The sequence below is a fragment of the Corynebacterium pilosum DSM 20521 = CIP 103422 genome, from assembly GCF_000373805.1.
GTDB classification, from domain to species: domain Bacteria; phylum Actinomycetota; class Actinomycetes; order Mycobacteriales; family Mycobacteriaceae; genus Corynebacterium; species Corynebacterium pilosum.
The window spans coordinates 1-115,343 of the sequence record NZ_KB892468.1 but is presented as its reverse complement, the minus strand read 5'-3'; the positions used below and the strand labels follow the sequence as shown (position 1 = coordinate 115,343).

The following is a 115,343-nucleotide window of genomic DNA, read 5'->3' as shown; positions in this document are numbered from 1 at the left end:
GCCCTCGGCCTCGTCGACGAGGTAGGTTCCGTCGTTAAAGAGCCAGTAGACGTCGCCGGTGAATGGGTCGAGGATATAGCGGATCTCTCCATCCGTTTTCCTGTTGTGGTGGTAGCGGCAAAGACAGATCATGTTTGCTGCGGTGGTCGGGCCGCCATCGTCGTAATTGAGGCAGTGGTCTTTGTCGGTGTGCGCCGCGGGCCTGTTGCATCCGGGCCAGCGGCAGGTGCCATCCCTGCCTTCGAGGTAGGCCTTGATGCGGTTGGTGGCTGTGTAGGATTCCGTGGTTTCGGTTGCTGCCGGGTCGATGTCGCGGGTGGTGGTGGCCTCTTCCTTGGCGGTGCGGCTGTCGCGGGGCCCGAAGAAGCCGTGGGTGGATGTCCAGGCGGGGGCGTCCTCGATATCGCCTGCGGTGTACACGTTGAGGGTGACGGATACGTCGGTGCCGTTGAGGAGGATGTCCGTGTGGGCGTCGGCCAGGGACAAACTATGTTCCTTGGCGTGGGCGCGGATCACGGCATCAATCTTGCAGGTGGTGAAGGCATCCCAGGTGGTGGAGACGGTGCGGTTGCCGTCGTCGTGCTCGTCGATAGTGAAGCGCGGGTTATGTGGGTCCTCGTCGGCGGGCTCTTCAGGGCCTTCGGTGTCGTCGAGGTCCTCATTGAGTTGGCGGAGGAAGTCTTTGAGCCGGTTGACTACCTGCCGGGTGCCGGGCATGGCTTGGTTGGGTTTGGTGGGTGTGAGGTAGTTCGTGAGGAAAGAGTCCACGGCTGATTGCTTTTCCTCGTCGTCCCAGAAGGTGTTGCACGAAAGCGTTTGGCTGATCGCGCGCAGCATGTGGATGCTGACGTGACCGAGCTTCTCGATGAGGGCGTTGAGCAGCGGTAGATGTCCGAGCGTTTCGATACCGTGCATGTTGTTGGTGATCATCTGCTCGGTGTAGCCAAGGTGGGCCGTTAACTTTGCTGCGTAGACGGACCAGTCGCAGACCTGTATTTCTGGCAGGGCCTTGGTATATACGTCCCGCCAGAAGTCCAGTTCAAGCTCACGCAAGGCGGCAGCTTGCTTGGCGGCTGGTGTGTCAGCGCAGGTTGAATAGAAGGCGGTTGGTGGAATTGTTGTCGTTTGCATTGATTGCTACACCCCCTGATGCAGTCCCCGATATGTATAGACTTCATTCTAGCCCATCGTACGTACGTGCGAAATAGGAGGTGAGTAACATCACAGATGGCGAGACTGTCGTCGTTAAGCACTGCTTGCGTACTAGCTACCGCAAAGGTAAAGTTAACGGCAGGTTAACAACTGGGAAACTTAAACTTTCCCGCTAACGAAAGGCAATGAACATGACTGCCACTGTCGCCGACCGCTTCCGCATTATTCGCGAAGATCTGCATCGACGCTTCGGCGCCTCGGTGAGCGCGCGTGAGATTGATCGCGTGATCGATGAGGTGATCGACGAGCACAGTGCTCCCGCCGCGGTCGAGGATTTCGTGCCGCTGCTGGTTGAGCGTGAGGCCCGTTCCCGCCTGCTGAAGATGGGGACGAAGCGCCCCGAGGTCCTTTTTGCCTCGCGGAACAACTCGGCTCGCGCGCAGCTGGCCTACGCGTACCTGCGTCACCTGGCGGGCGATGACGTCTATGCGCGCACCGTCGGGATCGGTGGGCAGGAGCCTGTCGATCCGCTGGTCGTGCAGGTACTGGAGGAGCGTGGGATCCCGTCCGACATGCTCTATGTCCGCGACGATATCGCGCGAACCGCCCACCGCGCGGACGTCATCGTGCTGCTGGGCATCGACGACGTACCAGGTCTTCCTGGGAAGCGCTACGAGCGCTGGTCCGTGACCCATCCGCGCACGATCGACGAAGCGCGCGTTGTCGCGGACCAGGTCGAGGGTGAGGTGCGCAGGCTTCTGGCGGAGCTTGAAGCTTAACGACGAGCGCCTCGGTGAACCCAAAGTTAACCCGAAAGTTAACGCAAGGTTAACCCAAAGATCACATTAAAGTGGCCCCCATCTCTACAGGTGAGGGCCATTTTTCGCTCTTTTTACAGTGTTTCTGCAGGTCAATACTTGACATGGACCAACTAACTCGTTAAAGTTAACGGCAGGTTAACAAATGAACGGCCGGTAAACACGAAAGGAATTGAACTATGAGCATCAAATCGTTCGTCGAGCTCCTCGCTGGAAGCACCGCCACCAAGCATGCGGACAATGGCCTCACCGCCACAGAAATCCAGCAGGAGCAACAACGCGAGGCAGAGCGCCTCAACAACTGGGCAATGATGGCAGCAAGCCTGCACCGCAACTAGCGGAAGCCCCCACACACCAGAAAACAACACATGGCAACAAACACTCAATGAAAGGAGGATGCCATGACCGTTATTAACAATATCCGTAAAGACCTCTACGCCCGCTTCGCCTACTCGATCGACACCGAAGTCATCGACCAGGTGCTGGACGCGGCCTTGGAAGAGCACGCAGAACGCGCAATTGTGCAGGACTTCGTCCCAGTGCTCGCAGCTCGTGACGCGTACGACGAGCTGACTCTCTATGCGGCCCCGGCCCTGCACATTGAGTTCGCCAACCGTTCGAACCGCACCGTCGCACAGGCGGCGGCAGCAATCGCACGCGAGATGACCGGTCGTCGCGTCACGGCAACCGTCGCACCCGCCCACCCAGAGAACTCCCTCGATGAAAAGGTCGAGTGGGTCATGGATGAGCGCGGCCTGAACCGCCCGGTCGACGAGCGCGAGCACCGCACCGTGCGCACCCCGGACCTGGTGATCTACCTCGGTACCGATGAGGCGCACGACCGCGCTGGCCGCCTGGCAGACACCATCGCTGTTCCCGAGACTGACGGCATGACCGTCGACCAGGTGCGCGACATGATCGACACCTTGTCCGATCAGCTCGCCGCAATCCTGCGTGAAAAGAACATCACGACCGACAGCGCAGCGTTGCCGGCATAACACTCGAACTGCACGCAACCCTGGCTTTCTGCCGGGGTTGTCTGCATTTCAGGGCGCTTTCCGACGAAACTCATGGGCTTACGCGCGCCAACATGCCGTCCGGGGTGGCCGAAGCACTACTCTTGAGGGATAAAGAGTGCCCCGACACCGAAAGTGAGAATCGTGAAAGCTGTGGATGTTCTCCAGCGTGTGCTGCTGCCCCGCAAGGGCGAGCCGCACGACGTGCGCATGCTCTACCTTGTCGAAGCCGAGCAAAACAAGGAACGCCTGAGCTGGTCCAACCGCCACCAGGTGAAGATCCCCGCCGGCGCCGAGGTATCTTTCCAGGCATACTTCAACGCCTTCCCGGCTTCCTACTGGCGCCGCTGGTCCCAGCTGGACGAGGTCATCCTGGCCATGGATGTCACCGGCGCAGCCACGATCTCGGTCTACCGCTCCAAAGAAGACGGCACCCGCATCGCGGTCACCAACGTCAGCGCCGGCACCGACGACGATGACAAGCGCATCGAAATCCCGCTGGCGTTGAAAAACTTCGAAGACGGCGGCTGGCTCTGGTTCGACGTCACCGCAGAAGAAGACGACGTAATCGTCGATAATGCTGCGTGGTGCGCGGGCGTGGAGCCCCAGGCGCAGACCATGCCCGATGGCAGCACGGTCGGCCCCTTCGCCAAGGAAGTCGCCGTGGGCATCCCCACCTTCAACCGCCCGCGCGATGCTGTCAACGCGCTGCACGCCCTCGCCGAGGACGAAGAAGTGCTGGCAGCCATCACGCACGTGATCATGCCGGACCAAGGCAACCAGCACCCAGCCGATGAGCCCGACTTCGAAGAGGCCAAGGCTGCTCTGGGCGACCGCTTGACCATCCACTCGCAGGGCAACCTCGGCGGATCCGGCGGGTACTCGCGCATCATGTATGAGGCAACGGCGACGGACTCGCCCTACATCCTGTACATGGATGACGACATCGCCATCGAGCCCGACTCCATTCTGCGCGCTGTTCAGGCTGCGCGCTACGCGAAGAGCCCGATCCTCGTCGGCGGGCAAATGCTCAACCTGCAGGACCGCTCCCAGCTGCGCACCACGGGCGAAGCCGTCAACGGCCACGACTTCATGTGGGGAGCCGCCCCGCACGCGGTCTACGACCACGACTTCGCGAAGTACCCGCTGGGGTACATCGGCACGGAAGAGCAGCAGCGCGATCCGAAGTTCAAGGACTCCCGCGCCCTCCACCGCCGCGTGGACGTGGATTATAATGGCTGGTGGATGAACCTTTTCCCACGCGTCGTCGCCGAACACCTCGGCCTGCCACTTCCCCTGTTCATCAAGTGGGACGACACCGAGTACGCCCTGCGCGCCAAGGCCGCAGGCTTTCCGACGGTCACCTGGCCCGGCGTGGCAATCTGGCACATGGCCTGGGCCGATAAGGACGATGCCATCGATTGGCAAGCCTACTTCCACCTGCGCAACCGCCTGATCGTGGCAGCGATGTACCACGAAGGCGACTTCACGGGCATCGAGCGCTCCATCCTGAAGTCCTCCATGAAACACCTGATGTGCATGGAGTACTCCACGATGGCCATCCAGATCGAAGCGATGAAGGACGTATTGGCCGGACCGGACCAGCTTTTCGACATCCTCGAGTCCTCCCTGCCACGCATCCAGAAGGTGCGCCAGCAGTACGACGACGCCAAGATCATCGAGTCCGCCGCCGAACTTCCAGCACCGACGGGCGCGCCGGGCGTGCCGACGAGAAATATTGGCGGCCGCCTCGCTAAAATCAAGAAGATTCCGTGGCTGCTCAAGACCGTGAAGCACCTGACCACGGAGGAAAACCGCGACAACTGGGAGGCCCCGCAGCTCAACCTCACCGCAGAGGAAGCGCGCTGGTTCACCCTCTCGCGTGTGGACTCGGCCACCGTGTCCACCGCTGGCGGCACCGGTGTCGCATTCCGCAAGCGCGATAAGGAGCTGGCGAATGATCTGCTGCGCCAGACCCGCGAACTTTTGTCCGAAATCAAGAACAACTGGGATGACCTGAAGCAGCAGTACCGTACCGCGAAGCCGGAACTGGTCGCCCGCGAGAACTGGAAGAAGATTTTCGATGAGCAAGCGTGAAGCTGACGTACTCGTAGCCATTCAGAACGTGCTCTACGACGTCCCCGGTGTGAAGCCGTCGGCACGCGCTCTGTCATTCTTCGGCGAGCACAGCCTGGGGTGGATGGGCCTAAGCGCGGCAGGGGCCATCGTCGATAAGCGTCGAAAGCGTCAATGGATTGCCCTGGGCGCGGGTGCTTTTACCTCGCACGCGGCGTCGGTGGTGCTGAAGCGGATCGTGCGCCGCACGCGTCCGCATGACCCGCGGATCAAGATCGGTGTGTCTACGCCCTCGAAGTTGTCGTTCCCTTCGTCGCACTCGACATCCACGACGGCAGCGATGGTGGGGCTGGCGGACATCACTGGATCTAAAATGCCTTATCTTGGAATTCCCATCATCATGATCTCCCGTATGGTCTTAGGCGTGCACTATCCGACGGATACTATCGCCGGCGCTGCGCTTGGCGCCGCGTGCGCGAAGGCCGCGATGGAGATAGAGAGGAAGACTGCGTGAGCGAATACCAGCCTGAACAGCCCGAACCTTTTCTGAAGCCCGAACCACACACCACGGGCGTGGATGTCAACGTCGCACGCAAGGCACCGAAGAACCTGCCCGACGCCATGATCAAGGCCCTGCGCCCGAAGCAGTGGGTGAAAAACGTCCTCGTCGTCGCGGCACCCCTGGCGGCCGGCCTGGAGGCATTCACCGCGCGCACCATTGGGGACGTGGCTATCGCCTTCATCGCATTCTGCCTGGCCGCGTCGTCGATCTACTTGATCAATGATGCCCGCGACGTCGACAGTGACCGCGAGCACCCGACGAAGCGCTTCCGCCCGATCGCCTCGGGCATGCTGCCGATCAACCTGGCCTATGTGATGGCGGTGGTGCTCATCCTGGCAGCGCTCGGGGTGTCCCTGCTGGCAACGTCGGGGGTCGCGCTGGCCGTGGTCGTCGGCGTGTACATCGCTCTGCAGCTGGGGTACTGCTTCGGCTGGAAGCACATCCCGGTGATCGATATCGCCCTTGTGTCGTCTGGCTTCATGCTGCGCGCGATGGCCGGTGGTGTGGCTGCTGGCATCGAGCTATCGCAGTGGTTCCTGCTGGTCGCGGCCTTCGGTTCGCTGTTCATGGCCTCCGGTAAGCGCTACGCGGAACTCTTGCTTTCGGAGCGTACTGGTGCGAAGATCCGCAAGGCGCTGGAAGGGTACACCCCGACCTACCTGCGGTTTGTATGGACCCTGGCCGCGACGGCTGTGGTGATGAGCTACTCGCTGTGGGCATTCGAACTGTCCAACGCGACCGAGGGGGCCGGTTCTATCTGGTACCAGATCTCCCTGGTTCCGTTCGTGATCGCGATCTTGCGCTATGCCGCTGACGTCGACCGCGGCCACGGCGGCGCACCGGATGAGATCGCGCTACAGGACCGCGTGCTGCAGATTCTTGCGATCGCATGGCTCGCCTGCATCGTCATCGCGGTATATGTGATTCCTAATATTCTCTAATGTAGTATCTTCCGCATGACCAAAAACGCCCGCATTTCTATGATTGTATCCGCAATCGTTGCGGGCGTTTTTGCGTTTTATGGTGGGTGGACGCGGCGCTGGATCGCCGACGACGGCCTCATCGTTTTGCGCACCGTCCGTAACCTCCTCGAGGGCAATGGTCCCGTATTTAACGTCGGGGAACGCGTCGAGGCGAACACCTCCACCTTGTGGCAGTACCTCATCACGGCCGTCGCGTCGGTCACGCCCGCCAAGCTGGAAGACATTGCCATGTGGTTGGCACTTGGCTTAACGACCATCGCAGCCGTGGTCGCCGTGGCGGCCACATCTAGGTTTTGGGGTGGGATCGTTGCCCCGCTGGGTGTACTGATCTACTTCGCGCTGCCACCCGCACGTGATTTTGCTACTTCCGGTTTGGAGTGGGGGTTGTCGCTGGCATGGATTGCCACGTGGTGGGCCCTTCTGGTGCATTGGTCAACGCCTGGAACTCATCGATATAAGCTGCCGGTGGGCTACTGGCTGGCGTTCTGGTGTGGGCTGAGCTGGCTTGTGCGCCCTGAGCTGGCGCTTTATGGCGGCGTGACGGGCATTGTGCTGCTGTTCGCGGCGGAGACGTGGAAACAGCGGGCCGGGATCCTGGCTGCGGCGCTACCGGTGCCGGCGGCGTATCAGCTCTTCCGCATGGGCTACTACGGTCTGATTACCCCGCATACTGCGGTGGCTAAATCGGCGAGCGATTCGAACTGGTCCGCCGGGTTCCGCTACGCGTGGGATTTGCTCGTGCCCTATGCGCTGTATCTGCCACTCATCGCAGTGATTGTGCTGTTGGTGTGGTTGGGCAGAAGGGTGTACGACCGGCAACGCATCGTACTGGTACTGGTGGCAGGTGTCGCAATCGTGCACATTATGTATGTGCTGAAAGTGGGCGGCGACTTCATGCACGGGCGCATGTGGCTCCTGCCTCTCTTCGCCTTGCTGCTGCCAGCGATGGTGGTGCCACTAAACCGGATCACTGGCGCCCTTGGCCTAGCCGTGGTGGTGTGGGCGACCGCGGTCGTCGTACGCGGGCACCAGCCTATCGACGATACCGGCAGGATGGGCATCGTCGATGAGCGTGAATTTTGGACCACAATGACGAAGACTGAGCCCGGCAAGGGCCCACGCTATGCCGAAGACTACCTAGCCGTCTCTTGGATGAGCGCCGACTGGGAGAAGAAGCAGAAGCAGGCCGAAAAGGAGAACGCGGGGCAACTGATTCACATCATCGTACAGAGCAAGCCGCGCGTACATTCGTGGATGACGCTGCCCCGCACGGATGCGGAGACAGATCTGCAAGCGCACCCGACCACGCTGTACATGATTAATCTGGGCATGACCAGCATGAACTCTGATCTTGATGTACGTGTACTGGATACCGTGGGCCTCGCGACACCGCTGGCAGCCCGCATGCCCCGCGACCCGAACGGGCGGATTGGCCACGACAAGCACCTGCCCGTCGAGTGGCAGGTGGCGGATACAGCGACCGACCTGGATAAGCTGCCGGACTGGATCGACGAAGAAGAGGCCCGCCAGGCGCGTGCGGCTCTGCGTACCCCGGAGATCGCGGAGTTGCTGGCATCTTCGCGCGAGCCGATGAGCTGGGAGCGGTTCTGGAAGAATGTGAAATATTCCGTGACCGGCGGCAGGACACTAGAGCTTGACGACGACCCGGAAAAATACCTGGACGCTGAAACTCTTGAGAAAATTGAGAATGGTGAGGACCCCGGCTTGGAGGGGCCGCAGATTTCTTGGTTGGACCGCTAAGACACGACTTGGTAACGTGCAGATAACGCTTTACTTTTAAGGCTTCCGTACGTACGAGGAGAGCAATGTCCACACTATCTATGGTTCGTCGTCGCATCGTCGCTCTGATCACGGCGATTGCTACTGCAGCAGCCCTGTTGGTTGTTGGAACCGGCACCGCCCAAGCAGCGCCACGCGATTGGCTGCGCCCTGATGCTACCGGCCACTGTGAGTGGGACCCCGTTGGCTTCTGGGTGCAGCGCTGTGATGTGTGGTCGCCTGCCAGCGGCTACAACATCACGGTCCAGATCCAGCCCGCCATCCGCGGCGGCAACGCAGGCTTCTATATGCTCGATGGCCTGCGCGCAGCCAACCACACCAGCGCGTGGGTCAACGACGTCAACGCAGCGCAGACCTACAAGGATTCCAACATCACCCTGGTGATGCCGGTCGGCGGTACCGCGTCCTTCTATGCTGACTGGAACGCGCCAGCTACCTATGACTACAACAACCCGGTGCGCTACCAGTGGGAGACCTTCCTGACTCAGGAGCTGCCGGCCTACCTGCAGCAGCACTTCGGTGTTTCTCCTACCAACAATTCCATTGCGGGGCTGTCGATGGGTGGTACCGCCGCGATGAACCTGGCCGGGAAGCACCCGCACCAGTTCCGTCAGGTCCTGTCCTACTCCGGCTACCTGACCACCACGCTGCCTGGCGCTCAGACGATGGTGCGCCTCGCACTGCTGGACGCGGGCGGCTTCAACATCAACGCTATGTACGGTTCGCTGATCTCCCCGCGCCGTTTTGAGAACGATCCGTTCCACAACATGGATGGCTTGTACAAGACTGACGTCTACGTCTCCGCCGCTTCCGGTCTACCAAGCCCAGCGGACGCGAATGTCCGTCCCGAGCACATCGCCTCCGGCGCTGCCCTGGAGCTGATCTCGAACCTCTCCACCCGCCTGTGGGTTGTGAAGGCTCAGGCTCAAGGCCTTAACGTCGCCCAGGACTACCCGGCTACCGGTATGCATAACTGGAACCAGTGGGATTACCAGCTCGAGCGCACCAAGCCGCGTGTGCTGAATGTCATGAACGCGTGGTAAAAAGCCCTTTTTAACACCTTTAAGGTGTGTCGCTTGAAGAAAGTCTCAAGTTGAACTTAAACTTGAGGTCGATTGCGCTCGTGTAACAATCACGATCGCTTTACCGACAACTTAACTAGATAAAACAACACAGCCACAGGCACCACGGAACCATCCGACAAACGCACGCCCGGGGGAGGGGAACCCCCGGGAAGCGTTGGTACGTGGATGCCGGTGGCGAGTTGTTGCACCTTCGACACACTTTGAGGACAATTCTTATGCGTTCTTCCGTTTCCCGTTCCCCGCGTGCGGCTCGCATTGCCACAGCGGTTGCACTGCCGACCGTCCTTGCAATGGGCTTGTCCGTAATGCCAGCCCACGCCCAGCAGGGACTCTCCAGTAGTTCAACTGACTTGGGCGCTGTGATCGGCTCCTCGGGCATGTCCGATGGCCTTCGTCCGTCTGACCCGCTACAGCGCACCCCGATCGACACAGAGTACAAGCCCCAGATTGAGGGCCTGCCAGCAGGAGTTGAGGTCGACCGCATCGAGTGGCTGACCAACCGACGCGTCGCAGTGTGGATCAAGTCCGCAGCGATGCCCCAGGAACTCATCCAGGTGCAGATCCTGCTGGCCCGTGACTGGCACTCGAATCCAGGCGCGAAGTTCCCAGAGGTATGGGCGCTCGACGGCCTGCGTGCGCGTGACGACGAATCCGGCTGGACCATCGAGACCAACATCGAGCAGTTCTACGCCGACAAGAACGTCAACGTGATCCTGCCGGTTGGTGGCGAGTCTTCCTTCTACTCTGACTGGCAGCAGCCGGACAACGGCAAGCACTACATGTGGGAAACCTTCCTGACCAAGGAACTCGTGCCCATCCTGAACAACGAGTTCCGCTCCAATGAGAAGCGCGCGGTCGTCGGCCTGTCCATGGGTGGCACCGCCGCGATGAACCTGGCAGAGCGCAACCCGCACCTGTTCGATTTCGTCGGTTCTTTCTCCGGTTACTTGGACACCACCACCCCTGGCATGCCGCAGGCAATCCAGGCGGCACAGATGGATGGCGGTGGCTACGATTCCACCAAGATGTGGGGCCCGATCGGCTCTCAGGATTGGATCGACCACGATCCAAAGCTGGGCACCGAAGCGCTCAAGGATAAGACCGTTTACGTTTCTGCAGGTAACGGCAAAGATGACTTCGGCCAGCCAGGCTCGGTGGCGAAGGGTGCCGCCAACCCTGCAGGCGTGGGCCTGGAGGTCATCTCACGTATGACCACCGCAACCTTTGTCGACTATGCGACCAAGAGCGGCGTCAAGCCGATCGTGAAGTATCGCCCATCTGGTGTGCACTCCTGGGAGTACTGGCAGTTTGAGATGACCGAGGCGTGGCCATACATCGCCAATGCGCTGGCCATCCCAGAGTCTGACCGCGGCGCGCAGTGCCAGCCAATCGGCGCCATTGCCCAGGCCACCGCGTCTGGCATCATCGGCTCGTGTGTGAACAACGAGTACGACGTCGCTGACGGCAAGGCGCAGGACTTCCGTTCCGGCACCGCGTTCTGGTCCCCAGAGACCGGCGCGCAGCCACTGTTCGGCGCCATTCTGGCGAAGTACAACGAACTGGGAGGAGCACCCGGCTGGCTTGGCTTCCCGAAGACTGGCGAAATTGCAACTCCAGACGGTCGGGGCCGCTACGTCCACTTCGAAAACGGTTCCATCTACTGGACCCATGAGACCGGCGCCTGGGCAATCCCTGGGGACATGTTTAACGCATGGGGCAAGAACAACTATGAGCGCGGCAACTTGGGTTACCCCACCGGCGAAGCCGTGAAGATCGGCGAGGGCTACGTCCAGCCATTCCAGCACGGCTTCCTCACCCGCAACCCGGATAAGTCCCACAACATGGTCTACGGCGCGATCGCTACCAAGTACGGCGAGATGAACACCGCACGTTCGAACCTGGGCTTCCCAACCTCCAACGAGATCGCTATCCGGGGCGGCGCGTTCCAAGAGTTCGAGAAGGGCAACATCTACTGGTCCCCGAAGACTGGCGCGCACGTCATCTACTACGGTGACATCTTCGACCAGTGGGGCAAGTCCCGCTGGGAGCAGGGCCCGCTGGGCTACCCAACCTCTGATATGAAGGAGATCCCGGCCGGCGGCCTGACTATCGATTTCGAGAACGGCACCATCAGCCAGATCAATGGCGCGGTCCGCGAAGAGAGGAAGTAGCCCGTGCGTCGAATCGCGTTAAGCGCCATCGCACTGACCGCAGGCCTCGGCCTCGCGGCGTGTGGCGGGGCAACAGTCGACAGCGAGGATGTCACTCAGCCTTCCAGCCCAGCGCCGGTGGCGACATCCCCGTCTGAAACATCGACCAAGGACACGACTACTGAGGAGACGACTCCGGTCGCGCCGCCCGCGGGCGATCAGCCGGAGGACCTCGGTGCCCGCGAGATCGAGGAGATCCCTACCACCGAAGCGCAGTATGTAGCGGAGGAGCAGGATTTTCTTGATGAAATCGCAGGTTCGGACATTAATGTCGAGAACGTTGAATCCCAATTGATTGGTACCGCCCGCACGATTTGCGGGGGAGAAACAATCACCCGTGACGCGGTGGCCGGTCAGCTCATCGAGCAGGGCCGCACCGACCTTGACCATCAGGAAGTGACCAAGCTTCTCGACGACGCCGCGCACGCCAACCTCTGCTAAAGGAGCATGCGCACGATGCGTAAATCCGTGACCGTCGCCGCCGTCGTCATTGTCGTGGCTCTCATCGGGCTAGGAACATACCAGTTCTTTTCGACGAATGACCAGCAGCCGTTGCCACCGGAACAACCAGGGGAACCTGCGCCTTCTCAACAGGCGGAGCCGCAGCAACCGGACTGGTGCCCCGACGTAGAATTCATTTCTGCGCCGGGGACGTGGGAATCGTCGGCAAGCGATGATCCGATGAACCCGCAGGCGAATCCGCACAGCTTCATGCTGTCGATCACGCAGCCGCTGCAGGCGGCGTACACGCCGGATCATGTGAAGGTGTGGACGCTGCCGTACACGGCGCAGTTCAAGAACATCCAGTCCCAGGACGAGATGAGTTACGACGAGTCTCGTGACGAGGGAACGTCGAAGCTGGATGGGGAACTGCGGTACATGAATGAGACGTGCCCCGGCACGAAATATATCCTTGCTGGTTTCTCGCAGGGCGCGGTTATTGTCGGTGACCTCGCCACGCAGATCGGCCAGGGGCACGGGGCAGTGCCGGCGGAGAAGGTCCTCGGGGCCATCATGATTGCCGATGGTCGTCGGGAAAACGGTGTGGGTGTGAACCCCGGCATTGAGCTAGGAGGCGTGGGCGCAGAGATCGCGCTGGAGCCCGTGGAGCGGCTGATTCAGCCCATCGTGCCCGGTGCCAGCATGCGCGGACCCCGTGTCGGGGGGTTCGGCGCACTGCAGGACCGCGCTTTCCAAATCTGCGCGCCAAATGACTCCATTTGTGACGCACCTTATGACGTGGGAAATGCTTTAGGCAGGGCGGAAGCGCTCATCAACGCCAATGGCTTGCACGCCCAGTACGCCACGAATCCGAATGTTATTCCGGGCACCACCGCTAACCAGTGGGTGGTCGATTGGGCGCACCAGGCGATTAATGGCTAGCGTCTATGTAACATTTGGTTTCCGAAACTAAGATAAACAAGATAACTAACTGACTGGCACCCGAAGACACAAAGGACACCCATGGATCTTTCCAAGCTGATCGCACAGTTCTACAGCGAAGACGGCTCGATTGCACTCGCACCACAACTCACCCTGGCCGGCATGGCCGAGATGATGTACATGGGTGACCTGCAACTCGGCGGGGGCGAACGCCACTGCATGCGCTTCTGGGACTATTCCGAGAACCGCGAAGGCACCCCGGTGGATTACAACCGCACGGAGATCAATACCCGCATCAAGGCGGTCGCGGCGCGCCTCCAGCAGGTGGGCAAGATGGGCGACCGCGTGGCCATCCTGGCAGGCAACTCGCCTGAGTACATCTTCGGTTTCTTGGGCGCGCTTTACGCCGGCCAGGTTCCGGTGCCGCTCTATGATCCAGAAGAACCAGGCCACGGCGATCACCTGAAGGCTGTTCTCGGCGATGCAGGCGCGAAGACCGTGCTAACCAACACCCGCTCCGCGGGCACGGTGCGCGAGTACTTCGCTGAGCTTCCTTCGCGGGAACGTCCGCGTGTGGTGGCCGTCGATACGCTCCCGGATAGCCTCGCGCAGTCCTACCTCAACCCTTCGGCAACGCCTGAGGGCCAGATGGCAGCGATGACGCAGACCGTCATGCCGATCGACTCCACCGCGTTCCTCCAGTACACCTCTGGTTCCACCCGTAACCCCGCCGGCGTGGAGTTGACGAACCGCTCCATCCTGACCAACGTCCTGCAGATCTATGCTGGTGCGAACCTGAAGATGCCACTGCGCCTGAGCGCGTGGTTGCCGCTTCACCATGACATGGGCATCATTCTGACCTTGTTCGTCACCATGCTTGGCCTGGAGTTCGAGCTGATGAGCCCGCGCGACTTCGTGCAGCAGCCGAAGCGCTGGGTGGACCAGTTGAACAAGCGAGAGGGCGACGAGGACAAACACATTTACACCGTCGTCCCGAACTTCGCCCTCGAGCTGGCCTCGCGTTATGGCAAGCCAGCAGAAGGCGAAGAGCTAGACCTGTCGCGTGTGGATGGCATCATCATCGGTTCCGAACCGGTCATGGAAGGGGCCGTGAACGCCTTCATCGCCGCGTTTGAGGACTATGGGCTGGACACGAAGGTGCTGCGCCCGTCATATGGATTGGCTGAGGCATCACTGATGCTCTCGACTCCGCAGACCGACGAGCGCCCGCTGTTCACACGCTTCGACCGCGACGAACTGGCTGCAGGCAAGGCCGTGCCAGTGGAGGACGGCGTGCCTTTCGCCTCGAACGGTCAGCCGGTGAGCAACCTGTTCTTCACCGTGGTGGACCCAGAAACTCACGCCGAGGTCGCTGACGGTGTCGTCGGCGAGCTCTGGGCACACGGCGACAACATGGCCGTGGGCTACCTGAACCGCGAAGAGGAGACTGAAGCGACCTTCAAGAACACGCTGGGCGAGCGCCTAGCAGAGGGATCACGTGTCGACGGCGCACCAGACACCGGCTGGATGGCCACCGGCGACTTGGGCGTGCTGTATGAGGGCCACCTCTACATCACCGGCCGCCTGAAGGACCTTGTCGTTATCGCCGGCCGCAACCACTACCCGCAGGACATTGAGGCCACGGTCGCCGAGGCTTCGGAGCACGTGCGCCCCGACTCTGTCGCTGCCTTCGCGGTGCCAGGGGACGACGTCGAAAAGCTCGTGCTCTTCATTGAGCGTGCCGACAACGCCTCCGCTGACGGCGATGCCGCCGCGGAAGAGGCGATCCGTGAGGCTGTGACCAACGTCCATGGCGTATCGCCGCATGAGATCCAGTTCTTCGCGCCGCATGAGATCGCGCGTTCGTCCGCGGGCAAGATTGCGCGCCGGGTGAACCAGAAGAACTACTTGGAGCAGTAAGCGCTCACGACCCGCCCATGCCCTACGGGGTGTGGGTGGTGTGTCTTCAGTAACGAAGTGAGACAATGGGGCGATAGACTTTTAGTTTCCGTAAATAACCGTAGCGGAAGGAAAAGGAAGCGCTCCATGACTCAACAGGAACTGTCCGACTGGATACTCAACTGGGTGTCTCAGGCTACGGACGTGCCCGTGGCAGAACTCGACGTAAACAAGCCACTCGAATCTTTCGGCTTGGCCTCACGTGATGCGGTCGTTCTGTCTGGTGAGTTAGAGAACCTGTTGGGGCGCCAGCTGGATCCCACCATCGCGTACGAATTTCCCACCATCGCCGCCCTGTCAGATCGCTTGATCAACGGCCCGGCGGAGGATGAGGCGCGTCCGGTGGCGCGGGAGTATCGTCGTACCGCTGCGGAGTCGCCGCAGGCCCGCGATATCGCGATCGTCGGGCGCGCAGGCCGCTTCCCGCAGGCAGAGAACGTCGACGAATTCTGGGCCATGCTGGCCGAAGGCCGCACCGCCACCGGCCCGCTGCCGGAGGGGCGCTGGTCCGAGTACTCCAGCGATGAGGTGATGAGCCGCAAGATGGAGGAGCAGAACACCAGCGGCGGCTACCTCGATGACATCGCCAGCTTCGATAACGAATTCTTCGGGCTTAGCCCCGTCGAGGCGGAGAACATGGACCCGCAGCAGCGCATCGTGCTGGAGCTGACGTGGCAGGCGCTGGAGGATGCGCACATCCCGGCGAACCAGCTGCGCGGCGAATCCGTGGGCGTGTTCTTGGGCTCCTCCAACAACGATTACGGTATGTTGATCACCGCCGATCCTTCCGAGGCTCACCCCTACGCGCTGACCGGTACCTCGAGCGCGATCATCCCGAACCGCGTGTCCTACGCCTTTGACTTTCGCGGTCCCTCCGTGAACGTGGACACCGCCTGTTCCTCCTCTCTGGTGGCAGTGCATCACGCCGTGCGCGCCCTGCGCGATGGCGAGGCCGACGTGGCTGTTGCCGGCGGTGTGAACATCCTGGCCAGCCCATTTGTTTCTACCGCTTTCAGCGAGTTGGGAGTGATCAGCCCAACCGGCGGCATCCACGCATTTTCCGACGACGCCGACGGTTTCGTCAGGTCGGACGCGGCGGGGATCGTCATTTTGAAGCGCGTTGAGGATGCGCTTGCCGACGACGACAATATCCTGGCCGTGATCAAGGGCTCCGCCACGAACTCTGATGGCCACTCCAATGGACTCACCGCCCCCAACCCCGAAGCGCAGGTAGACGTGCTGCGCCGCGCCTACGCGGATGCCGGCATCGATCCGACCAGCGTCGACTATGTTGAGGCGCACGGCACCGGCACCATCCTGGGTGACCCGATTGAGGCCACCGCCCTGGGAGAGGTCCTCGGCGCAGGACGTGAGGCAAAGCACCCAACTTTGCTGGGGTCCGCTAAGTCTAATATTGGGCACTCCGAATCCGCCGCCGGTGCGGTGGCCCTGATCAAGGTCATCGAGGCGATGGGCCACGACATCATCCCGCCCAGCGTGAACTTCAGCGCCCCCAACCGCTACATCGACTTTGATGCGGAGCACCTTGAGGTGGTCGAAGATTCCCGCGAGTGGCCGAAGTATTCCGGCCGCCGCATCGCTGGTGTGTCCGGCTTCGGCTTCGGCGGCACCAACGCCCACCTTGTAGTCACCGACTTCGATGCTTCCGACTACGAAGTTGCAGAAAATGCAGGCACCGAGGCTGAGCTGCTGGATCCCGAGAACCCCACCGCCGCCGCGTTGCCGGTCAGCGGTTTGCTGCCCTCTCGTCGTAAAGCAGCCGCGGCAGCGCTAGCCGACTTCCTGGAAGGCCGCGCGGACGAGGACCTCGTCCCCGTCGCCCGGTCGCTCGCCCGCCGCAACCACGGCCGTTCGCGTGCGGTCGTGCAGGCCTCCACCATCGAGGACGCGGTGAAACGCTTGCGCCAGGTCGCTGACGGCAAGGTCTCCGTGGGCATCGCCACCACCGACAGCCCCGCAACGATGGGCCCCGTGTTTGTTTACTCCGGTTTCGGCTCCCAGCACCGCAAGATGGTCAAGCAGCTGGTCGATGTTTCTCCATTTTTCTGCTCCAGAATGGAGGAATTGGACAGATTCATCGACTTCGAGGCTGGCTGGTCGGCGTTGGACATCGTGCGTGACGACGAACAAACCTACGACACCAACACCGCACAGGTAACCATCACCGCTATCCAAATCGCGGTCACCGATCTGTTGGCGAAGCTGGGCATCACGCCGGCCGCCGTCGCCGGAATGAGCATGGGTGAAATCGCCGCAGCGTACGCGGCCGGCGGCATCAGCGACGCAGACGCCATGCGGATCGCCTGCCACCGCGCCCGCCTCATGGGCGAGGGCGAAGAAATGACGGCCGACACCCCGCAAGAAGGTGCGATGGCCGTGGTGGAACTGACCCGCGAGGCGTTGCAGGACTTCGTCGATAAGCACGAGGAAGCTGCGGGCATCGAACCTGCCGTGTATGCAGGGCCGGGCATGACTACCGTGGGCGGGCCGGTCGCCGCCGTGGACTACCTGGTCGCGGCGCTGGAGGAGGACGGTAAGTTCGCGCGCAAGATGCGCGTGCGCGGTGCCGGACACACCTCCGCGCTGGACCCGATCATGGGCGAGCTCGGGTTTGAGATCGCTGGCGTGGAGGCTCAGCCGATCCGCATCCCGCTCTTCAGTTCTGTGGAGCGCGGCCGCGTCTTTGAGCCCGGCGAGGTGGTGCACACTGACCAGTACTTCCTGACCATGACGCGCCAGCCCGTCTACTTCCAGGACGCCATCGAGAAGGCTTTCGAGGCCGGACACATGACCCTGGTGGAGATCTGTCCGAACCCGGTGGCGATCATGGGCATGATGAACACCGCGTTTGCCTGCGGGAAGCCGGATGCGCAGCTGCTGTACACGATGAAGCGCAAGGTCGACGAGGTCGAATCCCTGGTGGACCTGGCTGCCAAGCTGTACGTGCAGGGCCAGGACGTGGACTTCGGCGCCATCTATGGCAGTGGCGACGTCATCTCCGCGCCCTTTACCCAGTTCAAGCAGGTGCAGCACTGGACTAAGGCGCGCCCCAACTCCAGCGGGTCGGGCGCGCTGCCCGGCGTGCGCGTGGCACTTCCCGACGGCAAGACTGCCTTCGGCGCCCAGGCAGACCAAGTCTTTAGCCCCCACCAGCTCATCGAGGCGGCCGCTGAGGCTGTCGCGCCAGGCTCGCGCGTGGTGGCCACTGAGGAACGCGGCTCCCTGCCTGCCTCTGGTGATGTGACCACGCTGGTCGAGTCCACCCTGGGTGGTGTGAGCATCAAGGTCTTCGCGGCGGACGCGATCGTGGCCGAAGGCTTTGCGACGACACTGGCTCTGGATGCCCCGCAGTCCGTGCCGGGTGTCGCAGAGATCAGCCCCAGCGCCGAGACCACCGCGGTAGAGGTGGATGAAGACATCGAGCAGATCCGCTGGGACGCAAACTCCGGCGAATCTGTGGAAGACCGACTGCGCGCCATCGTCAGTGAATCCATGGGCTACGACGTCGACGACCTGCCGCTCGAGCTGCCACTGATCGACTTGGGCCTGGATTCCCTGATGGGCATGCGCATCAAAAACCGGGTCGAAAACGACTTCCAGATCCCACCACTGAACGTCCAAGCACTGCGCGACGCCTCCGTAGCCGACGTGATCACCATGGTTGAAGAGGCCGTGGCGGGGGAGGAGTCCTCGGTACCTCGGACTCCTGAAGAAAAGAACGAGACTCCGATAGAAAAGGAGACTCGGGAGAAAACTGAGTCTTCACAGGGCGTCGGCGTGGCGCCCCGTGACGCTTCGGAACGCATGGTCTTCGGCGCCTGGGCCAAGTACACCGGCGCCGCCGCAGCAGGCGTGACCAGCGAACTCCCGAAGATCAGCGAGGAAGAGGCCTCCAATATCGCCTCCCACCTCACCGAGCGTTCCGGCACCGAAATCACCGCCACCGACGTTCGCGAGGCAGCCACCCTGGAACCACTGGCCAACATGGTCCGCGAAGGCCTCGAGACTGAGGTCGAGGGCAACATCCGCGTGCTGCGCGAGGAAGGTGACGGCCCGGCCGTCTTCATGTTCCACCCGGCCGGCGCCACCACTGTGGTCTATGAGCCACTGACGCGCCGCCTGAACAACGTGCCCGTCTACGGTGTGGAGCGCCTCGAAGGCTCCCTGGAGGAGCGCGCCGCCGCCTACCTGGATGACATCCTGCGCTACGCCAACGGCGGAAAGATTGTCCTGGGCGGATGGTCCTTCGGTGGGGCGCTCGCGTTCGAGGTGGCCAGCCAGCTGCGCGACCGCGAGGACGCCCCAGAGATCGAATTCATCGCACTGCTGGACACCACCCAGCCCCGCGAGCCTGTCCCAGACACCATGGAAGAGACGAAGGCCCGTTGGCAGCGTTACGCCGATTTCGCCAAGGACACCTACGGCCTTGACTTCGAGGTGCCTTTTGACCTGCTCGAAACAGCTGGTGAAGAAGCTCTGATGGGGATGCTGGAGCACGTTCTGGCCACCACCGACGCGTCCGAGCACGGCCTGGCCGCCGGCGTTCTAGAGCACCAGCGGGCTAGCTTCGTCGACAACCAGATCCTGGGCAAGATCGACTTCACCCGCTGGGCAGACGTTGACGTGCCGGTGCTCCTGTTCCGCTCCGAGCGGATGCACGACGGCGCCATCACTTTGGAGCCGCGCTACGCGGACATCGCCGAGGACGGCAACTGGGGCCAGATTGTGGACGATCTCACCATCGTCCAGTGCCCAGGCGACCACCTGGCTATGCCGGACGAGCCGGTCATCGGTATCGTCGGCAAGCATATGAATGAGTGGATTGAGAGGTTAAGTTAGTGTCCACCAACATGACCACCGAGGAAAAACTCGCTGACCTGCGCGCCCGCCTGGAGAAGGCGAAAGACCCCGGTTCGGAACGCGCCCGCAAGAAGCGTGACGACGAAGGCCGCACCACCCCGCGCCAGCGTATCGACGTGCTTCTCGACGAGGGCTCCTTCGTAGAGATCGGCGCACTGGGCCGCACCCCTGGTGACAAGGATGCTGTCTACTCGGACGGTGTTGTCACTGGTTATGGGCGGATCGATGGCCGCCCCGTTGCCATCTACGCCCACGATAAGACGGTGTACGGCGGTTCGGTGGGCGTGACTTTCGGCCGCAAGGTCGTCGAGGTCATGGAGTTTGCCATCAAGATCGGCTGCCCGATCATTGGTATCCAGGACTCCGGCGGCGCACGCATCCAGGACGCGGTGACGTCCTTGGCTATGTATTCGGAGATCGCGCGTCGGCAGCTGCCGCAGTCTGGCCGCGCCCCGCAGATCTCCATCATGCTGGGTAAGTCTGCCGGTGGCGCCGTCTACGCGCCGGTGACCACTGACTTCGTGGTTGCGGTGGAGGATCAGGCCGAGATGTACGTGACCGGCCCGGCCGTGATCAAGGAGGTTACGGGCGAGGATGTCACCTCGGCGGAGCTTGGTGGGGCGCGCCAGCAGGAGCTCAACGGCAACATCCAGGCCGTGCTGCCCACCGAGGAGGACGCCTTCGACTACGTCCGCGACCTCCTGGGCCTCCTGCCCACCTCCACGTTCGACGAAACACCCGTGGCGTGGGCGCCTGCGGACGAGGAGCTTGACGACGAGCACCTCGACTCCTTCATGCCGGATGACACCAACGCTGGCTACGACATGATGGACCTGCTACCCGAACTCACCGATGACGGTGATCTGCTGGAGATCCAGGAGAACTTCGCCCCGAACCTGATCTGTGCTTTCGGTCGCATCGACGGCCGCACCGTTGGCTTCGTGGCGAATAACCCGATGCACTTCGCGGGCTGCATTGATGCTGATGCCGCCGATAAGGGTGCTCGTTTCATCCGTACGTGCGACGCCTACAACATTCCGCTGGTGTTCGTCGTCGATACGCCCGGCTACCTGCCGGGTGTGGAACAGGAGAAGGTCGGCCTGATCCACCGCGGCGCGAAGCTCGCGTTTTCGCTGGTGGAGGCGACTGTTCCGAAGGTCACCCTGATCGTGCGCAAGGCCTACGGCGGCGCGTACGCGGTGATGGGCTCGAAGAACCTGTCGGGCGACATCAACTTGGCGTGGCCGACCGCGCAGATCGCTGTCATGGGTTCGGCGGCGGCCGTGGTGATGATCCAGGGCAAGCAGCTCGCCCAGATCGAGGACGAGAACCAGCGCGCCTACATGAAGAAGGTGTTCATGGATTTCTACGACGAAAACATGACATCGCCGTATGTTGCCGCCGAGCGTGGCTACATCGACCACATGATCCAGCCGTCCGAGACGCGCATCGCTTTACGACGAGCACTTCGTCAACTGCGCACTAAGGACGAGGTGGATCTGCCCAAGAAGCACACCATTTCCCCGCTTTAAGTACGCGGGGTATGATCTGCGAAGAATCGTCAAGAAGACTCTAGAAGAAAGAAGAATGTTATGTTGAGCAGTGCTGTTGATATCGGTTTGGAAATCGTGGGCTACCTGGGATGGTTGGTCGCCAGCTTCACTGGAGACGACCCACTTTACAACCTGGGCCTGATCTTCTAAACCTACTGGCGGGCGGCGGACTTGCGGCCGAACAGGCCAGCAATGCCGCGCCAGCCTAGCATGAGCAGTGCGCTCATGACGGTGGCCACGATCACGAAGGACCAGTGGGGAATCGCCTGATTGCGCACTCCCCAAATGGCTAGGCCCACGACCACGGTGATCAGCCAGACCCACACGCCGCGGCCACCACGGCCCTCGCGGACAATGATCCAGCCCATCACCACACCGACCACGAATGGCCAGAGAGTGGACAAGTAGCCCGTGAAATTGAAGGGCATGTCTTCGGATTGGTGCGCCATGCGGGCCAAGAGGGCGAACACGGCGATGGCGACAAGGTCAATAGCAATGGCGGTGGATTTCTTCACGCCGTTAACCTTAGCACCCGGCAGCGCCCGCCCCTGTTTCACAAACCGATATAGTCCTCGCTACATAGTGCTCGTAACCATTAGGTTTTCAATAATCTACACGCACTATGGGCCGAGGACTATATCGGTTTGCGTTATGGGGAAGTTTCTTCGGAGCGCCCCAGCATGTATCCCTTGCCCGCGTACTTCACTAGGAACACGATCCAACCAATCACGGTGATCAGAGCGAAAGAGATGAGGCGGTAGATTACGGTGGCGGCGGTGGCGTCGACAAGCGTCATCCCGGAGGCGACCAACGCGCCGGCGGTCAGCGCCTCCACGGTGCCCACGCCGCCAGGGGTGATTTGCGCGGTGCCGGCCAGTTTTGCCATCACATAGCCCATGGCCACGCCCATCACAGTGGTTTGATTCGGCTCGGCCACAAAACCGGGCGCCACATCGACCACGGACCACACCGCAAAGTACAAGGTCATAGCATCAAGCAGGCGGTTGAGCAGCGAGTAGGCAGAAGCGCCGGCGAAGGAGCGGCCACTCATTTCTACGGTGGCGAGCTGGTCGACAGCTTTTTCAGTGCTGGAGCGGATCTTCGTCGGCAAGTAAGAAGCCCAACGGCGCAGCACCGCGGGGTTGCGCGTGGCCCAGTACACCGCGACGATCACCAAAATCGTCACTGCCAGCGTGAGCAGCAGGGTGAGCAGATTAAGGTCCGCGCCTAGGAAGAGGACGGCGGCGATGCCGATCAGCACCAGCCACATCGTCGAAATCACCGAGCTGACCACCAGGAACCACCCGCACAGCGCCACCGTGGCGCCCCAAGAACGTTGCACGCGGAAGGTCAGCCACGCCGAAAAGGCTGGGCCGCCGGGCAGGGAGGTGGACCATGCGTTAGAGGCAAGGGTGACAGCGGTGGTTTCTTGGAGCGGAACGTCAACGTCATTGCCGGCATTCATTAACAGGCGCATCACTTCGGCCATGGCCACCAGAGCAGCGACCGCCGTAATCACGCCGCAGACAAGCGGCAGGGGCTGCGCCTCAAGGAGGGTGTAAAAAGCTTCGCCGAGGAAAGGCAGATCATCGCGAAAGGCGACGAGCAGCACGATCAGCACCACTAGCGGTGCCAACCATGTGATCCACTTTTTCAGCGTCGCGTTCACTTGTTGCGCTCAATGCGTTTCATCAGCTCCGAAAACGGGATCAGTTCGGAGTTTTCGTCGGCGCTGACGCCACTGCGGGCGTGGGTGGAGGCGATGACGGCATCTTCCATCTTCGGCTCATCGCTTATCGACGAAGGCTGTGGTCGTGGCGCGCTGTGGCCCTCGGAGTCGTCGCCAATTTTCTGGTAGATCTTTTTCACCCAACGCGGTGCCCACCAGTTGTCTTCGCGCAGCTCGTGCATGACGGCGGGGACCAGCAGGAGGCGGATCAGGGTGGCGTCGAGGGCGAGCGAGAAGATCATGCCGAAGGAGATGTACTTCATCATCACGATCTCTGAGAGCGCGAAGGCGGCGGCCACAACGATCATGATCAGCGCCGCGGCGGTGATGATGCCGCCGGTGTGCGCGGTGCCGTACTTGATGGCGTTGTCGGTGGTGGCCCCCTTGGCGCGGGCCTCCACCATGCGCGAGACGAGGAAGACCTCATAGTCGGTGGACAGGCCGTAAAGGATGGCGATGATCAGAACGAGCACCGGGCTCATCAGCGGGCCTGGGGTGAAATTGAACAGGCCCGAGCCGAAGCCGTCGACGAACATGAGGGTGAGGAAGCCGATGGTCGCACCCAGCCCCAGCACGTTCATGATCACGGCCTTGATCGGCAAGATCACGGACCCGAATAGCACCGTCATCAGGATCAAGGTGGCCAACATCATGTACAGGAACATCCACGGCAGTTTCTCGGTGAGGGCCTCAATGGACTCCACTTCCATGGCCGGGGTGCCGGATACGTAGAGGTCTACTCCCTCTGGTGCGTCGATGGCACGGAGCTGGTCGACGACGTACTTGCCGTTGTCGCGGTCGGCTAGGCCGGCGGAGAGGACGGTGGTGCCGTCGACGGTTTGGGTGGCCGGCGACATGGGGGCCGCCAGACCATCGACTTCGCGGGTCTGCAGGACAACGTCCACCAGCTGCTCGTTGGAGGCGCCCGTGACGACGAGTTTCACCGGATCGGTGCGGAACTGCGGGAACTCTTCGTTGAAGGTGTCTTGGGCCTGGCGGACCTGGTTCGTTGGCGGTAGGTAGGCCTCATTGATCCCGCCGAGCTTAATGCCGGCGATGGGCAGGGTGAGCAGGATCAGAGCACCCGCGACGACGACAATGACCTTCTTGGAGTTGCGTATCGCCCAGGAGGGGAGCTTGAACCAGATCGTGTCTTCTAGTCGTCGTGCGGTGCGCGAGGTGCGGCGCACCGACCACTTATCGATGTTGTGGCCCAGCATGCCGAACAGTGCAGGCAGCACCGCTACGGAGATCACCGCGGCGAGAGTCACGGCGGCGATCGCACCGTAGGACACGGACTTCAAGAAGGCCTGCGGGAACATGAACAATCCTGACAGTGCCACGCCCACCATCAGCGCGGAGAAGAACACCGTCTTGCCCGCGGTGGCGGTGGTGATGGCGACGGCCTCGCGCACCTCGGTGCCCTTGTCCAGTTCTTCGCGGAAGCGCGAAACCATGAACAGGCCGTAGTCAATAGCAAGCCCCAAGCCGAGCAGCGTGATCACGGACTGGGAGAAGATGTTGACCTGGAAGAAGGAGGCGATGATGGACAGGATCGCCAGACCGCCAATGATGGACAAGATGCCCACGATCAGCGGCATCGCAGCAGCGACCACGCCACCGAAGACGAACAACAAGATCACAGCGACGGCGACAACGCCGAGGATTTCGGCGCGGGCAATATCGTCGGCCATGCCATCGTCGAGGGCATCGGCCACGGCCGTGGCACCTGCAACTTCGACGGTGGCGGCGCCTGGCAGCTCGATGGACTTCGCGGCCTCTTCCAGCACGCGGTAATCCTTCAGCGTTTGCTCACCGTCGCCTTCTAGGCCGATGGCGGCGAAGGCATAGCGACCATCCTCGGTAATCTGCTGCTGGTTGGGGGAGGCGAAATAGCTTTGCACGTGAGCGATTTGATCGTCGTACGTGCGCTCCAGCTCGGCGATGGCAGCGTTGGCTGCGTGGAACACTTCGGGATCGGTCACCCGGTTGCCCTCGCCGGCGTCTACCATCAGGATCACGTCGCCGGAATTATCGCGCCCAAAGGTCTCCTGCTCGATGACCGCGGCGGTGGTCGAGTCAGCGCCTGGGTCCTCCCATCCTTCCTGGCTCATGCGCTGGTCCAGCTTGGTGCCGAACAGGAAGTGCATGAGCAGGATGATCACGACGACGACCAGTGGAATGATCTTGCGAAACCGGAAAGCGAAGTGGCCCCACCTATAAAACAAATGTGCCTCCGTTACTGGCGAGTGTTGTTGAGCAACGCTGTCAGCGGACGGAATGGCTGCAACCATGCGCCGTCATCTGGCAACTGATCCAGGTTAATGCGCGGCAAAGGCTCACGAAAAACACCAGGAATGTCTTCTAAGTCTACGAAGTTGATGGATTCGGAGGCGACAGCCCATGAGGCGTGTTCGTGGAATCCCAGGACAGTGACAGGAAGGCCCTCGTCGACAAGCGTGTCGATGGTCTCCATGAAGTTCTGCCCATCGGCGCTGGCGATGACCACGCCTTTGAGCACGCCCTCGTCGTGGCGGCGCTTGATGTGGGCGATCATGTCTGGGTCCACGTCGGAGTCCTCGTCGGACTTCGGCTTCGCGAACACGGCGAAACCGACGTTGCGTAGGGCCTCCACCCAGGGCCGCACGACGTCGGCGCCGCCTGGGGTGACGTTGGTGAACACGGTGGCCTCGGGTTCGATGTGGCGCTCGGCGGTTTCGTTGAGTACCGCGGCGCGTTCGATCAGCCAGCGGCCCACCGCGTCGAAGCGGGGGCGGTAGGCGGCTGTCGGGCGGCCACCGAGGATGGCGCCAAGGCCCATGTCTAGGTTCGGGGCGTCCCAGACCAGCAACAATGAGTCTGGCCCGGGGGCGGCGCCAGGCGTGTAGGGGTGGGTAATTTCGTGTAAATCAGTCATATTTAAAGCCCTCGTTTCTGCCAGAGGTATTCGTTGATCACATGGTCTTTATCCAGGCCTTTGCCTTCGAACTTCGTGATCACTTGGCGGTCGGTGAGAATGGGGCAATCGTCCCACGGCCAGCCCTTGTACTCAAGCAGCGGTTCAACATTCACCAGTTCGTTGATCCACTCTGCGTAGTCAGCGTGGTCAGTGGCCACGTGCAGCACGCCGCCGGGCTTCAAACGCTTGGCGATCAGGTTCAGCGGGCCCGATTGGATGATGCGGCGCTTGTTGTGGCGCGCCTTCGGCCAGGGATCGGGGAAGAAGATGCGCACCCCGTCCAGCGACTCTTCGGGGAACATGCGGGCCAGCACTTCGATGCCGTCGCCGCGGATCATGCGAATATTGTCGATCTTCTCACGCACCACAGACCCCAGCAGTTTCGCCAGGCCTGGCTTGTACAGTTCGACGGCAATGATGTTTGTGTCGGCCTCCAGCGGCGCCATGGCAGCCGTGGAAGTCCCTGTGCCGGACCCGATTTCGACGATGGTGGGGTGTCCGGTGCGGCCGAACCAGTCGTCCACGTCCACGTGCTCGTCGGCAAGCATCGTGCCAAGGCGTGGCCAGTGCTCGTCGAAAAGTGTCTCCTGGTTATCGGTGAGTGTGCCGCGACGGAAGCTGACGGAGCCGAGGCGCGGGTAGTCCAGGCCGTCGTTGAAATCGGTCTGCAGGGGCCGGCCTGCAGGCAGCTCGGCGGTACCTTCGCGGGGAGTTTGGGAAGGAGAAAAATCAGAACTATTCGTCACACTGCCATTGTCCACGTGACGTGCATGAATACCAAACTTCGGAGGGTCGGTTTCAGCCGGGTGGGGAGGCGGCTTGGGAGCGCCTATGCGCTTATCGACGACCGCCTCACCCCTTTTCGGGTGGGTTATGTGGAGGGAACCTCAGGAATCGTGATCTGTGGTTGGCTAACTGTGGGGGTGGCGTTCCAGGCTGCCGTATGTCATGGTGTGGGGTTAGGCATAAACCTTCTTGCTGCATAGATCTTCCTTATTGCGCGGGCTAGGTGGCTATTTTGGCCCCGCGGATGGCGCGCTGGGAGAATCTGTGAATGGTTGCGAATGGTGATCTTTGCGATCTTCACTTACCCCTGTTAGGGGGTAGACATTTCTGGCACAAAAGTGTTGCAAGTCACTGATAGTAGTGTTTATGAGGGGGTTTTGCCAAGGGAGTCTCTGCCCGGCAGATGGTGTTACGTCAATCAAACCACCTGCTCGGACGGTGTTCGATAGTCTGGAAGTGCAAACTCCCCCGCTTCTAGGAAACATGTGTCAGGAGATTAGATGACCAACACAATCAAAGGCCTTGTTGGTGAATTGCCAACCGATAACCAGCAGCTGATCGACTGGATCAACGAGGCTGTTGAGATTTTCCAGCCTGACGACGTCGTGTTCGTCGACGGTTCCGATGAAGAGTGGGACCGTATGGCAAACGAGCTCGTCGATAAGGGCACCTTGATCCGCCTGAATGAGGAGAAGCGCCCGAACAGCTTCTTGGCTCGCTCGAACCCTTCTGACGTGGCTCGCGTCGAGTCCCGTACCTTTATTTGTACCGAGAACGAAGCAGACGCAGGCCCAACCAACAACTGGGCTCCTCCGAAGGCAATGAAGGAGGAAATGACCGAAGCGTTCACCGGCGCCATGAAGGGCCGTCGCATGTACGTCGTCCCCTTCTGCATGGGCCCAATCAACGACCCAGACCCGAAGCTTGGCGTGCAGCTGACTGACTCCGCCTACGTGGTGATGAACATGCGCATCATGACCCGCATGGGCCAGGACGCGCTGGACAAGATCGGCACCAATGGCGACTTCGTGCCTTGCTTGCACTCCGTTGGCGCGCCACTGGAGCCGGGCGAGGAAGACGTTGCGTGGCCATGCAACGACACCAAGTACATCACCCACTTCCCAGAGACCAAGGAAATCTGGTCCTACGGTTCGGGCTACGGCGGCAACGCAATCCTGGCGAAGAAGTGCTACGCGCTGCGCATCGCTTCCAAGATGGCCCAGGAAGAAGGCTGGATGGCAGAGCACATGCTCATCCTGAAGCTGACCAGCCCAGAGGGCAAGGTGTACCACATCACCGGCGCGTTCCCATCCGCATGTGGCAAGACCAACCTGGCAATGATCACCCCAACCATTCCTGGCTGGAAGGCCGAGGTTGTGGGCGATGACATCGCATGGCTGCACCTGCGCGAGGACGGCCTCTACGCTGTGAACCCAGAAAACGGTTTCTTTGGCGTGGCACCTGGCACCTCCTACGATTCCAACCCGATTGCGATGCGCTCCATGGAGCCAGGCAACATCCTGTTCACCAACGTCGCACTGACCGACGATGGCGACGTGTGGTGGGAAGGCATCGACGGCGAGACCCCAGATCACCTCATCGACTGGAAGGGGAACGACTGGACGCCGGATTCCAACGAGAAGGCGGCGCACCCGAACTCCCGTTACACCATCCCAATCGCACAGTGCCCAACCGCAGCACCTGAGTACGACGACTGGAAGGGTGTGAAGGTCGACGCGATCCTGTTCGGTGGCCGTCGCCCAGACACCGTTCCGCTGGTCACTGAGGCGCGCGACTGGCAGCACGCCACCATGATCGGTACCACCCTGTCCTCCGGCCAGACCGCAGCGTCTGCTGAGGCAAAGGTTGGCTCCCTGCGTCACGATCCATTCGCGATGCTGCCGTTCATCGGCTACAACGTTGGCGACTACATCCAGAACTGGATCGACATGGGCGAGCGCGGCGGCGACAAGCTGCCAAAGGTCTTCCTGGTCAACTGGTTCCGCCGCGGCGACGATGGCCGCTTCCTGTGGCCAGGCTTCGGCGAGAACTCCCGCGTTCTGAAGTGGGTCACCCAGCGTGTCGACGGCACCGTCGGCGCCGAGGAAACCCTGGTGGGCCACACCGCCCGCGCAGAGGACCTCGACCTTGAGGGCTTGGACACCCCATTGGAGGACGTCAAGGAAGCACTCGCAGTCAACCCAGATGAGTGGGCTGCCAACGTGGAGGACAACGAGGAGTACATTGCCTCGCTGGGCAGCCGCGTTCCGCAGGAAGTCCACGATGAGTTCAATGCTCTGAAGGGGCGAATCTCGAAGGCGCAGGGCAAGTAGTACACTGACCTATCCCCACGCATCTAACCCCGGCTCCGCCACGATGGTGAGCCGGGGTTTTGCTCTTCTTTTTAAGCTGAAAATAATATGAGTGCTGTCCAGCCATTTGCCATAAAGCGTGCTTGTAGGGCTTTTCAAGACGCCTTGCTGTAGGATAACCTATATAAAGGTTAAGGCTTTGTGGTTGATCTTGTGCTTAGTTAAACGATAAAGAAAGGTGGCCCCGGCAATGGACCAGGTACCGATGATCGACCCCGCGTCGCGCGAGGACGATGTCGCCGGGCAGTCACGCCCAGCACGCGACCCAGACCGCCGCCGACTGTTCGTGATCTTAGGCTGGTTGGCCGCGGCCATGATCGTCTTATGTATCGTGCTCTGGCTGGTAGTGAGCAATCTTCTCGAGGTCATCTACTCCGGCGCCCTCTAAAAGTCACGCGCGCAGAACGACGACCAAATTCGACACCCCGAACTCCCGCAGGACAGGAACGCGCACCATCCACCACGCCCACCACGGGTGGTAGCGGGGAAAAGCGGCCACCAACTCGCCGCCTGTCGTCTCGCGCGCCCATTGCAGGCCCTCCGCGCAGGAAACATCAAATAAACTTTCCCCAAACACGTTCTTCGGCGGGTGGCCGTGCTTCTTTTCGTAGCGCCGGCGAGCAAAATCCCCACCCACGTAGTGCTGCCACAGGCCTGTTTCATGCCCGCCGAATGGCCCCAGCCACACCGTATAACTCACGATGGACAGCCCGCCCGGGCGCGTCACCCGCAGCATCTCCTCCGCCATGCCCCACGGGTCCGGGGTGTGTTCCACCACGTTGGAGGAATAGGTGATGTCAAAGCAGTCGTCGGCGAAGGGGAGGTGGGAGCCGTCGGCACGCACAGACCCGAAACCACTTAAGCCCGCGGCCGCCATCTCCCCAGCGTCCGGTTCCACGCCCACATACCATGCGCCCCGGCTAGCGAACTCAGAGGCGAAATAGCCCGGCCCGCCGCCCACATCCAGCACTCGGGCCCCGTCCAGTGCGGGGCCGGAAAGATCGCCGGTCAGCGCGTCGATAAGCGATGCCGTGTCGCGCGCCAGACCCGAGTAAAAGAGGTCGGGCCGCGGCTGCTCGTAGCGAAAAGAGCGCAGCAGCCCAACCGAGCGGGAGAGGGTGGCGAAGCGGCGGGTACGCGAAAGGGTCACAACCATCCAAGGTAGCATCGAAGACCTGATGAAGATCTTGTTGATGTGCTGGCGTGACACCACCCACCCGCAGGGTGGCGGTTCCGAACGCTACCTGGAGCGCGTCGGCGCCTACCTGGCGCAGCGCGGACACGAGGTGATCTACCACACCGCCAGCCACACGGACGCGCCGCACAAGTCGCAGCGCGAAGGCATCACTTTTCGGCGGCGAGGCGGGAAATATACCGTCTACCTGGCCGGACTGTGGGCGATCTTGAGGCACCGGCCGGACGTGATCGTCGATACGCAAAACGGCATCCCCTTTTTCGCCCGCCTTTTCACCAACGCGCCGACGATCCTTCTCACCCACCACTGCCACCGCAACCAATGGCCGGTGGCAGGGCCGGTGATCGCGAAGCTGGGTTGGTTCTTGGAATCCCGCCTGGCCCCGCGCGTCTATCGCGGCGCGCCGTACGTGACGGTGTCGGAGGCCTCCGCCAATGACCTGATCGAGCTGGGCGTGCGCGCGACCGACATCACGATCATCGAAAATGGGGTGGACCCCGTGCCGGACACGTTGCCCGTGCTTGTCGACGATGGCCTGATCCACATCGTCACCCTGTCCCGTCTGGTGCCGCACAAGCACATCGAAGACGCCATGGATGCCGTGGCCACCATGGACGGCGTGGTGCTCGACGTAATCGGCTCCGGCTGGTGGGAAGAGGAGCTGCGGGACTACGCGCGGCCGCTCGGCGACAAGGTGGTCTTCCACGGGCAGGTCACCGAGGACTATAAACACGCCCTGCTGGCGCGCGCCGCCGTGCACCTGATGCCCAGCGCGAAGGAGGGCTGGGGCCTGGCCGTGATTGAGGCAGCGCAGCACGGGGTGCCGTCGGTGGGCTACCGCGATGCCGGTGGCCTGTGTGATTCGATCCGCGATGAGGTGACGGGGGTGCTCGTCGATACGCGAGGCGAACTGATCGCCGCCACGCGCGAGTTGATCGAGAACACCGCGCGCCGCCGTGAGCTGGGGGAGAACGCGCGGGCGTGGGCGGCCACATTCTCCTGGGAGACTACGGGCGCGCGCTTCGCCGAGCTGGTCGAAGGCTTAGCACCAGCAGGGGAGTAGCAGCCCACAGGGCCAACAGGACAAGGCCCAGCCAGGGGGTCGGCGGCGCGGGGGCGTCGGTGCGCTCCACGTGGCCATCGGGGTAGACGATGACATTGGGTTCGATCGTGGTTTCAGCAGGCTTATCGACGAGTACCCCGTCCACCGTGAGCTCACCCGATTCGATGACGTTATATGCCTTGGTGGCGGGGTCGACCACGGGGATGCCGTCGCCGCGAGCGATGAGGGTGGGGCGGTCGACGAACTCGACGAAACCGGTGGTCTCAACGTTGGGGATCGCGACGGTTACCGGACGCAGGACTGCTAACTCCGCGGGCGCGTCGTGGGTCTGCAGCAGACATAGCGCGAGGGCTGCGCCTGCGAGCACGCGCGGCAGCAACCCCGCGGCGGCGACATAGGCGGGGATGGCCAGGATCAGCCATTTCTGGCTATCGCGCAGCAGCCCGCCGCCGGGAATGGTCTCCACCACCCAGCCCAGAACCTGCGGGGCCAGCCAGCCCGTCAACGCCACGGCAAAACCCGCTGCCGCCAACCACAACAAGGGGCGCGGCACGCGACGCACGGCACAGAGCAGGAGGAGGAAAAGCAGGACCCCGGCGATCGCGAAGCCGGAGCTACGAGACGCCGGCACCGCGTCCGCGTTCCAGATCCCACCCAATCCAACAATGGCGCCGAGCGTGCCCACGTGTTCTTCCGCGCGCGGTGCAAAAGCCTCCACGGCGGAACGTGAGGAGGTCCCGCCACCTGCGTGAAGCAGGCCGGTGACCGCCCACGGCGCACACGCCAGCACGCCCGCTACCCAGACCTGCCAGCGACGATGCGTAGCCAAAGCAATCGCCACCGCCGCCAGAGCACCCGTGGGCGTTAAAGAACAGACCCACACTGCCACGATCAGCCAGCCCGTACGGGCCGAAAGACCCAACCACGCCACCACGGGAAGCAGCCAGGCGGCCACCACCAGCGACCAGTGCCCCTGCAACAGTCGCTCCACCACAAAAGGATTGGCCACGGCCACGGTCATGGAGGCGGCGCTGCGCAGAAGAGAGGGGGGATCGTCGGAAAGCGAGGCCAGGCGAACCGCGCCGAAAGCGCCGGCGGCAGCGGAAGCGACCATGAGCGCACGCACAAACCACGTGGCGGGGATGACCTGGCCAACAATGGCCAGCACAGCATCCTGCGGGGCGTTGCGACCCGGCAACGTGCCCATCCCTAAGGACGCGTGGGTGAGCAAAGGATGATCGAGGACCACCATGTCGCGCATGGCGAACTCGCCCGGTCCGGCGAAAAGCGCCCACGTCATCGCACCCACCAGCAACGTTGCCCAGGCGGACAGGACAACTGTGCCTGTAGTGCCGGTAGTGCTGGTGTTAGGCTTGTGCTTCATCAATGTTCAGTGTGGCACGGTGGCGGCGCCGGCGCACTAACAGCCACGCCAACACCACGAGGGCGGCGATCGTCGTCACGTTCGCCACCAAAGACACCGCCTGCAGAGCACGGATGCGCGCCATCTGCGGGGTGGCCACATCAAGCTGGGCCTGCTGTGTCGCCTCGTCGAAAGCGAAATCGGCGCTAAATATGGTGCGGACCGGATTGCGCAGGTTTTCCTCTGAGATGGCGCGGGCCTGCAGATTGTTCTCCGCAAAGAAAATATCCACGTCCACGTGATGGTCCAGCACGGTGCCGGTCTTTGGCTCCACGAAAAATGTGCGAGTGGCCTCATAGTAGGGCTGCAGGCGCACCTGCTGACCCTCCGCGTACTCGAAACGCTCCATCTCTTCGGGGGAGAAGAACCGCTCGGCTGGCCCCTCAGTGACGGCCTTCACGCCTTCCGCCGTGGCATCGTCGAGGCCCAAAGCCAGCTGGAACTGTTCGACCGGGCTCAGGCGGGCAATCGATTCCAGCGCCTCATCGGCGGCTGAGCCCGAGTAGGCATCCAGGATCGACTCAATCAAGCTGCTCGGCGGCACCTCCGCGTGGAATTTGTAGGCGCGCACCCCGTTAACCTCAACTGGGTCGACATAATCGAGCGGCACCAGTTCCCACACGATCGGGTCGGCGTACTGGTAGGAGCGGCGCTCCGTTTCAAAGGGGAAGAAATACTGCAGCCCCTCCAGAGTGTGTGCCGGCACCGATACGCCGGAGTTCAGCGGAGGGATGGTGAAAAGCTTCGTCGCCACAGGCTCGGTGACGGGGTAGTTGGAGTCACGGTTCAGCCGGTGGTGGTCCTCCACCTCGGCGTAGGGCTCGCCACCAATGATGACGCGCATCAGCGAATCCACATTCGTCTCCATGAACTTATCGGTGGACGAGGTGGTGATGGTTTGGGCGAGCTCGGCCGGGCCCTCCAAGTGGGTACATCCCGGGGTGGGCAGGTCCACGCACGTGGCCGTGCTGGCAGCGGCGGGGTCCTTGTTCGGGTCCAGCAGAGCCCACAGGTTGAGGACAGTCGAGTCCTCAGAGACGAAGTGGGCGTCTGTTTGGGCGCCGTTGGGAAGCAGCTTCATCAGGAACACGGCGATGGGCGGCATAATGTTGCCGATGAGGATACCGATCACCACGACGATGGCAGAAATGGTGATTCCACGCTTGTTGCGTGCTTGGTTAAAATCAGCCATCGTCGTGTCAGACCTTTCCATTAAGCTTGTCAAGGAATCATTATGACAGGTGCCTTTATAAATTCGAAGCGCCGACACCTCCCAGAGCTTGCAGGCTTGCGGGCTGTGGCGGCGCTGGGCATCGTCGTCACGCACGTCGCGTTCCAAACCGGCACCGAATCAGCCCTGTTCGCCCGATTCGACTACTTCGTCTCCGTCTTTTTCGCCCTGTCAGCGTTTCTGCTGGCACGGGGGCAGGGGCGACCGCAGCATTACTTCACCAAACGTGTCGCACGTATCGCCCCAGCCTACCTGGTGTGTGTCACGGTGGTGCTGCTCGCTCTTCCCGAACTTGCCGACGTCACCTGGCCCCAAGCAGTGGCCAACCTGTTGATGATCCAGATCTACGTGCCGGACGGGCTGATCGCCGGGCTGACCCAACTCTGGTCCCTGTGCGTGGAAGTAGCCTTCTACCTGGTGCTTCCCGCCTACCTCGCGTTGGGGCGGCGGGGGCGAGCCGCGGCGTTGATCGTCGGCACGTGCCTGGCGCTGGCGTGGCCGTGGCTGCCTTTCGTGCGCGACTCGATCGACGCGTGGGGTGTGAACCTGCAGATCTGGCCGATCTCGTACGTGCCCTGGTTTGCGGTGGGGTTGATCTGCGCGGAAGTTGAACCGCGCGTATCGACGAGGGCCCAACGCGTGCTGCGCCCCCGGTGGGTGTACTGGGTGCTTGCGCTGGTGGTGGCGTGGTTCGCCGGACTCGAGGCCGTGGGGCCGATGGGGCTGGAGCACCCCAGCCCCGCCGAATTCAATGTGCGCGTGTTGTTGGGCACACTGTTCTGCGCGTTGGTGCTGGTTCCTTATGCGCTGGCGCCTTCAGACAGCGGGGTGCTGGCCAGCCCGGTGATGCAGGCTCTGGGCCGGTGGTCGTATTCCATCTTCCTATGGCACGTCGCGGTGCTCGCCGTTGTCTTTCCGCTGTTGGGCATCCCTGTGTTCAGTGGCGGCTTCTTCCCCGTGCTGGCGGCCACCGTGGCGATCAGCATTGCCGTGTCCTATATCTCCTTTGAGCTGGTGGAAGTCCCCGGCGCCCGCTTGGTGCGCGCTATCAGGGCGACGAGGACCACAGCACCGGCGACGGACACCGCCGCCGAGTCTCCGGCGTAGCCAGCACTCGGCCACGGCGCGCGTGCCAGCCACAGCCCCATCATCGCTGCGGCGCCGCCGGCGAGTGCCCAGCGCGGAATCACGGTGAAGCGGACAACTGCCCAGGCGAGCACCGCCCCGATCGCGCCGGGCAGGCCGCCGACCAGCACGGCGGCGGCCACCGGCAGGATCCGTGGCGCCTCCCCGGTGGGGGCCCAGGCAGGTTCCGGGGTGATGCGTCGGGTGGCGACTATGCACACCACAAGCGTCACGATGCCCAGCAGACCACCCGCGATCAGGCTGAGCCGGTAGGCGGATTGGCCGGCGAAGCTGAAGGTGACCTCGCCTCCCACCCCGGCGGGGACGACGAAGGAGGTGAGGCCGGCGTCGATACGTTCGGGGAGGAGTTCCTGCCCACCCACGTGCGCGCGCAGGCCCTCGTTGAAGCTGCGGGTGCTCAGGATGCGCTGCGGTTGGTCGGAGGCGGTGACTGTGGTGTCGAAAGGCTGCCACGTGGCCGTCGGCGGGGTCCCGCGCTCCAGGGTGAGCACACGTTCGCGGGAGGTGAGGGTGTGGAAGCCAACATCCAGCTCGACGGGACCTGCTGGGTACTCGGTGCCGTCGATAGTCGCGGGGCCGGACAGCTGCCACGTATCCGCCTGGTGGGTGGTGAAGCCGCGCTGCAGCGTGGAAGTCTCAGGCATGAGGCGTTGGAAGAGGAAGACCTGCGCGTCCGGCGAGGTATCGGGCACGGTGACCAGGCGCTCTACTCCCGTGTCCAGCTCCGCGATGCCCACCGGCTCCGTCAGTTCGATGCGCACCTTGTCACCGGGCACGCTCACGGTGCGCGGCGAGAACCCGGAGACGGAGATCTCGCGGTCAAAGTCTCCGCTGATCACGCGCAGGGTAGTGGTCGCGGTGGCCGTGATGGTCACTTCGCCGTCGGCCACGGTTGATTCGATCCAGCCCTCATCGCCCAGCTGCGGCCACCAGGCAGTGCGCGTGGTGCCGTCGAACGCCGCGGTGAGCGATTTAGAGGCATCTGCTCCGCCGAAGGAGGAGGCATCGGCAGCTGAGGAGGACGCGCTCGCGCTGCCACCCGTTTCGGTGACCCCCACACGTGGGCCCGCAGAAGGATAATCGGGCACGCGGTTGCGGATATCCTGGCCCTCACCCAGGTCACGCAGGTGGGCAGACACCGCCCCGTCGAGGGTGCCATAGTTACGCACCGCCAGCGCCGGAGTATCGGTGACGATCTGCGCGCCCTCGTCGACAAGCGTGCGCGGGCTGTACCCATAAATGCTGTCCAGCAGCGCCAAGGATTCGCCTCCGCCGGTCACCGTCACGGGGGCATCGTCGGTGATCATCATGTCGCGCTCCGGCTCCAGCAGGTACACGTCCACCTCGCCGAAGGTGCGCGGGGTGCCGGGTAGTTCCAGTTCCTCCTCACGTTCTTGATCCGAATCGAGGTCGTGGCGCACCAGCACCGCCCCGATCCCCATCGCGCGCAGCGCCTCGTCGGCACGCGCCGGGTCCTCGTCGATGGCGGCCCGCACCCCGTCGAGCCCGCGGATTGCCTCCGGATCCACCAGTGGGATCGCATCGCGCACCGCAAAAGGAGTATCCGACAGTGCCTGGATCGGCTCATCGCGCGTCCACCCCCAGTCCTGCCGGGCAAAAGACGCCGACGGCAGCACCAGCGTGCGCGTATTCGGGGCATGCTTATCGACGAAAGCAGCCGCCTCATACCAGTACTGTGGCACCTCCTCCCAGGTGCCCTGGTGGGCGAGCCGACCAGACCACGCAGGCGCGGTGGCGGCCACGACGATCAACCCCACCGCTGTCAGCGCCGGGCCTTTCACCCGCAACTGGCGGGCGTGGGAGAGCACATAACCGACTCCGAGGACCAAGGGTAGGCGGACCAGCGGGTCCAACTTGTGCACGTTGCGGAAGGGGGCCAGCGGGTCGTCGAGAAGCGACTGCCACCAACTGCCTAAGGGGCCCTGGCCCAAGCCGAGCAGCAGCACGCCGAGGGCGAGAAGGGTGACCAGGTAGCCGCGCCACGGCATCTGGCGGGCGGCAAGACCGGCCAGGCCGGCGGCTGCTACCGCCATCGTGGACAGCACGAACACCGGTTCTGAGATGAGGAGGTAGCCGGCGGTGCGTTCCGTGTCGACAAACGGCGCCCAGCTGGTGGTGCCGCGCATGATCTCGGCGAAATTCAGCCAGTGCGTGGTGGTGAAGGATGATTCGATGAAGTCCGTGAATGGCGGGGAGTAGCGCCCCAGCACCAGCAGCGGCCCGATCCACCAGGCGGACACTGCGGCGCAGCCGGCCAGCCAGATCGCCAGGGCACGCCATTGGCGGCGGTACACCAGCAGCAACCCCGCGGGAATGCACGCCATCAAGGTGGCTGTGGCGTTGACCGCGCCCATCAACGCCACGGGAATGATAGCGGCCGCGCCCTGCCGCAACCGGGTGTTCGAGCTTGCGAGAACACCCGCAAAAGGAATGAGCGTCCACGGAACTAGCGCGACCGGCCAGGCCTCCGAAGAGATGGCCGTCAGGGTGGTCAGAATCCGTGGGCTCAAGGCATAGAGCACGGCAGGGGTGATCGTCGATACGCGACCCTGCAGGCCAATACGCCGGGCCAAGATGAGCGTGCCGGAATACGCCACCCCCATGACGATCGCCCACCATAGGCGCTGGGCGACCCAATCGGGAAGCGGCTCGGTGAGCAGGAAGAAGAGGCCCTGCGGGAAGAGGTAGCCGTAGGCCTGGTTCTGGATCTGGCCGAGGGTGAACTCGTCGGTGTAGGCGCTGGTCGCCCCCGCCAGAAAACCCGCCGGATCCAAGGCGAGGTCAAGCTTGGTGTCGGCGGCGGTACGGCCAGGGTCCTGCAGAAAAGCCAGGACAGTCAGCAGGACCCAGCCAACAACGTGCGCCATAGGAGGCTAGGAGCGCGAACCGTATTCCGGCACGCCCAGCACAGCCTGATCCGCCGGGACGGCATTGCCCTCCGGCACGGTGGACTGGCCTGAGAAACTAGCGATGCCCAACACACCCACCACACCAAGCGCAACGCCAACAACAGCGCTGGCGATCACGGGGCCAGCGGTGCGACGCGGAAGAGAAGAGGTGGAAGTAGTCATGCACCCCACCCTAACAGGTGATTAATCCTCATCGGAGGAAGACGGCACCACAAAAACTGGGCAGTTGGCCGTCTGCAAGACGTTGGCTGCGGTGGAGTTGGAGAACCAGCTTTTCACCCCCGAAATCCCGCGGGTGCCCGCCACGATCACGTCCACGCCCAACTCATCGGCGGCGTCCGCGATGGCCTGGGCAATATTGCCGGTGTGCTCCACGATGTGTGCCTGCACGCTGAGCCCCAGGGATTCGGCCAGCTCGATGCCCTCCTCGCAGACGTTGCGGGCGTGCTCATAGGCGGTGTCGTCCTCGCCGGTATAGGCCGGCTGGTGCGAACCGGTCATGGAGGCGGCACGGGCATTCGTGCGCGTCATCGGCTCCCACGCGGTGATGATCTCGACGGCCTCGGCTTTGAGCAGCGCGGCGGCCTGGCGCAGCGCGTGAGCAGCGATGCTGGTGCCGTCATAGGCGATGAGCATGCGGCGTGCTGGTGCAGAAGAGCTGTTCATGGTCCCCGATCATAACCGCCACTAACTTTTCTGTAGCAGAAACCACTAGGCTGGGTGCTTTAGTGACCTAGTGACACCGGAGAGGAGCCAGCCGTGCGACATCGTCACGTCGCCAGAAGCACAGCCAGAAGCACTGTCGCTGCCGTGCTCGTGGCCAGCCTGGCGGGCCTGGTCGGTTGCAGTTCTGAGCAGCCCCCAGTGGAGGAGACCACCCCGGTGACCACGCTGGAATCGTCGACAAGCACCAGCTCAAGCCCAAGCCCCACCACGCCGCCGCCTCCGCCAGCGCCCGCGGACCCTCGCGAGCGCGTGCCGAAAGACCTGCACGCGAAAGCCGCGAGTCTGCTGGTGGTCGGGGTGACGGATTTCGATTCCGCGCTGCGCGCCCTGAACCTTGGGGTGGGCGGGGTGATCATCCCGAGCTGGGCTGATCCGGCGATCTTTACTGAAGAAGGGCGCAATATTCACGCGCTGCGGGAGATCGTCGACCGGCCATTCACCGTGGCCATCGACTTTGAAGGCGGACGTGTGCAACGCCACACCAACGTCCTCGGCGAGTTCCCACCGCCGCGCATCATGGCGCAGATGACCCCGCCGGAAGTCCGTGGCATGGCCTTTGACATCGGCACTCGCCTGCGCGCGCAAGGGGTCACGGTGGATTATGCGCCGCTTCTCGACGTCGACATCGCCGGCCTGGAGATCGTCGGCGACCGCTCTTTCTCCCACGACCCGCAGATCGCCGCCGACTATGGCATCGCCTTCGCCCAGGGGCTGATCGACGCCGGCGTGACCCCCACCTTCAAACACTTCCCCGGCCACGGCCAAGCCAGCGCCGATACCCACCTGGACACAGCGGTGACCCCGCCCTTGGACACACTGAAGGACGTGGATCTGAAGCCCTACACCCAGGCGATTCCCGCTGTGCCCCAGGCGTCCGTGATGATGGGGCACATGATCGTGCCGGGACTTGGTGATGGTCAGACGCCCGCCACCATCAACCCCGCCGCCTATGAGCTTTTGCGCAGCGGCAACTACCCCGGCGGGGTGCCCTTCAACGGCGTTGCAGTCACCGATGATTTATCCGGCATGGTAGCCATTACCTCGCGCATGAGCACCGCAGAAGCCGTCGTGGCCACCGTCGCAGCGGGCGCCGATCAAGCATTATGGTCCTCCGGGGCCAATATTGAAGAAGCGATCGGGGGACTTGTCGCGGCGGTGGACAGCGGGGAGGTCCCCATGTCGCGTATCGACGAAGCAGCCGTACGCGTGCAGCAGCAATATATAGACACGGGCCAATAAAGCCCGCCCCGGCTAGCAGCCAAGCACGTCACCGCGTTAACCTAGTGTTTGTGAGTGCAACTAGTTCGTCAGCTTCGAAAAACCGGGCCGGCAAAATCACCATTGGAGTGATCGTCGGCCTGTTCGCCGTGCTCGGGGCCCTCTACGTGGCCGACCTGGTGATGAACCAAGACAACGTGCCGCGTGGCACCGCTGTCGGCGGCGTAGACATCGGCGGCATGAGCCACGAGGACGCCGTGAAAACGCTTGAGCAGGAGCTTGGCGACGAAGCCAACGCCCCTGTGACCGTGCGCGCAGCAGAACTGAGCTCCGACATCATTCCCGCCGCCGCGGGGCTGGGCATCGACTGGGATGCCACCGTGGCGCAGGCGGGCGAGGAATCGAAGAACCCGTTCACGCGCCTGCGCGGGCTCTTTGTCACCAAGGAAGTAGACGTTGTCCCTACCGTCGATGAGGCCGCGCTGACCCCCGAACTAGACCGTGTGGAGCAAGATCTCAACGCTGAACCCGTCGATGGTGCGTTGCACATCAACGCAGGCAACGTGGAGATCCAGGACCCCGTGCTCGGCCAAACCGTCGATCGCGAGGAACTGCACCAGCGCGTGACCACCGGCTGGCTCAACCCCGACGGGGTAGAAGTTGAGCCTGCAGAGGTGCAGCCAGCGATCAACAGCGAGATGCTCGAGGCCGCAGCCAAGGGACCCGCCGCTGAAGCCACCTCCGGTCCGCTTACCATCACCGGACGTGACGACGTCACCGCCGAAATCCCCGTGGAGCGCATCGGCGAGGTCGTTGCCTTCCCGAACGTGGAAGGCCAGATCGAGCCCCAAGTGAACACCGAGGCAGCCCAAGCAATCTTCGAGGAGCAGCTGGCCCCCACTGAGGTGAAGATGGTCAACGCCTCCTATAACTCCGACGGCTCCGTCAACCCACACTCCGACGGCGTGCAGATTGACTGGGAAGACACCATGGCAGACTTCCCCAACCGCGTGATCGGCGAGGCCGACCGCGCCTGGGACGCCACCTATGAGGATGCGCCCGCCACCTTCACCACCGAGATGGCCGAATCCGCGACCTACGACGAAGTCGTCGGCGAGTTCACCACCTCCGGCTACTCCGCGGCATCCGGGCACAACATTGCCCTGACAGCGCAGATGGTCAACGGGGCCGTCGTCGGACCGGGCGAAACATTTTCGCTCAACGGCTACACCGGCCCCCGCGGTGCCGCCCAAGGGTTTGTGGAAAGTGGCATCATCATCGATGGCCGCGCCGGCGAGGCCGTGGGCGGTGGTATCTCCCAGTTCGCCACCACCTTGTACAACGCCAGCTACTTCGCAGGCATGACCGACATCACCCACACCCCGCACTCCTACTACATCTCCCGCTACCCGGCCGGCCGTGAGGCCACCATCTACGACGGCGCCATCGACCTGGTGTTCCGCAACGATTCCAAGCACCCCGTGCGCATCGAAACCTCCACAGGTGGCGGCAGTGTGACCGTGCGCCTCATGGGCGTAAAGACCGTCGAGGTCGAATCCATCAACGGCGGCCGCTGGGCACAGACCAGCCCCCAGCCACGCACGGTGACGGGACCTGGCTGCAGCCCGTCGGGTGGCGCGCCGGGCTTTACGACGAGCGACACCCGCATCATCCGGGATCTCGCCGGCAATGAGATCTCGCGTGAAACACAAACCACGGTGTACGACCCGCAGCCGATCGTGCGCTGCGGTTAGCTAGAGCCAGCCGTCCGGTCCCTGCGAGCCTGCCGGGTATTCCTCCATGGGGGCGGTGCCCTGCTCAAAGGCCTCAAGGACTGGTTCCATGATGCGCCAGGCACGCTGCGGGGCGCCCTTGTCCACGCCGACAGAATCATCCTCGTTTAAGATCCCGCGGGCGACACGACCGTAGGGGGTCAGCTCGGAGGAATCAGCCGCTGCGGTCAGAGTCACATTTGTGGTTTCGCCGGCGCGCCCGTGATCCGGGACGGGGACCTCTAAGGCGAGGGCATCCTTGAAAGGCACGATCAGGCGGGCCGGGTCGGCGTCCTGGTCAGGGTTGGAATCTAGGTCACGGTAGGTAATTTCGAACTCCTGGCGCGGGTTGCCGATGGCTTTACCGGAACGCAATGTAAAGACCGTATCGCGCCACTGCTCAGTATCCACGCGTACCTGGAACTGGGCCAGCGTCTCAGTTTCGTTGTCCGGGTCCACACCTTCTTCGTCCACATAGGATGGCACGCGTTCACCGTCGATCTCGCCCGCCGTGTAGCGGGCGCGGCGGGCGGAACCATCCACGTACTCCATCGCGTCCAAGATCTCATTGGCGGGGCCACCGCCAGCCAGAACCCGGGCCAAAGACTGCAGCAGGTGGGACTGCAACATATCTACTGCCGCGCCGGTGGACTCGTAGAAATCGGCGCGCCCCTCTAGGGTGAGGTCCTCGTCGAAAAGCACCGTGATCGACTCGATCGATTGACTATTCCAGCTGTTCGCAACGGGAGCTGTGGTGCGCAGCAGCCCGACCAGATTAATCACTGGGGTTTCGTGGAGGAAGTGGTCGATGCGCACGATCTGCTCCTCCGGCAGCAGATCGGCCAGGGCGGCGTCGAGCTCATCGGCTTCGGAAGCGCTGGTGCCGAAAGGTTTCTCGATGGCCAGGATGGTGTCCTGGGGCAGATCGACATCGGCAAGAGCGTCGACTGCTTCCTTGATCACCGCTGGTGCCAGAGCGAAATAGAGGACCAGGCGGGTATCGGCAGCAGCAGAAACGATTGTGTTCAGCGTTGCGGGATCAGTGGCATCGCCCGCGATGAAAGAAGCAGAGTCAGCCAGGCGATCGTCGTTAAGTGCCGTCCCTGCCGTGCTGAGCGACTCGCGCACGAACGCAGGGTAGTCAACGTCCTCCCTGCCTACGCCGAGGAGGCGGACGCCGTAGCGATCATATTGTTCGAGGTACTGGGCAATTCCGGGGATCAGAAGGCGGCCGGCCAAATCGCCCGCGCCACCCAAGATGCAAAAAGTAGTGTTCATGGTCTCAACCGTAGGCACGAATCGATTGCTGCGCGCGGAAAGCTATTTTTCCCTAGAGTGGGTGACATGGCTTCAACTCCGCTGGAACAGTACGCGCTCTTGTCCGACACCAATACCGCAGCCCTGGTCAGCCGGGGCGGCTCAGTCGACTGGCTGTGCATGCCACGCTTCGACTCACAGGCGATGTTCGCCCGGCTCCTCGGCGACACCGACAACGGACACTGGACCATCACCGTCTCAGGTGGGAAAGTCACCGACTGGGGCTACCGCGAAGACACCTTCATCCTGGAAACCACGTGGGAATCAGACACCGGAACCGCCCGCGTGACCGACTTCATGCCCGTTGGTACCGGCGGGGTTTTCTTCCAGAACGCTGACCTGCTGCGCCGCGTCGAATGCCTCTCCGGCGAAGTAGACGTGAACGTGGCCATCAGGACGCGCTTCCACTACGGCCAGGCCGTACCCTTCGTGCGCTACGCGGACGTGGACGGCGACGGGGTGGAGGAAATGCTGGCCGTCGCAGGCCCCGACGCCGTCTATATCCGCGGGCCGCGCTTGGAGCACGACGAGGAACACGGACACCACGTCAACAGCTTCCACCTGAGCGAAGGAGAGACCCTGCAATGGGTCATGCTGTGGGCGCCGTCCTATGAGGACAAACCCGACTCCCCCGACTACTCCCAGGCGCTGGAGTCCACCACGAAGTTCTGGAGGGACTGGATCGGCGGCCTGGAGACGGTGGGCAAGTATTCCGACGATGTGCGCCGTTCCCTGCTTGTGCTGCGCGCGCTGACGGACTCGGTGACCGGCGGCATCGTCGCAGCCCCCACCACCTCCCTGCCCGAAGAGTTCGGCGGCGAGCGCAACTGGGACTACCGCTACGTGTGGCTGCGCGATTCCGCCCTGACCATCGAGGTGCTCGTCCAGTCCGGTTTCCACGACCGCGCAGGGGAGTGGCGGGACTGGCTGTTGCGCGCCATCGCCGGCGACACCAGCCAACTGCGCATCATGTACGGGCTGCGCGGCGAGCGGCACCTGCCGGAGCTTGAGCTGGACCACCTCAGCGGCTACGAAGACTCCAGGCCGGTTCGCATCGGCAACGGCGCGTCTGAGCAGTTCCAAGCCGACGTGGTAGGCGAAGTGATGATCGCGCTGGAAATGCTGCGCGACGCCGGCATCGAAGAAGACGAATTCACCTGGAAGCTACAGAAAGCACTCCTGGAGTACCAAGAGGACAACTTCGACACACCCGACTACGGCATCTGGGAAATGCGCAGCGAACCAGGCATGTTCACCCACGGCCGCGCCATGATGTGGGCCGCCTTCGACCGCGGCATCAAGGCCGTGGAAAAGCACGGCTTCGACGGGCCCGTCGACCGGTGGCGCGAGCTGCGCGACAAGCTTTACGACGAAATCATGACCCGCGGCTACAACGAAGAACTCGGATTCTTCACCCAGCGCTACGACAACACCGAAGTGGATGCCTCCCTGCTGCAGCTGGCCCAGATCGGATTCGTGGACTACACCGATCCGAAAATGCTGGCCACCGTTGAGCGCGTTGAGCAGGAGCTTATCGACGACGCCGGTTTCCTTCACCGCTACGTCACTGGCACCGGGTCTGATGGTTTGGAAGGCTCTGAATACCCCTTCCTGATGTGCTCTTTCTGGCTGATCGAACAGTACGCCAAATCGGGCAGGGTAGAGGATGCCGTGGAGAAGATGGACCGCGTCCTAGCAGTGGGCAGCCCGCTTGGCCTCTTCGCCGAAGAGTACTCCCCCGAACACGGCCGCCTAGCAGGCAACTATCCCCAGGCGTTCTCACACCTGGGGTTGGTACGCGCAGCGCACGCAGTCAGTCAGGTCTAGAGGCTGATGCCGTTGGCCGCGAACCACGGCACTGGGTCCACCGCACCGTTGCCCGACGGGTGGTACTCAAAGTGCAGGTGGGAACCGGTGGAAAAACCACGGTTACCCATACCGGCGATCTGCTGGCCAGCTGCAACGCGCTGACCGACGGAAACGTTCAGCGTCTCCATGTGGCCATAAATAGTCATCGAGCCATCGTCGTGCTGAATGCGGATCCACTGGCCGTAGCCCTGCGCCGGGCCCGAATCGATGACCGTGCCAGCCATGGCCGCAAGGATCGGAGTGCCCACCGCATTCGCGATGTCGACCCCAGAGTGCATCGTTCCCCAGCGCGGGCCAAAGCCCGAGGTGAACACGCCTTGAGCTGGCTTGACAACTGCCGCGCCGGTAATGAAATCAGTCGTGATTCCAGCTGCTTCTAGGCGAGCCTTCTCAGCCTCCGCAGCCGCGGCCTGCTCGGCGGCAGCCGCCTCTGCAGCAAGACGATCCGCTTCTGCCTGAGCCTCAGCGGCGCGCTGGTTGTTGTACTCCACAGCCTTGCCAAGCTGGCCGTCCAAGTCATGTGCTGGCTTGTACTCGCTAATCGTCAGGATTTGAGGCGTGGTTTCCTCGGCGAACGCGTCAACCGAGGTATCTTCCGCGTCGTTGACCAAGTCAACGCCGGTGTCTGCCTTCTCGCTCAGTGTGGCAGCAGCAGCGGCGCCAATGCCGGCCGACGACACCGTGGATGCGACTGCAGCAACAAGTGCGACGCGACCCTTGGTACGGGAAGGGGTAACCTTGCGGTGCTTGCCTCCGGCGGTAGGTCGAGTGTTCAGACGCATGGGGCCTTCTCTCTTCAGGGTTCTTCTCAAAGTGTCACGCGGTCCCGCAGGGACCGAATCTAGACATTACTTAATAAATGATAAGAGTATAAATCTCGTAATCAAATTGTTATCTTGTTGGAGACTGTAGTCACCGAGCACACAAGGCGCAAGCGGTCGACGGCGACAGGAATTGGTCACGTCCAACTTCCTATGTGTAATCGCTCAACATGTAAACGACCTGCATGTTTGGTGGGAGTGCGAGTTTTTCGCGCCCCGGGACTCTGATGGTTCCCTGAACGCGACGTGCGATCTTAAGCGTTACAACAGTCAAGCGTATAACCGCTGGATATGGTTGTACCCGCTGAAGTACGTTTTGTCAGTGTTAATCTGAGCACATGCGCATACACGTGGAAAATCTAGGGCCGATAAAGCAGGCTTCCTGGGATTTGCGAAAACTCAATGTTCTTGCCGGGCCAAACAGTTCCGGCAAAACCTATCTTGCGCATGCTGTGTATTCGGCGCTCAAAGCAACCACTTGGCCTAACAGTGTTGGTTTTTTCTCACCCGTTGATGAGTCTGTCACTCGGACGATGGCGGAAGAACTTTCAGCAGTGGGTAGGTCGTCGGTCAAGCTCTCTGAGCTTGCTGATTTTTTCCATCTTTCATTTGAAGCAGCTCTCGAGGCTGGTCTACGAGGCATCGATCGTGGAACTAGCAAAGAGTCAATCAGGTTTGTGCCTGAAGAAGGGGAGCTTCTCGGGACCGCTCTTCAACGGATAAAGAGCGGACAGTATATCCCTGGGACTAATTTCGGTAACTTCAGCCTGAACCTCCAGATCAGCGATGCGGATGATCCGGACATCACCCTGACCAAACAATCCAATCGTCTGGATACAGACCAGCCTGGAAATGACAGTTCGGCGGAGGAATACATGTGCGGGTTTGTGCAGCGACTTCTTGGTCTTCTCGCGGCGTGGCCGTCGCGGATGCCCTACGTCCTGACCTCTGAGCGGGTTGGGTTGTACACGTTTCAGTCGGACATTGATTACGGTCGCTCTGAAATGGTGGAAAAGTTCCGAGTGACCAACGGTGGTACCGCTGCCGAGCTTTCAACCACTCCTTGGCCCTCAGCTGTGGAGGATAATCTCGATCAATTCCGACGTTTACAGGATAAGAACTTCCGTGCTTTTATGAAACCGGTGCCTGAAGCAGGAAAAATGATCGACCTGATTCATCGCATGTCAGGTGGGCAATTCCATTTCGAGGACGGCAGTTATACTTTTGCGCCCAAGGACAGTGATGTACACCTACCAATGTCGTCCACTTCGAGTACCGCTAGGTCCCTTTTTGAGCTAGCCGAGTTTGTCACCTGGCACGCGCGGCCTGGAGCGTGGATTGTGATCGATGAACCGGAACTAAACCTCCACCCAGATAACCAGGTTCTCATGGCGCGGTTGCTCGTTCGTTTGGTAGACGCTGGAGTAAGTGTTTTCTTGACTACTCACAGTGACTACCTCCTTCGAGAGCTGTCTATCCTTACTGTGCTGGATTCGAAGGAGGAATGGCCTGAGGAGTACCAAGGCGTAGCTAGTCTGAACCCCGACGACATTCGAGTGGGATATTCGGAATTGCAGGATGGCGTTTCGTCTCTGAAGAAAGCTGAGGTTTCGCCCCACAAGGGCATCCACACCCCTTTCTTTGACGGGACTATTGCTCGGCAAAATAGGCTTTTCGACGAGGTCGTGTGGGGTGGCTAAAGTCGAGCGCTTTGCTAAGCGCATAGTAGAGGTGATCCAGCCGGATGATGTGGTGCTGGCGGAGGCCACAGGTCGATCCCAAGGGCAGTACCACATTCACTTAAGCGAGGTGGATGACAAAAAGGGGGAACGTTTCGTCCGGCTTACCGACGTGCCAGAGTCCTTGATAGCGGTTAAGCTGGATTCTTTCGATCTAAACAGGGCCTTTGTTCAGACTGGGGGAGGAAAGCCCTATGGTCGGCGATGCGACTATCTGTTAGTTGATCCCATTAATCATCTCCTAACGTTTATCGAGCTTAAGTTAGGAACGACGGGCGGTCACGCAACAGACGTTGTGCTTCAGCTCAAGGGTGGTCGTGCAATTGCTGATTACATGGCGTCGTTGATGTGGCATTTTGATGGCGTAGATATTGATCTGGCGGGAGTGGAAACGCGGTTTTTATGGATCACTTTTCAGCAATCCTATTCGGATCAATTCAAACGTGGCTCCCAGTTCAAAGCAGACGATGTGGATGATCCGCGCAAGCTATCACAAGGTAGGAACGGGTCGATCAACTATCGGGCAGTCATTCTCTAGGTTAATGCTGACTGCTGGTGGTCACGCGGACAACCCCAAGTCACTCGTCGGCAATGTGCGCACTTCAAGAAAGATGTAAAAAGCCGGCATACGAACTCAATCGCAAGCCGGCTCAAAAGTCGGTAACGCAGTTACCCTACTCCCACGGGAACACGAGCGTGTCCGGGTACTGCTCAGGCTGGTTGTAGGCGTATGGGAAGAAGCCCACGTGGCCGTAGAACAGTGTCAGGCCAAGCACGATCCACATCATGCCGAAGAACCAGATCAGCACGGTGAAGATTTTGTTGACCTTCTTGCTGGTCACCGCGAAAGGCGACAGCAGCGCAACCACGCCGGTGCCCACGTACATGGAGAACACCATGAGCGGTTCGATCAGCTGGCCTTCAAGTAGTCGGGCCACCGGTTCAATGCCCGGCGGGCGCCACTGGCCGAAGTGCAGGCCAGCGATGCCGAACAGGATCAGGCCGAAGCCGCCAATTGCAGCGACGTACAGCAGCGGACGAAGCGTGGCGACGAGGTCAAGCGCGCGCAGGCCCTGGTCAGCCTTCTCCTCAGCGCGGATGATTGCAATACCCGCGATGAAGGTGAGGATGCCGTAGAACGCAGCAGGCTCACCGAAGGTGACGTTATCGACGGCACAGCAGAATGCGCCCTCGATCTGCTCGAGCGGCCACGTCAAAGTCATGTGCATACCGGTGATGCCCAGGAACGCGCCGAGGAAGACGAATGCCCAGCCAAAACCGGAGATAGAGCGTCCGGTGCGGGTCGCAGCGGACTGCATGAAGATGGGAACCAGGATCATGATAATGCCCACGATCAGGCCCATGGTGGTGTTGTAAGTAATGCCTTGCATCAACATGGTTGTGTTACTCCCTTTCCGCCAGCATCAGTTGGCGAAGGAACATCAACGCGGTGGCAAGACCCATGGTCAACACCCACACGAGGGTGCCCACGTCCTGGCCGAATACGTCGCCGACGCCCCAGAAGAAGATCATGCCGACGATGGCGCCAATAATGATGGCAGCCCACGTCAGCTTCACAAGTAGAGGAGACCACTTCGCGATGGTCTCCTCCCGGAACTCAAAGGGTTCGAGCTGTCGTGGCTCATATGCCACGGGCGGCTCCACCCGAGTGGATTGGTTAGTCATAGCACTCTTTCTCCAAATGAATGGTTACGCGAACCTTTCGCGATACCTGTGCCCAGCAACTAATAGTACGGCCATATTGTTTCCCTGTTAAATCGAGCACAATTATTTAGGGGATAACTGTGAATATCTCTATCAAATTGAATGGCTCCGACCATGAAAACTTTCGAGCAAGCATTCGGGAATGGCGTAAGTCTTAAGGCTTATCGTCGAGATGCTAGTTGCTCTTCGCACCCTTGTGTCGCTGCAGGAATCGGTCGAACCCCCACCACATGATGGGCATAAAAACCACGACAATAATCCAGTAAACGAGCCAAAAGCTTCCATCGAGTCCGGCGACTACCATTCCGGATAGAAGAAGGACGGCAGTGATGGCGCACGCGATGACACATTTTTTCAAATTGTCACGACTGTCACTTTCGGAGACCCGTCCTGATGCTGTGTGCGAGAATCGACGGTCCATCGCGTTGATGATGTCACGCCCGAATACGATAGAAAATGCAATGTAGAATGCGGCGAAGCCATGCATAAATTGTGCTTGACCTGTCTCGCGGAGAGATACGTAAGAAAAACCTAGAAGTACTAGGTCAATCAACGGCGTTGCGATGAGGAACGCGATCCCGAGCTTGGGAAGTTTTAGACCGTACCGAATGGCGACCCTAGGAACAGGCAGACCCAAAATGCCATTTCGGCTACGACGATAGCGGTGAGCATGGTTCGAATCCTTGATTTTGTGAGGGGCACTCCCGGACGTTTACGTGGTTGGCAGCGTTAATCAACAGTTGCCAAGATAATGGCAATGTCATTGCTACGCCACAGCTCTAGGTGAAGATCTAGTGAAGATTGTTAACCCCTAAAATCAACCCCCGTGGTGCTGAGGAAAGATAGCTCGAAGCATCCGAAGGTTTAGTTACTTATGTGAAAGCCTGCGGCGCGGCGTACCAAGCCGAGCAGGCCCTACCAACACTCCGGAACACCACCCGCCCACGAAGAAGGCCTCACCGGCCTAGAACACTGTTCTAGGCCGGTGAGGCCTACTGATCACATGGAGCCGGCGACGAGAATCGAACTCGCACTCTCAGCTTGGGAAGCTGATGTTCTACCACTAAACTACGCCGGCAATGTAGGAGAGTTTAGCACTCGGTCCTGGCCACGCGAAAATGGCCCTGCCGTAGACTGGACCTTGTGATTCTTTCTGACCATGACATTCGCGACGCCATCAGCTCCGGCGACCTCGGCATCGAGCCTTACGACGAGGCCTTGGTCCAACCCTCCAGCGTGGACGTGCGCTTGGACAAATATTTCCGCGTGTTCAATAACTCGCGCTACACGCACATCGACCCGAAGCGGGAGATGGAAGACCTGACCACGCTGGTGGAGGTGCCTGACGACGAGGCCTTCGTCTTACACCCCGGCGAGTTCGTGCTGGGTGCCACGTTTGAGAAGTTCACCCTCCCTGCACATTTGGCGGGGCGTTTGGAGGGGAAATCGTCGTTAGGCCGCCTGGGGCTGCTCACGCACTCGACGGCAGGCTTCATCGACCCCGGCTTTTCCGGATACATCACCCTCGAGCTGTCGAATGTGGCCAATTTGCCGATCGTGCTGTATCCCGGCATGAAGGTGGGCCAGCTGGCGCTGTTCCAGATGTCCTCGCCGGCGGAAGTGCCGTACGGGACCGGGGCGCTGGGCTCGAAGTATCAGGGCCAGCGTGGCCCGACCCCGTCGAAGTACTACCTGAACTTCCGCGACCAGTAGTGGCCCGTAGCTCGCCCTGCCAAACTGCGCCAGGTGGGCAATAATGGCTGGCATGAAGATGGCAGTCATTGGAACTGGATACTTAGGCGCCACCCACGCCGCATGCATGGCAGAACTGGGCCACGAGGTGCTCGGCGTGGACGTGGACCAGCACAAGATCGACGAGCTGGCCGCCGGCCGCGTGCCGTTTTATGAACCGGGCCTGCCGGAGGTCCTCGAGCGCAACCTGTCCGCTGGGCGCCTTGACTTCACCACTGACTACGCGCGCGCCGCCGAGTTCGCCAATATCCACTTCCTGGGCGTGGGCACCCCGCAGCAGCGCGGCTCTTACGCCGCGGACACCTCATACGTGTTCGCCGTTATCGAATCACTGGTGCCCCTGCTGAAGGGCGAGCACATCATCTTCGGCAAGTCCACCGTCCCCGTCGGCACCGCTGCCGCTTTGCAGGAGCGTGCCGACGAGCTCTCCGCACCGGGCACGACTGTGGAAATCGCTTGGAATCCCGAATTCCTGCGCGAAGGCTACGCTGTCAAGGACACGATTGAGCCGGACCGCATCGTGTTGGGCATTCGGGAGGGATCGCGTGCCGACGAGGTCGCCCGCGAGATCTACGCCTCCCCGTTAGAGAATGACACGCCTTTCTTGGTCACCGACCTGGCCACCGCTGAGCTGGTGAAGGTCTCCGCGAACGCATTCTTGGCCACCAAGATCTCCTTCATCAACGCCGTCAGCGAGGTCTGTGAGGCCGCAGGCGCGGACGTGACTCAGCTGGCGGACGCCATCGGTTATGACGACCGAATTGGCCGCAAATTTTTAGGCGCAGGCCTCGGTTTCGGTGGTGGTTGTCTGCCAAAAGATATCCGCGCCTTCATGGCCCGCGCCGGCGAGCTGGGCGCCGACCAGGCGCTGACCTTCCTGCGCGAGGTCGACGCGATTAATATGCGCCGCCGCGACCGCGTGGTGGAAATGTCCCGCGAAATCTTGGGCGGCTTGCTGGGGCATCGCATCACGGTGCTGGGCGCGGCGTTCAAACCGAATTCGGACGACGTGCGCGATTCTCCAGCCCTGGCGGTGGCGGGCCAGCTGTCCCTGGCAGGTGCCGCGGTGAAGGTCTATGACCCACAGGCCATGGGCAACGCCGCCAAAAACTTCCCCACCTTGGACTACGCGGAGAGCACCGAGGATGCCCTGGAGGGCGCCCAGCTGGTAATCCTGGCCACCGAGTGGGCCGAGTTCAAGGAGCTGGACCCGGTCCGCGCCCGTGAGCTGGTGGAACACGCTCGCATCCTCGATGGACGGAACGTGCTGCCGGTGCAGGCGTGGCAGGACGCCGGCTGGCAGGTGTGGGCGCTGGGCCGTTCGCTGTAAGAATCGGGCTGCGGGGCTAAGATGGCTCACCATGAGCGTTGGACGTGCCTACGTGGCTTTTGATCTGGACCAAGTCCCCCACAGCGACATCCAGGATTTTCTGCACTGGTTCGACCTTGCAGCAGAGTTTGATGACGATTCCGGCGCCACCACCCCGATGCTCACCCGCTGGTACGAAACGCTGCTGGCCCGGTACCAGCCCACGCCCGGTTGGGACGGCACGAAGTATTTCGTGGCCAGCGATTTCGTGTGGGCGCGCATCAACGCCCCGGATGCGGAGGAGACGGCCCGCCAGCTCGCGCGCGAACTGGGTGTTGGGTTTTATATCACCGGGGATTCCACCATCGAGGTGAAGCTTCCCGACGGTACGGTTGTCGCTTAACGACGAGCAGCCGGCCGCACCGTCCACGCGGCAATCAGGGTGGTCACCGGCACCGCCAACGTCAAGCCCAAAGCACCCACAGCGGAGCGCAGCAGCTCGGTGGCGACAATATCGTTGGTGAGCACCTGCACCCAGGACGCCTCCGACACCGTGACCAGTAGCAACAGCGGAAGTGCGGTGCCCACATAGGTCAGCACCAGGGTGTAGACCATGGAGGCGATGTGGTCCTGGCCCACCCGCATCGCGGAGGTAAACAGCTGCCAGGGGCTTAAGCCCGGGTCGGCCTCTGCCAGTTCGTTGACGGTGGAGGCTTGGGAGATGGAGACGTCGTTCAGCCCACCCAGCGCGCCGATGATGAAACCGCACAGCATCAAACCGGTGATAGAGACATCCGGTAGGTAGAGCAAGATGGTGAGGTTGTCGTCGTCGCCAAGCCCACGCAGGCCGGTGGTCCTGATCGCTAGGTCTGCAAGCCAGGCCGCCAAACCCAGCGCAATCAGCGTTCCCCCAAGCGTGGAGGCGGACTTCCAGTTCAGCCCGTGCACCAAGGGCACCGTGATGAACATGATCGCCGCACCAGCGACCACCGCTAGCGGCACCGCCGACCCGCCATGCAGCAGCGCCGGCAGCAAGAACACAACAATAACCAGCAGCGACACCGCAATACCCACCAGCGCGCGCAGCCCCCGCCACCAGGCGAAAGCCACAACCACCAGGGCCACCACCACGGCCCACGCAATCAGCACGGGAGTGCGCTGATAATCCGCAAAGGAGTAGTGCTTCGAGCCATCCGGTTGGGTCGACTCGATCATGCGGATCTTATCGCCCTCCTCGAAGGTGGGATTACCAGGCACCGGGTGACTCACCAATGCTGTCCGCTTCCCCTTATTAACGCCATTGGTGATGCGCACGAGCGCCCGCTGACATTCCTCACCAGGCACGTTGCGCACGATCTCCGGTGATTCCTCAAACGCCTGCCCCGTAGAAGGCGAGCTGCACTGGCGATCGTCGACAAGCTCAATCGTGCCCTTCACCTGCGGATGGTTCAGCGCAAACGTGGAGGAAAACTCCGGCGCAACATTCGGCGGTGTCGACGGCGGCCAGAGCAGTACCAGGCCGATCAGCGTGGCGATCAGGGCCACACCCAGGCTCGACAACAGGCCAACACGGAACGGGGAGCGTGACGACGAAGGCTCCTTCGCAGCGTGGCGTCCCATGTTATTGGTGGTAGCTCGCCAGGAAGTTGCCCATGCGCTCAATCGCATTTTCCAGCTGGGATGCCCACGGCAACGTCACCAAGCGGAAGTGCTGATTGTCCGGCATGTTGAAACCGGTGCCCTGCACCAGCAGAATCTTCTCGGCGCGCAACAGATCGAGAGCGAACTTTTCGTCGTCGTGAATGTCGTGCACCTCAGGATCCAGCCGCGGGAAGCAGTACAGCGCACCCATCGGCTCCACCACGGACACTCCCGGGATCTCGCGCAGCTTCTCCACCGCAACGTTGCGCTGCTTCAGCAGGCGGCCGCCCTCGCCGGTGAGCCCATAAATGGACTGGTGCCCACCAAGCGCCACCTGGATCGCGTGCTGACCAGGCACATTCGCGCACAGGCGCGTCCCCGACAGCAGCTCAAGGCCTTCGATGAAGCCCTTCGCGTAGCGCTTCGGACCAGTAATGATCGCCCAGCCCGCGCGGTAGCCCGCCACACGATACGCCTTGGACAGGCCATTGAACGTCACCGTGATCACGTCGGGGGCCACTTCCGCCATGGAGATGTGCTGGGCACCGTCGTAAAGAATGCGGTCGTAGATCTCGTCGGCAAGAATCATCAGGTCGAACTCGCGCGCAATGTCCGCGATGCCCTCCAGCACCTCACGCGAGTACACAGCACCCGTGGGGTTGTTCGGGTTGATCACCACGATCGCCTTCGTGTTGTCAGTGATCTTGGAGCGGATGTCCTCCAGCGACGGGTTCCACCCATCCTCCTCATCACACATGTAGTGCACCGGCGTGCCACCCGACAGCGACACAGACGCCGTCCACAGCGGGTAGTCCGGCGCCGGGATCAGCACCTCATCACCATCATTGAGCAGCGCCTGGGTGACCATCGAGATCAACTCGGACACACCATTGCCCAAGTACACGTCATCCACATCGAAGCGAGGGAAATCGTCGATAAGCTCATAACGCGTCACCACCGCACGACGCGCCGGGATGATGCCCTTCGACGTGGTGTAGCCCTGCGATGTTGGCAGCGCCGCAATCATGTCGCGCATGATCACGTCCGGCGCCTCGAAACCGAAACTTGCCGGGTTGCCCGTGTTCAGCTTCAGGATGGTGTGCCCGTCCAGCTCCATACGCTCCGCCTCGGCCGTGACCTCGCCGCGGATGTCATACGCCACCCCTTGGAGCTTTTTCGCTTCGCCGAATACGCGTCGCGCTTGACGACGAACAGGGGTGCCGGGGTCCTTAGAGTGCGTATCTGTGTGCTCTGTGTGCGCATCAACCATGGGCGTTATTGTGCCACATTTGCAACGTTGAGCATGAACTAAGCGTGAGCTAAGCAGGAATGCGGCCCCGGCCAGAAGTAGGTCGGGGCAGCGTGGTCAGGGCTTGTTGGGCCAGTCAGTTTGCTAACGTGCCAGCGTCGCGGTTCCGATAGTGATGGACTCAACCTGCTCCGGTTCGATGATCTCCCCGTACAGCAGGGAGGTTACACAGACATTAGGTTGCTGGTCGAGGTCGCATGATTGGCCTTGCTGTTCCAGAACGCGGGTGGTGCCGTCGGAAAGCGTGGCGATGGCTTCCGGTAACCCACCAGGCAGGGTTAAGCCTTCCAGCCACTGGCCAGACTCCGGCAAACTGGAGCGGTCGAAGGGGGCGCTGTCGGTATAGTCCACGCTCACACCCAGCGGCGATAGCGTGGCCGAAGTGATGGTCACCTCCGGGTCTGACTGCGCGCGTGCCTGATTAATAGTCAGTGGCACAGAAATAGGCTGATAGTCAAGTTTAAACTTCAACTTCCACGAGCCTTCAGTAATCAGGACATCATCTGGAAACGGAACCCACAGGTCCTGCAATTCCACCACGGCCGTAGCCGCATTGAGATCGATGTCGCCGCTCACGCGGTACTGTTCCACCATGTGGATAGTGTTATCGGTAGGGTCCTCATCATAAAGTAGAGAGAACCATCCTGGCTATTCATCCCGGGCCGAAAATAAGTGTGGTGCGATTTAAAACCAAGCGGGAGAATTCCATCATCACATGCGTCCGGCAGGTTGTTAAAAGCCGTGCCATCATATTTGGCAATGGTGTAGCGGATTGCCACATTACGCTCATCGCCAGTAACCGCATCAGCTGTGATGGTTACGCCATTATCGCTGGCAGACGCCCCAAGCGGCTGCCCAATCAGCTCAAGTGTGCCAAACTGCTCCGCACCAGCACCAAAAATCTCAGCGGCAAAATTTTGCACACTTTCAAATGTGCCAGTGGCATAGGCCGCCCCGCCGCCAACCACAAGACCTGCGGCAACAAAAGCAGCAACCAGGCCCTTAGTGGTACGTGACCCGCCGCGCAGCCGCGACCTGCGCGGTGGAGCAGCACCAAGCTGTGCTACCAGCTGGTCTTTTTCCTGGTCAGTAAAGTGGACCTGGTTCAGTTCCTGGGTGAGGGAAGTGGACAAGTGCTCGTCGTAAAGCGTGCTCTTATGCATGATGAACTCCTTGCAAAGTTGCTGCTAGCGCGCGGCGTGCGTGGCGCAGGCGCTGGTAAATGGCGTCAGGGGTGGAATCGGTCAACTCCGCGATCTCGGTGGCGGAGTAACCCTCGTAGTAGAAAAGGTGGATGGCGATGCGCTGGTCCTCGGGCAGCTGCTGCACCGCCTCCGTCACCGGCGCAGACTCAGGGTGAGTGTGGGTGGAAGGGTGCTCATGCGGGTTGGACTCCGCGTGCAGGCGGTGCGCGGCCGACTTGAGCTGATCCTTGCAACGATTAATCGCGGTGCGCAACACCCACGCCTTCTCATGCTCGGGGCTACGGAAAACCGTAGATGTATGCAGCAGGGCAAGCAAGGTTTCCTGCGTGATATCTTCCGCGTCGGCCCTGTCACCAAGGTAAGAAACGCCCAGGCGCAGGATCATATCGGCGTACTTATCGACGAGCCGCCGTGCTCTTTGATTATCTTCACGTGGCATCCGTGCCTCCCTATGTTGAGCGGGTATTTACTACTAACACGATTGATGGGCGGGAATCCTGACACGGGGGTGGTTTTCTGCGGAACTATGACACATTCGGTCGCCAGTTTTCGCTTTTACCGAAGAAATTTAAGAAACTGGCAACCCAAAAGAGCATTTGTGTCTGAAGCTGTATCGACCCAGCCCACCACTCGAGTGATCCACAACTTCAGGCAGACGCATCTATACTTAGGGCTGTGTGTCAACCGTATCGCCCAATAAACCCACAGATGCGCCTGTCTGATGATGAACGCTCAGATGCTATGAGCGCCCTTGGGCGTGCCCTTGCAGAAGGGCGGATCACACTTCCGGAATACGAAAGCAGAATTGATGCGGTGTGCAACGCGAACAACCGTGGCGAGCTTGCTCCTCTGTTTCGCGACATCCCCCACCAACCCGGAGTAGGTAGCGGTGTGGAACTGTATAGTGCGAATGAGATCGCAGAAACACACCAGCGCGGGAGAAAAACACGAGCTGGGCTGCTGGGGTTGATATCCGTCGGATCCATCGCCGGTATGATTATCACCACAGCAGCGACAGGAAGTGGAGCCGGAGTGGCTTTTCTCCTTCTTATCCCCACTGTGTTTATTCTCTTGTACGTGATGAAGGTAGGGCCGTCTAAGTGGTACGTGCCTAGCCCACGCCAATTGGAACGCCAGCGGATGCGTGAAATCCGAGCGGCCCATGCTCACGAAACTGCCCAACGCCGCATCGAACGCAAGCAGCAGTTCGACCAGCTCACCGGCGAAGCGATGGGACTGGCGCAAAATGCCTTAGACCGCTTCAAGGATAAAGGGAACCGCCAGTAAGGGGCCAGTACTTGCAGTGAAAGCTGGAAAGTCCTGTCTCGCGCACCTCTGCCCAAATCCCCAGACGCCTTCGGCAGGCTGATTCTGAGCTAAGAGTGGCCGTCTCTTAGGACTCTTCCTCAGGGGGAGGTGGAGGCGCGGGGGCGGCAGGAGGCTTTGGCGGAGTTGGCGCGGCTGGTGGCGGGGGAGTGGCAGGAGCTGGCGCGGCAGGAGCCGGCGGAGTTGGCGCGGCTGGCGCCGCAGGAGCTGGTGGTGTTGGTGCGGCAGGAGTCACTGGCTTCGCTGGTGCAGCTGGAGCAGCTGGTGCCGCGGGAGCCTCGGGCTTTGGCTTTGCTTTTGGTTTCGGCGTGATCGTCAGCTCAGCACGCGCCGGGTTGACAAATGCCTTCTCGGACGGAGAGGGCAGTTTGCCGTCGATAAGCACCGAATCACGCAGCAGGGTCGAAACGTCGCGAGGGTTCGCCGCAGCCCCCAACGCCTTGACCCCGCCGTCGAACATGTTGGTGCAAAACGGGCAGGCTGTCGCGATCTCTTCGGCGCCGGTCTCGAGGGCTTGCTCGGTGCGGAACTCGTTAACACGCTGGCCGATGTTTTCCTCCATGAACATGCGGGCCCCGCCAGCACCACAGCAGAAGGCCTCGTCGCGGTTCTTCTTCATCTCAGAGACTTCCACACCGGTGGATTCCAGCAGTTCACGCGGTGGGTCGAACACTTTATTGTGGCGGCCAAGGAAGCACGGATCGTGGTAGGTGATCGGCTTGCGGTTCTCGGGGCCGCGTGGCACAGGCTTCAGTCGGCCGTCACGCACGAGGCGATTCAGTAGCTGCGTGTGGTGGAACACGTCGAAGTGGCCATCAAAATCCGGGTATTCGTTACGGATCGTATTAAAACAGTGCGGGCAGGTGGTAATGATTTTGCGGTGGCCTGCAGGGACACCATCGAAGGTGGCGTTGAGCGTATCGACGTTCTGGGCGGCCTGCATCTGGAACAGGTACTCGTTACCCGCGCGGCGGGCAGGGTCACCGGTACATGTCTCGCCGGTGGAAAGTACTGCGTATTTCACACCGGCTGTCTCCAGCAACTCCACAACCGCGCGGGTGGTGCGCTTGCCATGCTCGTCGTACGCGCCTGCACAGCCAACCCAAAAGAGGTATTCGGTATCGGAGAAATCGTCAACGTCTTCGCCGACAACAGGCACTTCGAGGCCGTCGCGGCGGGCCTCCTCAACCCAGCTGGCGCGTTCGGAATTATTGCGCCCCCAGGGGTTGCCCTTGGTCTCAATATTTTTGAACAAACCAGTGAGCTCAGAGGGGAATTCACTTTCTGCAAGCACTTTGAACCGGCGCAGGTCAGTGATGTGGTCGATGTGCTCAATATCGGTAGGGCATTGGTCCACACAGGCACCGCAGTGGGTACAAGACCACAGCACGTCTGGGTCCACCTCGCCCGCCATGGATAACACATCCAAGCCAGCGTGAGAGTCGTAATTATTGAGCGCCGATTCGCCTAAGTCCAGCATGAACTTTTTTGGGCTCAGTGGCTTCTCGGTATTCCATGCCGGGCAGAGTTCCTGGCAGCGCCCACATTCTGTGCATGCGGTTGTATCCAGCAGCATCTTCCACGAGCTAGGAGTAACAGCGGCATCAAGGTCCACGTCTTCGTCGTCAAGCGCCGGTGTGGAAACCTTACCCAAAGCCTTGCTGCCATCGGGATTGCGCTGGAAGAAGATGCTAAAAAATGCGGTAAAGCGGTGCCATGCCACACCTGCGTTGAAATTCAGTGAGATAAATAGGACGAATGCGAGGCCGCCAAGCAGCTTGACCAGTGCGAACACGGCGACTAATTCAGGTGAGGCAGGTAGCAACTTCGCGATCTGCCCGCTGACAAAATCAGCCCACGGGGCGTTGCCGCCGTATGTTGCGATCTTCGCCGCCTTGACCAAGAGCATACCCAGGCCCTCGGTAAACACGATCGCTTCGATCAGGTACGCGTGCCAGGCAGTGGAATTGAAAAAGCGGGATCTGCGCTCCGAGTTGCCCAGTTTCAGCCGCACCCCGATTAAGAACAGGATGCCCACAATCGTTGCAAGCGCCAGCACTTCCTCAAGGAAGTGATACACGTTCCAATCAGACAGAAACGGCCAACCACCGGCCGGGTTAAAGGTTTGAATATAGGCCTCAAACCACACGATGATGCCAAATAAAAAACCCACCATCACCGCCCAGTGCGCGATATTGACCAGTGGCTTTCCTTTGAAATGGGTGTGCCCGAAGACCTCCACGATCACTCGCCATAAACGCTTAGCCCAATTGTTAAAGCGCGAGATGGTCGTCGGCCCACCTGAGGCCACAAACCGCACCATCTGCACAGCGCGGTAGATGAAAAACGCCCACACTGGAATCGATACCAGAACACCGATCCAGCCTAAGGTCATGGTCATGCGAAGGTCCCTTCTTACTGACAGTCCCCTACAGCCTAAACGGTCGGCCCGACATTGCCATTGTCCAGTATTCATAAGCACGCTTAACGACGATTGTGGGGCCACAGATCCGTGTGACTCTTGGATTTATCCACCGAGGATTGTGAGGAAGCATGAAAAAATACATCCCGCGCCTAGTGGACAACGAGGTACAACGTGGGTTGAAGACATCCGGGGCGTTACTACTACAAGGCCCCCGAGCCTGCGGTAAAACCTCTACCGCGAAACAATGTACGCAGTCATCCATCCAGCTTGATCGAGACACGCCAGAGACAATGCTCGCACACAACCATCCAGCGCTGGCTCTCGAAGGCGTGAAACCGCGTCTTGTAGATGGATGGCGGGTGGTGCCGGGCGTATGGAACAAAGTCCGGCACGCAGTAGATGAAGCAGCAGATAAAGGACTGTTCATCCTGACCGGTTCTGCTACCCCGGAAGAAGAAAGCGCCCGACACTCTGGAGCTGGGCGCATCCGCAGCATTGTCATGCGCACGTTGAGCCTAGCTGAGCGACAAGTGCCCGCGCAGCGAGTGTCTCTGGCACAGATCATTGCAGGTGATCAAGAATTTATCGCTGGTACTGAGGCGACCGGGGAAGATTATGCCCACTGGATTGTCGCAAGTGGATTCCCTGAATTCTTCACGCTCGACTCCGAGGATGCACAAGAGCTGCTTACTGCCTACCTAGAAAATATGTCTGAGCATGATGATCCGCTGCTGGGTGGGCCACGCAGGGATCCACGACGGTTCAGGAGTTTCCTGCAGGGCTACGCTGGATTGGTTGCTCAACCTGCTACAGGCGCTGCGATTCGGCGTCGAATCGGGGAGCTTAGCGGTGCCAGACACGAGATGGCAATGGAAACGGTCAACAGCCTCCATGATTTTGCCACCAGGTTGTATCTTGTTGAAGATCAGCCAGCGTGGGCAACCAGGTTACGATCGCGTACTTCGCTTGTACAGATGCCAAAACGCCATTTGGCCGACCCTGGTTTGGCAGCGGCCCTGTTTGGTGCAGGGCCACAGCACCTGTTGTCCGATCTGGAAACCCTAGGCATCTTATTCGAATCAATGCTGGTCCACGATCTAAGAGTCTATGCCCAAGCACTACGGGCGCGCGGAGTTTTCCACTTGCGCGACACAAAGGGACGACAGGAAATGGATGCCGTGCTTGAATTGCGCGACGGCACCTGGATCGGCTTTGAGACGAAACAGTCCCACCACCAGATTGATCAGGCAGCCGAACACCTGAAATCAGTTGCCACAATTGTTGAGCGGCCACCCGCAGCCCTCATTGTGATCATCCCTACCGGGCCGGCGTACCAGCGTTCGGATGGCGTGTGGGTTGTCCCACTGGCTGCGCTCGGATCGTAAGTTGCTCCAGTGATTTACCCAAATGTTAAAGCTCGACAAGCGCGAGATGTGTGTTGGACAGCATCCACAAGGTTCGGCTAGAGCGCGCCTTAGGAAGGCCGAGGAGCTGAACGCCCGCATCGGCCCGCAGCCTGCTATTGAACCTCATGGACGCGCGACAGGGAATCAAGCCTTTATCGAGACCACCATCAGCAAACGCCACGATCCACTGCTGACCAATAACTGTCGATTATAATCGACAACAAAGGCCAGATAATCTATTGTGTCGATTATGATCGACAGGATAGTCCCTAGGCCACGCTACGTGGAGAAGATTCTCCCGTTAGTCGATAAACCGATGGTCAAGGTATTGACGGGTGTAAGGCGCTGCGGGAAATCAACGATTCTCACGCTGATCCGTAACCATATTGTGGAACACAATCCCCACGCACAGATAGTGGAGCTCAACCTCGAATCGGCTGTAGGTTTGCAGATTGAAACGGCTGAACAACTCCTCGATTACGTCGCAGAAAAAGTGAATACGCAACAGCCGGTGTATTTTTTCTTCGATGAGATCCAATCGGTAGGCAACTGGCAGCGTGCGGTCAACGCTTTGCGTGTTGATTACACCAGCGACATTTACCTCACAGGCTCCAACGCCACACTGCTCTCCGGCGATTTAGCCACCCATCTTGCTGGGAGATATGTCGCGTTTCATATTCAGCCACTTTCTTTTGCGGAATTCCTCGAATTACATAAGGACCGTTTTCCTTCTGCACGTGAGGCGTTCGACATATATCTGATTTACGGCGGATATCCGGAATTAAAGTTTTTTGATTTTGCACGTGAGCAGTCTTTGTCCTACTTGACCACTGTTTATGATTCCACGGTGTTGCGGGACGTTATCAAGTATCACCACATCCGCGATGTGGACGTGTTCCACCGTATCGTCGATTACTGTCTGCGCAATGTAGGCACAACGTTTTCCGCACGGTCGATGGAAAAGTATTTTAAGAATGAGGGTAGAACCGTCAGCGTAGACACAATTCTTAACTATCTTTCCTTTTGCCAACAGGCCTTTCTTATTGATAAGGTGCCGCGGACCGACGCTTATGGGAAGAAAAGCCTGAAGGCTAACGAGAAATATTACTGTGTGGATCACGGCCTACGGGAGGTCGTTGGTGCCTCGAATACGGCCGACATCAATTTAGTATTGGAAAATATTGTTTACCAAGAGCTTCGGTCCCGCGGATGGAACGTTCAGGTGGGGGCAGTGGGAGCTTACGAAGTCGATTTCGTGGCAACAAGGGGGTTAGAGAAGCACTATTTTCAGGTGGCCTATGTGCTTGCCGACGACAAAACCGTGAAAAGGGAGTTCCGTAGCCTTGAGGAGATTCGTGACAATTATCCGAAGACGGTGCTTAGTATGGATGTAGTGGACTTTAGCCGGGGCGGTATACTCCACCGAAACATTGTGGATTTTTTGGTTGACGTGTAAGAATCACTAACACCCCGGCTGTCGATGTGTCCGACTGGTCCAGGTTTAATCACGTTCAGGCTTATTGCTGACGAGCTCGCCGATCGTGGATATCGGCTTTCCGAGTGGCGTGTGTGGCGTCTGTGTCACACAATCGGGGTCGCTTCTGTAATTTCCCGCCGTAGAACCCGCACCAGGAGAGCTGGGGATCCGGTCCATGATGACCTGCTCGCCCGCCACTTCCACACCGATGAGATAAACGTCGCGTGGGTCACGGACATGACCGAGCACTGGACCGGTGAGGGCAAGCTGTATTTGTGTGCGATCAAGGACCTGTGTTCACGCCCAATCGTTGGGTATGCGACTAGCGCACGGATGAAATCATCCCTCGCGGTTGCGGCACTCGAGGACGCAATGAGGAAGCGCGGCGAGCCTAAGGGCGTGATCGTTCACTCCGGCCGAGGCTTGCAATTTGGATCCAGGAAGTTCCGCGTTGCGTCGAAAGCCTACGGTGCGAAAGGTTCGATGGGCAGACCGTCCACGCCGCCACCACCCCACCTGATGACATCCAACACCTCATCAACGCCATCCACAAGTAGGGATTTCCGCACTAAATTGACCTAAGTCAGGTATGAAGCTAATCCCGTTCCAACCAAACCTGGTTCTAGGTACCGCTCAACTTGTAGAAATGGTGCTGTATCTCTTTGAACCGCCGATTCCACAGTGGTTGTCCAAGACGATTGATTACTCGCGCGTGTGGGGCTACCGATTCTAGTCGGGCTGGTAGAGCACGGTACGGGCTCAGCCTTCGCACCATGCTCTACCATGCTCTACCTTCGCGTCGACAGGAGTCAGCTATTTGAATCCAAAGAATGCTCCGATGCCGCCTAGGTTCTGCAGGATGAAACCTGTGGCAAGTACGCCAATAACCGTAGCGGAGATCCCAAGGATGGAGCCAACCACTAGTGGTACAAACCATGAGGTTGAGGGTTGCGGTCGACGATTGTCGTCATCCTGATCGCTTGGGTCTGGATCTGCTGGGTTCGGATCAGCTGGAGGCTCTGCTGGCGCTGGCGCTGGAGCTGGATCTGCTGGGGTTGGGTCTGGCTCTACCGGCGTTGGAGCAGGCTTTGCGGTTCCGGGGTCGAGAGATGCGCCAGGTGTAGTCACCGTGGTGATGGCCTTATCTCCGAGTGCGAAGGTGAGAGTTTCTGGCTCCGAGGTGATTGTGGTGCCGTCGATAAGCGTTGCCTCATAGGTCAAATCGAACTGGTAGACACCAGGATCTGAAAACGCCCAATTCACGTGAGTGTGGGAGGCGAAATCAGTGCTGATGGTGTGATCACCTGTGGTGGAATCAATCAGGACGTCACTTCCGCCAAATCCATCCGTCAGGAAGACACCCCAAGAAGCATCAGCCGGCACGTTCTTCGGGCGAAGAACGAGGTTGACCCCTTCTTCGGTGTAGTCAGCATAATTGAGGGACTGGGTGTTATATCCAGGCCAAATGATGTGCGGGTTTTGCTGCTGTGGCAGAAGATAGAACTTTTCTCCTACCTGCCCCATAAAGTTGAACTTCTCATTGGCCCAACGATTGCTTCGGGTCTGCAACGCATTGTCACGAGCCACCAGAGCGATGGTATCCAAGTCCTGGCGTTGGCGTCCCCGCTTCACCAGGTTTGTGTCATCAAGGAGGGCGGCGACAAATTTATCACCTTCACGTTCCACCGCGATGTCAACGTGTCCACGGTCAAGGGCGATGAGCGAAGCGGTGTTCTTATCGTCGCCTTGGTCTTGTGGCCCTGGAGCAGACGGCTGTGGCGTTGGCGTAGGCGTTGGTTCCTGCGCGGGTGGAGTAGTACCGGGGTTAGCCTGGAACTCGTTGATAGCGGTATTGCCCACTGCAAAGGTCAACGGCATAGGCTCCGATGCAACAGGTGTACCGTCAGGGTTTTTTGCCTGGAAGGTGACATCGAAAACGTAGCGGCCAGGCTTCGAGAATGACCAGGCCAACGGGGTGTCGCGGGTGAAGAAATCGGACACAGTCCCAATGGAATAATCTTCGGTCACAGAGCTGGCGTGTACCACTTGGCCTGTGTTCCACGAGAATTCGTGAACACCCCAGCTAGCGCCCTCAGGGATCTGCCTTGGAGTAAGTACCAAGTTCACTTCGCGCTCGAGAAAGTCGTTGTAGTTCAGGTTATACGTGTTGTACCCCACCAGTGGGAGGTTATTCACGGGATCGTGTGGCAGGTTGTAATACTGGCCGCCACGTGGGCCCATAAAATCGAACTTTTCCTGGTTGTATTCACCACTGCGCGTGGTTAGCGACGCATCGTTAACCCCGATGGCCAGTGAACCAGGGGAGGTAACCTCCTCAGAGTCTTTCACAAGCGTTGTGGTCAAGGCACCGTCTTGATAGTTTGCGGTGATATTGACTGCACCACTGGTAGCAACAGCATCTCCAGCAACCAGCGGTACTGACGGTTGTTGCCCGTCGCCAGGCTGTGGTGTATCAGAGCCTTGATTTGGGGTAGTTGGCTGTGAGCCTGAAGAATTGTTGGAGGCAGCTCCGCCGATTGTGGCATCACTGACAGCAAAGCGAAGCGTTTCTTTCTTAAACTTCGTTGGGAACTCTTCAGGGTGGCTACCACCCGCATAGTGCGCACGGTACTGGATCTCAAACTCGTAAATACCTGGCTGCGTGAATACCCAGTTCAGTTTATCGTCGCTACGCTCGGTGGTTTCGATCGCAGTGGTAGAGGTGGAGTCCAACACTACTCCCGAGGCATGATAAGCACCCCATTGCGCACCAACTGGGGTGCTGACAGGGGTGACGTGCAAGGCTAGGCCTTGGTCGGTGAAGTCGTGGTAGTCAAACCCGGAGGTTGTGTAACCTAGCGTCGGGCTAGTGGTGGAATCCTCAGGCAGGAGATAAAAATCTGGGCCAGGGGACTGCAAGAAATCGAAGGTAGCGGCTTCGTCTTTGGATTCCCGTGAGACAAGCTGGGAGTCCTGCACGCCGAGAGTAATGGTGCCGGGCACATGATCAGGCCCATCGGTTCCTTCGCGGAGGTACGTGTGCACCTTGAAGTTATCGTCCCACTCGCCAGTAATGGTGTACTCGCTAGTGGTGACTACCTGCGTATCCGCTGGAAGAGTGACCCCGTTTTGATTGGGGGTGTCAGGCTGTGGTGCCTGTGGATCTTGGGGAGCAGGGTTACTGGGCTGTGGTGCTACCGGGGATGGCTGATCGGCGGATTCTTCCAGCGTGGTGGAGTAGGTAAGCTCCTTGGCGTTCCACTCACCCGGAATGATTTCTGCTGAAGTCACCCGTGTATTCGGATGAGGGTAGAAGGTGAACTTTGGTGTATAGCCTTCATAGTCCCCGCCATCTTGGAAACGGATCGTTGCCTTACCGTTGTTGACGGTCATCTGGAGTGGATATTCCGCAACTGAAGCATCCGCGCTGGCGTAGACTCCGCCTTCAATAAAGCCTCGGATCTTCGGATCGGCGAAGCTTAGCGTTGCAAGTGTGTAGTCGCTGTCGTGCGGATCGGCCACCATGGTTACTTCTACCGAGGTGTCACTAGGGGTGTGTACTTCTTGGCTCAAGGGGGTATGGCCAGGGATCTGGCGCTTGTCCTGGATGGTGGAAGCATCATTTTGAGAAGTCGTGGAAGCAGTACCGCCTCGGGCGACGGCAACTGGTCGAGAAATCCAGCGTGGATTGTCACCCTCAGGGGTAAAGACAGCCTGGATGCTTGCTTCTCCTGCAGCGAGGAGCTCATCGTAGGAGGCGGTACCGTTTTCTACTTCGATATCGGTAAGGAAGTAGCCGTGGTTCAGCAGGGTCAACGTCCCGTTGACAGTGGGGTCTCCGGAGTCGAACGTGATGGTCGAGAGATGTTCGTCACCATCTTTCTCCGGGTTAGCCTTAGGCGCGATGTTAAGCGAATAGTTCTGCTGAGACGCATCGCCTGGGTGGGCATCGTCGTAACGTTGCTGCAGAGAGGGGGTCTGGTGGTCTACTGGCTTCAGCCCACCGACTTGGATAGCCAGTTTCTGTGGCCCGGAGGAAATCAGGTTACCCTGCTTATCGCGTGCCGACGATTGGTAGGTGAGCACATACCGGCCCGGCTGGGTGAAGGTGCTCCAGTTGTGGGTGTGTTGGCCTACATTCAGGCGGGCGGAGCGGAAACCTTCATCACTGGATGACATGAGGCGACGCAGGTTTTTCCAGTCACCATCGTTGGTGTAGCTGAACATTTCCACTTTGCCGGGACCTTCTACGTCGAGAATGTCCAAAGCAATAGTGCCGTCGCGGAAGTCGTCGGCGGGGATATTCGCATCAGCACCAAAACCTAGCCACACTGGGTTATGCCCACCACTGGTAAAGGCAGGGCTGGCATAAAGAACTTCCCCGTCTTCAGCCAGGAAATCCAATAGTTCATCATCGGTGACGTTGAACTGGTATTGGTTGTTGCCTTTATCGCTCCACCCTTTACCAATCCATACGGCTGTTTCTTCCAGGGGATAGTTGTTTTCCTGGAATTCGTTCTTCAACTCGAACGTGTTCCTGTCAAAGTTGAAGAAGGTCTTTGGTGCGTCCACATGGCCTTGGGTGGTGATGGTTTTCCCATCGTCTGGTCCGGCGTGTACTGGGCTGGCCACCAGCACGCCGCCCAGTAGGGAAAGGGCGGTGGTGGTGGCGATGAGATGAAGATGCCTCTTCTTCATGGCGGTGAAAACCTTTCTTAAGTTGTATGAGTTTGCTGAAAGTATACTGCAAAAGAATGTCGTTTTCACTAGGTGGAGGTGGGATGTGTCGCGAGTACAGAACGAAAGGCAAGCGCTGGCTAAAAACTAACGGAAAATACTATTTTGTTGATCCGGGCCTGCGTAACGCGCTGCTTGGCAGCCGCAGCTTCGATCACGGCCATGACCTGGAAAATATGGTGCACCTCGAGCTGCGCCGCCGGGAACCGCGTGCTACTTGATTACTGCTGATCGTCTTGCTCCTGCTACCGGGAATGTTGAGAGGATCGATGCCTTGGCATTTCTTGGTAAAACTCCGCAGCTACTACGCTAGAAAGCATGGGATTTTTTGATTCGTTCATGGGCAATGCCAGCAACGCAGACCCACAACAAGTCGTCGAGAGCTTGAGGCAAGACCGTATTTTGCTTCCACAGGAAGAGGTTTTGAACGCTTTTAAGCTTTTCCGGGATCTTGTTGTGTTTACTGATTGGCGCATCATCGCCATCGATGTGCAGGGGTTAGCGGGAAGAAGAGGTCTTACCAGACCATTCCCTATAGTTCCATTAGCCGCTTTGCGGTAGAAACAGCGGGAACAATGGATAGCGATAGCGAGATTAGCATCTATGTTTCTTCGTCGACCACGCCGACTCTTGCCTTGGAGATTCGTGATGAGCGCGCGTTGATCGACGTCCAAACCTTGCTTGCACGTGCACTGCGCGGCCATTAGCCAAAGCGCCGCGACTTGCGCGTGACGACGAACACCCGCCCGCAATCCGCTCCAGTACCAGCCAAACTCATAGTGCGCTGTCTACTAGCCGAAAAATAGTTGAGCCCCTCTATTGGAACTACGCCACTGACATGCCTTTATCCTTCACAATCGACAGATTGTTGGCCCGAGCCTCGATCCGATATCGCCGAGGTTGCTACTTAAGCAAGCCTAGACCGGATGGGGCAGCCGAACAAGTGTCATCTTCGGTCGTCCTGGCTGAGGAGGGGGGAATTAGCTTGCGTGTCAGCCAAAAAGTGCATGATGTTGCGGGCGCGGACTCGTGCGTCTGCTGCAACCATGCAACACACCTATACTTGGCGTTGTGAGCCACCCATACCGACCAGAGAACCCGCAGATGCGCCTGTCTGATGATGAACGCTCTGATGCCATGAGCGCTCTGGGGCGTGCACTGGCGGAAGGGCGACTGACGCTTTCAGAGTACGAAAGCAGGATCGGCGCGGTGTGCAACGCGAACAACCGTAACGAGCTTGCTCCTCTGTTTCGCGACATCCCCCACCAGCCTGGAGCGGGCACCGGAGTGGAGCTGTACAGCGCGAATGAGATCGCAGAAACACACCAACGAGGCCAGAAAACCCGTGCCGGGCTGCTCGGGCTGACCACAGTCGGATCGATTGCGGGCATGATTCTTACAACAGTGGCAACCGGGAGCGGGATTGGCGTGACATTCCTTTTGCTCATCCCCGTCGTGTTTATCCTGCTGTACGTGATGAAGGTAGGCCCAGCCAAGTGGTACGTGCCCAGCCCGCGCCAGCTTGACCGCCAGCGGATGCGTGAGATCCAAGCAGCCCACGCGCAGGAGACTGCTCAACGCCGCATTGAGCGCAAGCAGCAGTTTGATCAGCTCACCGGTGAAGCGATGGGGTTGGCCCAAAACGCACTGGAGCGCTTCAAAGACAAAGGGAATCGCCCTTGATCTGCGTATTCGCATGCAAGTAACACACGCCCATGTTCGGCATTCGCGTACGTTCGGTATTACCGAACGGCAAGGCGTTCAACTACATGCCGATCTCTAGGTGTCTTGAACCACCCGATGAAAACTGAACCCCAATGATCGTCGTGGGGGTGTGATTTTAAGGTTCTTCCTCACTTAGCAGTGCTGGTGGCGGTGGCGCGGGCGGCGCTGGGGGAGTAGCGGGGGCGGCCGGAGCCGCAGGTGCAGAAGGCGCGGCAGGTGGAGTTGAGTTGGGAGCGGGAGGAGCTGGGGGAGTAGCGGCTGGTGCTGTAGGTGGAGTGGGGACCTTGGGGGCGGGAGGAGCCGGAGCCGCAGGTGGCGCAGGCGCAGCGGGTGGCGTGGCGGGAGCGGCCGGAGTTGGTGCTGGTGGAGTGGGCGCTTTGAGAACTGCCGGAGCGGATGGCGCAGCTGGGGGAGTAGACGGAGTAGCCGTGGCGGAAGACTCAGACTCAGGCTTGGACTGGCGTTCTGGCTTTGCTTGAGGTTTCGGGGTGATCGTCACCGCAGCACGCGACGGATTGACAAAAGCCTTCTTTGCGGCAGCGGGCAGTTTGTCGTCGACAAGCACCGAATCGCGCAGCAGGGTCGACACATCGCGGGGGTTGGCCGCCGCCCCCAGGGCTTTCACGCCACCGTCGAACATACTGGTGCAGAACGGGCAGGCTGTCGCGATTTCCTCGGCCCCGGTTTCAAGCGCTTGCTCTGTGCGGAACTCGTTCATGCGCTGCCCAATATTTTCCTCCATGAACATGCGCGCGCCACCAGCACCACAGCAGAACGCTTCATCCCGGTTCTTGTCCATCTCAGCCACCTGCATTCCGGTGGATTCCAGCAGCTCACGCGGCGGATCAAACACTTTATTGTGGCGGCCCAAGAAACACGGATCATGGTAGGTGATCGGCTTGCGGTTCTCGGCCGTGCGCGGCACCGGGGTCAAACGCCCGTCACGCACCAGGCGGTTCAGCAGTTGGGTGTGGTGGAAGACGTCGAAGTGGCCGTCGAAATCGGGGTATTCGTTGCGGATCGTATTAAAACAGTGCGGGCACGTGGTCACGATCTTGCGCTGGCCAGCAGGTACACCGTCGAAAGCAGCATTGAGCGTATCGACGTTCTGGGCGGCCTGCATCTGGAACAGGTACTCATTGCCGGCACGGCGGGCAGGATCACCTGTACACGTCTCACCAGTGGAGAGCACAGCGTACTTCACACCCGCGGTTTCCAGCAGTTCGACGACGGCGCGGGTGGTGCGCTTGCCGTGATCGTCGTAAGCGCCGGCACAGCCCACCCAGAACAGGTACTCGGTGTCGGCGAAATCGTCGATATCCTCACCGACGACCGGCACCTCTAGCCCGTCGCGGCGCGCTTCCTTCACCCAGCTTGCGCGTTCCGACGAGTTCCTTCCCCAAGGGTTGCCCTTCGTCTCAATATTTTTGAACAGGCCGGTGAGCTCGGAAGGGAACTCGCTTTCGGCCAGCACCTTGAAGCGGCGCAGATCGGTGATGTGGTCGATGTGCTCGATGTCCACGGGGCACTGGTCCACGCACGCGCCACAGCTGGTGCACGACCACAGCACATCCGGGTCTACCTCGCCCGCCATGGACAGCACGTCCAGGCCGGCGTGGGAGTCATAGTTATCCAGAGCCGAATTGCCCAGGTCCATCATCAGCTTCTTCGGGCTCAGCGGCTTGCCCGTGTTCCACGCGGGGCACAGTTCCTGGCAGCGGCCGCACTCGGTGCAGGCGGTGGAGTCCAGCAGCATCTTCCAGGAGGCAGGGGTGATGTCTTCGTCGTCAAGCGTCGGCGTCGGTAGCGCGCCCAGGGCCTTGGCGCCCTCGGGGTTGCGCTGGAAGAAGATGGTGAAGAAGGCGGCGAAGCGGTGCCACGCCACACCCGCGTTGAAGGTGCGGGAGACGAAGATCACGAAGAGGAGGCCGCCGAGCAGCTTCACCAGCGCGAACGCGGATACCAGCGCGGGCGAGGCCGGAAGCAGTTTCGCGATCTGGCCGCTGATGAAATCGGCCCACGGCGCGTTGCCGCCATAGGTGGCGATCTTCGCGGCCTTCACCATCAGCATGCCCAGGCCCTCGACGAACACAATCGCCTCAATCAGGTACGCGTGCCAGGATACGGAGTTGTAGAAGCGGGAGCCGCGCTCCGAATCGCCCAGTTTCAGGCGCACGCCCACCAGGAAGAGGATGCCGACGATCGTCGCCACCGCCAGCACTTCCTCCACGAAGTGGTACACGTTCCAGTCCGATAGGATCGGCCACCCGCCAGCCGGGTTGAAGGTTTGGATATAGGCCTCAAACCACACCACGATGCCGAACAGGAAACCCACCATCACCGCCCAGTGCGCGGCGTTGACCAGTGGTTTCCCTTTGAAATGGGTGTGCCCGAACACTTCCACGATCACGCGCACTAGGCGCTGGCCCCAGTTGTTGAAGCGGGACGTCGTCGTCGGCCCGCCCGAGGCAATAAACCGCACCAACTTCAGCGCACGGTACAGGAAATATGCCCACACAGGGATGGAAAGCAGAACGCCGACCCAGCCAAGCACCGTAGAAACCATGCCCTTAGCCTAAACGGTGCCGCCCGGTTTCAGGCAGTCAGTATTCACGCATGGCGCTTAACGACGATCGCTAGGCCGCATCGAGGTGGAGTAACCGCACGCCGTCGTCCGTCAAGCCGACGACGAGGGGCTTGTTGCTCAACTTCACAATGAAACCTCGTTGCTCAAGTGAATCCAGAGCGGGGCGCACTGTTTGCTTCGAGCGGCCCAAAAACGATGCAATCTCGTCCCAGTTGGCCCCTCTGCGCGGGCCGAACATATATACCTGGCCGAGCAGAAACAACGTTTGCATTTCATAATCATTGAGGCCGTGGGGGTTGTCGTCAGCCCATTCGGCCATCAGTGTGCCCAGAGCATTGAGAGAGGCGCGCTTGTCATGCAGGAATTCCTGCCTCGCCTCTTGGGCGTGCACCAGAATTTTCAGCATGCGCTCTAGGAAGAACGTCGCTTCACCACGGTTAAGTGGGTGCTCTGTGTCCAAGAAGGCCTTATAGTAGGCATTCTTTTCCCGCATGATCCCGGCAGAAAGGGACAGTGCGGTGGGAGAAGAGAGCACGTGGCGCAGTCTTAGGTCCAGAAGGAACCTGCCGAAGCGCCCATTACCGTCATAAAACGGATGGGTATGTTCCAACATGAAGTGCTCAATGAAGGCACCTGCTAAGGAAGGGACATTGGTTGTGGAATGGATCCCCAACATTGTCGTCAGCCGGCCGTGAATATCTGCCTCCGTGGCTGCCCCGCGGCGGATCGGCTCGTGGTGTCCGGCATCGAAGATGGAGACGGGGCCAGCGCGGAACAGCTCACCGTCCAGCTGATCCTCGGCCGAGATCTCGTCGGCAAGCAAGGAGTCATAGAGCTGGCGCAGATCCTGCAGGCTGGTTGGGGGTTGTGCGTCCGGGCTTTCGTCGAAAAGCGCGAGGTAGGACCGTGCCATTTCCTGAAACCGTTTAAACGCAGCACTGTTGCTGGGAGTTGAGCGGGCGGCTTCGAGGGCTTCGCTGACTTCTTGCCGGGTGGAATGGATATTTTCGATCTCGTTCGTGGACTGAATTTCGTCCACGAGAAGCGAAAAGAGGTAATGGTCCTGCACGGCCCCCGGGAGCGCCGACCACAGCCGCGAGAGGTGAAGCTCATTGGTCCACACACGCTCGACCAGCGTTGCAAGCTCTGCGGTGAGTACAACAAAAAGGTCGAAGTCGCCGACCCTGTAGTTGAAGCGGAGGGTCGACGGGCCGTTGAGCCGGGCAGCTAACTCGCGGTCCACTGTAGCCGCAGCGGGCTGCTGGGCCTGATGAAAAATGGTCTTCAGCGGCTTGTATGACACGTCGACCTCCAGTGCTGATTGCTAATAAATCATAATTTAGCACGCGGCGAGGAGGGGGCTATCTTACAAAAATCGCGGTTTTCATAAGATAGCGCCTCTGTTATTCGTCGGACGCGAAGCCGGCTTGGTTCAGATCCCAGTACGCGCCGCGGGCGGTCAGCAGCTCGTCGTGGGTGCCCTGCTCGACGATACGGCCCGCCTGCATCACCAGGATCAGGTCGGCGTCACGGATCGTCGACAAGCGGTGCGCGATCACAAAACTCGTCCGATCGGCCTGCAACGCACCCATCGCGCGCTGCACAAGCACCTCGGTGCGCGTGTCCACGGAAGAGGTAGCCTCGTCCAGGATGAGCAGGGAAGGCTTAACGACGAAGGCCCGCGCGATCGTGATCAACTGGCGTTCACCGGCGGAGAGCGCGCCGCCGTCTTGGTCGATGATGGTGTCGTAACCATCGGGGAGCGCGTGCACGAAGCGATCGACGTAGGTGGCCTTCGCCGCGGCGATGACTTCTTCGTCGGTGGCGTCGAGGCGGCCGTAGCGGATGTTGTCCATGATGGTGCCCTCGAAGAGCACCGCGTCTTGGAGCACCATGCCGATCTGGCTGCGCAGTGCCTCGCGCGACATCTGGCGGGTGTCCACCCCATCGAGCAGGATCTGGCCGGAGTCGATCTCATAGAAGCGCATGATCAGGTTTACCAGCGTGGTCTTACCGGCGCCGGTGGGGCCGACGATGGCGACCTTCTGGCCCGGCTGCACCTCCACGTTGAGGTTCTGGATCAGCGGCTCGTCGGTGTAGGAGAAGGAGACATCGCGGAACTCCACGTGGCCGCTCGCGCGCTGCGCAGTCCCGGCCTGGGCCTGCGAGGGCTCCTCTTCCTCGGCATCCAAGAATTCGAAGACACGCTCGGCCGAGGCCACGCCGGACTGCACCATCTGGGCCATGCCACCCAGCTCACCGAGCGGTTGGTTGAACTGGCGCGAGTACTGGATGAACGCGGTGGCAGCGCCCAAGGAGAGGGAACCGCCGGCCACCATCAGCCCGCCAAACACGGCGATTGCCACGTAGGACAGGTAGGAGATGAACTGCATGATCGGCATCATCAGCCCAGAAAGGAACTGGGCCATGGACGCGGCTCCGAACAGTTCGCGGTTGCGATCGTCGAAAAGCGCCTGCGCCTCGTCGTGACGCCCGAAGATCGTCAGCACCTCGTGACCGGAGAAGGTTTCCTCCACGTGCCCGTTGAGCTGGCCCGTCGCGCGCCACTGGTTTTTGAAGTGGGCCTGGGAGCGGCTGCCGATCACGCCGATGACGATGGCGGTCAGTGGGATGGCCAGGAGTGCTACCAGGGTCAGCCGCCAGGAGACGGTGAACATCATCACCATGATGCCCAGCACCATCAGCACCGATTGCAGCGCCTGGGACAGCGATTGCTGGAGGGCCTGCTGCACGTTGTCCACGTCGTTGGTGGTGCGGGAGAGGATATCGCCGCGCTGGCCGCGATCGAAATAGCTCAGCGGCAGGCGGTTCAGCTTCGCCTCGACGTCGGCGCGCAGCTGGTAAATCACGCGCATCACCAGGCGGTTGAGGAGGAAGCCCTGCAGCCACATCAGCACGCTGGCGCCCACGTACAGGGCCAGCACCACCAGGATCAGCTGGCCCAGCAGCCCGAAATCGATGCCCGCGCCCGGCACCAGGTCCATGCCGGAGAGCATGTCCGCGAACTGGTCCTGGCCGCCCGCGCGCAGGCCGGCGATCACCTCGTCCTTGCTGGCGCCGGCGGGCAGCTGGCCGCTGACCGCGCCGTTGAAGATCACGTCGACGGCGCGCCCCGTCACGCGCGGGGCGTACACGTTGAGCAGCACCGACAGCACCACCAACACGATGACCACGCCAAAGCCCACCTTGTGCGGGGCAAGCAGCCCGAGCAGCCGCTTGGCGCTGGGCCAGAAGTTCTTCGCCGTGCGCGGTGCGTCGTGTTCGCCGGCAGCGCCCTGGAGCTCCAGGATCTCTTCGTCAGTCAGCTCGTTGCTCATTGGGAGACCTCCATCTGTGATCGCACGATCTCCGCGTAGGTCGGCGAAGATTCCACCAGCTCGTCGTGCGTGCCGCGGGCCACGATCCGCCCGGCATCCAGCACCAGAATCTGGTCCGCATCGACGATCGAGCTGACGCGTTGCGCCACGATCACCACGGTCGCATCACTCAGCTGCGGCAGCAGCGCCGCGCGCAGGTTCTTGTCGGTGGTCATGTCCAGCGCAGAGAAAGAATCATCGAACACATAGATCTTTCGCTTATCGACGATCGCCCGCGCAATACACAGCCGCTGACGCTGCCCGCCCGAGACGTTGGTGCCACCCTGCGCGATCGGCATATCCAGCGACTCCACGAAATGTGCCTGCGCCGTCCCCAGCGCCTGCCACAGTTCCTCATCGGTCGCATCCGGGTTGGCCACGCGCAGGTTGGAGGCCACGGTGCCGGAAAAGAGGTAGGGCTTCTGCGGCACCATCGTCACCGAGCGCACCAGCTCTTCCCGGGCAAGAGAAGAGACAGGGGTGTCGTCGATAAGCACCGTGCCCTCTGTCGCCTCAAACAAGCGGGGGATCAGGTTGACCAGCGTGGTTTTGCCGGAGCCGGTCGCGCCGATGATCGCGGTGACCGTCCCCGGGGTGGCGCTGAATGCGATGTCATCGAGGACGGGGGCGTCCGCGCCGGGGTAGGTGAAACCGACGCCGTCGAAGGTGAGACGGCCGGTGGTGGGGGCGGCGGTGCCGTCGGAGGTCATGGAGGGGTCGTGCGCCAAGATCTCGGTGATGCGGGTGGCGCACACCATCGCGCGCGGCAGCATCATGGCCATGAACGCGCCCATCATCACGGCCGCCAGGATCTGCAGCAGGTACTGCATGAAGGCGGTGAGCGAGCCGACCTCCACCTCCCCGGCCTCCACGCGGTGGCCGCCGAACCACAGCACGGCGGCGGTGGCTGCGTTGAGCACGATCATGATCAGAGGGAACATCAGCACGAAAATGTTGCCGATGCGCACGCTGAGCCGGGTCAGGTCGAGGTTGGCGGCGTCGAAACGCTGGGTTTCGTGCTCCTCGCGGGTGAACGCGCGCACCACGCGCACGCCGGTGATCTGCTCGCGCAGCACGCCGTTGATGCGGTCGATCTTGCCCTGCATGCTGCGGAAAAGCGGCAGGAGCGCCAGGATCAGGCCGGTGACCACCACCGCGAGCACCAACACCGACACGGCGACGAGCCAGCTCATGCCCGGATCCTCGCGGATGGCCATCACCACGCCGCCAACCATCATGATCGGCACCGCCACCATGAAGTTCAGAAACATCAGGAAGGTCATCTGCACCTGCTGCACATCATTGGTGCCGCGGGTGATCAAGGTGCCGGCGCCGAAATGGCTCATGTCCTCGGAGGAGAAGCGGGCGACGCGGTGGAAGATGCGTTCCCGCAGGTCGCGGCCCACACCCATCGCGGTGCGCGAACCGAACCACACCGCCGCACACGCAGCGATCACCTGCACAAACGCGACGACCAGCATGACGCCGCCGATGCGCCAGATGAACGGCACATCGCCGCGGGCCACGCCTTCGTCGATAATGCGTGCGTTCAGGCTGGGTAAATATAAGGTGGCGGCGGTGGTCAGCGTTTGCAGAACCACCACCGCAAGAATCGCGCCGGCGTACGGGCGGGCGCGACGCGCTAAGAGGCGGAGCAGATCCATGGGGTGGGGGAGGCCTTTACTTTTCGGTGTGAATGACCTCGCCGATCTTAAGCCAAAGATCGCACGTGTGCGTACTTAGCTGACCACAGGCACTGCGCGCGCGTGCTGCACCATATCTTCCCACTCGACGATCTTCTTGCGCTCGCGGCCATAAATCTCGCAGCCCTCGCCGGCCGCGCGCTCCGCGGCGTCCAGGCGGTGCCAGCCTTCCCAGGTGGTGTACGGGATCCCGCGGGATTCCAGCAGTTCGACGATCGCCTCCGCGCCCTCATGCTTGCGCGGGCTGAGGCGGCCGGCCTGGGCATCGTCGACAAGTAGGTCGGTGGTCTCCTTGGCGTCGGACTTCGTGTTGCCGATCAGGCCGACGGGACCGCGCTTGATCCAGCCGGTCACGTACAGGCCGTCGTTGACCTTGCCTTTTCCGCTTTCCGACGGGATCACGTTGCGCTCATGGTCAAACGGCACGCCGGGCAGTGGCTCACTGCGGTAGCCGATGGCGTGGTACACGGCCTGGACGGGCCAATCGGTGAACTCGCCCGTACCGACGACGTTGCCCGCGCCGTCATATTCCTGGCGCTCGGTGCGCAGCCCGACGACGGTCTCGCCGTCCTTATCGCCGTCCTGCTTTAGCAGGACCTCGACCGGCTCCTCGAAGAAGTGAATGTGCAGCGTGTGCGGAGCGTCCTTCGGCTCGCGCAGCGCGTACTGCTCCAGCACCTGGCAATTCAGATCCACTGACTTGTTCGCGCGGCGGGCGGCGACGGACTGCTCGTCGTACTCGATGTCCTCCGGGCTGATCACCACGTTGATCGTGTCGGACAGGTCCAGCTCCTTCAGCTCCTTCGGCGTGAACTTCGCCTGCGCCGGGCCGCGCCTGCCGAACAGGTGCACCTCTTCCGCCTGGTTGGTGCTTAACGACGAATACACGTTGTCGGGTATTTCGGTAACGAGGAGCTCATCGCCGGTCTTTGCCAGGATGCGTGCAATATCCAACCCGACGTTGCCCACGCCGATCACCGCAACCTGGCGGGCGGAGAGGTCCCAGTCGCGTTCGAAGCGGGGGTTGCCGTCGTAGAAGCCGACGAACTCGCCGGCGCCGATGGAGTGCTCGCCGCCTGGGATAGTCAGGGCCTTATCGCGGACTGCGCCGGTGGAGATGACGATGGCGTCGTAGTAGTCGCGCAGCTCGTCGATGGTGATGTCGCGGCCCACGGTGATATTGCCCAGCAGGCGCAGGTGTGGCTTATCCAGCACGTTGTGCAGGGACTTCACGATGCCCTTGATCCGCGGGTGGTCCGGGGCCACGCCGTAGCGGATCAGGCCGAAGGGGGCCGGCATCTGCTCGAAGAGGTCGACGTAGATGTCGTGTTCTTCGTTGCGGATCAGCAGGTCGCTGGCGTAGATGCCGGCCGGTCCTGCTCCAATAACTGCGACGCGCAAGCTCATGATGCACGGTCCTTTCCAAATTCAACACTATCTAGACTGCTTGGTCTGTAAAGGTAGCCAGTAAGCGGCCCCGTGTAAAGCGAAACGTACAATAAAATTCACGCACTCTAGGCGCGAAAATTTAGATTCACCCAGGTTGGTGCAGTTCAAGGGGGTGGCGGGGCGATCGTCGATAAGCAACTATTGCAATAGACAAATTGGTACGGTTACTGTTCACTGCATTAGCAAAAAGCCAATTACGAAGTAGACCAGCCGGTCTAAAAGAGGAGCAGCGATGCCTACCACCACCGCGTCACCACGCCCCCGGTCGAAAAAGCCCGAAGGCCAGTGGAAGATTGATGGCACAACGCCACTCAACCACGACGAAGAAGTCAAACAGGTCGAACCCGTCCTTGAAGTCAAGCAACGCGTCATCGACATCTACTCAAAGCAAGGCTTCGACTCCATCCCCGCCGACGACCTCGCCCCCCGCTTCAAATGGCTAGGCATGTACACCCAGCGCAAGCAAAACCTCGGCGGCGAACACACCGGCAAGGACAACTCCGAGCTCCAGGACCGCTACTTCATGATGCGCATCCGCTTCGACGGCGGCCGCTGCACCACCGAACAGGCCCGCGCCGTCGGCGAAATCTCCCGCGACTGGGCCCGCTCCACCATCGATCTCACCGACCGCCAGAACATCCAGCTGCACTGGGTCGAGATCGAAAACGTGCCAGCCATCTGGGAGAAGCTCGACGCCGTCGGCCTGAGCACCCTCGACGGCTGCGGCGACGTCCCGCGCGTCATCCTCGGCTCGCCGGTCGCAGGCATCGCCGCCGACGAAATCATCGACGCCACCCCCGCCATCGAAACCATCAGCCGCGACCTCGTCACCCGCGACGAATTCCAAAACCTGCCGCGCAAATTCAAGTCCGCCATCTCCGGCAACGCCCGCCAGGACGTCACCCACGAGATCCAGGACCTCGCCTTCCAGGGCGTCGAGCACCCCGAACTCGGCCCCGGCTTCCAGGTGTACGTGGGCGGAGGCTTATCGACGAACCCCATGCTGGCCCAGCCCCTGGGCGTCTTCGTCACCCTGGAGCAGGTGCCGGAAGTGTGGGCCAACGTGGTGCGCATCTTCCGCGACTACGGCTACCGCCGCCTGCGCAACCGGGCGCGCCTGAAGTTCCTGGTGGCGCAGTGGGGCGTCGAAAAGTTCCGCGAAGTGCTCGAAGAGTACCTGGGCTACGCGCTACCCGACGGGCCTGCCGCGCCCACCAACCCCATCGACCGCGACCACATCGGCCTGCACAAGCAGAAAGACGGCAACTACTACCTGGGCGTCAAACCCACCCTGGGGCATCTCTCGGGCGAGCAGCTGATCGCCGTGGCCGACCTCGCCGAATCCCACGGCCTGACCCGCCTGCGCTTCACCCCGTTCAAGGAGCTGCTCTTCCTGGACATCCCGGAAGACAAAATTGACGCGCTCACCGCCGACCTCGACCAGATGGGCCTATTCTCCAAGCCCAGCGAGTTCCGCCGCGGCCTGCTCAGCTGCACCGGCCTGGAATACTGCAAGCTGGCGCACGTGACGACGAAGTCCCGCGCCATCGAGCTTGCCGACGAGCTGGAGGACCGCTTCGGCGACCTCGACAGCCCCATCAGCATTGCTCTTAACGGCTGCCCTAACGCCTGCGCGCGCACGCAGATCGCCGACATCGGGCTGAAGGGCCAGACCGTCACGGATGCCGACGGCAACCGCGTCGAAGGCTTCCAGGTCCACCTCGGCGGTACCCTGGGCGAGGGCGCCAACTTCGGCCGCAAGATCCGCGGCCACAAAGTCACCTCGACGGAACTGACGGACTACGTCACCCGCGTCGTCGGCAATTATCTGCGCGACCGCAACGACGGCGAAAACTTCCGCGAGTGGCTCGTCCGCGCCGACGAGGAGGACATCAAATGAGTTTCCGCCGGAAACCCAACCCCAACCGTAACCACCCCACCTTCTGCCCGTACTGCGCCGGCGAGGACCTCTACCCGAACGAGGAAACCGACTTCGCCTGGAAGTGCCACGAGTGCCTGCGCATCTTCGACGTCCGCTTCTACGGCCAGGACGACCCCGAAACCCCGCCCGCACCCGCACCTTCCACCCACGAGGCGCTGCAGAAGTCCCTGGCCCGCTTCAACATCGGCTCGAACTTCCGCGACCCCGGCATCAGCCCCGACGGCCCCACCACCACGCGCGCGCTTAACGACGACACCCTGCGCCGCAACCAGGCGCTCGTCGATAAGTGGGCCGACACGCTGTACGACGAATCCGCCGAGAACATTTTGGACTGGGCCCATGAGCATGTGTCTGAAGACCTCGTCGTCACGCTGAGCATGGAAAACACCGTGCTGGCGGAACTGGCGAAGGACCACCTGCCCGGCGCGGACCTCCTCTTCCTGGATACCGGCTACCACTTCGCTGAAACACTGGAGGTGGCGGACAAGGTGGAGGCGCGTTACCCGGATCAGAAGCTGGTGCGCGCCCTGCCGGTGCTGTCCCGCGCGGAGCAGGACGCCACCTATGGGCCGAACCTGTACCTGTCCAACCCGACGGCGTGCTGCCGGATGCGCAAGGTGGAGCCGCTGGCGGTGCAGTTGTCGGACTATGCGGGCTGGGTGACTGGCCTGCGCCGCGACGACGGGCCGACCCGCGCGAATGCCCCGGCCTTGTCGCTCGATGACACTGGCCGGCTGAAGATTTCCCCGCTGGTCACCTGGACCCTGGAGGACACGGACCGCTATATCGCCGAGCACGATTTGATCATCCACCCGCTGACCCAGCAGGGCTACCCGTCCATCGGGTGCGAAACCTGCACCCTGCCCGTTGCTGAGGGTGAGGATCCGCGCGCCGGGCGCTGGGCCGGACAGAACAAGACAGAATGTGGGCTCCACTCATGACACAACTTTCGCCACACCTCAAAGATCTAGAAAACGAATCGATCCACATCCTGCGCGAGGTGGCCGGCCAGTTCGACAAGGTCGGCCTGCTGTTTTCGGGCGGGAAGGATTCGTGCGTCGTTTTCGAGCTGGCGCGCCGCGCGTTCGCCCCGGCCGCCATGCCGATCGAGCTGCTGCACGTGGACACCGGGCACAACTTCCCGGAGGTGATTGAGTTTCGCGATGCGCTTATCGACGAGACCGGCGCCCGCCTGCGCGTGGCCGAAGTCCAGGACTGGATCGACCGCGGCGACTTGGTGGAGCGCCCCGACGGCACCCGCAACCCGCTGCAGACCATCCCGCTGGTGGAGACGATCGCCGAGGTGGGCTATGACGCCGTGCTCGGTGGTGCTCGCCGCGATGAGGAGCGCGCCCGCGCCAAGGAACGTGTCTTCTCGGTGCGCGATAGTTTCGGCGGGTGGGATCCGCGCCGCCAGCGCCCCGAACTGTGGGACCTGTACAACGGTCAGAAACTGCCGGGCGAAAATATTCGCGTGTTCCCCATCTCCAACTGGACGGAGGCAGACGTGTGGGAGTACATCGGCGCCCGCAACATCGCCCTGCCGCCAATCTATTTCGCCCACGACCGCGAAGTGTTCCAGCGCGACGGCATGTGGCTGACCCCCATGCCTGGTGTGCTGGAACCGAAAGAGGGCGAGGATATCGTCGTCAAGCGCGTGCGCTACCGGACCGTCGGCGACATGAGCTGCACCGGCGCGATCGAGTCCGACGCCACCACCATCGACGAGGTCCTGCGTGAGATCGCCACCTCCACGCTCACCGAACGCGGCGCCACGCGTGCCGACGACCGCCTGAGCGAATCCGCCATGGAAGACCGCAAGAAGGAAGGCTACTTCTGATGAACGACCGCCAAACACTACGCCTGTGCACCGCGGGCAGCGTCGATGACGGGAAGTCCACCTTCGTGGGGCGCCTCCTGCACGACACCAAATCCGTGCTGGCCGACCAGCTGGCCTCCGTAGAACGCACCAGCGCCGACCGCGGCTTCGACGGGCTGGACCTCTCACTGCTTGTCGACGGGCTGCGGGCCGAACGCGAGCAGGGCATCACCATCGACGTGGCCTACCGCTACTTCGCCACCGACAAGCGCGCCTTCATCCTGGCCGATACACCGGGACATGTGCAGTACACGCGCAACACGGTGACTGGTATGTCGACGTCGCAGGTGGTGGTGCTGCTTGTCGACGCCCGCCACGGCGTGGTCGAGCAGACGCTGCGCCACCTCAACGTGGCCGCCCTGCTGGGGGTGAAGACCGTGATCCTGGCGGTGAACAAGATCGACCTGGTCGACTACTCCGAGGACACATTCACCGCGATCCGCGAAAAGTTCACCGCGCGCGCCACCGAGCTGGGGATCGCGGACCCGCACGTCATCCCGATCTCCGCGCTGCGTGGCGACAACGTCGTCGAACCGTCGGCCAACATGGACTGGTACGAGGGCCCCACCGTGCTGGAGCTGCTGGAGACCATCCCCGTGAACTCCGGGCGCGCCCTTGACCTGGATTTCCGCCTGCCCATCCAGTACGTGTTGCGTGAGCACGCCACCGACTACCGCGCCTATGCCGGCAAGATCACAGCCGGCACGGTGTCTGTCGGCGATGAGATTTCCGCGCCGGGTGGGCGCTTAACGACGATCACCCACATCGATACCTCGGACGGACTGGATGCGGTGGATCATGCCAAAGCGGGCGATGCCGTGGCTCTGCGCCTGGCCGACGATATTGACCTGGTGCGCGGCGACCTGCTTGCCGGCGGCACCAGGCCGGAGGCGGTGCGCGAGTTTGAGGCCACCATCGTGGGGCTGACCGACAAGGAGATCACCGACGGCAAAACCGTGAAAGTCCGCTACGGCACCACCCTGGTGCGCGGGCGCGTGACCACGCAAGAACCGGTGGGCCTCAACGACATCGCCCTGGTGACCATCACCACCGCCACCGAACTACCAGTGGAGGAGTACGCCGCCCGCGGAGCGGTGGGCAACTTCCTGCTCATCGACCAGGCTTCGGGCAATACGTTGGCGGCGGGACTCGTCGGAAAGCGTGCGCGATGACCGCCCTAATCACCCTGTCGCACGGTTCGCGACACCCGGAGGCGGTCGAGGGCTCCCGCGCCATCACCGCGGCCGCGGGCGAGGCGCTTGGCGTGGATGCGGTCGACGCCCACCTCGACTTCACAGCCCCCGACCTCGCCGGAGCCGCCCAAGCGCTCGTCGATAAGCACCATGCGCGGGCCGTAGTCGTGCCGCTGCTGTTCACCGACGCCTACCACGCGAAAGTGGACGTGCCCGCCGCGATCGCCGAGGCCAAGGGCATCGAACTGCAGCTCGCCGCCGGGCTGGGCCAGGGCGAGGACATCGCCGCGCTGCTCGCCGCCCGCGCACCCGCCGGCGCCACCCTCGCCCTCTACCCTGTGGGCACCTCCGACGCTGAAGCCGCAGCCGCCACCGAAGCGCTTGGCGCACGCGTGGCCGAACTGACAGGGCAACGCACCGTCGTCGTCCCCGCCACCGGCACAGGCCCCGGACGCCGCGAAGCCGGACTACGCGCGCTTGCCGACGACAGCCCCGCCCTCCACCTGCTGCCGCTTTTCGTCACCCACGGCACACTGCTGGACCTGGCGGTGGGGTGGCTGAGCGACATCAAAGACGACACCGGCATCGACGTGAGCTACTCGCCGCCGCTGCTGACCGACCTTGTCCCTATCGTGGTCGACCGCTACCGGGCGAGCACCCAATAAATCGGTTAACCTTTCACACACCCTTGAACAGAAAGCTGCTAGACCCATGATGACATTTATTCTCATTGCGATTGCGGGCTTCGCCGCCCAACTCGTCGATGGTGGACTGGGCATGGGCTTCGGCATCACGTCCACCACCATCCTGATCGCCCTGGCCGGACTCGTGCCCGCCCAGGCCGTCGCCGCCGTCAACGCCGCCCAACTGGGCACCACGTTCGCCGCCGGCATCAGCCACTGGCGCTTCGGCAACGTGAACTGGAAACAGGCCCTTACCCTGGGCATCCCGGGCATGATCTTGTCCTTCATCGGCGCGACCGTGCTGGCCAACCTGCCTGTGTCCGCCGCCCGCCCGCTGACCGGCATCATCTTGATGGCGCTCGGCGTGCACTTGGTGATCCGGTTCAGCAGTGGTCGTCGAAAAGCGCAGCCTAGTGGCAAGCCGACGTCGAAAGGCGCGCTGATCGGGCTGGGTTCGATCGGCGGCTTCCTCTCCTCGACCGGTGGCGGCGGCTGGGGGCCGGTCACCGTGTCCACCCTGCTGACCATGGGGCGTGCGGAACCGCGCAAGATCGTCGGCACCGTGTCTGCTGCCGAATTCCTCGTCTCCATCGGTGGCACCGCGGGCTTCGTCGTGAGCATGTGGGACGAGCTGGCGCGCAACGCCATGATCATCCTCGCGCTGCTCATCGGCGGCGTGCTGGCGGCACCGATCGCGGCGTGGGCCGTCTCCCGCCTCAACCCCTACCTGCTGGGCGGGCTGGTCGGTACGATGCTGATCGTCCTCAACGTCCCGGCCGTCTTCGGTGGATTCGGCTGGTCCGAGACAGTGATGTGGGCGATCCGCATCGCGATCCTCGTCGTCGGCTTCACCATCACCTTCATCGGCGCGCGCCGCGTGAAGCGTAACCGGCAGGTCAACGTTGTCGACGAGCAGGAACCCTCCGCCGAACCCGCAGCTGTGCACAGCTAGACAGCCAGCGGGTGGCGGTTACGCACCAGCTTCCCGCCCGGCAGCACCCGGTACGTCACGCCGGCGATCTTGCGATACATCTCGCGGTCGCCGGCTTTGCCGTTGTGGTAATCGCACAGCATCGACAGGTTGCGCACGACCGTCAGCCCGCCCTTACTGTGCGGGATATTGTGATTAACCTGAGTGCGGGTCACGGGCACGCTGCACCCTTCCGCGGCGCACACTGTTTGTTCGGCTTCGAGGAGGCAGCGGTCCTTGTAGCTGGCGAACCTGGCCAGCGCCTTTGCCTTGGTGGCGGCGGGCACGGGTGGATCGCCACGCGAGGATCTTCGTTCTTCCTCCCGTTCCAAGCCGGCCCGGTCAACGATGTGCCCGTCGTCGAAGAATGGGTGCAGCCCGGTGGAGATCGTGACCGCGCCGTCCATGTTGGTCAGGCCGACGTATTCGGCGATCGGTTCGATCTCCCTCTCCAGCAGCTCGCGGCCGGTGATCAGTGCGCCGTTGGTGCAGTGCAGCACAGCGTCGGCACCCTCGCCGTTGCGTAGCGCCTGCACATCGCTGAGCGGCACCAGCACCTTCACCACGGTGCGCACCCCGCCTTCGCTTGTCGACGAGCACATGCCCGCCAATAGTGCTTCTGCTGGGGAGGTGCCTTCTTCTTCTGCGCGCTCGCGGGCGAGTTGTTCGGCGGCGCGGATCTCGGACGAGGGGCCGCGCACGGTCAGCGAGGCCTCGGTGGTGCCCTCGTGGTGGGTGACCTTCATGGAGCGCTTTGACTGCTTGGGTTCCTCTTGGTCGGCCGCGTCAGCGGTCGCGTTGTAGGCGCGCACGCGTTCGGCGGCGTGGCGCTGGAAGTCATAGTCGTTGCCTTCGAAGGCGGTGAGTTCTTCGCGCAGCGGCCATTTGCGGGTGGAGTCGGTGAGCCGGTTGGCGTAGTTTTCGATGGACTTCAGCCTCTGCAGGCCCAGGTTGCCGCGTGTGGCGGAGTCACGGGCGTTGCGTTGCTTGCGGGTGAAGGCGGTGGAGCCGTAGTAGAGCTCGTAAAGTTTGCGCAGCGTCGATAGTGGTTGGGCTTCGGCTCCACTGCGGCGGAGGTCGTCGTCGGAAAGCGTGCCGACCTCGGCGATCAGCGTCATGGCGCTGGTGCCGAGGGCGGTGAGGATCTCTCCGAGGTTCATGCCTCATACGCTAAACGGCCCCCGCAATGTGCGCGGGGGCCGTTGGCGAAATGTCCGAAATCTGTGGAAAACAACATTGTTATCCACAGGTTGGCCAGAAAGTGCCAGGTTTTACTTCTTAGTCGTTGCTCGACTGAAAGGCTTCGACGATCGCCGCGTTGAATGCCTCCAGGTCGGCCGGGGTGCGGGAGGAGACTAGGCCGTTGTCCACGTGGACTTCCTCGTCGACCCAGTTGGCGCCGGCGTTGGTCAGGTCGGTCTTCAGGGAAGCGTAGGAGGTCAGGGTGCGGCCGCGCAGAACGTCGGCGTCGGTGAGGATCCAGCCGCCGTGGCAGATCACGCCGGTGGGCTTGTCAGCCTCGAAGATGCCGCGTACGAATTCGACGGCGTGGCCGTCCATGCGGATCTTGTCGGCGTTGGAGGTGCCGCCGGGCAGGATGAGTGCGTCGAAGTCGGCGTGGTTGGCCTCTGCGGAGGTGAGGTCCACCTTTTCCTCAGTCCCGTTCTTGCCCTTGATGGTGCCGGCTTCGGTGGAGATGAGGGAGACCTCGGCGCCGGCGTTGGTGACGGCCTCGACTGGGCTTGCCAGCTCCGAGTCCTCGAAACCGTTGGTGGCGATGACAGCGATCTTGCGTCCGTTGAGAGAAGACAATTTATGCTCCTTAAGTTTGGGGATCGGACTGGCCCCCACCCTATGCGAATTTCCTAATTCTCGCGGCCGGGTGCTTTGTCAATGTCGTTCTCCGCGGCCGCGTCGCCGCCTTCCTTCAGCTTTTTCACGCTGGTGGCGCCGTATTCTGGGTCCACGGGTTCTTCGCCGGATTCTTTAGATTTGCGGCGGCCCATGCGGCGCAGGTTTTCGCGCACGGCTTCGAAGGCTTCGCGCGAGCTCATGGTGGCGCCTTGTTGGGTGGAGATCTGGATGTCGTCGGCAGTGATTTCGCCGGTGCGTAGGGACACCATTTCGGCGTGGTAGCGGAACCAGACGGCGACCACCGCGGCGACGGGTACGGCGAGGAACGCGCCGATGATGCCGAACAGGGTGGAGCCGACGGTCACGGACAGCAGCACGATCGCCGCGTGCAGGCCCATGGCCTTGGATTGCAGGACCGGCTGCAGCACGTTGCCCTCGACCTGCTGGACGACGATGACGAGCACCAGCACGGCCACCGCCACCCAGAATCCCTGGGATACCAGCGCCACGATCACGGCCAGAGCACCTGCGGTGAAGGCACCGACGATCGGGATGAACCCGGCGAAGAAGGTGGTCACGGCCAGCGCCATCGCTAGCGGCACCTGCAGGATCACAAGCCCGATACCAATGAAGAGGGCATCCACGAAGGAGACCACGGCCTGCGTGCGGATGAACCCGGACAGGGTGTTCCACGAGCGCATGCATACCTCGGTGAAGTGGAAGCCGGCCTTCGCGCCCGCGTATTGGCGCACCCAGGGCAGGAAGCGGTCGCCGTCTTTGAGGAAGAAGAATGTGAGCACGAGCATGAGCACGAGCGTGACGACGATATCTGTGGCCACCCCGACACCAGAAATCACGCCGGAGGCGATATTGGAGGCCTGGTCGGTGATGTATTGACGCACGTTCGCCAGCGCCTCGTCGATCTGCGTGGTGTCGATCGCCAGCGGGCCCGTTTCCAGCCAGTTCAGCACCTGGTCGATGCCGCGCTGCGCCTGGTTGTACAGGTCTTGTGCCTGGGAGCTGATGGTGGGGGCCATGGCGGCGAAGATGGCGAAGATGGCGCCGAAGAAGCCCACGATCACCAGGATCACGGCGAGCGCGGCGGGCACCTTGCGGTTGCGCAGCCAGCGCACCGGCGGCCACAGGACGGTGCAGAAGATCAGCGCCAGGATGGCTGGCAGCAGGCCCACCCAGATGAAGCCGAGGCCTTGCCACACGACCCACGCGGCGGCGGCGATCACGAGTAGTCGGATTGCCCAGAGCGCGAGGGTGCGCGCGTCCGCGGACAGGATCACCGAGCGGTCAATATTTTCTTCGGAGAGTTCCTGGGCGGAGTCGGCCGGGGTGGGTTCTTTGGGCACGCTGCTGTCAGCGATGGTCTCATTAATCTTGTTCACAGAGGACATCATGCCAGAAAACTGACACTGCAAGAATTGTCACGATGCCCGACAATAGATTCATGCGAGTGACTGTGCTAACGACGGTGCCCTCCAGCAACGCCCCTGCTACCGATGTGCAGGCGACCGTGGCGCGGCTTATCGACGAGTTCGCTGACGCTGGTCTTGTCGTTACCGGCCCCGATATCCGCAGTACCCACCCGCTGGCCCGCCTGGTCACGCGCGCGGCCTGCGTCTACGAGCTTTACCGTGATGACCATTACACGCCCCTCCAACTGTCAGAATTCGCACACCTGGCTTCTTTGGGGCCCACGGTGGTGCAGGTGGGTAATGGTCCGGTGCGTTCGGTGGACGGGGAGAATCTGCAGGCGCCCGGCAATGACGTAAAGGTCCCCGTGGCTGAGGATGCGGTGCGGCGCAGGCTTTCGTCGTTAAGCGCCATGCGTGGGCTGGGCCATGACGTGCCGCCGGTGCTGGGGCGGGCGGAGGCGAGGCTGCGCGCGCTGCCGGAGCTGGAGGCGATGATGCGGGCGCAGGCGCTGGTGGGGCAGGTGGCGGCGCTGGTGATGGCGGGTCGGGCGCCGGAGTCGGATGATCTGGTGAGCGTGGGGCGCGGGCTGATGGGCACACGCGAGCGCGATTTTCTGCGCGAGGTGGGTCGGCGCGTGGCGGCGGGCGGTTTCGAGGTCAGTGATGGGCTGTATCGCGAGGCCCAGGTGCACCTGACGGCGGTCGCGGCGGCGGAGGCCCTGGGGTGGGTGCTGGGGCGGGTGCTTGTCGACGACGCCCGCGTGATTCCCGCGCGGATGGATCCGGAGGCGTGGGTGATGGGCGCTCCTGGTGGGGGATCGGGGGAGCTGCGTGGCATGGAGGAGATTCTGGATGCGTTTGATCTGGCGCATGTGGTGCATCATGCTGAGCCGGAGTGGATGGCGCGGGAGGGGCGTCGGATAGCGCGCGGGTGGAATCGGGCGCTGGGGTGGGCGTTGTGGCCGGGTTCGCAGTGGGGGGCAGAGCGAAAGGGTGATCTGAGGTGCAAGTTCACAGGAAACTGTTACTTGTGCTGTGACCAGCCGAAACGAAGAAAGTTGAGTGGGGTTGGAATAACTTTGCCCTAGGTCCCGTTGTGTAGGTTGAGTGCAATCGGCTCAAGGTTGCTGGGATCGTGTGTTAGAGTGGTTCCACAAGTTGAGCCAGAGGCAATCAACTTATCTGATGAACTTCACTTACAACAGGAGGAATAAACATAATGGGACGCGCAGTAGGAATTGACTTGGGTACCACCAACTCGGTTGTATCCGTCCTCGAAGGTGGCGAGCCAGTAGTTATCGCCAACTCGGAGGGCTCCCGTACCACCCCGTCCGTTGTCGCATTCGCGAAGAACGGCGAAATCTTGGTCGGCCAGTCCGCCAAGAACCAGGCGGTCACCAACGTTGACCGCACCATCCGCTCCGTCAAGCGCCACATGGGCTCTGACTGGTCCGTGGAAATTGACGACAAGAAGTACACCCCGCAGGAAATCTCTGCCCGCACGCTGATGAAGCTGAAGCGCGACGCAGAGTCCTATCTTGGCGACGAAGTCACCGAGGCAGTTATTACCGTCCCTGCTTACTTCGAAGACGCACAGCGCCAGGCCACCAAGGAGGCCGGCCAGATCGCAGGCCTCAACGTCCTACGTATCGTTAACGAGCCAACCGCAGCAGCACTGGCCTACGGCCTGGAGAAGGGCGAGAAGGAACAAACCATCCTGGTGTTCGACCTGGGTGGCGGCACCTTCGACGTCTCCCTGCTGGAGATCGGCGACGGCGTCGTCGAGGTGCTTGCAACCGCAGGTGACAATGAGCTCGGTGGCGACGACTGGGATCAGCGCATCGTCGATTGGCTCGTCGAAAAGTTCAAGTCCGCCAACGGCATCGACCTGACCAAGGACAAGATGGCTCTACAGCGTCTGCGCGAGGCAGCAGAGAAGGCAAAGATTGAGCTGTCCAGCTCCCAGCAGGCATCCATCAACCTGCCATACATCACCGTGGACTCTGAGAAGAACCCACTGTTCCTGGACGAGACCCTGAGCCGCACCGAGTTCCAGAAGATCACCTCTGATCTGCTGGACCGCACCAAGTCGCCATTCAACCAGGTGATCAAGGACGCCGGCCTGTCCGTCTCCGACATCGACCACGTGGTCATGGTCGGTGGCTCCACCCGTATGCCAGCTGTGACCGACATGGTCAAGGACCTCACCGGCGGCAAGGAGCCGAACAAGGGCGTGAACCCAGACGAGGTCGTCGCACTGGGTGCCGCACTGCAGGCAGGTGTGCTGACCGGCGACGTCAAGGACGTGCTGCTTCTCGACGTCACCCCGCTGTCCCTGGGCATTGAGACCAAGGGCGGCGTGATGACCAAGCTGATCGAGCGCAACACCACCATCCCAACCAAGCGCTCCGAGACCTTCACCACTGCCGAAGACAACCAGCCTTCCGTGCAGATCCAGGTCTTCCAGGGCGAGCGTGAGATGGCATCGGCGAACACCCTGCTCGGTTCCTTCGAGCTGGGCGGCATCGCACCGGCGCCACGTGGCGTGCCACAGATCGAGGTCACCTTCGACATCGACGCCAATGGCATCGTCAGCGTGTCCGCAAAGGACAAGGGCACCGGCAAGGAAAACACGATCACCATCCAGGACGGCTCCAAGCTGTCCCAGGAAGAGATCGACCGCATGATCAAGGACGCCGAAGAGCACGCGGAAGAGGACAAGAAGCGCCGCGAGGAGCAGGAAACCCGCAACTCCGCAGAAACCGCTTCCTACCAGACCCGCAAGTTCGTCGACGAGAACTCCGAGAAGGTCTCCGAGGACGTCAAGGCCAAGGTCATCGCAGCAGCAGACAAGGTCGACGAGGCGCTCAAGGGCGACGACCTCGACGCCATCAAGTCCGCTGTTGAGGAACTGAACACCGAGTCCCAGGAGATGGGCAAGCAGCTCTACGAGGCTGAGGCCAACACCGGCGCAACCCAGGCAGACGCTGGCGACTCCGCTAACGCTGCCGACGACAACGTCGTCGACGCCGAGGTTGTCGAAGAGGACGAGTCCGACAACTCCGACAACAAGTAGGCCCGCACCCCGCGTGGCGACGCGCGGGGAGCCACGAGAAAGATGGTGGATGATAATGGCACAAGAGATGCCGAACGATCCAGGTAACCCGGACAACACCGACCCGGAGTTCACCAGCCCAAACGAGGCCGAACAGGCAGCAGAAGAGGCCGCCAAGGCACAGGCTGATGCCCGCGCCGACGCCGCCGAAGAGGTCGCGATCGATCCTGAGCTCGAAGCTGAGGTCGACGAGGCGCTCGCAGGTGTCGAGGAGCAGGAAGCCGTACCCGATGTGGAGGCCCAGCTGGCTGAGCGCACCGAGGACCTGCAGCGTGTGAGCGCCGAGTACGCGAACTACCGTCGTCGTACTGAGCGCGAGCGCACCGCAGCCGTCGAGGCTGCGAAGGCCAAGGTGATCACCGAGTTCCTGCCGCTTCTCGACGACCTCGAGCTAGCCAAGCAGCACGGCGACCTCGACGAGGGCCCGCTGAAGGCCTTCGCCGACAAGCTGAACAACGTGCTGGCCGGCCAGAAGCTGGAAGCATTCGGTGCGGAGGGCGACGAGTTCGACCCAGAGATCCACGAGGCGGTCCAGGACCTGTCCGAGGGCGACGACAAGCGCCTAGGCACGGTACTGCGCAAGGGCTACCGCTTGGGCGATCGCTTGGTGCGCAACGCCATGGTGATCATTGCGGATCCGCAGGAGACGCAGGCGCCAGAGGCAGAATAAGCCGCATGAGGAAAAGGGCCGGGGACCACTAGCTTTGGCCCCGGCCCTTTCCACAATTTCATAGAATTAGATTTGAAACATAGTTCACAAAATATATTTAGATCAACAACACTCTTCGATTAGAAGCGAAAGGAGGAGATGACCCGTGGCAATGAACCGTGAATGGGCAGATAAAGACTATTACGGGGACCTGGGTGTCTCCAAGAACGCCTCAGCGGCGGACATTAAGAAGGCTTACCGGAAACTCGCACGCGAGAACCACCCGGACCAAAACCCAGGCGACGCCAAGGCGGAGGAGCGCTTTAAGAAGGCGGCCGAAGCTTATGACGTGCTTTCCGACGAGGGCCAGCGCAAGGAATACGACCAACTGAAATCGATGATCGGTTCCGGTGGCTTCCCCGGCTTCGGAGGGGCGGGTGGTTCCGGCTTTCCGGGCGGGTTTCGTCAGACGTCGACGGAAAACATCGACTTCTCAGACCTCTTCGGAGGAGGATCCGGTGGAGGATTTTCTGAAGAAGGCGGTCTTGGTGACATCTTCGGCGGCCTCTTTAATCGTGGCGGCGGTGCTGGCAAGTCAGCGCGGCCGACGCGGGGGGCGGATGTAGAAACCCGCATCACCCTCGACTTCCGCGAGGCAGCCCAGGGCACCACGATCCCGCTGGAACTTTCCGGGGAGGCACCGTGTACGACGTGCCACGGCTCCGGCTCGAAGTCGGGCAATCCGACAACGTGTTCTGAGTGCTCCGGCTCTGGTTTTGTCAGCGAGCAAAAAGGCGCGTTCGGCATGTCCCGCCCATGTACCAAGTGTGCGGGCTCCGGCCAGGTGATCGAGGATCCGTGCCCGACCTGTTCGGGCCGCGGTACGGTGCACCGGACCAGGTCGATTACCGTGCGCATCCCCGCGGGTGTGATCGATGGGCAGAAGGTGCGCCTGGCTGGGCAGGGGGAGGCCGGACCGAACGGCACTCCGGCCGGTGACCTGTTCGTGCACGTCACGGTGCGTCCCGACAAGGTGTTTACCCGCGATGGTGATGACCTTGAGGTGACCGTGCCGGTGTCCTTTGCCGAGCTCGCCCTGGGTGGCACCGTGACGGTACCCACCCTGGACAAGCGCGTGAAGGTGAAGGTCCCAGCGGGCACGCCGAACGGCCGCACCCTGCGTGTGCGTGGGCGCGGCATCCCGAAAAGTTCCGGTGCGGGCGACCTGCTGGTCACCGTGGAGGTGCAGATCCCGAAGAATCTGGACGCAGCGGCCACCAGCGACCTGCGCACCTACGCCCAGGCAGAGAAGGATTCCGGCTTCGACCCGCGTAGCGGGTGGGCCGGCGCCAACTAGTAGGGCTGGGAGGTGAATACCATGGCAGAAGAATCGCGTAACGATAATTACGAGGAATACTTCGTCATCTCGGTTGCTGCGGAACTGACTGGCATGCACGCACAAACCCTGCGTACCTACGATCGCATGGGGCTGGTGACCCCGATGCGGACCTCCGGCGGTGGGCGCCGCTATTCCCACCGCGACATCTCGATGCTGCGGCGGATTCAGCAGCTCTCTCAGGAAGAGGGAGTGAACCTGGCCGGCATCAAGACGATTATCGAATTGTCGGAGGAGATTGAAGAACTCCAGTCCCGCCTGGAGCACAGTGAGCAGCAGAACAAGGAGCTGCGCCAGAAACTGTCGCGGGGCGGGCGCACGAGCGGTGAGTTGGTGCATGTTCCGCGTTCCACCGCGATGGTGATGTGGGACCCACGGCGTCGTCGATAGGCGCAGGCAAGCGCCGAAAGGAAAACGAAACGCCCTGTCCAACCGCAATGGTTGGGCAGGGCGTTCGTGGTGTCTAGTTAGCGCTGGGTGGTGACGACCTCGTGGGTCTTCTTGTTGATCACGCTGCGTGCGCCTGCAACGCCGGCCAGGGAAGCCAGTACTGCGCCAAGCAGGAGGCCACCGAAGGTCCACCAGCCACCTTCAGCGATTGCTGGTGCGGCTTCGTTCAGGGTCTGCTGTGCGTTGTCAGCTGCCTGCTGCGCGGAGTCCTGAACCTGGTTCGGGTCAACGTTGTTGGCCGCAGTGTTCGCTGCGTCCTGGGCCTGCTGTGGGTCGACGGTGGTTGCCTGCGCGCCAGTCTCGGCGGCGGTGCCCACGATGTTGCCGGCAGTGCCGATCAGGCTTGTACCCAACCAGCCAACCAGAACAACGGCGGCGATCAGGGAGGTCGCCCAGGTGGCGAAGCCGTGGAAGAGGCCACCGCGAACGCCCAGGGCACCCGCGACGTATCCGGCTGCCAGGAAGGCGATGACCAGGCCGATCAGGGTGAAGATGCCCACCGCGGTGCCGGAGGAGTCCTGCAGACCCATGGCTCCGGCGCCGACGCCGAGCAGGATCATGATAGACAAGAAGGTCACGACACCGGCGAAGATCGCGCCCCAGGACACGTTGCCCTTGGCCACGCGCGGGTCAGAAGTGCCGATGAAGGCTTCTTGCGCGCTGTGGTCGTCGGGGTGGGCCTTCGTTTCCACGTCGTAGGCACGCGTAGTGCTGTGTGGTTCGCGCTGTGGTTCGCGGGAGTGGTCGGTCATTGAATCGTCCTTTCAAAAACAATCAAAAAATAATGTACTACCTATAGTATACCGAAGGACCTCGAAATATGTCGTTACGTTTATATAACGTTTCGATTATCACGTTGTGACCGGCCGGCCAGCCGCGACTAGGTCAACGTGTTCTTGCCGATCGTCGCAGCGCCACCAATATTGCGCAGGTTGGCACGCGCCAGATCCACCATGCGCCCCACACCACCGTCAAGAACCGTCTTCGCAGCAGAGGTGGAAAAGCCCATGAGCATCTCCCAGGTGATATTCGGTGGCAGCGACAGGGCGTCGGGGTCCGTCACCATGTCCACCAGCGCGGGGCCGGGGTGTGCTAGGGCGGCGCGGATGGCGTCGGCAAGCTCGTCGGGCTTTTCGACGCGGAACGCCTTAATCCCAACAGCCTCAGCAATGGAGGCGAAGTTGACCTGCTCGTGGTCGGTCTCGAACTCCTGCAGGCCGGCCACCATCATCTCCAGCTTCACCATGCCCAGCGAGGCGTTGTTGAACACCATCATCTTCACAGGCAGGTTGTGCAACTTCACGGTGAGCAGCTCAGACAGCAGCATGCTTAAGCCCCCGTCGCCGGAAAAGGTGATGATTTGGCGGTCGCGGTCAGCGGCCTGGCTGCCGATTGCCTGTGGCAGGGCGTTGGCCATGGTGCCGTGCTTGAAGGAACCGATCTCCTCCCGCTTGCCGTTGGGGGTGATGTAGCGAGCGGCCCAGACATTGCACATGCCGGTATCGACGGTGAAGACGGCGTCCTCGTCGGCAAGCTCATCGATAATGCTGGCTGCGTACTCGGGGTGGATCGGGGTGGCGGCCTCGGCGTGCTTCTCGGTATAAGCCTCGACGACGTTTTCCAGGGCGGCGGCGTGATCCTTCAGCTGCTTATCCAGGAAGGAGCGGTCGGTCTTTTCGTCGACATGCGGCAAAATGTTCTCGATCACGCTGGCAACATCGCCGACCACGGGGTACTTCACGGTGGTGCGGCGCCCGATCTTCCTGCCATCGATATCGATCTGCGCGACATTCTTCGTCGGCAGCCAATCGTTGTACGGGAAGTCGGTGCCCACCAGGATCAGCAGGTCTGCGTCATACATGGCGTCGCGGCAGGCGCCGTAGCCAAGCAGGCCGGACATACCAACATCAAAGGGGTTGTCGTACTGGATGTGCATCTTGCCGCCAAAGGCATGCCCGATGGGGGACTTAATCTTCTCCGCCAGCGCCAGCACCTGCTCGCGCGCGCCCGCTACACCGGCGCCACAGAACAGGGTGACGGTCTCGGCCTGATTAATCGCCTGCACCAAAGCGGCAGCCTCGGACTGGTCGGGGAAGACGCGCACGTTCGTGCCACGCGCAATCACCGACGCAGCCGGGCCGCTGTCCACCGCGTCCTGCTCGAAGACATCGCCAGGGATAACAGCCACGGATACGCCGGCGCCAGCCATCGTCGACTGGATCCCGCCGTGTACCACGCGTGCGGCCTGCTCGGCGCTGAAGCACATTTCGCAGTACGACGAGCACTCCTGGAAAATCTTTTCCGGGTGAGTCTCCTGGAAGTAGCCGGAGCCGATCTGCAGGCTCGGGATGTGGGAGGCGATCGCTAGGACTTTGGCGCCGTTGCGGTGGGCGTCGTACAGCCCCTGGATCAGGTGGGTGTTGCCGGGGCCGCACGATGCTGCGCAGACCGCCAGCTCACCCGTAATCAGGGATTCGGCGCCGGCGGCGAAAGCTGCGGCTTCTTCGTTGCGGACGTGGATCCATTCGATGGAGCTTTCGCGCACCGCGTCCGAAAACGGGTTGAGTGAGTCGCCCACCAGGCCATAAATGCGTTTCACGCCTTGCTCCTCGAGCATGGCGACGATCTGTTGTGCTAGGTTCTTTGCCATATCATTTCTCCTTTATTGGTACGACCACCATGGTACGCGTCGGAGAAAAATCCAGAGCAGGCTAGCGACGGTTTAATTCACCCACCCGTTGCCACAGCTCTTCGCTGGTCCAGTGCCCGCTGTGCCCGCTGGCCGAACCCAGCCACATGGTCTCCGCGCCGAAGCTGGGCCAGGCTGGGTTAAAGCCGTGCACCGCGCTCGCCCCGGAGCGCGTGAGCCGGATGAAGTCGTTGTGCGTATCGGCCACCAGCACGTGCGGGTCCTCGCTGAACAAGGTGAGCTCGTCGGCACGCGCCACGGGCACCCCGGGAGAACCCAGCAGTACCACGTTGTCCGCATAGAGGCCGTGCTTCGCCGCAGCCTCCCCGACCACCACCGTGCCATAACTATGCCCCACGACCGTCCGGGTGGCATCCGGAAAGCGCTGGTGGAGCGCGGATTGGAAGTATGAGAGATCATCGCCGGCCGCCTCCGCATATTTGCTGCCCGCCGCCTTGGGCACGTTGGCTGGCGCGGTATAGCCCAGCCACACCACAGTCGGCGCCCCGGCTTTCTGTGCCATGATCGCGCCGCGCTCAAGGTAGCCTTCGAGGCTGTCGCTTGCCGACGAGCCCGTGCCCGCCACCAGCGTCATCACCGCCTCGGGGTCCTGCTCTATCTCGCCGACCAACACGGCGATCCCGCCGGGTCCGGCTTCCAGGATCGTGCCGCCGTGCTTATCGACGGCCTCCGCGTCCTTCGCGGGGATCGTAGCCATGTGGCGCTGGTGGAGCTCGTCGAAGGTAAGGTCCGGGTGGTCGTAGAGCCGGTCCATGCTGGGTTCCGGTACCGACTGGTTTGTGCTGGTGAGCGCGGCTGCCACCGCCTGATTCAGAACGAGGCGGTCGAGCTCGGTGTCGGCGATCGCCCCGTGGGCCGCGATAGTGACGGGACTAAAGACGCTGGTAAAGGGGCGCAGTGCGGCGATCATGTGCAAAGAGACCTGTTCCAGCAGGTCGGCCGTCATCAGTATGCCGATGCCTGGTATGGCATCAGTGGAAATGCGTGAGGCGTTCGTCGATAAGCCTGAAAAGCGGGCGCGGGCGGCATCGGGTGCAGCGCCGGAAAACTTGCCCGAGTCGAGGTGGTTGAGGATCGCGCCCACGGCGGCGACTTGGTCCTTGGCGGACTGGCGGAGGTTTTTCAGGATTGCGGCGGCGTCGCCGTAGGGGTGTGGTGGCAGGGTGATCATGACAGCTCCCGGGAAAAGTTTTCGTCCGCACGCGTAACGTTCTCAGCGAAGGCCGCGACCTCGCTTGCGTGGGTGGCGATGCGGGTGGCGCACTCATTGAGCCGTTCCGCAAGCTGGCCAGACAAAGTGGCAAAGGCGCCGGACGCGGCCGAATCCGGCAGCGGGTTATCGACGACGAAAGGGGCCAGGTCGGGGGCTAGTGATGGGACGGATGTGACGTGTGTGGGATCAATTTCTAAAGGTTTCATGCCCATACTGTGACCCATTTTTACCGGGTGCGCGGGGCGGCGGAAAAATCTGTGGATAACTCAAAGTTATCCACATAAAGTGGTGCCATGAAGATCGGAATCGTGCAGATCACCACCGCAGGCGATAAGATGAAAAATTTCGCCCTCGCCGCCGAGTCCATCCGGCGCGCGGCCGACCAGGGCGCAGACCTCATCGTGTGCCCCGAAGCAACCTCGCAGGCCTTCGGCCAGGGGCGACTAGACACACAGGCCGAAGACTTGGACGGAGAGTTTTCCACCGCTATGTCATCGCTTGCCGACGAGTTGGGCGTGGTAATTGTCGCTGGCATATTCCGGCCGGCGGATGTGGTCGATGACAAGAACCGGGTGTACAACACCGCGCTGGTCACCGGCGACGGGCACCACTTTGGCTACGACAAGATCAACACCTATGACGCCTTTGACTACGCAGAGTCCGACACCGTGAAGCCTGGCGAGGACCTGATGATCTTCGACCACAACGGGGTGAACGTGGGCGTGGCCATCTGCTTCGATATCCGCTTCCCGGATCTTTTCCAGGAGCTGGCGCGCGCCGGGGCAGAGGTGATCGTGGTGCCGACCAGCTGGGCGAATGGTGAGGGGAAGTTGGAGCAGTGGCGGATTTTGACCGCGGCTCGCGCGCTGGATTCCACGGCGTTCATCGCGGCGGCGGGGCAGGCCCGCCCGACAGGGGAGACCAGCGGGCCGACCGGGCTGGGGCATTCCACCGTGGTCGACCCCTTTGGACACCGCGTGATGGAGCTGGGCTATGAGCCGGACGTGGCCGTCGTGGAGATTGACCCGAAGCTGGTGGAGAAGGCGCGCAGGTCGCTGCCGATCCTCTAGGGCTGCTCGGGAGTGGGCCACTGGTCGGGGCCGGTGGGGGTGACCAGTTGGATGTCTGCCTCCTCGGCGCCGGCCTTGAGTAGCGCGTCCTTGATGGCGGTGGTGGCCTCTTCGGGCCCGCATAGGATGATCTGGCGGCCCCAGAACATGCCCACTCCGGAGACGACCAGCGTGACGGGCAGGGCCACGGGGGTGAGCTCGGCGGCGCGAGCGTCCTTACTTTCAGCGTCGACGAAGTCGACGCTGTCGACGCTTTCCACGACCGGGGTGACGGTGAGCCAGTCCTGGGTGGTGGCAAGGGCCGCGAACGTGCCCACCTCATACAGCTGCGTCGAGCGCTCGGCGGCGAGGACAGCGTGGACTTTCGGCCGCTCGGCCTGCTCCAATAGGTTGAAGACCAGCGCCTTCACGGCCGCAACGCCTCTGCCAACCCCGACCAGCAGCGCGTCGCGTGCGGGGTCCAACGAGACGTCGCCGCGGGCCGCGCCCAGGGTCCAGTACTCGCCTTGCTCGACGGGGATGTCGTCGGGGACGTGCAGCTCCAGTTGGCCGAAGCGGTTCGGCGGGACGGCGGGTGCGAGGTTGAGCCATTCGCCGCGGCGCTGCATCGGCATCACCGGTACCTGCTGGCCGGCCTCGTAGTCCACGGGCATGCCGGCTTCCAGCTGGATCACGTTCACTCCGTCGGCGGCGTGTTCCACGGCCGTGACTTGGGCGGCGTTGGCGGGCGGTACTCCTTGGGCGTCGGCTTCGGCGGCACCCGCGCTCATCTCTGAGCAGATGCGCCCAACAACGGTCATGGCGGCGTCTACCCGCGCGGCGGGTAGGTCGTCGCCGATGGTTTCTGCAATAGCATCGCCAAGCAGCAGGCCGAACAGGTCATAGGTCTCGGAGGGGAATCCGTGCCGCCGGTGGTCCACACCCATCCCCTGAATCCGCGCGGTGAGCTCAAGGGAGAGGGGCTCGTCGATAAGCGAGCGCTCCAACACCCAGCCCAGCGCCCGGGGCAGGTCGACGTGAGCCCCGGTGAGGTCCTCCCGGAAGAGGTTGCGTGCCTCTGGGATGGCTTCGAAGAGGCGTTGGTGCAGGATGCGGTTGAGGTCGCTGCCACGCTCGCGGATGAGCTGGCCGACGTCGGCGAGTGTATCCAATCGTGAGCTCCCTAGCGCAGGTGTGTAGACATTTACTTTCTGGCGAAAGTATTAGTTAGCTTGATCCTAATACTCCGAGACGTCATAACCCTCCACGAGGCCTTCAGTATTCGGAATCCAGCCAAGCGACGGGGCGACGTGCTCGGCGAAACTCTGCAGGATCTTCACGTTCAGGTCCACGCCCATGGTGTTGGGGATGGTGATCAGCAGCGTGTCGGCGGCAGCGATCGCAGGATCGGCCTGCAGCTGCTCGATCAGCACGTCTGGCTCGGCGGCGTAGGTGCGGCCGAAGGTAACGTTGCGCCCCTCGCCCAGGGATCCGATCTGGTCCTCTCCGGTGGCCTGGAGTTGGAAGTAGTTGCGGGTTTCGTCGTCGACGATCGGGAAGATGGAGCGGGAGACGGACACGCGCGGGTTCGTGCGCTCGTGTCCTGCTTCCTTCCACGCCTGGCGGTACACATCGATCTGGCTGCGCTGCACTTCGCCCAGGCTGCGGCCGTCGGCCTCAGAGACCAGTGTGGAGCTCATCAGGTTCACGCCGTCCTTCGCGGCCTGGACCGCGGAATCATTGGAGCCGGAGCCCCAGAAGATGCGGCTGTGCAGGTCGGGCGAATGCGGGAAGATGGGCAGCGGCGCGCCGTCCTGGTACATGCGCGGGTACTGCTGTGCGGCCGGGGCGGCCTTGGCCACGCCGTAGCCGTCGATGGCTTTGAGGAAGAGGTCGAATTTCTCGCGCGCCATGTCCGCCCCGTTGGGGGCCTTGGCGGAGTAGCCGAAGGATTCCCAGCCCTTATCGGCTGGCTCCGGTGATCCGCGGGATACGCCCAGTGCGGTGCGCCCGTCCGCGAGTAGGTCCAGGGCTGCCGCCTCTTCGGCCAGGTAGAGGGGGTTTTCGTAGCGCATATCGATCACGCCGGTACCCACCTCAATGTGCTTGGTCGCACCGATCACGGCACCCAGCAGCGGCATGGGGGAAGCGCCCTGGGGCGCGAAGTGGTGGACGCGGAAGGAGGCATTGTTCACGCCGATCTCATCGGCCGCTTTCGCGATCTCTACGTGGTCCTGCAGAACCTGGCGCACGTCCGGGCCCTGTTGGGCACCGATGGCGTGGTGTCCGAAGCTTAAAAATCCAAATGCTTTCATTGTGGTGTGTCTCCTCGCATAAATTAGTGTCTTGTCAACAAGGCTAACGTGTGCCGACGGGCCCCTATTCCACCGCCGCACGCCCAGCTTTCCGCCCAGCCCGATTCGCGCCCAACGTGGACGCCGTGGAACCATAGCCCGCCAGCAGGATCCCCGGATTGCGCTCTGGGGTGACCTCATCGGCCATCGTGATCCCGCCGCCCGGGTTCCGCAGGCCCAGCGGTGCCAGGTGCGGCAAGTGGGCGCGGAAACCGGTATTCCAAAAGATCACATCCACCTTCTCTTCGTGCCCGGCTGGCAGCGGGTCCCAAGACTCCGGCACCGCCAGGTCGCTTGTTGGCGAATCCACCTGCCCAAAAATAACGGAATCAGAGGTGATGTGGTCGAACATTCCGCGCGACACCAGCGTGCCTTCTTTCACACCTTCTAAGTAGGCAGGAATCATCGGAATACCAGTGTTCGCGACTACCGACCGCGGAGCCTCACCAGCAAAGGTGGTGGCGCGCACCCGTTCCTCCACCTTCAAGCCCCAGTCCGGCCTGTCATAGCCGGGCTTGAATTCTGGCGGGCGGCGCGTTGCCCAGAGGGTTTCGGTCACGGGCGCCAACTCCAAGAGGAACTGCACCGCCGACAAACCGCCGCCCACCACAAGGGTCCTCTTACCCGCAAAGTCCTCTGCCGCGCGGTAGTGCTGGGTGTGTAGCTGCTCGCCCTGGAATTTTTCAATCCCCCGAATGTAGGGAATATAGGGGCTATCCCACATTCCTGTGGCATTAATCACCCTGCGGGCCTGGTGCTGGTCACCCGATTCAAGAGTGATGGTGAAAGGGGCGTCGATCCGCTCCTGCGTGACCTGGAGGACGCGCGCCGGGCGGATGACGGGCAGGTCGAACTCGGCTTCGTAGGCGCCGTAGTAGTCGGCGACCAGGTGGCTGGCGGGCACGGTGGGATCGGGCCGCTCCATGGCAAACCCCGGAAGGTCGGCGATGCCGTGGGTGTGGCCAAGGGTGAGTGAGTCCCAGCGGTGCCGCCACGCCCCGCCGGGGCCATCGTTGGCATCAAAGATGATGAAGTTCGTGTTTCCTCGGCGTCGTACCTCATGAGCTGCTGCAAGTCCCGCTTGCCCGGCGCCAATGATCGCTACGTCCCACATCTTTGGTGTCATGTACCCAACTGTATCACTGTTGTGATCTGGCTAATATGCGGTAGTTTTGACTAATCACATAAGTCTTAAAAATATCGGTTGGAGGGCTCTATGGAGTACACCCCCTACGATTTCCTGATCGATTTCGGCTGGATCTCGTTACTCCTTATTATCGGCAACATTTTGCGCCGCCGTATTAAACTTCTGCAGCAGCTGCTGCTGCCCGCCCCCATCACGGCGGGCCTGATCGGTCTTTTTCTTGCCGACGAAGTACTCGGCTGGATCCACTTTTCTGAGCACATCGGCACCTACACCACGCTGCTGATCGCCGTGGTTTTTGCCTCGATGGCCTACTCCATGGACTTGGGCGGTTCGGTGGGCAAGGGTGCCCGCAACATGTGGGGCTTTTCCACCACCATGTTCATGTTCCAGTGGGGCATCTTCATCCTGCTGGGCATCTATCTCTTTGCGCCGGTGATGGATACGGAGAACTGGTTCGGCATGATGCTGCCGGTGGGCTTCGTCGGCGGTTTCGGTACCGCGGCGGCCGTGGGTTCCGCGCTGGAAGGCGCGGGCGCGGAGGCGGCCTCCTCGTTGGGCTTTACCTCGGCGACGATCGGCACGCTGGTGGCTATCATCGGTGGCGTGGTCGTGGCCAACTGGGGCATCCGCACCGGGCGCGCCTCGGAGCTGAAGGGCGACCTGCCCGATGAGCTGCGCTCCGGCTATATCGAGAAGGTGGAGGACCGCCCCTCGATCGGTAGCGCTACCACCAACCCCTCGTCGATCGAACCGCTGGCGCTGCACGCAGGCGTGATCCTGTTCACCGTGTTCATCGCCTACTACGTCAACCAGTTCTTCAGCAGCCTGTGGCCCAACGTGTCCATCCCGCTGTTCGCGATGTCCTTCGTGATCGGCCTGCTGGGCCGCGCCTTGCTGGCCATGGTGGGCAAGGATGACTACTTGGATAAGCAGACCGTCTCCACCATTTCCGGTGCCGCCACGGATTACATGATCGCCTTCGGTATCGCCTCGATCGTGCCCGCGGCCCTGGCAGACTACTGGGTACAGCTGGTCCTCCTCTTCGTCCTGGGCACCATCTTCTGCCTGTTCTACCTGCTGGTCATGGCGCCGCTCTTCTTCGGCGAGAAGTGGCTGGAGCGTGGCCTCTTCGGCTGGGGCTGGGCAACCGCCGCCGTGGCCACGGGTATCGCACTGCTGAAGATGGTGGACCCGAAGATGCGTTCCGGCACATTGAACGAATATGGCGTGGCCTATGTGGGCTTCGCGCCTTTCGAGATCGGCATGACCATCATCGCGCCGATCGCCGTGCTCAACGGGTTTACCGCAGGCCTGGGCTGGATCAGTACGTTGTTCGCCGCCGGTGTGATGGTGATGGCATTCGCCCTGAAATGGGTGCCCGCCGGCGGAGGGAAACAGAAACGAGAAAGCCCCTCCTCCACGGGTGATTAGACACTCGTATTGACGTAGCGTGATTGATCAACGATAATCGTCTCCGGAACTCGGGCTACCCACAGTGCCCGCCTTACTACCGCTGCCACGTGCGCATACTATTCGCACGGTGTTGCAGCGGTCCTTTGTTTTTCATATCGGAGGATGCTCGGATGTCTTCGTCGGCAAGCAAGAAACCAGCACAACGAATGACCACGGACACCATCATGATCATCGCGGTGCTGGTGAGCACCACGTTCGTGATGATGCTCAACGAGACCGCACTGGCCGTCGCCCTGCCAAATATCATGCAGGAGTTCGACATTTCTGCCGGCACCGCACAGTGGTTGCTGACCGGCGTGATGTTGACCATGGCGATCATGATGCCCATGACCGGCTGGATCTTGGACCGCTTTTCGACGAGGAAGGTGTACTTCTTCGCCGTCGCGTTCTTCCTGGCAGGCTCTGTGGTCGCGGCAATCTCACCGAGTTTTGGGGTGATGCTGCTTGGCCGTGTGCTGCAGGCTGTGGGTACGGCGATTGTGATGCCGCTGCAGATGACCGTGGTGATGACCATCGTTCCACCCGCGCGCCGCGGCACCGTTATGGGCGTGATCTCTATTGTGATGGCCGTGGGCCCGGCGCTCGGCCCCACCTTCGCCGGCACCGTCATGAGTGTGTCCACCTGGCACATGATTTTCTGGATCATGGTGGTCCTTGTAGCGATTGCCGGCCTGTTCGGCGTGTGGAAGCTCCGCGACCTCGGGGAAATCAAGAAGGCGCCGCTGGATGTGGTATCCGTGGTGCTCAGCGTGTTCGCCTTCGGTGGCCTGGTATACGGGCTGTCGTCGATCGGAGAGATCGTGGAAGGTGGCGAGGGTGCGACGATCGCGCTGGCCATGTCCGCCGTCGGCGTGATCGGGCTGATGCTGTTTGTCTGGCGCCAGATCTCCAAGGGGAAGAAGGGCGAGGCACTGCTGAATCTTGCACCGCTGAAGATCCGCAACTTTGTCATCGCGGTCGTTGTCATCATGCTGTACCAAGGCGTGCTGCTGGGCGCGTCCAATATGCTGCCGCTGTACCTGCAGGGCGCGCTGCTGACCACCGCCCTGGTGGCGGGCCTGGTGAACCTGCCTGGTGGCATCGTCGAAACGGTGTTGTCCCCGGTCGCCGGCGCGCTCTATGACCGCATCGGCCCGCGCCCCCTGGTCATCCCAGGTACGATCCTGGGGGCGGCGTCCCTGTTCTGGATGTCCACCGTGGACCACGCCACCCCGGTGTGGCTGGTGATGGTCATGTTCGCTGTTTTCTCCTTTGGCTTGGCGATGTCCTTGACCCCGCTGATGACCACCGCGATGAGCTCGCTTCCCGACGATATCTACTCCCACGGCTCCGCCATCTTGAACACGCTGATGCAGCTGGCCGGCGCGGCCGGTACCGCCGTGATGATCACCACCTTTGACCTGGTGAGCATCGCCGGTGGCGACACGGTGGTGTCCCGCGGCCAGGGTGGTGGCGCTGCGTTTTTGATCTGTGCGGTCCTGCTTACCGTTGCCGCGGTGGCCACGTTCTTCTTACACCGCCCTGAACTATCAGGCCACACTAAGACCATCGCTGAGGACAGCCCGCGCTAGGCGCGCCTGTTTTCATCTAGCCCTTATTAATACTCAATTAATACTCAGCTATTTTTCCTGGAGGTTGCCGGATGAGCACGCCTGATCCGCGTTCTCGATCGATGACAGGGGAGACCATCCTCGTCATTTCCGTTCTTGCGCTGACGACATTCGTCATGATGCTCAATGAGACAGCACTGTCGGTGGCGCTGCCGTCCATCATGGCGGAGTTTGACGTGACAGCCGCGGTTGCCCAGTGGCTGCTCACCGGTGTGCTGCTGACCATGGCCATCATGATGCCCATGACCGGCTGGATCCTGGACCGCTTCAGCACCCGAGCGGTCTACTTCTTCGCCGTCGCCGCCTTCTTGCTGGGCTCTGTGGTCGCGGCGATCTCACCCACTTTCCCGATCCTGCTTGGCGGGCGCGTCCTCCAAGCCATCGGCACCGCGATCCTGCTTCCGCTGCAGATGACCGTGGTGATGACCGTTGTCCCGCCCAAGGTTCGCGGCACCGTCATGGGTGTGATCGCCATTGTCATGGCCGTCGGCCCCGCGCTGGGCCCCACCTTCGCTGGTGCGGTGATGGCGGTATCCACCTGGCACACAACCTTCTGGGTCATGGCCGTCCTGGTGGCCATCGCCGCGGCTTTTGCTGCTTGGAAGCTGCGCAACGTGGGCGAACTGAAACGCGCCCCGCTGGAGGTGATTTCTGTTGTTCTTTCTGCGATCGCCTTCGGTGGGCTGGTCTATGGCCTGTCCTCTGTGGGGGTGCTTATCGACGGTGGCTCCGGCTCTGGTGCCGTGATCGCGATCACCGTGGCTGGTGCCGTGGGGTTGGCCTTGTTTGTGTGGCGCCAGATCGCTCTTGCACCGCGGGGCCGTGCGCTGCTGGATCTTACCCCGCTAAAGGTGGGCAACTTCGTGGTGGCCATCGTCGTCATCGTCCTGTTCCAAGCCGCGATGCTGGGAATGGCCAACACCTTGCCGCTGTATCTGCAGGGTGCGCTGCTGACCACCGCGCTGGTGGCCGGCTTGGCCTCCCTGCCTGGCGGACTGGTAGAGACCGTGATATCTCCGATTGCCGGTGCGCTCTATGACCGGGTGGGCCCTAGGCCGCTTGTCATTCCAGGCACCATCATCGGTGCTGGGGCGTTGCTGTGGATGGGGACTGTCGACGAGCACTCCCCGGTCTGGCTGCTGGTCACTCAGTACACGATTTTCGGCGTGGCGATGGCGCTGTCCTTAACCCCGCTAATGACCACTGCCTTGTCCTCCCTACCAGCGTCCATCTATTCACACGGCTCCGCCATCTTAAATACTCTGCTTCAACTTGCTGGCGCGGCGGGCATCGCCGTGATGATCGCTATCTTTGGGCACGTATCCGATGCTGGCGGGGGTACCCGCGCGGCCCAGGGGGAGGGCGCAGCAATAGCCTTTCTGACCTGTGGAGGCATTCTGGTCATTGCTGTCATCGCTGCACTATTTCTGGGTAAACCTGAAGATCACGGCGAAGTGAAAACTGTGGAGACCACAGACCCCGCTTAAGGGTGGTTAGGGAAGCACCATCAGCGAAGCAATCTGAAAGGGAAAATGTGTGGACGGGTGTTAGAAAGACGCATCTACACGCTTCTTCAAAGGGGGCTGTCCAATCAGGCGGATCTATATTTCCGCGCGACTGGCGCGGTGTGAACGACCAGTTCATCGCAGGTTAAGGCTGGTTTCTGAGAAGAGTATAAGGAATAGGGCACATGAAAATCTCAGTTACTTGACAAGGGAAGGGGTGGGGGTCTAAATTTGGACAGGGTCTGGATTTCGATCCGGCTTGTCACCATTGTTTGATTCCCGGCTGGGCCGTCGCCAGATGACTTGGTGGGGATCTAGAGTTTCTGTGAGGTTTTCATGAATATTTTCAAGCGGTCCCTGGTTGCATCCGTAGCCACATCGTTTGTGGTTGCCGGCGGTCTGGCACCAGTTGTTGTTGCGCTGGAGGATCCTATTCCTGGTGACACAAACCAGGAACAATCCCAGTCCTACAGCCTGACCATCCACAAGCGCATTGGCGCTAATGAGGAGGTCGCTGGATATGATGGCAGTGCACTGACTGACCTGCCAGGGGCGGACGCTGGTGAGGGTTTCAGCTTCTCGATCACCCAGGTAACCCCAGCAACGGGTGCTGACGCGAATAATGCGGGTGCTGCGACGCCGGTCCCCGGCGGCCACACGGCGACAGGCAACACCGACTCATACGGCAAGGTAAGGTTCGAGAACCTACCCGCTGGTTTGTACCGAGTGAGCGAGACTAAGGCCCCAGACCAGTATGTCAAGAGCCAAGACTTCCTGGTGTCTGTGCCAGTGACTAGTGCTGACGGTCGTACCATGATCAACGATGTCGTTGCCTACCCGAAGAACACCGAAGCCAGCGTGACGAAGACCGTCAAGGACGCCGACGTGCATGGTGGTTCGGAGTACACCTACACCATCGAAGCAAACATTCCTGCCCCCGCTAAGGGCGATAAACTCGTTTCTTACCGGATTGTTGATAACCTCGACGGCCGTCTCGCCAAACCTGAAGCGGACAAGGTTGCTGTCCGGTTGTCGGATGGAACGCAAACTCTGGTAGAGGGCGACTACAACGTGACCATCACCCCTGGGGAAAATGGTGGAGCACACACGATTGAAGCTGAGTTCAACGATACAGGTCTGACGAAACTCGAAGAGGCTCGTAAGGCTGGACAATCCGTGGTGATGGAGATCAAGGCAACGGCACCAGCCGATGTCCAGGTCATTCCTAACAAGGCAACGCAGTACTTCAACAACGGTAACGGTGAGGGCGAACTAAAGCGCGAGTCCGATGAAGTTAAGACCTACTGGGGTAAGCTCACCGTTGTAAAGACTGACGCAGCCACAGACGACGCGCTCCAGGGGGCTGAGTTCCAGCTGGTACGTTGCCAGGAAGACGATGGTGTCTACAAGCAGGTTGCAGGCACCGAACCGCTCAGCGTGAACGGTCAGACCACATGGACGACCAACGAGGAAGGTACTTTGACTGTCACCGGCATCCATGCCTCTGACTTTGAAGATAACGCCTCCGTCGACTCAGTAGTTACGTACTGTGCACAGGAGACCAAGGCTCCAAGCGGCTTCCAGCTGGACAAGACCCTCATCCCATTCGTGTTGACCGCGAGCGAGTCTGAGCAAGCTCTGCGCGAAGGTGATGCTCGAGGTGTCTATGAGTACCGCATCAAGATGAAGAACCACAAGTCTCAGCTTCCGAATACCGGTGGCATGGGTATCGGTTTGCTCATTGTTCTTGGCCTGCTCGTGATTGGCGGCGGTGCATATGCTGCACGCCGCAACACCGCAGCTGCCTAAATAAGGCGCCGTTGACTGCTGCCTCATGCAGTAGTCAACATCCGCGCCCAGCGGGGAGGCGTTGATATGTCAAATTTCCCCGCCAGTTTTAGCTTTTCTCAGCAAGGGATAGTCGCGTGGTAACAAGTGATCAGCAATTAACCCCGAAGCAGCAGTCACCTATCATGCGGGTGATCGTGCCGGTGTTGATTGTGCTCGTCGGTGTCGGCATCGTTTTGTATCCAGTCATCGCAACAACGGTAAATAATGCTTATCAGCAGAAAATCGCTCGCGAATACGATGAGCAGTTCCGCGATAGCGACTCTGTTGAATCGCAGGCGAAGATAGAGGAAGCGCGGGAGTATAACGCGCGGGTTGCCGGGCAGCCAATCTTGGACCCTTGGCTAGCGCGCATCAGCCCTGATAATGAGGATTATCAGGAGTATCTGAATCAGCTGAGCGGCGCGACTGCCATGTCGGCAGTGTCGATTCCCGCTATCGACGTCAAACTTCCCTTGTACCACGGCACCGACGAGTCAACCCTGCAAAAAGGTCTCGGGCATCTCTATGGTTCCGCCCTCCCCGTCGGTGGGGAAGGAACTCGGTCGGTCATTACCGGGCATACAGGTCTGACGAATGCAACTTTGTTTGATGACTTAGACCAGCTCAAGGTCGGCGACGCGGTTTTCATCAACACCTTCGGCGAAACACTGAAATATGAGGTTCGTAGTACCGAAGTGGTGCTCCCAACTGACGTGGGAGGTCTTGTTCCGGAAGACGGAAAGGACTTGCTGACGCTAATTACGTGTACGCCGTACGGAGTCAATACACACCGTTTGCTGGTGCATGCTGAACGTGTCCCCTACACCCCAGAAGACGACGATCTTATCGACGACGCCGGTGGCGTAATGCAGTGGTGGATGTGGTTGCTGGTTGCACTCGCCGCGATCATTCTGGCTGCTCTTCTCTGGTGGGTCGTTCGAGAAATTCGTAAGGTTCGTGAACCATGATGATTAAACAAATTGCTACGTCGATGTGCCTGGTTGGGTTATTGGCTGCGGCCATGCCCAACGTGGCGTTCGCCGATTCGAAAGTAGTTACCGGAGCGGGCCCCAATTGTGCCCCTACGGGGAATATCGATATGTCGATGCGATCGACTTTGCAGATTAGTAAAACGCCTCCAAATCCCTATGATGAAGTCCCCGCTGGGAAATTGCATTATGGGCCAGTAGGCGGGATGCAGTTTCGTCTGCAGAAAGTCAACGTTGATTTTTCTACTGTAGAAGCCCGCCAAAAAGCGATGAACATGACGCTCGATCAAGCCCGTGACGCAGGCCTTAGCGGAACACGCACGCAGCGAACGAATGCTTCTGGTGTCGCTGAATTTACGGGACTTGAGCCCGGGCTCTACCTACTGGATGAGCTGGTTCCTGACGACGGTCAGTTTGACTATCGTCCTTCTCGGCCAATGTTGGTGATGATGCCACTAATTGGTGACCCGGTATCGTGCAAGTTCTCCCATGACTCTGTAGTGATTACAAAGCCGGATAGAAGCACACCACCGCCGACAACACCACCAAGTACTACTCCCCAAGTACCGCCTACCACCCCGCCGGGAACGACACCGGAGACAACACCTGTCACATCGCCACCGTCACCCCCGACTACGACGACCCCTGTTGCTCCTCCGGGAGAGGGCGTCCCACCACAAGAACGGCCCGGGGATGCACCGGATCCAGCGCGGTCAGGTTTGGCTGAAACTGGCGCTAGCGTCTTAGGTTTCATAATCGCGGGTGTTGTACTGATTATTGCTGGTAGCGCATTGTTCTCCCGGCGAGTTCGAACAGATAGAAAGGCTAAATAATGGTGTTCGAGCGTATTCCACGGTCGATGCGGCGTTTGGCGTCTGCTTTTGCGGTTGCTGGCCTTGTCGCGGCCACGGGTATGGTTCCCACTGCATCATCAGAACCAGAAGATGAACTCGAATATTCGGAGTCGGTTAGCAGCCCAGCGGCACCATCGGCAGAAACGGAGCCGTCGGCAGTGGCTCCGACGACTGAAAAGCCAATCGAAGCAGATTCATTCGAAGAATCCTATTCTTTATTTGAAGCCCTAGATATCGCACCGCTTTCTGAAAATTCGAATCCTGGCGATGTCAAGGTCTCAGTGATCGATCGAATCCGCGCGGATGGTACGCACTCCTACTTGATGGAGGTGAACCTCGGTCCTGAAAACTATCAACCGGGTGAACCTATATGGCTAGCGCGTAAGAACGCCAAGACTGCAAGCACCATTACCCAGGCCAAAGTTAATGAACAGGTACTCCAATCCGACGCAATCGAGAATGACTTGGTCGCTGAGGAGGAAGTGATTCGGATCAATCATCCTCTGGAGGCCGGTTCTAAGGCCAAGTTGACTTTACTGCTTGACAGTGACGAAAAGCCTAGTGCTCATGATTGGTCTCTTGTACCACCTGGAGCAGACTTTCCAAGTGTTGCGCCCCGTATAAGCAACAGCCAGGCACGAGCATCCGCGTTGGCGGTCAATTCGAACCCCCAGGTGCCTGAATACAAGCAAGAAGAATTCGGCGACTTACCTGACTTTAGCTATGGTAATAGTCCTAGGTACAGGCTCGACGATATTACGACCGAGAGTGATAATGGTGTAGAAGCCGTTCTGCGCTTTACATTCGAGGTCGAGAATGCCACTCGACCTGTCAACTTCGGTAATCTTCAATTTAATCCACGCGCTTGGTTCTGTGATTATGAACGCAAGGACACTTGCAAGACTGAGCTCGGCACCGTTCGCATCGACGGTCAAGGCGATTTGTGGATTAACACGGAGGACCCCAGTCGTAGTGCGCGAACTGGAAATATTAATCATAACTGGCGAACACCCAGCAGTCAGACCCCATATGACGAATGGTCAAGTAACCGAGTGCAAGTTCGAACCGGAGACCGCGTGATCGTTCGATACACGTTGAAGCGCGACTACGATGCGAGACGTACGTTTGAATATCGTGAGCCGAATGGTAACGAGGCAAAAATCGTAGTCCAAGTCGGCTCTGATCTTTTGCCACCGGGGGTCGTGAACGGTGCAGACCCTTTCGTGAGCGGTCGCCTAAACTCTGTGAAAGAAGTCTCAGAGGCTACAGGTGCAACCTTACGGCTGCACCGTCGTGCACACGACAATGCTTTTGGTACTGCCGAAGCCAACGATCTAGAGGAAGGGCCACACGGTCCGGGTCCCGCGATCAACGAGGACTGGGCGGTTTGTGAAGTCGACGCACTTGGTGAATGTGTTTTCTATGTACCTGTAGAGAGAGACGGTAAATACAATTATTATTGGGTGAAACAGGAAACCGCCACTCCAGGGTATAAACCACTGGACAAGCTTAGGATCGGTGGCTCCGGTTCGAAAGGAACGTTCATGCGGGAAGGCAAAGTCATTGACTATTCCTTCGCTACACCTAATCTAGAAGGTGGTAAGACGTACTACTCTGGAAAGTCATATCACGCGGGTTGGGGGTTCGGGGCACGATACGGATCAGACCGTGGTAGACGAAGTAATTCCTTTATGTATGGCCATACCCAGCCTATTTTTGATGGTAACATTGTTAGGCCAAGAAACTCGATGGGGGTCATCCAGCAAGTCCGAGATAATGTACCGCCCCCAGCTGGCGGGAAGGTCTGCTCTGCCGAGCAAAGAAATATCGCCGCCATGGTCGATCTCTCCGGCAGTATTGGTAAAACAGGCGCAGAGCTTCAATCTAAAGCGTTAAAAACGATCATTGGGGAGTTGGAAGGTACTTACTCAACGCTTTCAATCGGAACTTTTGCTACGAGTTCACCCCATAACAGGCAAGAGGCTCTCGGGCTATATGACATGCAAAATCCTGCAGATGTGAGTAAGTTGACGGATTTCGCAGAAGGACTTTCTAAAAGCTTTAATGGCGCAACAAACTGGGACGCTGGCTTTCGATCACTGATCAACGCGAACAAAAGAAACAGCGCCAACTTCGATCTTGCCTTTTTCATCACCGATGGAAATCCAACGCATACGGATCGGGATGGGTTTAGAAACATCATTGATGAGGGAGCGTTTAATGACTTCCGGCACGTTGAAGCGGCTATCGCCGCGGCAAATACGTTGAAATCCCAAGGCACACGTGTAGTTGCTGTAGGTGTTCCATCTTATCCTGAGGGCAGTGAAAAATATATGACCGTATCGGAGACGAACTTAGCTGCCATCTCAGGCCCTAAGAAGTGGGATAACCAGGTGCAAAACTCTTACGAGGCAGATCATTTCCGGTTTGATGATATCGATGCGTACGGAAAGATTCTGGCAAGCGCCGTCGGTACGCCAGTTGATTGTGTGATGGAAGTAGAGAAGCGAGTTGCTACTCCGGGATCTGAGTTTGCATCAGCAGACAACAGCGGGCCAGGCGGCTCCGATTGGCAATTCGACTTAGGATTTGGTGGGTCTCTTGACGTCGGCGATGAGCCTTTAACAAAGCTTACCGACGACACCTCGAAGGTTTCGTACACGTTTAGTGAGGAAGGACAAGGCGAGGTATTAATTACTGAAGATCTCTCCACTGCTAGGCAAGGGCGTAGCTATCAACTCTTACCGGTTAAGTCTGGTAAGAATGGCGTGTGCTACTCGCTCGACTCGAATGGCAAGCGTGGAGCTCAAATTTCTGACGATCGCATAGATAATATTGACGATCCGACTAACCCGGGCATCCGCGTCAAGAATGTTTCTGCAACGGAACGTCTAAGTTGCACGTTGACAAACGTCGAGAAGAAACCGACGACTCTCGAGCTGCTCATTAAGAAGCTTGGCGTGAAGCCAGGTGGATCCGAGATTGTTGAGGTCGCCGGCGCTGAGTTTGAATTGTCGCAACTGAAGGAAGATGGAACTGTTTCCGTTGTCGAGCTTGACAACGACGGTGGGGCAGAATTCCGTGCAACTCTCGAAGCTGGGCGGTACCGTCTGGTGGAAAAGAAGGCCCCTGAAGGTTACTCGTTACTCCCGCAACCCGTGGAGTTTGAGGTCCTGCTGTCTTCGGAAGGACAATACGAAGTCAACCTTCTATCCGCTCCGACACAACTTGGGCAGGTGGAGTTGGTGGGAAGCTCAGAAGACAACCCGAATTCAGCTGAGCTTTTGGTAACCGACCAAACCCGAGGCGAGCTACCCAAGACGGGAGGCCATGGTCTTTTCCCGACATTGCTCCTCGGTCTATTGGTAATAGTTCTGGGCGCGGCTTACTCGAGATTTGAGGCGGGCCGTAGGTTCTAAAGCTAAGTAGGCGAAACTAGCGCACACCGGCCACCGGTGTGCGCTATGTCTTATAGGTTTCGGTAAATGGATTCGCGGGACACAGATGAAAAGGGCGATGTCGCCAATATGCCTACTAGGTCACAACTCGAATGCGAGAACCGATCAGATGGTGGCTGATGTACAGCCTTTAGTAAGTACGACTAAGGCCGCCTCGTCGGTTATAAAACAATCAAAAGGGAAGCCGCTGCACTTACAGGCAGCGAAAATGATTACCCGGCAAGTTTGTTGTATTGTTTACTAAAATCGTGTGACCGCATTGAGGCTCCAATGAGCAAGTAAAGATAGGAAAGTCAGGTAATGATATTTAAGGGTGCTTCTGGGCCCGACCCCCGGATAGTAGACACGGAGGATTCAATCAGGAAGCAGATTTCAGGATAACAGAACAGCGCTCTTCAAACACCGCAGGCGCGAGATATTTACACCAGGAATGCCGGCGCACCGTGTTGTAACGAGTGCACCAGCGGAAAACGTCCCGNCGACAGCGCAACTGGTTCGCAAACGTCTTGGAATCCTGAAGAACTTCCCGCTTCATCGCCGCATTGAACGACTCCGCCAAAGCGTTATCCGCACTGGTACCAATTGATCCCATTGATTGCTGGATCCCTAATTCTGTGCAGGTGTTCTGGAACGCGTTCGAGGTATAAACACTTCCGTGATCAGAAT

The 115,343-nt window shown here is 60.9% G+C and carries 90 protein-coding genes, 1 tRNA gene and 1 pseudogene (1 of these 92 running past the window's edge); 52 read left to right on the top strand and 40 right to left on the bottom strand.

Annotation, left to right across the window (positions count from 1 at the left end; genetic code table 11):
* Positions 1-1,053, bottom strand: the 5' portion of a protein-coding gene (locus B097_RS12840) for an HNH endonuclease signature motif containing protein (RefSeq protein ID WP_147287088.1). 126 nt of this gene lie to the left of the window's left edge; 1,053 of the gene's 1,179 nt are visible here — the first part of the coding sequence; the start codon lies at positions 1,051-1,053; the stop codon falls past the left edge of the window.
* A gap of 290 nt (positions 1,054-1,343) precedes the next feature.
* On the opposite strand from B097_RS12840, the gene B097_RS0109755 reads away from it, so the two are divergent.
* The 14 genes from B097_RS0109755 (at position 1,344) to B097_RS0109690 (ending at position 21,457) form a co-directional block, all read left to right on the top strand.
* Complete coding sequence (locus B097_RS0109755) at positions 1,344-1,931, top strand: three-helix bundle dimerization domain-containing protein (protein ID WP_018582341.1); 588 nt, start codon at positions 1,344-1,346, stop codon at positions 1,929-1,931.
* Positions 1,932-2,149: 218 nt separating this feature from the next.
* Positions 2,150-2,308 carry a hypothetical protein gene (locus B097_RS13585; protein WP_018582340.1) on the top strand — a complete coding sequence of 53 codons (159 nt, stop codon included), beginning with the start codon at positions 2,150-2,152 and terminating at the stop codon, positions 2,306-2,308.
* 63 nt (positions 2,309-2,371) lie between these two features.
* Positions 2,372-2,968, top strand: a complete 597-nt coding sequence (locus B097_RS0109745) for a three-helix bundle dimerization domain-containing protein (protein WP_018582339.1) — start codon at positions 2,372-2,374, stop codon at positions 2,966-2,968.
* Positions 2,969-3,130: 162 nt separating this feature from the next.
* Positions 3,131-5,083, top strand: coding sequence for a glycosyltransferase (locus B097_RS0109740; RefSeq protein WP_018582338.1), 1,953 nt, complete (start codon positions 3,131-3,133; stop codon positions 5,081-5,083).
* A complete protein-coding gene (locus B097_RS0109735) occupies positions 5,070-5,576 on the top strand; it encodes a phosphatase PAP2 family protein (protein WP_018582337.1) in 507 nt (168 codons plus the stop codon). Before B097_RS0109740 ends, B097_RS0109735 begins: the two co-directional genes overlap by 14 nt.
* Positions 5,573-6,565 (top strand): decaprenyl-phosphate phosphoribosyltransferase, encoded by a 993-nt coding sequence (locus B097_RS0109730; protein ID WP_018582336.1) that lies wholly within the window; start codon positions 5,573-5,575, stop codon positions 6,563-6,565. The genes B097_RS0109735 and B097_RS0109730 overlap by 4 nt, the downstream gene beginning before the upstream one ends.
* 15 nt (positions 6,566-6,580) lie before the next feature.
* Positions 6,581-8,368: an arabinofuranosyltransferase AftB family protein gene (locus B097_RS0109725; RefSeq protein ID WP_018582335.1), complete on the top strand. Its 1,788-nt coding sequence runs from the start codon at positions 6,581-6,583 to the stop codon at positions 8,366-8,368.
* Between the two features lie 65 nt (positions 8,369-8,433).
* On the top strand, positions 8,434-9,450 hold the full coding sequence (locus tag B097_RS0109720; protein WP_026254448.1) for an alpha/beta hydrolase: 1,017 nt from the start codon (positions 8,434-8,436) through the stop codon (positions 9,448-9,450).
* Between the two features lie 257 nt (positions 9,451-9,707).
* Positions 9,708-11,663, top strand: coding sequence for an alpha/beta hydrolase-fold protein (locus tag B097_RS0109715; RefSeq protein WP_018582333.1), 1,956 nt, complete (start codon positions 9,708-9,710; stop codon positions 11,661-11,663).
* Between the two features lie 3 nt (positions 11,664-11,666).
* Complete coding sequence (locus tag B097_RS0109710; RefSeq protein ID WP_018582332.1) at positions 11,667-12,143, top strand: hypothetical protein; 477 nt, start codon at positions 11,667-11,669, stop codon at positions 12,141-12,143.
* Positions 12,144-12,158: 15 nt separating this feature from the next.
* A complete protein-coding gene (locus tag B097_RS0109705) occupies positions 12,159-13,085 on the top strand; it encodes a cutinase family protein (RefSeq protein WP_026254447.1) in 927 nt (308 codons plus the stop codon).
* 81 nt (positions 13,086-13,166) lie between these two features.
* Entirely contained in the window at positions 13,167-15,005 is a 1,839-nt protein-coding gene (locus tag B097_RS0109700; RefSeq protein WP_018582330.1) for a FadD32-like long-chain-fatty-acid--AMP ligase, read from the top strand.
* A gap of 126 nt (positions 15,006-15,131) precedes the next feature.
* Positions 15,132-19,904, top strand: coding sequence for a polyketide synthase Pks13 (pks13, locus tag B097_RS0109695; protein ID WP_018582329.1), 4,773 nt, complete (start codon positions 15,132-15,134; stop codon positions 19,902-19,904).
* An 11-nt stretch (positions 19,905-19,915) separates the two neighbouring features.
* Positions 19,916-21,457 (top strand): acyl-CoA carboxylase subunit beta, encoded by a 1,542-nt coding sequence (locus B097_RS0109690; RefSeq protein ID WP_172463366.1) that lies wholly within the window; start codon positions 19,916-19,918, stop codon positions 21,455-21,457.
* 173 nt (positions 21,458-21,630) lie between these two features.
* On the opposite strand, the gene B097_RS0109680 is transcribed toward B097_RS0109690, so the two are convergent.
* From B097_RS0109680 to trmB, 5 genes are all read right to left on the bottom strand, one after another.
* Positions 21,631-21,993 carry a DUF3054 domain-containing protein gene (locus tag B097_RS0109680; protein WP_018582326.1) on the bottom strand — a complete coding sequence of 121 codons (363 nt, stop codon included), beginning with the start codon at positions 21,991-21,993 and terminating at the stop codon, positions 21,631-21,633.
* 134 nt (positions 21,994-22,127) lie between these two features.
* Entirely contained in the window at positions 22,128-23,147 is a 1,020-nt protein-coding gene (locus B097_RS0109675; RefSeq protein ID WP_018582325.1) for a lysylphosphatidylglycerol synthase transmembrane domain-containing protein, read from the bottom strand.
* Positions 23,144-25,435 carry an MMPL family transporter gene (locus tag B097_RS0109670; RefSeq protein WP_018582324.1) on the bottom strand — a complete coding sequence of 764 codons (2,292 nt, stop codon included), beginning with the start codon at positions 25,433-25,435 and terminating at the stop codon, positions 23,144-23,146. Before B097_RS0109670 ends, B097_RS0109675 begins: the two co-directional genes overlap by 4 nt.
* A gap of 11 nt (positions 25,436-25,446) precedes the next feature.
* Positions 25,447-26,124 carry an NYN domain-containing protein gene (locus tag B097_RS0109665; protein WP_018582323.1) on the bottom strand — a complete coding sequence of 226 codons (678 nt, stop codon included), beginning with the start codon at positions 26,122-26,124 and terminating at the stop codon, positions 25,447-25,449.
* Positions 26,125-26,126: 2 nt separating this feature from the next.
* On the bottom strand, positions 26,127-26,855 hold the full coding sequence (gene trmB / locus B097_RS0109660; RefSeq protein ID WP_244911225.1) for a tRNA (guanosine(46)-N7)-methyltransferase TrmB: 729 nt from the start codon (positions 26,853-26,855) through the stop codon (positions 26,127-26,129).
* A gap of 597 nt (positions 26,856-27,452) precedes the next feature.
* Here trmB and B097_RS0109655 point away from each other — a divergent pair.
* Positions 27,453-29,285, top strand: a complete 1,833-nt coding sequence (locus tag B097_RS0109655; protein ID WP_018582321.1) for a phosphoenolpyruvate carboxykinase (GTP) — start codon at positions 27,453-27,455, stop codon at positions 29,283-29,285.
* A gap of 229 nt (positions 29,286-29,514) precedes the next feature.
* The gene (locus B097_RS0109650) at positions 29,515-29,712 is read left to right on the top strand and encodes a hypothetical protein (protein ID WP_018582320.1); all 198 of its coding nucleotides are present in this window, start codon (positions 29,515-29,517) and stop codon (positions 29,710-29,712) included.
* A 3-nt stretch (positions 29,713-29,715) separates the two neighbouring features.
* Here B097_RS0109650 and B097_RS0109645 read toward each other — a convergent pair whose 3' ends face one another.
* Positions 29,716-30,480, bottom strand: coding sequence for a class I SAM-dependent methyltransferase (locus B097_RS0109645; protein WP_018582319.1), 765 nt, complete (start codon positions 30,478-30,480; stop codon positions 29,716-29,718).
* Between the two features lie 22 nt (positions 30,481-30,502).
* Here B097_RS0109645 and B097_RS0109640 point away from each other — a divergent pair, with 22 nt between their 5' ends.
* Complete coding sequence (locus B097_RS0109640; RefSeq protein WP_018582318.1) at positions 30,503-31,582, top strand: glycosyltransferase family 4 protein; 1,080 nt, start codon at positions 30,503-30,505, stop codon at positions 31,580-31,582.
* Here B097_RS0109640 and B097_RS0109635 read toward each other — a convergent pair.
* Together B097_RS0109635 and B097_RS0109630 are read right to left on the bottom strand one after the other, a co-directional pair.
* Entirely contained in the window at positions 31,527-32,966 is a 1,440-nt protein-coding gene (locus tag B097_RS0109635) for an MmpA family trehalose lipid delivery protein (RefSeq protein WP_018582317.1), read from the bottom strand. The genes B097_RS0109640 and B097_RS0109635 overlap by 56 nt on opposite strands.
* A complete protein-coding gene (locus B097_RS0109630; RefSeq protein ID WP_018582316.1) occupies positions 32,950-34,197 on the bottom strand; it encodes a porin PorA family protein in 1,248 nt (415 codons plus the stop codon). The genes B097_RS0109635 and B097_RS0109630 overlap by 17 nt, the downstream gene beginning before the upstream one ends.
* A gap of 42 nt (positions 34,198-34,239) precedes the next feature.
* Here B097_RS0109630 and B097_RS13345 point away from each other — a divergent pair, with 42 nt between their 5' ends.
* The gene (locus tag B097_RS13345) at positions 34,240-35,343 is read left to right on the top strand and encodes an acyltransferase family protein (protein WP_081618045.1); all 1,104 of its coding nucleotides are present in this window, start codon (positions 34,240-34,242) and stop codon (positions 35,341-35,343) included.
* On the opposite strand, the gene B097_RS0109615 is transcribed toward B097_RS13345, so the two are convergent.
* From B097_RS0109615 to B097_RS0109605, 3 genes are read right to left on the bottom strand one after another with little or no spacing between them, the layout of a single operon-like run.
* Positions 35,232-38,270 (bottom strand): alpha-(1->3)-arabinofuranosyltransferase domain-containing protein, encoded by a 3,039-nt coding sequence (locus B097_RS0109615; protein ID WP_018582313.1) that lies wholly within the window; start codon positions 38,268-38,270, stop codon positions 35,232-35,234. The two genes, B097_RS13345 and B097_RS0109615, sit on opposite strands and share 112 nt — an antisense overlap.
* Before the next feature lie 6 nt (positions 38,271-38,276).
* Entirely contained in the window at positions 38,277-38,474 is a 198-nt protein-coding gene (locus tag B097_RS0109610; RefSeq protein ID WP_018582312.1) for a DUF2613 domain-containing protein, read from the bottom strand.
* Positions 38,475-38,495: 21 nt separating this feature from the next.
* Positions 38,496-38,978 carry a universal stress protein gene (locus B097_RS0109605; RefSeq protein WP_018582311.1) on the bottom strand — a complete coding sequence of 161 codons (483 nt, stop codon included), beginning with the start codon at positions 38,976-38,978 and terminating at the stop codon, positions 38,496-38,498.
* Between the two features lie 93 nt (positions 38,979-39,071).
* Between B097_RS0109605 and B097_RS0109600 the strand changes: the two genes are divergently transcribed.
* Together B097_RS0109600 and B097_RS0109595 are read left to right on the top strand one after the other, a co-directional pair.
* Entirely contained in the window at positions 39,072-40,277 is a 1,206-nt protein-coding gene (locus B097_RS0109600; RefSeq protein ID WP_048402620.1) for a glycoside hydrolase family 3 N-terminal domain-containing protein, read from the top strand.
* A 107-nt stretch (positions 40,278-40,384) separates the two neighbouring features.
* Complete coding sequence (locus B097_RS0109595) at positions 40,385-42,010, top strand: VanW family protein (protein WP_018582309.1); 1,626 nt, start codon at positions 40,385-40,387, stop codon at positions 42,008-42,010.
* Here B097_RS0109595 and B097_RS0109590 read toward each other — a convergent pair whose 3' ends face one another.
* On the bottom strand, positions 42,011-43,306 hold the full coding sequence (locus B097_RS0109590; protein WP_018582308.1) for a hypothetical protein: 1,296 nt from the start codon (positions 43,304-43,306) through the stop codon (positions 42,011-42,013).
* 66 nt (positions 43,307-43,372) lie between these two features.
* Here B097_RS0109590 and B097_RS0109585 point away from each other — a divergent pair, with 66 nt between their 5' ends.
* Positions 43,373-45,172, top strand: coding sequence for a glycoside hydrolase family 15 protein (locus B097_RS0109585; protein WP_018582307.1), 1,800 nt, complete (start codon positions 43,373-43,375; stop codon positions 45,170-45,172).
* On the opposite strand, the gene B097_RS0109580 is transcribed toward B097_RS0109585, so the two are convergent.
* Positions 45,169-45,996 (bottom strand): M23 family metallopeptidase, encoded by an 828-nt coding sequence (locus B097_RS0109580; RefSeq protein ID WP_018582306.1) that lies wholly within the window; start codon positions 45,994-45,996, stop codon positions 45,169-45,171. The two genes, B097_RS0109585 and B097_RS0109580, sit on opposite strands and share 4 nt — an antisense overlap.
* A 377-nt stretch (positions 45,997-46,373) precedes the next feature.
* On the opposite strand from B097_RS0109580, the gene B097_RS0109575 reads away from it, so the two are divergent.
* Together B097_RS0109575 and B097_RS0109570 are read left to right on the top strand one after the other, a co-directional pair.
* The gene (locus B097_RS0109575; protein WP_081618044.1) at positions 46,374-47,735 is read left to right on the top strand and encodes an AAA family ATPase; all 1,362 of its coding nucleotides are present in this window, start codon (positions 46,374-46,376) and stop codon (positions 47,733-47,735) included.
* Complete coding sequence (locus tag B097_RS0109570; RefSeq protein ID WP_018582304.1) at positions 47,728-48,312, top strand: hypothetical protein; 585 nt, start codon at positions 47,728-47,730, stop codon at positions 48,310-48,312. Before B097_RS0109575 ends, B097_RS0109570 begins: the two co-directional genes overlap by 8 nt.
* A 136-nt stretch (positions 48,313-48,448) precedes the next feature.
* Here B097_RS0109570 and B097_RS12835 read toward each other — a convergent pair whose 3' ends face one another.
* The 3 genes from B097_RS12835 to B097_RS0109550 all read right to left on the bottom strand — a co-directional run bounded on the left by B097_RS12835 (position 48,449) and on the right by B097_RS0109550 (position 50,577).
* On the bottom strand, positions 48,449-49,165 hold the full coding sequence (locus tag B097_RS12835) for a DUF981 family protein (protein WP_211216847.1): 717 nt from the start codon (positions 49,163-49,165) through the stop codon (positions 48,449-48,451).
* A gap of 13 nt (positions 49,166-49,178) precedes the next feature.
* Positions 49,179-49,460, bottom strand: coding sequence for a hypothetical protein (locus tag B097_RS0109560; RefSeq protein ID WP_018582302.1), 282 nt, complete (start codon positions 49,458-49,460; stop codon positions 49,179-49,181).
* A 1,043-nt stretch (positions 49,461-50,503) separates the two neighbouring features.
* Positions 50,504-50,577: transfer RNA gene (locus B097_RS0109550), tRNA-Gly, on the bottom strand.
* A 65-nt stretch (positions 50,578-50,642) separates the two neighbouring features.
* On the opposite strand from B097_RS0109550, the gene dcd reads away from it, so the two are divergent.
* From dcd to B097_RS0109535, 3 genes are read left to right on the top strand one after another with little or no spacing between them, the layout of a single operon-like run.
* Entirely contained in the window at positions 50,643-51,212 is a 570-nt protein-coding gene (gene dcd, locus B097_RS0109545) for a dCTP deaminase (RefSeq protein WP_018582300.1), read from the top strand.
* A gap of 52 nt (positions 51,213-51,264) precedes the next feature.
* On the top strand, positions 51,265-52,581 hold the full coding sequence (locus B097_RS0109540) for a UDP-glucose dehydrogenase family protein (RefSeq protein WP_026254442.1): 1,317 nt from the start codon (positions 51,265-51,267) through the stop codon (positions 52,579-52,581).
* 31 nt (positions 52,582-52,612) lie between these two features.
* The gene (locus B097_RS0109535) at positions 52,613-52,963 is read left to right on the top strand and encodes a hypothetical protein (RefSeq protein WP_018582298.1); all 351 of its coding nucleotides are present in this window, start codon (positions 52,613-52,615) and stop codon (positions 52,961-52,963) included.
* Here B097_RS0109535 and B097_RS0109530 read toward each other — a convergent pair.
* The 5 genes from B097_RS0109530 to B097_RS0109510 all read right to left on the bottom strand — a co-directional run bounded on the left by B097_RS0109530 (position 52,960) and on the right by B097_RS0109510 (position 57,154).
* Positions 52,960-54,180: a YibE/F family protein gene (locus tag B097_RS0109530; RefSeq protein WP_018582297.1), complete on the bottom strand. Its 1,221-nt coding sequence runs from the start codon at positions 54,178-54,180 to the stop codon at positions 52,960-52,962. The two genes, B097_RS0109535 and B097_RS0109530, sit on opposite strands and share 4 nt — an antisense overlap.
* Position 54,181: 1 nt before the next feature.
* Positions 54,182-55,471 (bottom strand): pyridoxal phosphate-dependent aminotransferase, encoded by a 1,290-nt coding sequence (locus tag B097_RS0109525; RefSeq protein ID WP_018582296.1) that lies wholly within the window; start codon positions 55,469-55,471, stop codon positions 54,182-54,184.
* A gap of 123 nt (positions 55,472-55,594) precedes the next feature.
* Positions 55,595-56,104 carry a hypothetical protein gene (locus B097_RS0109520; RefSeq protein ID WP_026254441.1) on the bottom strand — a complete coding sequence of 170 codons (510 nt, stop codon included), beginning with the start codon at positions 56,102-56,104 and terminating at the stop codon, positions 55,595-55,597.
* The gene (locus tag B097_RS0109515) at positions 56,083-56,673 is read right to left on the bottom strand and encodes a DUF4179 domain-containing protein (protein ID WP_026254440.1); all 591 of its coding nucleotides are present in this window, start codon (positions 56,671-56,673) and stop codon (positions 56,083-56,085) included. The genes B097_RS0109520 and B097_RS0109515 overlap by 22 nt, the downstream gene beginning before the upstream one ends.
* Entirely contained in the window at positions 56,666-57,154 is a 489-nt protein-coding gene (locus B097_RS0109510) for an RNA polymerase sigma factor (protein WP_026254439.1), read from the bottom strand. Before B097_RS0109510 ends, B097_RS0109515 begins: the two co-directional genes overlap by 8 nt.
* A 269-nt stretch (positions 57,155-57,423) precedes the next feature.
* Between B097_RS0109510 and B097_RS0109505 the strand changes: the two genes are divergently transcribed.
* Positions 57,424-58,002 (top strand): DUF1707 SHOCT-like domain-containing protein, encoded by a 579-nt coding sequence (locus B097_RS0109505; RefSeq protein ID WP_026254438.1) that lies wholly within the window; start codon positions 57,424-57,426, stop codon positions 58,000-58,002.
* 106 nt (positions 58,003-58,108) lie between these two features.
* On the opposite strand, the gene B097_RS12825 is transcribed toward B097_RS0109505, so the two are convergent.
* Positions 58,109-60,442 (bottom strand): (Fe-S)-binding protein, encoded by a 2,334-nt coding sequence (locus tag B097_RS12825; protein ID WP_018582293.1) that lies wholly within the window; start codon positions 60,440-60,442, stop codon positions 58,109-58,111.
* 152 nt (positions 60,443-60,594) lie between these two features.
* On the opposite strand from B097_RS12825, the gene B097_RS0109495 reads away from it, so the two are divergent.
* From B097_RS0109495 to B097_RS13890, 3 genes are all read left to right on the top strand, one after another.
* Complete coding sequence (locus B097_RS0109495) at positions 60,595-61,851, top strand: ATP-binding protein (protein WP_026254437.1); 1,257 nt, start codon at positions 60,595-60,597, stop codon at positions 61,849-61,851.
* 304 nt (positions 61,852-62,155) lie between these two features.
* On the top strand, positions 62,156-63,328 hold the full coding sequence (locus B097_RS0109490; protein ID WP_202593326.1) for an ATP-binding protein: 1,173 nt from the start codon (positions 62,156-62,158) through the stop codon (positions 63,326-63,328).
* 24 nt (positions 63,329-63,352) lie between these two features.
* A complete protein-coding gene (locus B097_RS13890; protein ID WP_081618043.1) occupies positions 63,353-63,931 on the top strand; it encodes a DDE-type integrase/transposase/recombinase in 579 nt (192 codons plus the stop codon).
* Between the two features lie 231 nt (positions 63,932-64,162).
* On the opposite strand, the gene B097_RS0109485 is transcribed toward B097_RS13890, so the two are convergent.
* On the bottom strand, positions 64,163-68,047 hold the full coding sequence (locus B097_RS0109485) for a choice-of-anchor M domain-containing protein (protein WP_018582290.1): 3,885 nt from the start codon (positions 68,045-68,047) through the stop codon (positions 64,163-64,165).
* Between the two features lie 56 nt (positions 68,048-68,103).
* Here B097_RS0109485 and B097_RS13520 point away from each other — a divergent pair, with 56 nt between their 5' ends.
* From B097_RS13520 to B097_RS0109470, 3 genes and pseudogenes are all read left to right on the top strand, one after another.
* Positions 68,104-68,307 (top strand): ATP-binding protein, encoded by a 204-nt coding sequence (locus B097_RS13520; protein ID WP_147287086.1) that lies wholly within the window; start codon positions 68,104-68,106, stop codon positions 68,305-68,307.
* Between the two features lie 97 nt (positions 68,308-68,404).
* Positions 68,405-68,793, top strand: a pseudogene (locus B097_RS13885) (PH domain-containing protein).
* A 364-nt stretch (positions 68,794-69,157) separates the two neighbouring features.
* The gene (locus tag B097_RS0109470) at positions 69,158-69,769 is read left to right on the top strand and encodes a DUF1707 SHOCT-like domain-containing protein (protein WP_237559269.1); all 612 of its coding nucleotides are present in this window, start codon (positions 69,158-69,160) and stop codon (positions 69,767-69,769) included.
* Between the two features lie 157 nt (positions 69,770-69,926).
* Here the strand turns inward: B097_RS0109470 and B097_RS0109465 are convergent, their stop codons facing one another.
* From B097_RS0109465 to B097_RS0109445, 5 genes are all read right to left on the bottom strand, one after another.
* Positions 69,927-72,377, bottom strand: coding sequence for a (Fe-S)-binding protein (locus B097_RS0109465; RefSeq protein WP_018582287.1), 2,451 nt, complete (start codon positions 72,375-72,377; stop codon positions 69,927-69,929).
* A gap of 70 nt (positions 72,378-72,447) precedes the next feature.
* Positions 72,448-73,701: a Fic family protein gene (locus B097_RS0109460; protein WP_018582286.1), complete on the bottom strand. Its 1,254-nt coding sequence runs from the start codon at positions 73,699-73,701 to the stop codon at positions 72,448-72,450.
* Positions 73,702-73,801: 100 nt separating this feature from the next.
* Positions 73,802-75,736 carry an ABC transporter ATP-binding protein gene (locus tag B097_RS0109455; protein WP_018582285.1) on the bottom strand — a complete coding sequence of 645 codons (1,935 nt, stop codon included), beginning with the start codon at positions 75,734-75,736 and terminating at the stop codon, positions 73,802-73,804.
* Positions 75,733-77,439, bottom strand: a complete 1,707-nt coding sequence (locus B097_RS0109450; protein ID WP_018582284.1) for an ABC transporter ATP-binding protein — start codon at positions 77,437-77,439, stop codon at positions 75,733-75,735. Before B097_RS0109450 ends, B097_RS0109455 begins: the two co-directional genes overlap by 4 nt.
* 75 nt (positions 77,440-77,514) lie before the next feature.
* Complete coding sequence (locus tag B097_RS0109445) at positions 77,515-78,885, bottom strand: FAD-dependent oxidoreductase (protein WP_018582283.1); 1,371 nt, start codon at positions 78,883-78,885, stop codon at positions 77,515-77,517.
* Between the two features lie 274 nt (positions 78,886-79,159).
* On the opposite strand from B097_RS0109445, the gene B097_RS0109440 reads away from it, so the two are divergent.
* From B097_RS0109440 to B097_RS12815, 6 genes are all read left to right on the top strand, one after another.
* Positions 79,160-80,827: a nitrite/sulfite reductase gene (locus B097_RS0109440; RefSeq protein WP_018582282.1), complete on the top strand. Its 1,668-nt coding sequence runs from the start codon at positions 79,160-79,162 to the stop codon at positions 80,825-80,827.
* 209 nt (positions 80,828-81,036) lie between these two features.
* Positions 81,037-81,810 (top strand): phosphoadenylyl-sulfate reductase, encoded by a 774-nt coding sequence (locus B097_RS0109435; protein ID WP_026254435.1) that lies wholly within the window; start codon positions 81,037-81,039, stop codon positions 81,808-81,810.
* Entirely contained in the window at positions 81,807-82,709 is a 903-nt protein-coding gene (cysD, locus tag B097_RS0109430; protein WP_018582280.1) for a sulfate adenylyltransferase subunit CysD, read from the top strand. Before B097_RS0109435 ends, cysD begins: the two co-directional genes overlap by 4 nt.
* Entirely contained in the window at positions 82,709-83,920 is a 1,212-nt protein-coding gene (locus B097_RS0109425) for a sulfate adenylyltransferase subunit 1 (protein WP_018582279.1), read from the top strand. Before cysD ends, B097_RS0109425 begins: the two co-directional genes overlap by 1 nt.
* Positions 83,917-84,606, top strand: a complete 690-nt coding sequence (locus B097_RS0109420; protein WP_018582278.1) for a sirohydrochlorin chelatase — start codon at positions 83,917-83,919, stop codon at positions 84,604-84,606. Before B097_RS0109425 ends, B097_RS0109420 begins: the two co-directional genes overlap by 4 nt.
* Positions 84,607-84,652: 46 nt before the next feature.
* A complete protein-coding gene (locus B097_RS12815) occupies positions 84,653-85,576 on the top strand; it encodes a sulfite exporter TauE/SafE family protein (RefSeq protein WP_018582277.1) in 924 nt (307 codons plus the stop codon).
* Here B097_RS12815 and B097_RS0109410 read toward each other — a convergent pair.
* From B097_RS0109410 to B097_RS0109400, 3 genes are all read right to left on the bottom strand, one after another.
* The gene (locus tag B097_RS0109410) at positions 85,573-86,754 is read right to left on the bottom strand and encodes an HNH endonuclease signature motif containing protein (protein WP_018582276.1); all 1,182 of its coding nucleotides are present in this window, start codon (positions 86,752-86,754) and stop codon (positions 85,573-85,575) included. The two genes, B097_RS12815 and B097_RS0109410, sit on opposite strands and share 4 nt — an antisense overlap.
* A gap of 118 nt (positions 86,755-86,872) precedes the next feature.
* Complete coding sequence (locus tag B097_RS0109405) at positions 86,873-87,406, bottom strand: type 1 glutamine amidotransferase domain-containing protein (RefSeq protein ID WP_018582275.1); 534 nt, start codon at positions 87,404-87,406, stop codon at positions 86,873-86,875.
* 53 nt (positions 87,407-87,459) lie between these two features.
* The gene (locus B097_RS0109400; RefSeq protein WP_425320895.1) at positions 87,460-88,854 is read right to left on the bottom strand and encodes an AI-2E family transporter; all 1,395 of its coding nucleotides are present in this window, start codon (positions 88,852-88,854) and stop codon (positions 87,460-87,462) included.
* Between the two features lie 53 nt (positions 88,855-88,907).
* On the opposite strand from B097_RS0109400, the gene B097_RS13650 reads away from it, so the two are divergent.
* From B097_RS13650 to B097_RS0109375, 5 genes are all read left to right on the top strand, one after another.
* Complete coding sequence (locus B097_RS13650) at positions 88,908-89,963, top strand: hypothetical protein (protein WP_155879238.1); 1,056 nt, start codon at positions 88,908-88,910, stop codon at positions 89,961-89,963.
* A gap of 131 nt (positions 89,964-90,094) precedes the next feature.
* Positions 90,095-91,951, top strand: coding sequence for a molecular chaperone DnaK (gene dnaK / locus B097_RS0109390; RefSeq protein ID WP_018582272.1), 1,857 nt, complete (start codon positions 90,095-90,097; stop codon positions 91,949-91,951).
* A gap of 49 nt (positions 91,952-92,000) precedes the next feature.
* Entirely contained in the window at positions 92,001-92,660 is a 660-nt protein-coding gene (grpE, locus tag B097_RS0109385) for a nucleotide exchange factor GrpE (protein ID WP_026254432.1), read from the top strand.
* A 145-nt stretch (positions 92,661-92,805) separates the two neighbouring features.
* On the top strand, positions 92,806-93,996 hold the full coding sequence (gene dnaJ, locus B097_RS0109380) for a molecular chaperone DnaJ (protein WP_026254431.1): 1,191 nt from the start codon (positions 92,806-92,808) through the stop codon (positions 93,994-93,996).
* A 21-nt stretch (positions 93,997-94,017) separates the two neighbouring features.
* On the top strand, positions 94,018-94,425 hold the full coding sequence (locus B097_RS0109375; RefSeq protein ID WP_018582269.1) for a heat shock protein transcriptional repressor HspR: 408 nt from the start codon (positions 94,018-94,020) through the stop codon (positions 94,423-94,425).
* A gap of 77 nt (positions 94,426-94,502) precedes the next feature.
* Here B097_RS0109375 and B097_RS0109370 read toward each other — a convergent pair whose 3' ends face one another.
* The 4 genes from B097_RS0109370 to B097_RS0109355 all read right to left on the bottom strand — a co-directional run bounded on the left by B097_RS0109370 (position 94,503) and on the right by B097_RS0109355 (position 98,614).
* Positions 94,503-95,237 (bottom strand): hypothetical protein, encoded by a 735-nt coding sequence (locus B097_RS0109370; RefSeq protein ID WP_018582268.1) that lies wholly within the window; start codon positions 95,235-95,237, stop codon positions 94,503-94,505.
* A 128-nt stretch (positions 95,238-95,365) separates the two neighbouring features.
* Entirely contained in the window at positions 95,366-97,135 is a 1,770-nt protein-coding gene (locus B097_RS0109365; protein WP_018582267.1) for a pyruvate dehydrogenase, read from the bottom strand.
* Between the two features lie 61 nt (positions 97,136-97,196).
* A complete protein-coding gene (locus tag B097_RS13150) occupies positions 97,197-98,366 on the bottom strand; it encodes an alpha/beta hydrolase (RefSeq protein WP_018582266.1) in 1,170 nt (389 codons plus the stop codon).
* Entirely contained in the window at positions 98,363-98,614 is a 252-nt protein-coding gene (locus B097_RS0109355) for a hypothetical protein (protein WP_147287083.1), read from the bottom strand. The genes B097_RS13150 and B097_RS0109355 overlap by 4 nt, the downstream gene beginning before the upstream one ends.
* A gap of 87 nt (positions 98,615-98,701) precedes the next feature.
* Between B097_RS0109355 and B097_RS0109350 the strand changes: the two genes are divergently transcribed.
* Positions 98,702-99,478, top strand: a complete 777-nt coding sequence (locus B097_RS0109350; RefSeq protein WP_018582264.1) for a carbon-nitrogen hydrolase family protein — start codon at positions 98,702-98,704, stop codon at positions 99,476-99,478.
* On the opposite strand, the gene B097_RS0109345 is transcribed toward B097_RS0109350, so the two are convergent.
* From B097_RS0109345 to B097_RS0109335, 3 genes are all read right to left on the bottom strand, one after another.
* Positions 99,475-100,629 (bottom strand): hypothetical protein, encoded by a 1,155-nt coding sequence (locus tag B097_RS0109345; protein WP_018582263.1) that lies wholly within the window; start codon positions 100,627-100,629, stop codon positions 99,475-99,477. The two genes, B097_RS0109350 and B097_RS0109345, sit on opposite strands and share 4 nt — an antisense overlap.
* Positions 100,630-100,695: 66 nt before the next feature.
* The gene (locus B097_RS0109340; protein WP_018582262.1) at positions 100,696-101,772 is read right to left on the bottom strand and encodes an LLM class flavin-dependent oxidoreductase; all 1,077 of its coding nucleotides are present in this window, start codon (positions 101,770-101,772) and stop codon (positions 100,696-100,698) included.
* 64 nt (positions 101,773-101,836) lie between these two features.
* Positions 101,837-102,937 (bottom strand): NAD(P)-binding domain-containing protein, encoded by a 1,101-nt coding sequence (locus tag B097_RS0109335; RefSeq protein ID WP_018582261.1) that lies wholly within the window; start codon positions 102,935-102,937, stop codon positions 101,837-101,839.
* 90 nt (positions 102,938-103,027) lie between these two features.
* Between B097_RS0109335 and B097_RS0109330 the strand changes: the two genes are divergently transcribed.
* From B097_RS0109330 to B097_RS13510, 7 genes are all read left to right on the top strand, one after another.
* Positions 103,028-104,389, top strand: coding sequence for a sodium/glutamate symporter (locus tag B097_RS0109330; RefSeq protein ID WP_018582260.1), 1,362 nt, complete (start codon positions 103,028-103,030; stop codon positions 104,387-104,389).
* Between the two features lie 152 nt (positions 104,390-104,541).
* Positions 104,542-106,002 carry an MDR family MFS transporter gene (locus B097_RS0109325; protein ID WP_040429560.1) on the top strand — a complete coding sequence of 487 codons (1,461 nt, stop codon included), beginning with the start codon at positions 104,542-104,544 and terminating at the stop codon, positions 106,000-106,002.
* Between the two features lie 71 nt (positions 106,003-106,073).
* The gene (locus B097_RS0109320) at positions 106,074-107,528 is read left to right on the top strand and encodes an MDR family MFS transporter (RefSeq protein WP_048402632.1); all 1,455 of its coding nucleotides are present in this window, start codon (positions 106,074-106,076) and stop codon (positions 107,526-107,528) included.
* A 354-nt stretch (positions 107,529-107,882) separates the two neighbouring features.
* Positions 107,883-109,355, top strand: a complete 1,473-nt coding sequence (locus B097_RS0109315) for a SpaH/EbpB family LPXTG-anchored major pilin (protein WP_018582257.1) — start codon at positions 107,883-107,885, stop codon at positions 109,353-109,355.
* A gap of 116 nt (positions 109,356-109,471) precedes the next feature.
* The gene (locus B097_RS0109310; RefSeq protein ID WP_018582256.1) at positions 109,472-110,344 is read left to right on the top strand and encodes a class C sortase; all 873 of its coding nucleotides are present in this window, start codon (positions 109,472-109,474) and stop codon (positions 110,342-110,344) included.
* On the top strand, positions 110,341-111,198 hold the full coding sequence (locus B097_RS13515; protein WP_147287080.1) for an LPXTG cell wall anchor domain-containing protein: 858 nt from the start codon (positions 110,341-110,343) through the stop codon (positions 111,196-111,198). Before B097_RS0109310 ends, B097_RS13515 begins: the two co-directional genes overlap by 4 nt.
* Positions 111,198-114,638, top strand: coding sequence for a VWA domain-containing protein (locus B097_RS13510; RefSeq protein WP_115324627.1), 3,441 nt, complete (start codon positions 111,198-111,200; stop codon positions 114,636-114,638). The genes B097_RS13515 and B097_RS13510 overlap by 1 nt, the downstream gene beginning before the upstream one ends.
* 397 nt (positions 114,639-115,035) lie before the next feature.
* Here the strand turns inward: B097_RS13510 and B097_RS13330 are convergent.
* A partial coding sequence (locus tag B097_RS13330; protein ID WP_155879231.1) for an integrase core domain-containing protein occupies positions 115,036-115,343 on the bottom strand: 308 nt, incomplete at its 5' end.

Bases quoted from the DNA above. Each gene is read 5' to 3' on its own strand.
- B097_RS0109755 (WP_018582341.1), top strand. From the start codon at position 1,344: ATGACTGCCACTGTCGCCGACCGCTTCCGCATTATTCGCGAAGATCTG.
- B097_RS13585 (WP_018582340.1), top strand. From the start codon at position 2,150: ATGAGCATCAAATCGTTCGTCGAGCTCCTCGCTGGAAGCACCGCCACC.
- B097_RS0109745 (WP_018582339.1), top strand. From the start codon at position 2,372: ATGACCGTTATTAACAATATCCGTAAAGACCTCTACGCCCGCTTCGCC.
- B097_RS0109735 (WP_018582337.1), top strand. From the start codon at position 5,070: ATGAGCAAGCGTGAAGCTGACGTACTCGTAGCCATTCAGAACGTGCTC.
- B097_RS0109725 (WP_018582335.1), top strand. From the start codon at position 6,581: ATGACCAAAAACGCCCGCATTTCTATGATTGTATCCGCAATCGTTGCG.
- B097_RS0109720 (WP_026254448.1), top strand. From the start codon at position 8,434: ATGTCCACACTATCTATGGTTCGTCGTCGCATCGTCGCTCTGATCACG.
- B097_RS0109715 (WP_018582333.1), top strand. From the start codon at position 9,708: ATGCGTTCTTCCGTTTCCCGTTCCCCGCGTGCGGCTCGCATTGCCACA.
- B097_RS0109705 (WP_026254447.1), top strand. From the start codon at position 12,159: ATGCGTAAATCCGTGACCGTCGCCGCCGTCGTCATTGTCGTGGCTCTC.
- B097_RS0109700 (WP_018582330.1), top strand. From the start codon at position 13,167: ATGGATCTTTCCAAGCTGATCGCACAGTTCTACAGCGAAGACGGCTCG.
- pks13 (WP_018582329.1), top strand. From the start codon at position 15,132: ATGACTCAACAGGAACTGTCCGACTGGATACTCAACTGGGTGTCTCAG.
- B097_RS0109690 (WP_172463366.1), top strand. From the start codon at position 19,916: ATGACCACCGAGGAAAAACTCGCTGACCTGCGCGCCCGCCTGGAGAAG.
- B097_RS0109665 (WP_018582323.1), bottom strand. From the start codon at position 26,124: ATGACTGATTTACACGAAATTACCCACCCCTACACGCCTGGCGCCGCC.
- B097_RS0109655 (WP_018582321.1), top strand. From the start codon at position 27,453: ATGACCAACACAATCAAAGGCCTTGTTGGTGAATTGCCAACCGATAAC.
- B097_RS0109650 (WP_018582320.1), top strand. From the start codon at position 29,515: ATGGACCAGGTACCGATGATCGACCCCGCGTCGCGCGAGGACGATGTC.
- B097_RS0109645 (WP_018582319.1), bottom strand. From the start codon at position 30,480: ATGGTTGTGACCCTTTCGCGTACCCGCCGCTTCGCCACCCTCTCCCGC.
- B097_RS0109640 (WP_018582318.1), top strand. From the start codon at position 30,503: ATGAAGATCTTGTTGATGTGCTGGCGTGACACCACCCACCCGCAGGGT.
- B097_RS0109635 (WP_018582317.1), bottom strand. From the start codon at position 32,966: ATGAAGCACAAGCCTAACACCAGCACTACCGGCACTACAGGCACAGTT.
- B097_RS0109630 (WP_018582316.1), bottom strand. From the start codon at position 34,197: ATGGCTGATTTTAACCAAGCACGCAACAAGCGTGGAATCACCATTTCT.
- B097_RS13345 (WP_081618045.1), top strand. From the start codon at position 34,240: ATGACAGGTGCCTTTATAAATTCGAAGCGCCGACACCTCCCAGAGCTT.
- B097_RS0109615 (WP_018582313.1), bottom strand. From the start codon at position 38,270: ATGGCGCACGTTGTTGGCTGGGTCCTGCTGACTGTCCTGGCTTTTCTG.
- B097_RS0109610 (WP_018582312.1), bottom strand. From the start codon at position 38,474: ATGACTACTTCCACCTCTTCTCTTCCGCGTCGCACCGCTGGCCCCGTG.
- B097_RS0109605 (WP_018582311.1), bottom strand. From the start codon at position 38,978: ATGAACAGCTCTTCTGCACCAGCACGCCGCATGCTCATCGCCTATGAC.
- B097_RS0109590 (WP_018582308.1), bottom strand. From the start codon at position 43,306: ATGAACACTACTTTTTGCATCTTGGGTGGCGCGGGCGATTTGGCCGGC.
- B097_RS0109585 (WP_018582307.1), top strand. From the start codon at position 43,373: ATGGCTTCAACTCCGCTGGAACAGTACGCGCTCTTGTCCGACACCAAT.
- B097_RS0109580 (WP_018582306.1), bottom strand. From the start codon at position 45,996: ATGCGTCTGAACACTCGACCTACCGCCGGAGGCAAGCACCGCAAGGTT.
- B097_RS0109575 (WP_081618044.1), top strand. From the start codon at position 46,374: ATGCGCATACACGTGGAAAATCTAGGGCCGATAAAGCAGGCTTCCTGG.
- B097_RS12835 (WP_211216847.1), bottom strand. From the start codon at position 49,165: ATGCAAGGCATTACTTACAACACCACCATGGGCCTGATCGTGGGCATT.
- B097_RS0109560 (WP_018582302.1), bottom strand. From the start codon at position 49,460: ATGACTAACCAATCCACTCGGGTGGAGCCGCCCGTGGCATATGAGCCA.
- B097_RS0109540 (WP_026254442.1), top strand. From the start codon at position 51,265: ATGAAGATGGCAGTCATTGGAACTGGATACTTAGGCGCCACCCACGCC.
- B097_RS0109535 (WP_018582298.1), top strand. From the start codon at position 52,613: ATGAGCGTTGGACGTGCCTACGTGGCTTTTGATCTGGACCAAGTCCCC.
- B097_RS0109530 (WP_018582297.1), bottom strand. From the start codon at position 54,180: ATGGGACGCCACGCTGCGAAGGAGCCTTCGTCGTCACGCTCCCCGTTC.
- B097_RS0109525 (WP_018582296.1), bottom strand. From the start codon at position 55,471: ATGGTTGATGCGCACACAGAGCACACAGATACGCACTCTAAGGACCCC.
- B097_RS0109520 (WP_026254441.1), bottom strand. From the start codon at position 56,104: ATGGTGGAACAGTACCGCGTGAGCGGCGACATCGATCTCAATGCGGCT.
- B097_RS0109515 (WP_026254440.1), bottom strand. From the start codon at position 56,673: ATGCATAAGAGCACGCTTTACGACGAGCACTTGTCCACTTCCCTCACC.
- B097_RS0109510 (WP_026254439.1), bottom strand. From the start codon at position 57,154: ATGCCACGTGAAGATAATCAAAGAGCACGGCGGCTCGTCGATAAGTAC.
- B097_RS0109505 (WP_026254438.1), top strand. From the start codon at position 57,424: ATGCGCCTGTCTGATGATGAACGCTCAGATGCTATGAGCGCCCTTGGG.
- B097_RS12825 (WP_018582293.1), bottom strand. From the start codon at position 60,442: ATGACCATGACCTTAGGCTGGATCGGTGTTCTGGTATCGATTCCAGTG.
- B097_RS0109495 (WP_026254437.1), top strand. From the start codon at position 60,595: ATGAAAAAATACATCCCGCGCCTAGTGGACAACGAGGTACAACGTGGG.
- B097_RS13890 (WP_081618043.1), top strand. From the start codon at position 63,353: ATGTGTCCGACTGGTCCAGGTTTAATCACGTTCAGGCTTATTGCTGAC.
- B097_RS0109485 (WP_018582290.1), bottom strand. From the start codon at position 68,047: ATGAAGAAGAGGCATCTTCATCTCATCGCCACCACCACCGCCCTTTCC.
- B097_RS13520 (WP_147287086.1), top strand. From the start codon at position 68,104: ATGTCGTTTTCACTAGGTGGAGGTGGGATGTGTCGCGAGTACAGAACG.
- B097_RS0109465 (WP_018582287.1), bottom strand. From the start codon at position 72,377: ATGGTTTCTACGGTGCTTGGCTGGGTCGGCGTTCTGCTTTCCATCCCT.
- B097_RS0109455 (WP_018582285.1), bottom strand. From the start codon at position 75,736: ATGAGCAACGAGCTGACTGACGAAGAGATCCTGGAGCTCCAGGGCGCT.
- B097_RS0109450 (WP_018582284.1), bottom strand. From the start codon at position 77,439: ATGGATCTGCTCCGCCTCTTAGCGCGTCGCGCCCGCCCGTACGCCGGC.
- B097_RS0109445 (WP_018582283.1), bottom strand. From the start codon at position 78,885: ATGAGCTTGCGCGTCGCAGTTATTGGAGCAGGACCGGCCGGCATCTAC.
- B097_RS0109440 (WP_018582282.1), top strand. From the start codon at position 79,160: ATGCCTACCACCACCGCGTCACCACGCCCCCGGTCGAAAAAGCCCGAA.
- cysD (WP_018582280.1), top strand. From the start codon at position 81,807: ATGACACAACTTTCGCCACACCTCAAAGATCTAGAAAACGAATCGATC.
- B097_RS0109425 (WP_018582279.1), top strand. From the start codon at position 82,709: ATGAACGACCGCCAAACACTACGCCTGTGCACCGCGGGCAGCGTCGAT.
- B097_RS0109420 (WP_018582278.1), top strand. From the start codon at position 83,917: ATGACCGCCCTAATCACCCTGTCGCACGGTTCGCGACACCCGGAGGCG.
- B097_RS12815 (WP_018582277.1), top strand. From the start codon at position 84,653: ATGATGACATTTATTCTCATTGCGATTGCGGGCTTCGCCGCCCAACTC.
- B097_RS0109410 (WP_018582276.1), bottom strand. From the start codon at position 86,754: ATGAACCTCGGAGAGATCCTCACCGCCCTCGGCACCAGCGCCATGACG.
- B097_RS0109400 (WP_425320895.1), bottom strand. From the start codon at position 88,854: ATGTCCTCTGTGAACAAGATTAATGAGACCATCGCTGACAGCAGCGTG.
- B097_RS13650 (WP_155879238.1), top strand. From the start codon at position 88,908: ATGCGAGTGACTGTGCTAACGACGGTGCCCTCCAGCAACGCCCCTGCT.
- dnaK (WP_018582272.1), top strand. From the start codon at position 90,095: ATGGGACGCGCAGTAGGAATTGACTTGGGTACCACCAACTCGGTTGTA.
- grpE (WP_026254432.1), top strand. From the start codon at position 92,001: ATGATAATGGCACAAGAGATGCCGAACGATCCAGGTAACCCGGACAAC.
- B097_RS0109375 (WP_018582269.1), top strand. From the start codon at position 94,018: ATGGCAGAAGAATCGCGTAACGATAATTACGAGGAATACTTCGTCATC.
- B097_RS0109370 (WP_018582268.1), bottom strand. From the start codon at position 95,237: ATGACCGACCACTCCCGCGAACCACAGCGCGAACCACACAGCACTACG.
- B097_RS0109365 (WP_018582267.1), bottom strand. From the start codon at position 97,135: ATGGCAAAGAACCTAGCACAACAGATCGTCGCCATGCTCGAGGAGCAA.
- B097_RS13150 (WP_018582266.1), bottom strand. From the start codon at position 98,366: ATGATCACCCTGCCACCACACCCCTACGGCGACGCCGCCGCAATCCTG.
- B097_RS0109355 (WP_147287083.1), bottom strand. From the start codon at position 98,614: ATGAAACCTTTAGAAATTGATCCCACACACGTCACATCCGTCCCATCA.
- B097_RS0109350 (WP_018582264.1), top strand. From the start codon at position 98,702: ATGAAGATCGGAATCGTGCAGATCACCACCGCAGGCGATAAGATGAAA.
- B097_RS0109340 (WP_018582262.1), bottom strand. From the start codon at position 101,772: ATGAAAGCATTTGGATTTTTAAGCTTCGGACACCACGCCATCGGTGCC.
- B097_RS0109335 (WP_018582261.1), bottom strand. From the start codon at position 102,937: ATGACACCAAAGATGTGGGACGTAGCGATCATTGGCGCCGGGCAAGCG.
- B097_RS0109330 (WP_018582260.1), top strand. From the start codon at position 103,028: ATGGAGTACACCCCCTACGATTTCCTGATCGATTTCGGCTGGATCTCG.
- B097_RS0109325 (WP_040429560.1), top strand. From the start codon at position 104,542: ATGTCTTCGTCGGCAAGCAAGAAACCAGCACAACGAATGACCACGGAC.
- B097_RS0109320 (WP_048402632.1), top strand. From the start codon at position 106,074: ATGAGCACGCCTGATCCGCGTTCTCGATCGATGACAGGGGAGACCATC.
- B097_RS0109315 (WP_018582257.1), top strand. From the start codon at position 107,883: ATGAATATTTTCAAGCGGTCCCTGGTTGCATCCGTAGCCACATCGTTT.
- B097_RS13515 (WP_147287080.1), top strand. From the start codon at position 110,341: ATGATGATTAAACAAATTGCTACGTCGATGTGCCTGGTTGGGTTATTG.
- B097_RS13510 (WP_115324627.1), top strand. From the start codon at position 111,198: ATGGTGTTCGAGCGTATTCCACGGTCGATGCGGCGTTTGGCGTCTGCT.